Below are 115,343 nucleotides of genomic sequence, written 5' to 3'. Positions count from 1 at the left end.
ATCGCCATCATCGGCGCCGGTTTCGCCGGGCTGTGCATGGCGATCAAGCTCAAGCAAGCCGGGCTGCAAGACTTCCTGGTCGCCGAACAAGCCGCGTCCCTGGGAGGCACCTGGCGCGACAATCACTACCCCGGCTGCGCCTGCGACGTGCAATCCCACGTTTACTCCTTTTCCTTCGCACCCAACCCGAACTGGACCCGGCAGTTCGCGCCCCAGGCAGAAATCCGCGAGTACCTGGAGAACTGCGCCAGGGACTTCGCCCTGGCGCCCTTTCTGCACTTCAACATGGGCCTGGAGCAGGCGGTCTTCGATGAGGTTTCAGAGCGCTGGCAACTGAGGTTCGGCAATGGCCGCAAGGTCAGCGCGCGGGTGCTGGTGTCCGGCATGGGCGGCCTTTCGCGTCCGGCGATCCCGCAGATTCCCGGCCTGGACACCTTCACCGGCAAGCGCTTTCACTCCCAGCAGTGGGACCATCGCTACTCCCTGCAAGGCAAGCGCGTGGCGGTCATAGGCACGGGCGCCAGTGCCATTCAGTTCGTCCCGAAAATCGCTCCCCGGGTGGCGCAGCTCAAGCTGTTCCAGCGCACCCCGCCGTGGATCATGCCCAAGCCCGACCGCCAGCTCAGCGCGGCGGAACGCTGGGCCTTCAAGCACCTGCCCTTCACCCAGCGGCTGGTGCGTTCGGCGCTGTACTGGGCCCTGGAAAGCCGGGTGATTGCCTTCGCCCGCAGGCCGAAACTGATGAAAGTGGTGCAGCGCGTGGCCCTGCGGCACCTGCGCAAGCAAGTCGCCGATCCGCTCCTGCGCCAACGCCTGACGCCCGACTACACCATCGGCTGCAAGCGCATCCTGATTTCCAACGATTACTACCCAGCCCTCTCCCGGGGCAATGTGGGGGTCATCAGCGATGCCATCCAGCGCATCGACAGCGATGCCGTGATCACCGCCGACGGCACCCGCCACCCGGTGGACTGCATCATCTTCGGCACCGGCTTCCAGGCCACCGACCCGATTCCCCAGGGCCTGCTCTTCGGCCGTCGGGGCCAGGACCTGATGGACGCCTGGTCCGGGGGCGCCCATGCCTACCTCGGCACCTGCCTGCCGGGCTTTCCCAACTTGTTCATGATCGTCGGCCCCAACACCGGTCTTGGGCACAACTCGATGATCCTGATGATCGAGGCTCAGGTGGACTACATCCTCAAGGCCCTGGAACGGATGCGCCTGGACGGCATCGCCAGCCTGGAGGTCAAGCCCCAGGTCGAGAGCCAGTACAACCAGCGTCTGCAACAGCGCCTGGCCGGGGCCATCTGGTCCACCGGCGGTTGCCGCAGCTGGTACCTGGACCCCCGCAGCGGCCAGAACACCACCCTCTGGCCCGGCTCTACCTGGAGCTTCAGGAAGACCGTGCAGCACTTCCAGCTCCAGGACTACCTGACCACTCACCTGCTCCACCCCGAGACTGCCGCCACGCCGGCCGCAGCGCGCCCGTTGAACCTGCAAGAGGCCGCCATCGATGAAAAATTTTAACGGTAAAATCGCGGCCATCACCGGCGCCGCCTCCGGCATGGGTCGTGCCCTGGCCATTGCCCTGGCCCGCGAGGGTTGCCACCTGGCCCTGGCCGACAAGAACCCCCAGGGACTGGCGCAGACCGTGACCCAGGCCCGGGCCGCGACCTTGCTGCCATTGCGCATCAGCAGCCAGGAACTGGACGTCGGCGACCGCCAAGCGATGTTCGCCTGGGCCGCCTCCAGCGCCGCCGAACACGGGCAGATCAACCTGATCTTCAACAATGCCGGCGTGGCCCTGTCCAGCACCGTGGAAGGTTCGAGCCTGGCGGACCTGGAGTGGATCGTCGACGTCAATTTCTGGGGCGTGGTCCACGGCACCCAGGCCTTCCTGCCCTACCTCAAGCAATCCGGCGACGGCCACATCATCAACACCTCCAGCGTCTTCGGCCTGTTCTCCCAACCGGGCATGAGCGGCTACAACGCCACCAAGTTCGCCGTACGCGGCTTTACCGAATCCCTGCGCCAGGAGCTGGACCTGCAAGGCAACGGCGTCTCCGCCACCTGCGTGCACCCGGGCGGCATCCGTACCGACATCGCCCGCAGCAGCCGCATCAGCGACAACGTCAAGGGCTTCCTGATCGACAACGAACAGCAGGCCCGGGATGACTTCGAAAAGCTCTTCATCACCGGCGCCGAAACCGCCGCCAAGGTGATCCTGCATGGGGTGCGCAAAAACAAGCGCCGGGTGCTGATCGGCCGCGACGCGCACTTCCTCGATCTGCTGGTGCGCCTGCTGCCCGGCGCCTATCAGGCCCTGGTGGTGTGGATCAGCCGGCGCATGGCGCCCAAGCCGGGCCAGGAACGGCCGGCAGCCTACGAGGCCCAGGACGAGCGCGGCCTGTAGCGCCGCGTACCCATTTCATGTCTAGAGGAGCGCCAGCCATGCTGCCCATCCGCCGCGACATCCAGGTCGAACTGCCTGCCGAACGTGCCTGCGACTGGCACGAACAAGGCAGCCACGTGAGCCACTTCTTCAATGCCCTGTCCCTGCTGTTTCCTGCCGGCGAGCTGTTCTTCATGGACAGCGTGCGCCACTACCGCGAGCAGATTCACGACCCCGAGCTCAAGCGCGAGATCCAGGGCTTCATCGGCCAGGAAGCCATGCACAGCCGCGAGCACGTGCGCTACAACGACCTGCTGCAGGACGCCGGGCTGCCGGCCCATTTGCTGGATCGGCGGCTGCGGATGATCCTCGACTTCCAGAAAAAACACTTCCCCGCGGCCTTCAACCTGGCCATCACCGTGGCCCTGGAACACTACACGGCGATCCTTGCCGACCTGCTGCTGCGCGACCCTAGTCGCTTCGGCGATTCGCTGGAAGGCTATCGGCAGATGTGGCTGTGGCACGCCCTGGAGGAAACCGAACACAAATCGGTGTCCTACGACGTCTTTAACACCGTGCTCAAGCCCGGGCCCAAGCGCTACCTGATCCGCACCGGGACCATGCTCTTCACCACCCTGACCTTCTGGCTGGTGGTGTTCGACTTCCATGTGCGCATGCTCATCGCCGACCGCCGTCGCGGTGGTCACTGGCGCGGCCTGTGGCAGGTGATCAAGTACCTCTACGGTCCCAAGGGCGTGTTCCCGCGGATCGCCCTGCCCTGGCTGCAATTCTTCAAACCGGGCTTCCATCCCTGGGACCACGACAACCGCGAGCAGCTGCAACGCATCGACGGCCTGGTGCAAGAGATCGAACGCACCCGCGCCGCCGTGGCGGCCAAGTGAGCGGCCAAGTGGGCAGCCATGACACGCTGCGCCAGCGGCGTGCCATGAGCGCCTGCACGCACGCCAGGGGCTGCTAACCTGCAGCGCACCCTTTGTGCTGCGAGCACGCGCCATGATCCTGATCCTGCTGCCCCACGCCGACTACGACCCCACCGAAAGCAGCCTGCCCTGGCAGGCCGCCAGGGACGCGGGTTTTGACGCGCAATTCGCCACGCCCCTGGGGTTCCCGGCCTACGCCGACTCGCGCCTGGTGAGCCTGGGCTTCGGTCCGCTCAATCCGCTGTTGATGCCCCCCGCCGCCGACCTTGAGCACTACCACAGCATGACCCGCGACCCGGCGTTTCTCAGCCCCCTGAACTATGCCGACGTTGATCCGCAAGTCTTCGAGGGCCTGCTGATTCCGGGCGGACATGCCCGGGGCATGCGCAGCCTGCTGGAGTCCGCGGATGTGAGGCGAATCATCCTGGCGTTCTTCAAGGCCGACAAACCCGTGGCCGCGGTGTGTCACGGCCCACTCGCGCTGGCCCGCTGCATCGACCCCGACAGCGGGCGCTCGGTGCTCTACGGGCGCAAGGTCACCGCCCTGCTCGCAGGACCCATGGAACTGGCGGCCTGGATCGTCACCGCGCCGTGGCTGGGGCGCTATTACCGCACCTACGACCACAGCGTCGAGCAAGAGATCAAGCAGGTACTGGCCAGCCCGGCAGATTTTCTTTCCGGGCCCTGGCTGCCGCGCCGGGATTCAGCGCAGCACCCCGAGCGCGGCTTTGTGGTGCGCGACCGCAACCTGCTGACCGCGCGTTGGCCGGGGGACTGTCACCGCTTTGCCAATGAATGGGTCGCTCTGCTGCAACAGGCCCGTCAGGCCCAGGTTCAGCCGGAGCAGAGCAGCGCTGACCCGGCTTGAAGGCGTGGCGGCACGCACGACTGTCTCCATGACCTGTTCGCCGACAAGCCGGCGCCTGCGGGAGAGGGAGCCGGATCAGGCATGGGACCAGCGTCGGTGCAGGCCACGGGCAAGGGCGTCGAGGGCAAACCCGAGCACGCCGATCAGCAGCACCATGGCCATCAGTTCCGAGTAGGCCAGGCGGTCCCGGGTGTCGAGGATGAAGTAGCCCAGGCCGGCGCTGACACCGAGCATTTCGCAGGGCACCAGGACGATCCAGAGAATGCCGATGGACAGTCGCACCCCGGTCAGGACATGCCCCACCACCCCGGGCAAGATCACCTTGCGCAAGGTTTCCCAGCGGGTGGCGCTGAGGCTGCGGCTCAGTTGCAGCCAACGCGGGTCCAGTTGACGCACGCCGGCGGCGGTGTTGAGCAGGATCGGCCACAGGGCGGCAAACGCCAGGAGGAAGTAGATCGGTTGGTCCCCTACCCCCATCAGCATCACCACCACGGGCATCCAGGACAGCGGCGAGATCATCCGCAAGAACTGGAACGCCGGGGTGGTCGCCGCCTCCAGGTGCCGATAGCTGCCCACCAGCAGGCCCAGGGGCACGCCGATCAGCAAGGCCAGGAGCAGCCCTACCAAGATGCGCTTGAGGCTCACCAGCACATGCTCATACAGCTCGCCGCGCCCCAGCAGTTCCACCAGGCTGGCGAAGGTCGCCTCGGGGGAGAAACGCGCCGCCAGGCCGTTGCCGTCCCCCAGCAGGTGCACCCCCAGCCACCAGCCCAGCAGCAGGCTCAGCAGCCCCGCCAGGCCCAGGACCCAATGGCTCAGGGAGGAAGGTTGCTTGCCCATCAAAGACCAAACTCCTCGCTGCGTTCGAAGCTGTCTGCCAGACCGAACGCCTTGAGCCCGCCCACTGCGGCGATGGCGTTGCGCACAAAGCGATCGTCCACCAGGTCCTGGGCGGTGTGCGCCGGGTCGAGGTTGGCGAGAAAGCCCTTGTCGCCCTCGATCAGGGTGTCCTTGAGGCGCTTGACCAACTCCTCGGTGTAACTGGGAAATGGATACGGCTGGAAGTCGATGCGCGACTCGTCCCAGTGGCTGTGCTGGATCGCGCCGCTGGCCAGATAAGCCTCACGGTCGCTGGCCGCTGGCGCCAGCACTCGATTGAGCACCTGAGGCGCATGGGGCGTGTAGCGATTGCTGCCGTCCTTGGACAGCAACTGCGCAGCCTCGGCGCGGTGGTCCCGGGTCCAGAGCTGGGCCTTGACGATGGCGTTGACTACTTTCTGCGACCACTCGGGGCGGTTGTTCAGGTCGTGCTCATGCATGAACACCACGCAGCAGGCGTGATTGCGCCAGACATCCCCGGTAAAGCGCTGTACCCGCCCCACCTTGAGCTCTTCGGCCAGGGCGTTGAAGGGCTCGGCGACGATGTAGCCGGCAATGCGCTGGCTGGCCAGGGCCGGCGGCATGTCCGATGGCGGCAGCACCAGCAGGTTGACCTCGTTGGCGCCCAGGGCGCTGCCGGCGGCCTTGCTCACCGGCACCAGGCCACTGTCGCGAAACAGTTGCTGCACAACTACGTTGTGGATCGAGTACCAGAACGGAATCGCCACCGACTTTCCCGCCAATTGCTTGATCTCGGTAATGCCTGGGGCCACGGTCAGGCCGGAGCCGCCGACACGGTTCCAGGCCACCACCTTGGCCGGCACCCGGCTGCCGTAGCGGGCCCAGACGGTCATCGGCGACAGCAGGTGAATGACATTGACCTGCCCGGAAATGAACGCCTCGATCACCTGCGCCCAGCTGCGCAGCAGCACCGGGCGTTCGGCCTTGATGCCCTCGGCCTCGAACAGGCCGTTGTTGTGGGCCACCAGCAACGGCGTGGCGTCGGTGATCGGCAGGTAGCCGATGCGTACCGGCGCATCCGGCTCCTGGGCGGCGCGGGCGTGCAGGCTGTTGAGCAGCGGCAAGGCGCCGCCGGCGGTCAGCAGCGCGCTGAGTTTGAGGAAGTCACGACGCGTGTGAGTGAAGTCGTCCAGGCACATGGTCAATCTCCGACGGTGCAGGCAATGGGGAATTAAGGGGGTTGCGGCTCGCCCGCCGAAGGGTTTTGAGAATCTCGATACGCAAGGCGCCCAGTTCCTCGATCCGTTCGGCACGGGGCGCCGGCAGGTCGATGTACCACTGGCCGAGGGTGCGCGCCGGGCTGTTACCCAGTAGCAGCACCCGATCGGACAACAGCAGGGCTTCGTCGATGTCGTGGGTGATCAGCAGCGCAGCCGTGCGGTGCTGGCCGATCACCTTGAGCAGCAGTTGCTGCATGTCGGCCCGGGTCACCTCGTCCAGGGCGCCGAAGGGTTCGTCCAACAGCAAGACTTGCGGCTGCCGGGCCAGGCAGCGGGCCAGGGCCGTGCGCTGGGCCATGCCGCCGGAGAGCTGGGCCGGGTACTGTCGACGGGCATGGTCCAGGCCAACGGCGGCGATGGCGTGGTCGATACGGGCCTGACGCTGCGCCTGGCTCAGGTGCGGCTGGCGGGCAAAATCCAGGCCGAAGGCGACGTTGTGCTCCAGGGTCAGCCAGGGCAACAGGCTGGGGTCCTGGAAGGCCACCGCGACCCGAGGATGAGGACCGCTGAGCACCTCGCCCAACAGGCTGACCTGCCCCTTGTGGGGCTGCTGCAGGCCGGCCAGGACCCGCAATAGGCTGGACTTGCCGACCCCGCTGGGGCCGAGGATGGACACCACTTCGCCGGCTTGCAGTTGCAGCTCGAAGTCTTCCAGCACCGCGTGCCAGCCCTCGGCCCCGGGATAGCCCAGGCTGATGTTCTGCGCATTCAACAACGCGCTCATGCTGCGTTACGCGCCTGGCGCTGCAGTTCGGCACGCAATTGCACCAGGCTTGGCGTGACGATGGGCACAAAGGCCGACTCGCGCCAGCGCCGGGCAAAGCCGCTGCCGAATTCATTGAGGTAGGCCTTGCCACCGCTGGCCTGCAACTCCAGTTGCACGGCGTTGGCAGTGGCCTCGGCCAAGGCGATGCGCACCCGGAACAGCGCTGCGGGCTGGGTCAGGAAACGCCCGTCGAGCAGACCCTCCTTGAGCTCGGCAACGGTCTGTTCCAGGTGCTGGCGCTGCTCGTGCAACGGCTCCATGAGAATCGAGCGGGCGCCCTGGACATGGCTTTCCACTTCCCTGAGGGCCCGGCGCGCCAGGCCGATGGCCAGGGCACATTGCAGACCGAGAAAGGCCGGGCGCACGGCCGGCAGGAAGACTCGGGCGTCCTCGTGCAGCAGCCAGTCTCGCGGAACCTGCACCTGACTCAAGTCCAGGGCCGCGGTGTTGCTCGATTGCAGGCCCATCAGTTGCAGATCGTCGGAGCGCTGCAGCCCCGGCAAGGCATCGGGGATCGCCAGGATAAAGGGCGCACCGCCCTCCTCGTGCTCGATGGCCGCCGCCACCACAAAACCGCTCTTGCGCAGGTTGGTGACCCAGTGCAGGCGGCCGTTGAGGCTCCAGCCCTGGCCCTGGCCCTGGTCCCGGGCCTTGACTTGCAGCGCCTCGATCCCGGACAGGAATTTCATGGCGTTGGACAGCCCGGTGGCCCCGGCCAGCTCGCCACTGAGCAACGAGGGCAGCAAGCGCTCGCGCAGCGCCTGGTTGGGACTGTGCAGCAGGTATTCGATAAAGGCCCGCTGGCCCCAGAACACGAAGGCGGCCGCCAGGGAGTGACTGGCCACCGCGGCCATGACTTCCAGGGCATCGGTCAGGTCGCCGCCGCTGCCCCCCAGTTCCTGGTCGATGCCGACCCGCAGCACGTCGGCCCCGGCGAGGCGAGCGAGTACCTGCTGGGGATCGCAGTGACCCTGGTCCAGCGCCTGGGCCTGGGCATCCAGCCATTCACTCAAGTGCGCACTGAGCATGTGGTTTTCTCCTTGAAGGGGGCGCCGTTGGATAACCGGCGCCTTGAATCATTGACCTTGGACCGACCAGCGATACTGGGCCAGCTCGGGGTTCAGTTCGGTCCCGGCGAACACGTTGGCAAAATTGCACAGGGTCGCCAGGCTGATGCCCAGGATCACTTCCAGGGCGTTGCCTTCGCTGTACCCTGCGGCCTTGAACTGGGCGTAGCCCTGGTCGCTGACCTTGCCCCGGGTGGCGATCACTTCCCGGGCGAAGGCCGCCAGGGCTTCCAGACGGGCCTCGGGCAAGCTGCTCTGCTCACGCAGGGCGCTGATCACCGGGTCCGGGAGTTTGGCCTTGTTCAGGGCCACCGCGGTATGACCTGCGACACAGAAATCGCAGCCATGGGTGGTGGCGGCGATCAACTGCACCACTTCCCGCTCCGCCAGGCTCAGATCAGCCTTGGCGTTGAGGCCCGAGACCGTGACGTAGGTCTCCAGGGCGGCCGGGGCGTTGGCCAGGATGCCCAGCAGGTTGGGAATGTAGCCGGAATTTTTCAGGGCATTTTCAAGAAATGGCCGGGCGGCTTCTGGGGCGCTATGCAAGGTGTGTAGAGTGACGCGGGACATGGAGTGGACTCCTGGTATGTAGGTGTGCGTCAAGTCTGTTGGTTATAAGAATTCCTATCCATATTCTAAAGTAGCGATTACTTGCTCCTGAGTGTTTCCCTTAGATGATTTCATCAAGCCCCTTGGTTGATTGGTTATTAGAAGGCCTGGAACTGGATGCCAGCCTGTTTCATGTCGGGCGTTACTGCGGTGGCTGGCACGCCAGCACCCAGGGGCTGGCCCGGGCCAGTTTCCACCTGATCGTCCAGGGCCATTGCTGGCTGCACATCGATGGCGTGCCCGAGGCGCTGCGCCTGGACGCCGGAGATGCGGTGTTTCTGCTACAGGACCTGGGCTATCGACTGTCCAGCGCCCAGCAGTCCGCAGTGGCGCAACAACTGCCGCGCATGGCCATGACGGCCCTGGATTCCAGCGCCCAGGATGGCGTGGGCCTGGTCTGCGGCTTCTTCCACTTCAAGTCGGGATTGTCTTCGCTGATCATCGACGGCTTGCCGGGCTGGCTGATCCTGCGGGCCGGCGATCCGTCCCTCAGCGCCGCCCGTGCGCTGTTCCAACTGATTCTCGACGAGTGCCAGCGCACCCCGGCACCGTCCTCGGCCTTGCTGGAGCGTCTCAGCCACCTGCTGTTCCTCTATGTGCTGCGCCAACAGGTCAGCGACAACCAGGACCTCGGCGGCCTGGTGGCCCTGGCTCGGCACCCGGGATTTGCCCCGCTGCTGGAACAGTTGATCCAGCAACCCGGCCAGCCCTGGCCCCTGGAAAGCATGGCGGCCCTGACCGGGCTGTCGCGTTCGGCGTTCTTCAAGCGTTTCAATGAACTGGCCGGGCAGTCCCCGGGGCAGGTGCTGCTGGCCCTGCGCATGCGCCACGCCTGCCAGTTGCTCAAGGCCAACCAGACCGTGGAGCAGGCGGCGGCGAGCGTGGGTTATCAATCCATCGCCGCCTTCACCCGGGCCTTCACCAAGGCCGTGGGCCTGAAGCCCGGGGCCTATCGCAAGCAGCATGAAGGGCGCTGAGTTGCACCCGCACAGGGTTTAACGGCGGTGCGCCAGGGAGCGCACCAGCCTGTCGCCGCCGCTCTGTACTCCCTGCACCAGCAACACCAGGACCAGCACCGTGGCCACCATGATCTGGTTGTTGAAACGTTGATAGCCGTAGCGGATCGCCAGGTCGCCCAGGCCGCCGCCCCCGATGACGCCGGCCATGGAGGAAAAGCCGATCAGCATCACCAGGGTCAGGGTCAGCCCCGCCAGCAGTGCCGGCAAGGCCTCCGGCAGCAGCGCCTTGAAGATCACATGGCCGATATGCCCGCCCATGGCCAGGATCGCTTCGATCCGCCCCTTGTCCACCTCATCCAGGGCGTTCTCGACGATCCGTGCAAAAAATGGAAAGGCGCCGATGGTGATGGGCACCACCGCTGCGGTGCTGCCCAGGGTGGTGCCGACCACCAGCCTGGTCAGGGGAATCAAGGCGATCAGCAGCACCACAAAGGGCAAGGAACGTCCCAGATTGACCAGGGTGCCCAGCAGGCGATTGATCCGCGGCATGGGGCGCAGACCGCCCTTGCGGCTGACGAACAGCAGCACGCCCAGAGGCAAGCCGATCAGCACCGTGAACAGCGAGGCCAGGAGCACCATGTACAGGGTCTCGCCGGTGGCGTTTATCAGCAGTTGCGCCAGTTCCTGCCAATCAATACTGCGGTTCACAGGCGTTCACTCCGGATGCCGCGCTGGGCCAGGGCCGTCAGCAGTTGCTGGAATTTTCCGACGTCGGCACCGGCGGCAGCGATGCGCAGGCGCCCTACCCGCCGGCCGCCCACCGACTCGACCCCGCCAGCCAGCACCTTGAGCTCCAACGCCTGCTGGCGACTCAGTTGCGCAAGCAGCGGCGCGGCACGCTGGTTGTCAAAAAATGTCAGCTCGGCCTCGGGCTGGCTGCCGTTGAACGGCAGGTTGTAGCCCGGCAGCAAGGCGCGACCCAGGGCCGATTGCGGGTCTGCAAGCAGTTGGGCAATCGCACCGCACTCCAGCAACCGGCCCTGGGCCAGGGAAGCGGCATGGCTGCAGATGGATTTGACCACCTCCAGCTCGTGGGTGATCAGCACGATGGTCAGCCCCAGCTCGCGGTTGATTTGCGCCAGCAGTTGCAGGATCGAGGCGGTGGTTTCCGGGTCCAGGGCGCTGGTGGCTTCATCCGAGAGCAGATAACGGGGGCCGGCGGCCAGGGCTCGGGCAATGCCTACCCGTTGCTTCTGGCCACCGGACAGTTGGGAAGGAAAGGCCCGGGCCTTGTCGCTCAACCCCACCAGGTCCAACAGTTCGAGGACCCGGGCTTGTCGCTGCGGTTTGCCCAGGCCGGCGATTTCCAGGGGCACGGCGACGTTGTCCTGCACCGTGCGTGAATGCAGCAGGTTGAAGCCCTGGAAGATCATGCCGATGCCCTGGCGCTGCCTGCGCAGCTGGCCTTCGGACAGCGTGCCGAGGTCCTGGCCATCGATCAGGATGCGCCCGCTGCTGGGGCGCTCCAGCAGGTTCAGGCAGCGCAACAGGGTCGACTTGCCGGCACCGCTGCGGCCGAGAATGCCGTAGACCGCGCCGTCGGGAACCGTCAGTGACACCCGATCCAGGGCCGGCGGCTGGCCTTCGCCATAGACCTTGCTGACCTGCTCCACCTGGATCATGGCTGGCGGTCCGCGACCGGAATCACCGAACCCTTGTAGGACTCGGTGATGTACTTGGCCACTTCAGGAGAACGCAGGTCCTTGGCCAGCTGCCGGATGCGTGGGTCGTCCTGCAGTTGGGGGGTGGTCACCAGGATATTGGCGTAGGGATTGTGTTCGGCCTGTTCCAGCCCCAGGGCATCCTTGGCTGGCACCAGGCCCGCTTCCAGGGCGTAGTTGCCGTTGATCACCGCCAGGTCGACATCTTCCAGGGCCCGGGGAATCTGCGGCGATTCGATTTCCAGGATCTTCAACTGCCTGGGGTTGTCGGCGATGTCCTTGGGATTGGCCTGGTCACGGGCCGGATCGCTGAAGCCGGGCTTGAGGCGGATCAGCTGGTAACTCTGCAACAGGTACAGGGCGCGGCTCAGGTTGGTGACATTGTTGGGCACCGCCACTGTGCCGCCCTGTGGTACCTGATCGAAGCTCTTGTGCCGCTGGGAGTAGATGCCCAGGGGTTCGATGTGCACGCTGGCGGCCACCGCGAACGGCTGGCCCAGGGCCTGTTCCTGGGACTTGAGATAAGGCAGGTGCTGGAAGTAGTTGGCGTCCACATCGCCGTGGGCCAGCAACTCATTGGAGTTCACGCCGTTGGGAATCTCGATGATCTGCAACGCCAGTTGCGGGTCGAGCTTCTGCACATACGCGAGGATCTGCGCGTGGGGCACCGGGTCTGCCGCGACCCGCAACGGCTGCGCGGCAACCGCCGGCAGAAGGTGACCCAGGCCGGCCAGCAGCGCCAGGGCAAACAGGTTCTTGTTCAACATGGTTATGTCCTTGGGTCGGCGAATCGGGGTCAGGCACTCAAAGCCTTGGGGACCAGGGCATCGGGGTAGAAGCGCTGGGCGACATCGGGGTGGGAGCGCAGGCGGCCCTTGAGGTAGTTCCAGCCCACTTCACGAAACAATGGGTTGTCCGGATCGCTGGCCGGGCCCCGGGCTTCCTGCAACAGGGCTGCGGGCAAGGGGTACAGCGGCACTCGGGCGTCCAGTTGGGCGCCGAGGAAAAAGGCAATCGACAAGCGATCGCGGTCCGCCGGTGGCGAGAGCACCCGGTGCACCGTGGCCCGCAGGTAGCCGTGGGTGGCCAGTTCCAGCAGCTCGCCGATGTTTACCACCAGGGTGTTGTCCCTGGGGAGTGCGTCGATCCAGCGGCCCTCTTGCACTTCCACCTGCAGACCGGCCTGCTGGTCCTGCAGCAAAAAGCTGAGGAATCCGGAATCCTTGTGGGCGCCTACGCCCTGGTTGCTTTGTCCCGGGGCGCGGCCGGGATAGCGGATCAACTTGATGTGTTCGTTGGGCCGCTCGCCGTACAAGGGATCGAAAGCATGCTCCGGCAATGACAGGGCCTGGGCAAAACCTCGCAGCAGACGCAGCGACATGCCGGTCATTGCCTGCTGCCACTCCAACAACAGGGGCTTGAAGTGCGGCAACTGTGCCGGCCACTGATTGGGACCTTGCAGGCGGGCCCAGGGTGGACTTTGCGGGTCCAGCGGCAAGGCCTGGCGCTCGGCACCCAGGTCGAACTGCTCCCGCAGGTCCGGCTGGCCTCGGGTAATCTCCGAGGCCGCACGGTTGTAGCCGCGAAAATGCGGCGAGTGGATCATGCCCACCGCCGCCTTGTCGGCGTCGGGCAAGGCAAAGAAGGCCCGGGCCTGATCCTGCACCCGACGCAGCAGGCCACTGTCGATGCCGTGCCCGGTGAGGTAGAAGAACCCGACGTCCCGCGCCGCCTGGCGCAGGCTCTGGAGAAAGGCCTGGCGCTGCTCCGGGCGCCCCTCCAACTGGCTCAGGTCGAGCACAGGTAACGCGGTGATATCCAGCGAGTGCGGCATGTTTCACTCCCCTGTGAATTGACGACGTCCGAGGTGCGTGTCTCAGAGCTTGGCGATGGACACTTCAGTGGACTTCACGAAGGCGATCACTTCACTGCCGATCTTCAGTTCCAGGTCGCGCACCGAGCGGGTGGTGATCACCGAGGTGACAATGCCCGAAGCGGTCTGCACGTCGATTTCCGAAACCACCTGGCCTTCGTGGATCTCCTTGATCACGCCTTTGAACTGGTTGCGTACGTTGATCGCTTGAATGGTCATGCTGAAAATTCCTCTGCTGGCACCGGACTCTGGAATTGAGCGGCTGGTGACAAACATGCACCTTTAGCCAAAGCCCTCAAAGGAATAAATAATTAGAATTTTATGCATTTTAGGAATATATGATTTCCACCCTCGCCCTGGGCTTGGCGGGCCTTGACCGCCGCCCATGGCTTTGTTTCCCTGTGCCCTCCCCATCCGACTCGCTACAGATCCCAGGAGACAGCATGCGCACGCTCGAGCTCGCGGACACTCAGGTTCCGGTCATTGGCCAGGGCACTTGGCGCATGGGGGAGGATCGCCGGCAGCGGGATCAGGAAATCGCCGCGCTGCGCAGCGGAATCGAGCTGGGCATGACCCTGATCGACACCGCGGAGATGTACGGCGAAGGCGGCGCCGAGGAGGTGGTCGGCCAGGCCATTGCCGGGCGCCGCGATCAGGTGTTCCTGGTGAGCAAGGTGTATCCCCACAATGCCAGTCGCAAGGGCCTGCCTTTGGCCTGCGAACGCAGCCTGCAACGCCTGGGTACCGAGGTCATCGACTTGTACCTGCTGCACTGGCGCGGACAGTATCCGCTGGCGGAAACCGTCGAAGCCTTCGAACAGCTGCGCGAAGCCGGCAAGATTCGCCGTTGGGGGGTCTCCAACTTCGACGTGGCTGACCTGGAGGAACTCGATGCACCGGCCTGCGCCACCAATCAAGTGCTGTACAACCTGGGGTCGCGGGGTATCGAGTTCGACCTGTTGCCCGCCTGCCAGCAGCGACGGATGCCGCTTATGGCCTATTGCCCGATCGGCCAGGGCGGCGCCTTGCTGGCCGAACCGGTATTGCAGCAGATTGCCCGGAACCACGGGGTTACCTCAGCCCAGGTGGCCCTGGCCTGGTTGCTGCGCCAGGACCAAGTGCTGGTGATTCCCAAGGCAGTGCGCCCGGCGCACCTGCGGCTCAACGCCCAGGCCGGTGAACTGCAACTGGAACCCCAGGACCTGCAAGCCCTGGATCAAGTGTTTACTCCGCCCCGGCGTAAACAGCACCTGGAGATGGTCTGAAACCGCTGTAACGGAATAAGAAACTCTCGACATCAGGAAAAGTTACAAAAGACTAGTTGCAAGAAAATGGCTGATAGGAAAGTTGCTGTTTCAGACAAACAACTAAGTTCCAGATGAACATAAACACCACAAAGCTACTTTGTACCCAGCTATTTAAGAATTGTCTGATCCCTGGTTGGCATGCCCCACAATTACAGTTGGCGGATGAGATTAAAAAGCTACCTGCATCAGATCAATCCCCTTTTTTCCAGTCCTGAAGCAGCCCGTCGGCTGCTTCGTGTCGTGGCGCTGATTTTTTTGATCGGCTTGCTGGGTGCCGTTTACAACTTCTTGCGTTCAAGTATCAGCAACGAGTTGTCACAACGGCGCAGCTACATGAGCAGCGCCATTGCCGAAGCCCAGACTTTCTTCACCAGCCGTGAAGCCCTGCTGGAAAGCCTGAGCCTGTCCGCCGTACACAAATCCCGGCAGAACGAGGCCTACGAGCCCAGTGCCGACCCAGCGGAGGAAATCCACTTGCATCTGGGTGGGCCGGAGGGAAACCAATGGGGGATCTGGCTTACCCAGCGCATGCGCGACTATCTCAAAAGCAAACAGTTGAACCTGCTGTATGTCCCCGGCGGCGAACAATCCCAAGTGCAACGGCTGTTCAGTACCCAGCCTGAATCGGCGTATCTGCCCGGACCGCTGCTGGCCAAATTGGCCACGCTGAAGTTCTCCGAAGTCCCGCCGGGTGAAGAGTTGTGGTTGATGGATCACTCCTCGGGCACTGCCCAGTTGTACATTTTCACCCGCCTTGACGAGCGCTACGCCAACTCTGGCTGGCTGGGTCTGGAGATGGACGGCAAGAGTGTCTCCGCGGCCCTCAGTGACCAGAGCGCCGGGGATTTCATGATGTTCAATTCCCACGGCGGGCTGATTTTCAGCAGCACCCCCAGCGCACAACTGAGCGAGGACGTGCAGCAGGTCAAGGGCGGCAGCTTCTTCGGCTTTCTCGGCGGCCGCTGGTGGCCCGACCATCTGGTGATCCGCAAGCAACTGGGGTCATCGGACTGGCAACTGGTGTACTCCTTCGACTTGCACAATCTGCTCAAGAGTCTTTGGCCGCAATTGTTTGTAGCCTTGCTCATCAGCCTGTTCGGCATGGCACTGATCGGTTTCTTGACCCACTGGGTCGAGGTGCGCCTGATCGCTCCAGCGCTGGACCGGATCCAAGCCTTGATCGAAAGCGAAGCTTTCAGTCGCGACGTGATCCAGATCGCTCCGGTAGCCCTGTGCGTACTGCGCCGCAGCGATGGCCGGGTGGTGCTGGAGAACACCCTGTCTCAGCAGTGGCTGGGCAATGGCACCGAGCGCGATCAACTCTGTGCCGGCTGGATCGAACAGGCCTTCGATCCCAACCGCCCCAATAGTTCGGATTACTTTGAAACCGCCGATGGCCGCCATCTCTATCTCAGCTCGGCACCGACCCGCTACAACGGCGAGGACGTGCTGTTCTGTGCCTTCAGCGATATCAGTGCACGCAAGCAGATCGAAGCGGCCCTGGAAGAAGCCAAACGCCTGGCCGATACCGCCAACGAAGCCAAGACGCTGTTCCTGGCCACCATGAGCCACGAAATCCGCACACCGCTGTACGGCGTGCTCGGCACCCTTGAACTGCTCTCACGAACCCACCTGGACAACCAGCAAAAGGATTACCTGCGGGCCATCGAAGGCTCCTCCGGCACTCTGCTGCAACTGATTTGCGACGTGCTGGATGTGTCCAAGATCGAGGCCGGGCAGTTGGCCCTGGAACTCAGTGAGTTTTCCTCCCTGGATCTGGTGCACGAGATCATCCAGGGCTATGCCGCTGCCGCCCACGCTAAGGGACTGCAGTTCTATGCTTGCGTGGACCCACAGTTGCCGGAAATTCTTCTTGGTGATGTCACACGGATCCGCCAGATCCTCAGCAACCTGCTGAACAACGCGGTCAAGTTTACCGACTCAGGACGTATCGTCCTGCGAGTCCGGGTGGACAGTCGTGACGGCGAACGCAGCAACATCCTCTGGCAGGTATCTGACACTGGCCGTGGCATCGCCCAGGACGACCAGGCGCTGATCTTCGAACCCTTCTACCAGACCGAAGGCAACACCAATGTCATCGCCGGCACGGGCCTGGGCCTGCCGATCTGCCAGCGCCTGACGCAGTTGATGAACGGCAACATCCGCATGGTCAGCGAACTCGGACTGGGCAGCAGCTTTACCCTCACCCTGCCCCTGGAAGCCTGCCCCATGGTGTCCCACACACCGCTGATCAGCCCGCTTTTGCCGGAGATGATCTATGTGGTGTCCCCGGTCCGCGAACTGGCGGAATCCGTGGCCGGGTGGCTACGGCGCTGGGGCGCCCGGGCCCAGTTCAGCCTGCCCACGCAGTCGGATCGCAGCCGCGGCAACGTGCTGATCGAGCTGCACCCGGGGATCGTCGAACATCGCCTGGAGCCCGATTGGCAGGGCCCTCTGGTGCTCGCCAGTGGTGACGGCCACAACGAACCGCGGATCCGTGGCGGCAGCTGGCAGGTGAACACCAACAACCTGCGGGCGATCCACCAGGCGGTGAGCCAGGCACAGGGCGTCTGGGTGGCCCAGAGCGAGGAACATACCGACAGCCGCGAACTGAAAAAACTCAGCCTGCATGTGCTGGTGGCCGAAGACAACGTGATCAACCAGTTGATCCTCAAGGACCAGTTGGAGGAGCTGGGCTGCAGCGTGGAACTGGCCTCGAACGGAGAAGATGCCTTGTCCATCTGGAGAAACGGGCACTTCGACGTGGTGTTGACTGATGTGAACATGCCGAAGCTCAACGGCTATGAACTGGCCAAGGAGCTTCGACGTCAAGGCTGTTCGATCCCGATCATCGGGGCGACGGCCAATGCAATGCGCGGAGAAGAAGAGCTCTGTCTTGCAGCCGGGATGAACCACTGCCTGGTCAAGCCCTTTGCATTAAGAGCGTTGTTCAACTATCTGGCGCCCTATGAAAGAGCCCCTCATGAAGTCCTGTAGCATTTTGATCGTCGAAGATCAGCCGTTTCAGTACATGTACCTGCAACACTTGTTCAACGAGCTGGGGCCTTACCAGCTGGAGGTCGCGAGCAACGGTTCCGAGGCTCTCGAGCGTCTCAAGCAACGGCATTTCGATCTGGTACTGACAGATCTGCTGATGCCTGGCATGGACGGTGTGCAGTTCATCCAGGGCCTGGCCAAGCACCGCGTACGCCCGGCCCTGGCAATCATGAGTGCCTCCTCCCGGCGCATGTTGATGGGCGCCAGCCTGGTGGCTCGAAACCTGGGCCTGCGGGTCATAGGCTTGATTTCCAAACCCGTGAGCCTGGCGGCACTGCGCAGCCTCACCGCGCAGCTACCGGAGCTGATCAGCAGCGAGCCGCCGCCAGCGATCTGGGTCGAGTGCAGCACTGAGACCCTGCAACACGCCCTGCGCAATTCGCAGATTCAAGCCTGGTTCCAGCCCAAGAAAGCCCTGAACAACGGCCGCATCGTCGCCGCCGAGGCGCTGGTGCGCTGGATGCACCCGCAACACGGCATGCTGTTGCCCTGCGACTTTCTACCGGAACTCACCGAGGCGGGACTCGAAGAGGAGCTGTTGTGGCTGATCCTCGAACAGGCTCTGGAAGCTCAGGTGCGCTGGCGGGAAGACGGCTATGACATTCCGGTGTCGATCAATCTGCCAACCCACCTGCTCAACAGCTCCGACCTGGCCGATCGACTGCATGACTTCGTGATCCAGCGCCAGGGCATACCCGGCAAGATCTGCTTCGAGCTGATGGAGTGCTCCACTCCGGAACACATCAGCAACTTCTACGCCGGTGCCTGCCGCCTGCGCATCAAGGGTTTCGGCCTGTCCCAGGACGATTTCGGCAAGGGCTACAGCTCCTACATGAATCTGGTGTCGACGCCCTTTACCGAGCTGAAGATCGATCGGGCTCTGGTCCAGGGCTGCCACAACAACGAGGAAATCGCCCAGGCCCTGACCAGCATCATTGCGCTGGGCCGCCAACTGGGCCTGACAGTGGTCGCCGAGGGCGTGGAGAGCGCACAGGAACTGGCCCTGCTGCGCAAAATCGACTGCACCCAGGTGCAGGGCTTCCTGATTTCCCACGCGGTGTCCTCGCAACAGTTTCAACAACTACTGGCCCAAGACGGACCAGCGACCCTGTACTAGCCGATGAGCCCTTTGCTCACCCACGCAACCTTCACTCATCGCTGACGGCCTTGCTTCAGAGAGAGGAATCTCGGAATCGAGGCCCTTATATGCATTTGGGAATTCAGTGATGAAATACCGCGACACCTTCCTGGAGAGTCTCAGTCGAAGCTCGATCCGGTTGAACAAGGGTCTGTTGATTCTCGCGGGCCTGACGCTGCTGCTGTTCACCCTTCTCTACTGGGCCGCCCAACGCCTGATCAATGAACAGGACAGCACGGTAAAGCTGCATTTCACCGGACTGATGGAAAACATCCAGGAACAAGAGCTGTTCCTCCGGCGCCTGGCCAGTCACCCGTCCATACAGGCATTGCTGGCCGACGAACCCACTGCGCAGTATCTGCAGCAGCCCCTGCCCAGCGAGGGAGAAACCGCTTACGAAGGGCAACAAGCGCCCTATTCGACGCCTTTCAGCCTGAACTTCAATCACCAGCAACTGGCCGCCAGCGAGCTGCCCAAGGTGTTCGCCCTGGGCATGCACCTGTCGACGTTCTACGGTGCCTTCTGGTCCACCTCGCACTATCAAGCACCACGCACCTTCCTCTTCAACACCTTCGGCAACTTCGACATCAGCGTTCCCGCGGCGCGGCACACCCGCGGCACTCCCTGGAACAGCGACATGCCCTACAGCAGCGTGGTGGATAGGGTCCTGCGGCACCTGGCAGTGAAGAACAACGACCTTCCGAACAATCAGGTCTACTGGGAAACATACAATGTGCCGGCCTCGGCGCAGGTTTCCCCCAAGCTGCTGGCCTACATCAGCCTGCATACAGGGCCGCAACAGTTGCGCACCCAGGGCACGCACGAGTCGATGGTGGTCGCCTCGCTGCTGAACCTGGACGAAGTCAATAACATCGAGCGCCTCATGAACTGGTCGATCTATGACGACTTCACCCTGATCGAACCTTCCGGCAGCATCCTCACCGGCTCCCACGTCCGTGCCGACGCCCTGCACGAGGGCCTCAACTTCGGCTGGCAAGGGATGGTCTTCAAGGTGACGAGCCACACCCCGGCGCTCTGGACCGGGATCTACAGCATCAGCTACAAGAGCTACTTCGGCTACGCCCTGTGGACCCTGGCAGGCCTGCTGACCCTGGCCCTGGGCGCGTTCTTCAGCGGCTGGGCCGCCAGTCGCTGGTATCGCAACAAGGTAGTGACGCCGGCGCAACTGGCGCACCAGAGCATTGCCGAGAGTGAAGCCTTCAGCCGGGTGGTACTCGACACCGCGCCCACGGGCCTGTGTGTGGTGCGTCGGGAAGACTTCAAAGTGCTGCTGGAAAATCGTCAGGCCGAACAATGGCAAGGCACGACAAAACTGCTGGCCCTGCTGCAGCAGGACCAGCGCTTGATGGACAACGACGAGACCAGCCTCGATGTCGACGGACGCCATTTGCAGGTTGGCCTGGTCTCGACCCGCTACCAGGGCCAGGAGGTGCTGCTCTGCACCTTCAACGACGTCACCCAGCATGTCGAGGACGCCCAGGTACTGGAACAGGCCAGGCGTTCGGCGGACGCGGCCAACGAAGCCAAGACCCTGTTCCTCGCCACCATGAGCCACGAGATCCGTACCCCGCTCTATGGCATGCTCGGCACCCTTGAACTGCTGGGCCTGACCCAACTGGATCCGCGCCAGAGCGATTACCTGCAAACCATCCAGCGCTCCTCCAGCACCTTGTTCCAACTGATCAGCGACGTTCTCGACGTCTCCAAGATCGAATCCGGGCAGATGAGCATCGACCCGGAGGCGTTCTGCCCCCTGGACTTGGTAGAAGATGCCTTGCACGCCTACGCCGCCTTTGCCGAACGCCGCGGGCTGCTGTTCTACGCCTGCATCGACCCGAGCCTGCCGGACCTGATGCTGGGGGACGCCAACCGTATCCAGCAGATTCTCAGCAACCTGCTGAGCAATGCGATCAAGTTCACCGATTGCGGCCGGGTGGTACTGCGCGTCCGGGTACTGGAGCAGGACGCGCGCCAGGCCAGCATCGAATGGCAAGTCACCGATACAGGGATTGGCATCTCGCCCTTGCAGCAACCCCAGTTGTTCGACCCCTTCTATCAGGTCCGCGACGCTTCCAGCGAAGCCGGGGCCGGGCTGGGTCTGACGATCTGCCAGCGCCTGAGCGACATGATGGGTGGGCAGATGCAGGTCATCAGCGAGCCAGGGCTGGGCAGCAGCTTTTCCCTGCGCCTGACCCTGCAACGCCTGCCGGGGACCTTGTCGCGAGCCGAGCCACTGCCCGAAGGGCCGCCTGTGTATGTCCGCGCACCGGTGCCGGAACTGATGAAAAGCACGTGCGACTGGCTCAACCGCCTGGGGGTCCAGGCCTATCCGCTGCCCACCAGCTGGGATGACAACCCCCAGAGCAACGTCCTGATCGACATGCTGCCCCGAGACGCCCAGCCCACCTGGCCCGGCCCCTGCGTCAGTGCCAGTTCCAGCGGTCGTTGGCACAGCAGCAGCTTGCAGCCGGCGCACTGGGAGGTCGACGCCCACGACATCCGTGCCATCGCCCAGGCCGCAGCGCTGGCCCGCCAGGGACAGCCGCCGCATCTGGCACAGCGCGAACCCGACACCTTGCAATGCCTGAACCTGAACATCCTGGTGGCGGAAGACAACCCCATCAACCAGGCCATCATCAAGGAGCAGCTGGAGGCCCTGGGTTGCCAGGTAACCCTGGCGGCCAATGGTGAGCAAGCCCTGGAACAGTGGCTGCCGCAACGGTTCGACATCGCCTTGACCGACGTCAACATGCCGGTCATGAACGGCTACGACCTGGCCAGAGAGTTGCGTCTGAGGGAGCCGGAACTGCCGATCATCGGCGTCACTGCCAATGCCTTGCGCGAGGAAGGCCGCCGTTGCCTGGCTACCGGAATGAACAGCTGGATCGTCAAGCCCATGAGCCTGCAGACCCTGCGGGGGCAATTGTCGAAACTCTGCCAGGTGCCCGGCAAAAGCGCCCCGCTCGCCGCCAGACCTGGGTTGCGAAGCGAAAACCGGCCCGTGTCACCCCACCCCGTCAGAGACCGTATTCAGGTCTCGGAGCGGATGCGACCGCTGTTTCTCAGCACCATGCACGATGACCTGCAACGGCTGGCCAAAGCCCTGGAAACCGGCTCCGGCAAGGCGGCGGCCGAGCGTCTGCACAGTATTGCCGGGGCCATGGGGGCGGTGCAGGCCGGGGCGCTGGCCAGGGCCTGCGCCGAACTGGAGTGCCAATTACTGGAAAACACCCTGAGCCCGACACTGGTAGCTCAAGTCAGGCAACTGATGCAGCACTTGTCGGAACTCCTGTTGCCCCTTGAATAATGGGTGGCAGGGTTTAATGTACCGTCAGTCTCATGTTTCTTTACTCATTTGCGTATTACACGGGTGTGTTTGCCATGGAAAAACTGAAAGTAGTCATTGCTGACGATCACCCTATTGTCTTGCTGGGCGTACGCGAGTTGATGGAGCGCGACGAACGTTTCGAAATCGTCGGTGAAGCGGTGTGTTCCAAAGGCCTGATCCAGCAATTGGAAGCCAAACAGGTGGACATCGTGATCACCGACTACAACATGCCTGGAGACTCACCCTACGGTGATGGCCTGAAGCTGGTGGAATACCTCAAGCGTAACTTTCCGCACCTGCAGATCCTGATCCTCACCATGATTTCCAACCAACTGATCCTCACCCGCCTGCACGAGTTGGGCGTGGTTGGGGTCATCCAGAAAAGCCAGCTGCACGAAGAGATCCAGACCGCCCTCAAGGCCATCGCGCAAAAAGGCGTCTACCGCAGTCTGGAGCCGGCTTCCAACTCGGTGATGGAATCCAATGTGGCGATCGATGAGCGCATCTCCACCCTGTCGCCCAAGGAGTTCGAAATCCTCCGCTTGTTCGTGTCCGGCAAAAGCGTCAGCGACATCGCCCGCAGCCAGAACCGCAGCTCCAAGACCATCAGTGCCCAGAAGATCTCCGCCATGCGCAAGCTGGAGGTACAGAGCGACCAGGACCTGCTGACCTACTGCATAGGCCGCAATATCTTCAACTGAACGCCCCCACAAGGAATTGATCGACAATGGATACTGCATCATCAACCAGGAGCAACGACTCGCTGGAACTTCAACGCCTGCAGGGAGCCTGGGAGCAAATCTCAATGGAGGACAGCGGCGTGCTGAATCCGCCGGACGAGCACAGTGCGCCCGGCGCCCTGACCCTGATCGAAGGTGATCAGTTTCGCGTGCTGACGGTGGCGGGAGACGTGCTGCTGGCCGGAAGCTTCACCCTCGACAGCAGCACCACCCCCAAGTCGATCACCTGGATCGACTCCATCGGCGCGGATGCGGGCAAGCCCTTGCCCGCCAGCTATGAGCTGACTGAGGACGACTTCGTGTTCATCGCCGCCGATGAAGGCCAACCCCGGCCAACCCGCTTCAGCACCGGGCCAGGCCAGACCCTGCGGCGCTTCGTCCGGGTCCGCCAGGGCCAGTGACCCTCGCCCCCGGCGCACAAACGCCGGGGGCGAGCGGCTTCAGCTCCGCGCTATCACCTCGAAATCTCACCAGCCAACGCCGGGTCTTGGGCGTCCACGGCCCACCAGCTTGGCAACAACTGCCGCACCCTGGGCTCGGCAAAGCGATCGTCGATCAACATCAACACGCCCCGATCGGCCTGGCTGCGAATCACCCGCCCTGCCGCTTGCACCACTTTCTGCAGTCCGGGATAGAGGTAGGTGTAGTCGTACCCGGAGCCGAACAGCCGGGCCATGCGTTGTTTCATCTGCTCGTTCAACGGGTTGAGCTGAGGCAGCCCGAGGGTGGCGACAAAGGCGCCAATGAGTTTTGAGCCCGGCAAGTCGATGCCCTCGCCGAAAGCCCCGCCGAGCACGGCGAACCCGATGCCCTGCCCCTCTGCGCGAAACTGCTGGAGAAAGCCCAGGCGCGACGCTTCATCCATGCCCCTGGACTGCAACCACAGCGGAATCTGCGGGTGCTCGCGAGCCAACAGCTCGGCCACTTGCTGCAGGTAATCAAAGCTGCTGAAGAACGCCAGGTAGTTGCCCGGCCGCGCAGCGAACTGCTGGGCCAACAGTTCGACGATGGGCGCCAGGGACGCCTGTCGATGCACATAGCGGGTGGAGATGCGGCTGACGATATGCACGTCCAGCTGCGCGGCGGCAAACGGCGACTCCACGTCCAGCCACACCGTGGTCTGGGGCAATCCCAGCAGGTCGCGGTAGTAATGTTGCGGGTTGAGGGTGGCGGAAAACAGCACCGTACTGCGGGCCGCCGTCAGTCGCGGCCCGAGTAGCGGCGCCGGCACCACGTTGCGCAGGCTCAGCCGCGACAGGCTGCGCCTGGCACTCAGGGAGCGCTTGCTGATATCGAAGATGAACTGCTGTTCATCGAACAGCTCCGCCACCCGGGCAAATTGCAGCAGCTCGAAATACAGCCCCTGCAAACCAACGTCCAGGCCCTGAGGCTGCTCGTTGAAGTAGTCCCCCAGGGCCGCGACACACAAGGCCAGCGCCCTGAGCAAGGCCGTCGGGAGTTGGTCATAGGCCTGGTATGGCGCGAGCTGTTCCTTGTGCAAGGCGTTCCATTCGCGGTTGAGCCGTTGCAACGAACTTTTCAGCGCCTGGGGCGCAGTGCTGCGCACGCTGGCCAGCGTTTGTTGATCCAGGCTGGCGCTGTACATGCCACGCCCGCGCTCCACCAGGTTATGGGCCTCGTCCACCAGCACCGCCACTTGCCATTGATTGGCCTGGGCCAGACCGAACAGCAAGGCGCTGAAATCGAAATAATAGTTGTAGTCAGCCACCACCAGATCGCTCCAGCGGGCCATCTCCTGACTCAGGTAGTAAGGACAGACCTGATGCGCCAGGGCCACCTCGCGCAGCGCCTGGCGATCCAGCATCGGCACCTGGCTGGCCGCCTGACGCGCCGCGGGCAGGCGCTGGTAGAACCCCTTGGCCAGCGGGCAGGACTCGCCGTGGCAAGCCTTGTCCAGGTGTTCGCAGGCCTTGTCCCGGGCCACCAGTTCCAGGACCCGCAACGGCAGTTGGGACTGGCTGGCGAACAGCACCCGGGCCGCATCCAGCGCCAGCTGCCGCCCCGGGGTCTTGGCGGTGAGAAACAGCAACTTGTCCAGTTGCTGCGGGGCCATGGCCTTGAGCATGGGAAAGATCGTGCCCAGGGTCTTGCCGATACCGGTGGGCGCCTGGGCCAGCAGGCAACGGCCAGTGCTGACCGCCTTGTACACCGATTCCGCCAGGTGCCGCTGGCCAGGGCGGAACTCGCCATGGGGAAAAACCAGGGCCTCAGTGGCCTGGTCCCGGGCCTCGCGGTGGCGCATTTCCTGCTGCGCCCACTCCAGGAACACCGCGCACTGCCGATTGAAGAACTCCTGCAATGCCTCGGCACTGTGCTCCTCCACCAGGGCGGTTTCCTGCTCGCTGAGGATGTCGAAATACACCAGCGAGACCCGGATACTCGGCAGCTGCAGGCTCTGGCACAACAGCCAGCCATAGACCTTGGCCTGGGCCCAGTGCAGTTGCCGGTGGTTGTCGGGCATGCGCGCCAGGTCGCCCCGATAGGTCTTGATCTCCTCCAGGAGGTTCTGCGCCGGGTCATAACCGTCCGCCCGGCCCTTGACCAGCAACTCGCCGTATTGACCCTCCAGGGCCACTTCGCTCTGGTAGCCGGGATTGCGCCGGGATGCCACGGTGCGGTGCCCGACTATTCCCTCCAGGGCGGTAGGCGATGGGGTGAAGCGCAGATCCAGGTCGCCGCTCTTGGCGCTGAACTCGCACAAGGCGCGCACCGCAATGCGGTAGCTCACGTCGACAGGTCCTGCCATTGCACATAGCACACCGCCACCGGCATCCGGTGCTCCTGGCAGAAGTCCAGCCAGCGCAGCTGGTTGTCCTGCAGGCGGTCGCCCGGACCCTTGACCTCGATCATCCGGTAGGTCCTGGCCTCGGGCCAGAACTGGATCAGGTCCGGCATACCGGCCCGGTTGGCCTTGATATCCAGCAACAGGCGCTCAAACCAGTGTTTCAGGTGCTCGGCCGGCAGGCAATCGAGGGCCTGCTCCAGCAACTCCTCGGTCAAGGCCCCCCAGAACACGAAGGGCGACTGCAGGCCCCACTTGTCGACAAACCGCTGGCGGATGCTGTCCCGGTAGCGACCATCGTCCAGCTCCTCCAGGCAGGCCTGGAACAGATCGCTGCGTCGCTGATGAAAGTCCTCGCTCAGCAGATCCACCGGCCCGCGCTGGAACGGGTGGAAGAACGCCCCCGGCAAGGGAGCGAAGATCGCCGGCCAGCACAGCAACCCGAACAGCGAATTGATCAGGCTGTTTTCCACGTAGTGCACCGGCGCCTGGGGCTGCTGCAGATGGGCCTGGACATGCAGCTCCACCGCCAGCCCATCGGCGTCACGGGGCAGGCACAGATCCAGTCGCGCCACCTCGCGGCTGACCGTCCGAGGCGCTGGCGGACCACCCAGCTTGCGCCGCAGCCGGGGCATGACCCGCAGCAGTTGCTGGGCCTCGGCGGCGCTCTGGGGCGCCGCCGCAGCCTGCTCGGCCAGCGCCAGCGCCGCCTGATACTCGGCACTGAGCTCCAGGACCCGGATCAACCGCAGGCGAGCACCGGGGTAGGCACATTGCTGGTAGATCTCCCGGGCCTGCCGCCAGTCCGTCAACCGCTCGCAATGCTGCCCCAGCTGGAACAACAGCTTGCCGCGGCGTTTCTCCAGCCAGGGGTTGGCGGTGCTGAACGCCGCGATGCGCGCAAGCACCGCGTCCACCTCCTCCCCGGCCTCGAAGGCTTCCTGACACTGGTGCAGGTAGATGAAGCCGTCCACATCGTCACGGCTGCGCAAGCCACGGGCATCGGCACTGATCTCGACCTTTTCGTAGCTGTAGATCCCCAGGTCCGCCAGCACGAATTCCGACCAGTCCTGGTAGAGATTGCCGAAGAACATCAAGCGCAGGCGATCGCACAACGGCATGACCGTCAGGCTCAGCAGCCGGTCCGCCAGTGCCGGGCACCATTGGCCGAAAGCCCGGGGTTGCGGGTACAGCGCCTGCAGGGTCTCCAGCCACTGGTTCTTCTTGGCCTTGGCCACCAGCCCCTGGTCACTGAAGCACTGCAGGATCTCGGCCTTTTGCAACAGGCCGAACAACTCGTCCAGGGCCAAGGGTGCCTGCTCATCGACCCAGCCCAACGCCAGCAGCGGCTGCAGGGCCCGGGCGCTGTCGCCGATCTCCGGGTAACGCAACTTGCCGAGGCGAAAATGCCGCCCCTTGCGCATCACCATGCGCACCAGCAAGGCCTGGGAGGGCTGGGGCAAATGCGCGAAATCGGTGATGAAACGCTGCTCTTCATCGCGCAGCACATCGGCATAGCGCAGCTCCAGCCAGTTCAGGACTTGCTGGAAGTTGTGCAGGTAATAAAAGGGGTTCTCGAGGGGATTGGAAGTCACTGAACGAAGGCGCCACGGCTGGACTGGTACTGGTTATGCGTACAGATAACAGCCGACGCCCCAGTCTGGCAAACACTATTGGATAAATGGCGGGAAGAAGATTTTTCCAGTGCCCAGGCGAACTTTCGTCGTCTTCACGACACCAAGGGGCCATGCTTATAGTGTCCGGCGCAACACGGATACCCCTACCGATAAGAGGTCTATATGAATGTGAAGAACCTGGGATTGCTCCTGGCCAGTGTCGCCGCCCTGGCCCTGACCGGCTGCGCCTCACCCACCGTGGTGACCTTGCAGAACGGTACCCAGTACCTGACCCGGGACCAGCCCAAGACCAAGACCGCTGATGGCTTCTACGAATTCCAGGACATTTCCGGCAAGACCATCCGGGTCAAGGCGGACGATGTGGCCACCGTTCGCCAGGAACAATGATTCAGCCGTGCACCTCAGTGCGACCAGGGAAAGGGTCCCTGCCCCGGCTCGCAGACAATCCCCAGGGGCTTGCCGCGCTTTGACATCTCGTCACGCACTTGCTGGCAGCGCTGCCGCTCCCGGGCTTCGGCGTTATCGATACTGATGTTGCCCGTGCTTTCTGGCGCCTTGCCGTCCCCCAGACGGAAATTTGCAATGGGTTGCTCCGGCTGCAGATTGAAGCGACTGGGTGCTGGCTCCTCTTTCTCGGCTGACGCCGGCTGGCCGGCCGGCAATTGATCCGGGGTTACTCCGTAACGTTTCAGAATCGAGCTCTGAGGCAGCTCTTCAGCCGATGCCATGAGCGCCCACAGGGCCAGCACCAGTCCGCCCGCACACCTCTTGCTATTACTCACTGTCAACACTCTCCTGCCTTTTCCTTGAATCGATTACTGCTCAATACCTTGGGTAACGCATGACCAGGCTTGGGTTTTACAAGTATTTGAGTCGCCAATAGACCGACAGGTCACGATTTTCTTGCCAAGTCAGCGCGGAGCCCGTTGCGAGCCCCACGCTGCGGGTCCATCAGGCGAGGGTGATGCCCGAGCCGTTGAGGTGCGCGAGGCTGACGCCCACCAGGGTCACCGAGTCATGGCCGAAGGTCAGCACGGTGTCATTGCCGCTGCTACTGGCGTGGGCCCGATAGTCCTGGTCCGGCAGCACGCCGCTCACCCCCATGAACACCAGCTTGTCGCCACTCTGGTAGCCGAGGATGCGGTCCTGGCCGAAATGACCGGTGAACAGGAAGGTGTTGTTGCCCCCACCCGACTCCATCAGGTCATTGCCGGCGCCACCGACGAAGACATCGTTGCCCATGCCGCCGATCAGGTGATCGTTGCCCTCCAGGCCGAACAGCCAATCGCCGCCGGCATGGGCCTTGAGCAGGTTGTCGCCGCCGTCGCCCTTCACCGAAGACGCGTACTGGGTCAGTTGGCTGCCCACCTTCAACCCCTGGTCGGTGACCTGGTGGAACACATCATCCTTGAACAGCCCCCAGAGAAACCCCGGCTCCTTGCTCTGAATGGCGCCGATGTCGCGGGTCATGCTGATCCCGCCGCTGGCGTCGCGCACGTACAGGGTCCCGGCGCCGTCGCTGGCGAAGCTGTAGTCCTTCACCGAGTGCTGCAGGTCCAGGGTGTTGCTGCCCTTGCCGCCGAGGATGATGTTGTAGCCGCCGTCATCGCGGAAGGTGTCGTTGCCGTCGCGGCCTTCCAGGTAGTCGTTGCCGCCCCCGCCCTGGATCAGGTCGTTGCCGTCGCTGCCAATGATGAAGGTGCTGCCCTTGTGGGTATCGGCGTTGCGGTTCAGATCCTGGACCCAGGTGCTACCCCGGGCCGGGTCCGACAGGTTGGCCACGACAATGGTGGAGTCCTTGCTGGTGAAGTCATAGAACTGCGACTGCAGCACCCGGGTCAGGCCATCGCCGTAGCCGGTGGGCAAGTGAGAAATCCAGGTGGGGATGTTGAGGATCGAGAACGGCAGCGCGTTCCACAGGGTCGAGGCGTAATGGTCGTTGAAGTTGACGATGTTGTTGGTGGCCGAGTCCTGCTGGGCGTCGTGCACACCCAGGGACGACAGGTTGAAGTTGTAACCGTCCAGGGCGCGGAACACCGGGTCGTTTTCATAACCGATGTTCAACACCTTGTCGCTGGTGCTCTGGGTCGGCGAGGCATAGGCGATGTAGTTGGCATCCTTGTAGAAGCCAGACCAGCGATCGGCACTCAGGTCCGCCAGGCTGTTGACCCCAAGCCCGCCCAGGCTGTGGCCACTGACCAGGATGTCCTTGCCCGACAGGCCATTGGCCTGGGCAAAAGCCGCCACATCGGCGAACAACTTGCCGAAGGCCTCACCGGCGTAGTTCTTCGCATAGTCCTTGGGTCCCAGGGCGGCCAGCAGGTCACTGATGACATCACCGATGGTGTCGCCGATCACCGATTCCCGGGGGCCGCTGGTGCCGCGAAAGGCGATGCCGATGGAACTCAGGTGGCCCTGGGCATCGTACTTGCCGAGGATCTCCACCTGGGCCGTGCCGTAGCCGTCCTTCTCGCCGAAGAATGTGCCCCGGGCATCCACCTTGCCGCTGTAGCCCAGTTGCTGGGCACTGAGGGTGGACCACCCCGCCTGGTGCAACGCGTCTTTAGCGGCCTGCTCCGAATCCGGGTTCCAGGGAATGCCGGGGATGACGCCCTGGGAATCGCTGCTGCCGATCAGCGCGGTGATCAGGGTCGCCGGCAGGCCAAGGCCGAAGCCGTTGTGCTGGTAACCCACGGCAAAGCCGTTGTCGAGGTTGTGATAGGAATACAGCGTGATCGCCAGCGCATCGGAAAACAGCGCTTTGGAGTCGGCTGCGGTGAAGTTCTTGTAGTCAAACACACCCATGGTATTGCCTCTCTATTGTTGGAATTGTCAGAGAAAGCTCAGGCCCTCGCAGGCCCCGTTTCCGAGCCTGGAGGACCTGTACAACACCTTGCACATCCGTTGCCTGGGTCTTAGAAAGTCCAGTCCAGGGTCAAGCCGACCCCATGGTTCCGGTCACGGCTGCCCAGCAACCCGTTGTAATCCAGATTGACCCGGGTCTGTCGACCCAGGGCAATGCCCGCCCGTGCACCGACGACCGCCGCATCGCGGTCCAGTGACAGGCTCTGCACCTTGTAGCTTTGTCCACCGTCGGCAAACGCCAGATGCTGGTCGGCGCCGGTGGCGCTCAGATTGTGCTGCCAGCCGAGGGTAGCGGACAGTTCCACAGTCTGCCCGGAAGACAACTGCAACTGCTTGCCGGCGCGCATGCCCAAGGTCGAGAGCCAGGCCTCGCGATTGTCGCTATCGCCCTTGAGTGCCGTGGCGCCGCCGTGTTCCTTGAAACGCTCGCTGGCCACATGCACATAGGCCAGGCTGGCAAAGGGTTCCAGGGCCATGGGCTGCAGATCCAGGTGCCACGCCGCTTCGCCGAACAACTGCAGGCTGCGGGCATCACGCTTGCTCTTCTGGCGATCGGCAACCTCGTCATATTGCAGCTCGCGCCGAGTAGCGATGCGGTGCCAGCTGTAGGAACCGCCCAGGCTCAGGCGCAGTTGCGCAAGCTCGCGTCCGGCGTAGGCACCCAGGTGGTAGCTGTCGATGCTGGCCGAAGAATGCCGGCCATCGCCCATGCTCAGCGAGCTATCGCTGTAGCCGGTGAACACGCCCAGGCGGGTGCTCGGGTCCAGTTGCCCGTCGACACCGGCCAGCAGGCCGCCGATGGAGCTGGTATAGCCGGCTCGATCCTGGCCGCCGTCGGCCTTGCCCCAGGCGCCCAGGGTCTTGAGCCACAACCCCTGCTCGCCGCCCTCGACGGTAGGCACCGCGTCCCCGCCCTGCTGGCGTAGCCGCTCACCCATCGCGTCACGCAGGTAGCGGTTGTCATTGAGCAACTGGCTGCCAACGGCCGGATGAATTTCCCCGGACAGTTGCTCGAAGGCCTGTTGTGCACTGGCCGCGCTGGCGGCCAGCAGCAGGCTTTCATACACCGGGTTGCCCGCCCCCAGTTGCTCGGCAGCATCGGCCACCGAACGCTGGTTGGGGCTCAGGCCGATGCTGCTGAACGAGGTGGCATTGCGCGCCACCGCCAGCTGTACACCGCCGGCGCTGTAATTGAGGTTGCCCCCCAGAAACAGCGAGTTGGACAGCACCGGGCCGAAGCTGCCCTGTACGCCATTGGCGGCCTGCAGGATGTCCAGCTGCCGCCCCACCAGGCTCGGGACCCGTTGTGCATTGAGGGACAATCCCGGGTTTTCCAGTTCCAGGGCCAGGCTGGCCCCGCCGAGGGTGGCCTGGCCGTCGCTGACAATCCGGTCGCTGCCGCTGGGGGACACCTCCACCGCGTAGGTCGAACCCGGGAGGAAGTTCACATCGGAGCTGACATGCAAGGTGCCGATGGAGTTGCCCGGAGCCACAATCGCGCCCGCGTTGGCGGTCAGTGCGCCCACACGGCCCGTGCCGCCGAGGATGCCACCAGCGTTCACCGTCACCGCCGACAGCAGCGAGCCGTTGACCGCCAGCCGCCCCTGATTGACCAGGGTCGGCCCGGCGTAGGTGTTGGCGCCGCTGAGCACCAGGGTGCCGACGCCCTGCTTGGTCAGGCCGCCGTGGCCACTGATGTCGTTGCTCCAGATATCCAGTACGCAGCTGATGTCATTGCAGCGCCGCTGGGTCGGCTTGCCGGCATCCAGCAGCGCGCCATAGCCCGGCAGGTCAGCGACGAACTGGGTCGAACCGTAGCCGCCCTGGATACGGAACTCCTCAGGGATATCCGCTTCGGTCACCAGCATGCCGGGCCCGCGAATCCCCTTGCCCAGATCGATCATCCCCCAGCCGTACAAGGCGTCGATGCCCGGGGCACCCAGGTCGGTGGCCGTGGTGCGCAGGACGCTGGCCACCTGCGCCGCGCTCATGTAGGGGAAACGCTCCATCAGCACCGCCGCGGCGCCAGCCGCATGGGGCGCAGCCATGGACGTGCCGTTCTTGTTGGCGTAGCCCAGGGTCATGTTCTCCAGGCTGGTGCCGCCGATCACCGAGCTGTAGATCCGGGTGCCGGGGGCCGACACGCAGAAGCTCGCGGTGTAGCCGCAGCGGGAAGAAAAGGTACTGATGACATAGGGATCGGCGCTGCCGGTATCGGGGTTCTGCTGCAACGCCGCCACGGTCAGCCAGTTGGGGGCAATCTGCGGCACGAAGTAGGCCAGCCCGGCGATAGCGTCGGGGTTGTTCAGGTTGTAATCGTTGCCGGCGGCGAAAATCGTCAGCACCCCGCTGCGGGCTGCGGCGATCGCCCCGTCGTAGGCGCCGCCCGGCAAACTGCCCAGCAACGGCTGGATCTGCGCGAACTGCGCCCGGGCATCGTCCAGGGTGAAGTGCGGGAACGCCGGATCACGACCGCCCTTGCTGAAGTGCTCGGTAATGCCGATGCCCCAGCTGTTGTTGATGATCCGCGCGCCACTGGCCACCAGGCCGTCCCAGCCGGCCTTGTACACTGCGCCATCGTTACCGAGGATGATGCCGTCCTCCGGGCCCGGATCGCCGTTGTCGGCGCTGATGATCTGGGCGTCGAAGGCCACCCCGTGCATCGCCCCGCCATCGCGGTTGCCGGCGGCGATCCCGCCGACATGGGTGCCGTGGGACCCCAGCTTGCCGTCCGAGCCCACCGAAGGTCGGCCGTCATAGACGAAGGCATCGCCGGCCTGCACCGGAATATAGGGATCGGTGTACTGGCGAGTGCCGCTGGTGACCAGGGTCAGCACCTTACCCGGGCTGGCGAACTCCGGATGCTGGGCATACACCGGCTGGTCGAAGATCCCCAGCTTGACGCCCTTGCCGCTGTAACCGGCGGCATAGGCACTGTCGGCATGAATCGCCCCCAGGCCCCAATCGGCCTTGAACTCGGTGCTGCGCCAGCTGCCGGCGTCGCCCCGGCGGCCGTTCTCCACATAGGGCGCCGCCTGGACCGTGCCCAGCAGCGCCACCCAACCCAACAGTGCCGGAGCCAGGGTCAACCATCCCCGTTCCTGCCCCAGCACAGCGCCATCCTTGCGTTTGACTTGCTTCACTACGACCTTCCTTAGTTGTGTTGCGAAATGGCCCTGGCAGGCTCCCTGCCCGCCGCTCGAATGACGTCGTGGAAACGCCATTGCAGATTGACTCCGACACCCTTGTGTCGCTCACCAACACCCCAGGCGCGCCAACGCAGCAGCACAGGCGCATGGGGCTTGGCAGCACCTGCTGGGCTTGCTGGTTGTTCAGATAAGGGAAAGGTGCCATGGCTAGCGCCAGAGCGCCGATGGCATGGGGGGCGGGAACGCCCCACTGGGCGGTGTGCCGAACGGCGTTGGGCGGCCGTCAACGGCAGGCCTGCGGCAAACGCCAGGCACAGGGTGCCCGCCAGCCTGTTGAACTGATGACATCTGACATCCATGTTGATGACTTCTCGTTTTTTGTTGTTGTTCGATCGTCCATCCAGGACGGATCAGGATGTTGCCGGCGACTTCAGGGGAGCCACCCCGACTCTCTCTGGGTTCAAGGTCCGCAAAGCCCGGGGGAGCGAATCCTGCGCTCCCCCGGCCGAGGCTGAATCAGGCGAACACGATGCCTGAACCGTTGAGCCCCTCCATACCGATGCCCACCAGGGTCACCGAGTAGTCGCCCACCTTGAGCAAGGTGTCGTTGCCGCTCTGGGACAGGTGCTGGCTGTAGTCGTAATGGGCATCGATGCCGGGCACGCCCATGAACACCAGCTTGTCGCTGCTCTGGTAGCCGTGGATCAGGTCGAGGCCGAAGTTGCCGCTGAACAGGAACGTGTTGCTGCCACCTCCGCTGGAGTGCATGACGTCGTTGCCGGCACCGCCGACAAAGGTCACGTTGGCCTTATCGCTGCTCAGCAGGTCGTCGCCGCCATGGCCGAACAGCCAATCGCCATTGACGCTGGCCACCAGCGCATTGCCATAGGCATCGCCATTGAGGGAGTGGTTGTAGGCGGTCCACTGGTTGCCGTTCTGCAAGCCGTCGGCGGTCACGCTGTAGCTGACGTCCTTGCCGAGCAGTTGCCACCAGCTCCCGGCCTCGTGACTGACCAGGGCGCCGATATCCCGGGTCATGCTGATGCCGCCATAGGCATCGCGGACGTACAAAGTGCCGTCGCCGTCATTGGCAATGGAGAAGTTCTTCAGCGGCTGCTGCAGCTGCAAAACGTTATGACCCGAGCCGCCATGGATGATGTTGTAGCCGCCGTCGTCGCGGAAACGGTCATCACCGGCCCCGCCATCGAGGTAATCGTTGCCCTTGCCGCCGTGCAGCAGGTCGTTGCTCTGGGTGCCGATGATGAAGGTGCTGCCGCTGTGCTGGTCGGCGTAGAGATTCAGGTCCTTGACCCAGACCTGGTCGCGCTTGTCCTCGGACAGGTTGGAAACCACCACCGTCGAATCGCGACTGGTCAGGTCATAGAAGTCCGAATTGATCACGCGGTTGAGCCCCGCGGCGTAGTCGACCGCGCTATGGGCCGACCAGGACCAGGGGTTGAGGATGCTCTGGGGCACCAGCTTGCCGGACAACGACGAATAGTGATCGGTAAAGCTGACGATATTGTTGGTGGCCGACTCCTGTGGCTTGTCGTGGGTGCCCAGGGACGAGGCGTTGAAGTGGGTGCCGTCCAGGGCACGGAACACCGGGTCGTTTTCATAACCGATGTTCAGCACCTTGTCGCTGGCGCTCTGGGTCGGCGAGGCGAAGGCCAGGTAGTGGGCGTCCTGGAAGAAGCCGCCCCAGTGCTCCGTGCTCAGGGTCGCCAGGCTGTTGACCGCCAACCCGCCCAGGCTGTGCCCGGTGACCAGCACATCGCTGCCGCTCAGGCCCTGGGCCGCGGCGAAGGCGGCGACCTTGCCCAGCAGGTTGTCGAAGGCCAGGCGGCTGTAGTTGTCGGCAAAGCCGGAGACAAAGGCCGCCTGCAGGTCGTTGAGGCCGTCCTTGAGGCTGTCGGTGCCGCGAAAGCTGATGCCGATGGACAGCAACTGCCCGGCGCCGTCGTACTTGCCGAGGATCTCGACCTGGGCGTCGCTGACCGAAGACTGCTCGCCGGAAATGGTGCCCTGGGCGCTGATGTGGCCCTGATAGCCCAACTGCGAGGCGCTGATGGGTCGCCAGGACGTGCCCGGCAAGGCCTCGCCGGTGGGATTGCCTGCATACAAGGCCAGGGTGATGGCCTCGCTGTACTGGGCCTTGCCGGCACCGCCCACGGCGTTTTTGTAGTCGAAGATGCTCATGTGCGTTTCTCCTTTTTATCCTGCGGCCCGTCAGGGACCGGTGCGCTGACCAAAGGCCTCATCGACCCGGGCCAGATCTTCTTCACGCAAGGTTCCGGCGTAGTAATGCAACTTGGTCCAGGCCATCAGGTAGTCGTAACGGGCCTGGGCCAGGTCACGCCGGGTGGTGTAGAGCTGCTGCTCGGCATTGAGCGCATCCAGGTTGACCCGCTCACCGCCAAGAATGCTCTGCCTGGTGGACACCACCAGGGCCTCGGCCGAGGTCAGGGCCTTCTGGTAGGCGCGCAATTTGCTCACCCCAGATAGACAGGCACTGAATTGCCGGCGCAGTTCAATCAGGGTTTCCCGAGTCTTGCCGTCCAGTTCGTATTCGGCCTGCTCCATGGCGCGGCTGGCCTGGCGAGTGGAGGCCGACACCCCGCCACCGGCGTACAGCGGCAGGCTGACTTCGATGCCGATGGTGTTGGTGTCGTAGCGCTGGTTGTAGGTGTTGCCGCTTTCCGATTCGTTCTGCCGCACGCTGGCGTAGGCGCTGAGCTTGGGCAGGTGCCCGGCGCGGTTGCGCTCCACTTCATAACGCGCCACCTCGACCCGTTGCCGCTGGGAGGCCAGCACCGGGTTGTTGCTCAGGGCCATCTCATGCCAGGTGTCGTAATTGGCCGGGCTCAGGGCAAAGGACTGGAAGTTTTCCTGCAAGGGGTCGAGGTCGCGCACGTCGAGGTCGGGCACGCCAATCAGCGCCCCCAGTTCACGCAAGGCCGCGTCCTGTTCGTCCCGGGCCTCGATCTCCTCGGCGGTGGCCAGCTCGTAGCGCGACTCGGCCTCGAGGATATCGGTACGGGTGCCCTCGCCCTGCTCGAACATGTGCCGGTTCTGCTGGAACTGCTGCTCGAAGGCCTTCTTCTTAGCCAGGGCGATCTCGATCTGATCCTGGGCGAACAGGGCCTTGGTGTAGTAACTGAGCACCCGCACCAGCAACTCCTGGCTCTTGCCGCGAAAGTTCTCGTCGGCGAACAGGGCCTGGGCCACGCCCTTGCGGTAGTTGGCGTAGGCCTCGTAGTCGATCAGCGGCTGCTGCAAGGTCAGGGACGAGCCGTAGCTGTCGTAGTTGCGTTTTTCGCTGACGCTGCCGCGCACCGTGTCCAGGTAGGTGACCTTGGAGTTGTTGTGGCCCTTGTTGTAGCTGTAGCCCACCTTGGGCAGCAGACCGGCGCGGCCGATGGCGCGGTTTTCCAGGCCGGCATCGCGCTCCTTGATGGCGCCGAGAAACACTGGATCGTTGCGCAGGGCCTGCTCGTAGATCTGGAACGGACCCATGGCCTGGGCCCCCTGGCACACCAGCAAGGACAAGGCCGCGGCGAGAATGGAAAGCTTACTCATACGACGCGACATCCTTATTCTTCGGTCAATGCAGAGCTGGCCCGGTCGAGCAGAGGCTTGAACAGGTAATTGAGCAGTGAACGCTCGCCTGTGCGCACGAACATCTCCGCCGGCATCCCGGGCTTGATCACCAGGCCGTTGAGCTTCTCCATGGCCTGGTCGCTGACGCTGCTGCGCAGCACGTAGTAAGGCATGCCGGTCTTCTCGTCGACCATCTGGTCGGCGGATATCAGGCTGACTTCCCCCGGTACCCGTGGCGTGCGGCTCTGGTTGAAGGCGGTGAACAGGATGTCCACCGGCAGATGGGGGCCGACCTTGTCCACCAGGTTGACCGGCAACCGCCCTTCCACTTCCAGGTGCGTGCCCTGGGGCACGATTTCCAGCAGGGTTTCCCCCTGGCGCACCACGGCGCCTTCGGTGTGTACCCCCAGGTTGACCGCGATGCCGTCGGCAGTGGCGATGATTTCGCTGTGCTGCAAGTCGAAGCCGGCGGAGGTCAGTTGCTGCTCCAGGGTCTGGGTCTTGAGCTGGGCTTCGGCCAATTGGCTGCGGACCTCTTTCTGGTACTCCTCGCTGTGCTGTTGCAGCTTGAGCCGGGACTCGAGAATGCCCTGCTCGATGCGCCCGCTTTCACCGGTGTTCTGCGCCAGCTCCTGTTGCACCTGGGACAACTGGCGCTGGTATTCCAACAAGCGGTTGCGTGGGATGTAGCCGTTGTCGGCCAAAGGTTGCAGGTTGCTCAGTTGCTGGCGCAGGGACTCGGCCTGGTTGCCCAGGTCGGTGCGCGCCCGGCGCATGCCGGCCAGTTGCGCGGTGGCGCCTTCGATATTGGCGCGGATGCCCGCCTGCTCGCGGGAGAACGCCTCACGGCGGCTGCTGAACAGTTGGCGCTGGCCTTCCAGCACCAGGGCCAGGCGTGGGTCGTCGCTGTTGCTCAACTGCAGCGGGAAGTCCACCTGCTTGAGGTTGTCGCGCTCGCTGCGCCAGCGCGCCAGGCTGGCCATAGCCATGCGGTACTGGGCCTGCAGCGACTGCACGTCCGCCGCCACCTGGGTCTGATCCAGGCGGAACAACGGCTGGCCCTGCTTCACGCTTTGGCCTTCGCGCACCAGAATCCGGCTGACCACCCCGCTGCTCATGGACTGCACCGCTTTGCGCTTGCCGGACACCACCACCGTGCCTTGCACGGGAATCCCCTGATCCAGTGGAGCCAGCGCAGCCCAGATGAAAAAACTGCCGGCCCCCACCAGGGCCAGTATCCAGCCCATGCGCGCGAAAAAGCCCGCATCACGCTCAACCCGTTCCGGCGCATAACCCTCTTCGATCATCATGTTGCTGTCCTTGCTCATGCGCCTTTGTTCCGTGTCGGGGGCTGATACTGGCGGCTCATGCTCAAGCCACCGGGTGCGGCTGCAGCGGCGGGTCTGGCCGGTTCCTGGGGTTGGAGTGACTGGGGCTGCTGGGCACCGGCCAACGCCTTGAGTACTTCCTGGCTGGGGCCAAAGGCCTGCAGGCGGCCTTCATTGAGTACCAGCAGCTTGTCGGCCAGGGCCAGCACCGACGAGCGATGGGTCACCAGAACCACGCTGGTCCCCCGGGCCTTGAGCTGGGCAATCGCCGCCGCCAGGGCGCTCTCGCCCACGGTGTCGAGGTTGGAGTTGGGTTCGTCGAGCACCACCAGGCTGGGATTGCCATACAGTGCCCGGGCCAGGGCCACCCGCTGCTTCTGGCCCCCGGACAGGCCGCTGCCGTCATCGCCAAGCACGGTGTCGTAGCCTTGAGGCAGGCGCAAGATCAACTCGTGCACTCCGGCCAGCTGCGCGGCCTGGACCACCTGCTCCGGGTCGGCCTGGCGAAAGCGTGCGATGTTCTCGGCGATGCTGCCGGTGAAGAGTTCGATGTCCTGGGGCAAATAGCCGATGTAGGGACCCAACTCATCGCGATTCCAGCGATGAATGTCGGCGCCGTCCAGGCGCACCGTGCCGGCCAGGGTCGGCCAGACGCCCACCAGTACCCGAGCCAGGGTCGACTTGCCGGAACCGGAGGCCCCCAGCACCCCGAGCACTTCACCGGCATTGATACTGAAGCTCACCTGCTGCAGGGTCGCCGCCCGACGTCCGGGAGGCCCGGCGCTGACCTGCTCGAAACTCACCTGGCCCTTGGGCGCCGGCAACGACATGGCGCTGTCACTGGGTGGGAACTCGCGCAGCAGCGCGTCCAGTCGACCATAGGCCAGCTTGGCCGAACTCCATTGCTTCCACACCGCGATCAACTGGTCGATGGGACTCAGGACCCGACCCATGAGGATCGACCCGGCGATCATCATCCCCGCGGTCATGTCGCCCTTGATCACCAGCAAGGCGCCCAGGCCCAGCACCAGGGATTGCAGGCACAGACGCAGGGTCTTGCTCAGGGAACTGATCACCGAACCTGTGTCGCTGGCCTCGTTCTGCAAGCCGAGAAAGCGCGAGTGCACGGCAAACCAGCGCTTGCGCAAGGCACCGAGCATGCCCATCGCCTGAATGGTCTCGGCATTGTGCAAATGGCTGGTGGCCAATTGGGTGGAGCGTTGCGAAAAACCGCTGGCCTCGGCCAGGGGTTTCTTGGTCATGGCTTCATTCAGGCACGCCAGGGCGATCAGCAACACCGCGCCCACCGTGGCGAACACCCCGAGCCAGACGTTGAAGGCATAGATCACCAGCAGGTAGATGGGAAACCAGGGGGCATCGAAGAAGGCGAACAACGCCGGCCCGGTGAGGAACTGGCGGATATGGGTCAAATCGCCCAGTGACTGGCCGGCATGGCCTTCGCCACGGGCCAGGTTGCGTTCGAATGCCGCCTGATACACCCGCAGGTTGAAGCGGCGCTCCAACTGGCTGCCGATGCGGATGACGATAAAGCTGCGCACCACTTCCAGCAGCCCGATAAACAGGAAAAAGCCCACCACCATCAGCGACAGCATCACCAGGGTGGTCTCATTCTGCGAAGACAGCACCCGGTCGTAGACTTGCAACATATAGATGGAGGGCACCAGCATCAGCACATTAATCAACGCGGTGAAACAGCCGACACTGATCAGGATGCCCTTGTATTCGCCCAATGCCTTGAACAGTGGTGCAGGATGACTATTATTCAGCATCTTCAACATTTCCCTGAGCCGACCCTGCGCGCCGAACGCGAGCACCTCATATACGGCGCAACTAAAGATGTGTGCCCCTTAGTCTCAAAGTCTGCAGACACACCCAAACCAGACAACTGTAGTTAACAGTCATCCGGTTAAAAACCTGTCGATTAAAAGAGTGGTAAAACTAAAACCACAACCACCCAAGATTAAACGAACAACCTGCTGCCTTAATTAGCCAGCACGCTGTAACACGATCAAACCGTCGCCTTTGAGGCGCGCTTCGTACAGGCCTTCTCTCTGTCGACTGAAAAAGATAATCCTTGAACCTTCCCGCCCCGTGATGGCAATACCGTCGGGCTCCGGAAACCAGCCCACCGCCGCCTCACCGATCCACTTCGACAGGCACTCGGCGCCGTCTCCCAGGGCTGCGTTTTGCAGCAGGTCCAGGGCGCAGGCGCCGCCAGGCTCGCTCTGTTGCTGCAACTGCCAGTGTCCAACCAGTTCCGAGGGGTCCGCCAAACGCAGGCTGCTTGCCATGGTGAGTGCTCCATAAAAGATCGTCAGCGTCGCCAGCAGCCAGGTGGCCGCCTTGCAACTCAAGGTGTGTGGGGTCATAGGGTGCTCCGTCCGCCCGGTAGACTCGCTCAGCCCCGGGGCCAATGCAAGAACGGAAGGCAGCGCATCGGCGCCGCCTTCCGCCTACTTCACTCAGGCCACGATGTCACTGACGGCTGCCTGGCCAACGGTGCTGACCAGGAAGTCCGCCACGCCGTGCCCGGAGAAGTCCACGGACAGGGTGCTGATGCCCCCGGAGGTAGTGAGGATGGCGTCACCCACCGCGCCGGTGAAGGCGTTGACGAAATGCAAGCCTGCACCCTTGGTGATACCGGTCAGATCGATCTTGTCCAGGCCGCTGACAAAATCCATGATCTGGTCGGCCGCGCCCGGTTTGGAGTCGGAACTGGCGCCGAACACGAAGGTGTCCGAACCCGAACCGCCCCAGAGCTTATCGGCGCCACCGCCACCGTAGATGATGTCGTTGCCGGCACCTCCCTTGAGCACGTTGGCCGCATTGTTGCCGATCAACAGATCGTTGCCCGAACCGCCGATGGCGTTCTCCACGGTCACGCCCTGAGCAATGGAAACGTTACCCACCATGCCGCCAACGTCGGAGAACGAAGCCTCATTGAGGTTGATCTTCTGGTTTTGAGTGAACCCGGAGAAGTCCAGGGTATCGTTGCCACCACCGTCCCACACCGAGAACACCAGCTTGTCGGCAGACGAACTGGCGCTGTAGAAGTCGCGCCCGGTGTTGGAGTTGAAGCCATAGGTGGTATCGCCGGCACGGGTGCCGTAGTTGGCCCCGTAGAGTTTCTGGATGGCCGCGATATCGTCCATCAGCGGACCGGACGAATAGGCCACGACCCCGCCCTTGCTGAAGTTCTGGCTGGTGTTGCTTTCACTCCAGTAGCTCATGATGCTGTAGCCACGCGTGTCCTGGCCGTAGCTGGCGTCCTTGTAGCTTGGGTTGCCTTCGCCTGCGTTGTAGTCGCCAGGGTGAGCCAGGCCCAGGGTGTGACCGATCTCATGGGTCAGGGTCTGACGGCCATAGTTGTTCAGGTCGGGATTCTTGTTCTGGGTGTAGCTGCTGTTGATCAGGTACCAGGAGGTACCGTCGTAACCGGCACCGGTGCCCGGCAGGTAGGCGAAGGCCGCCGCGCCGTCCTGGCCACCACTGTAGTTGCCGAAGGTCATGCGCGCGTCGCCACCCGAGGCTTTCTCGGTAAACACGACATTGGCCACATCGGCCCAGGATTGCATGGCCAGCACTGCTTGGGCCTTCTGCTGGGCACTGAACTGGCTGAACCCGGAGATACCGTGCTTGTACATGGTGCTCGAGGAGGCCGAGGTCAGGAAGGTATAGGACAGATCGATTTTGCCGTTACCGTTCAGGTCCTTGAACGCCGCGCCGTCACGCAGCAATTGCGTGGCGGCTTGATCGACTGAGAACGAAGGCTTGCCGTTAACCGTGAGATTGCCGCCACGATCGTATTGGTGGCTAAAGCTATTGATCTGGTTATACGCCGAACTTGCTGCGGCCAATGGCTCGAGTTGCTGTTCGGCAGATGCAATAGCGCTCTTTTTTATTGTCGACATAAACACACTTCCTTGTAATCAATGGAACAGTTTTTGTCAGATAGCGACAATCCCTGGCGAGATCGTCCTATCACTCGCCCTAAGCAGGCGAAAGAAAGCTGACACAATTTGAAATCAGGCGTCCACTACTTTTTTGACGCCAAATTCCACTGTTCCGACAAACTCCCGCAAACAATGACCGTGCACTTAAAAGATTCTTTTCCAGCCGATTAGCGCTAGGCATTGTCCGACAATCTACAATTTAATTATTAAATATCCATGTAGAAAATTATGTCGATTGCGTCGCACTTCTTAGTCGGTTATTTCATGTTCCAACCAGTTAGTTCCAATGCTTGCCTCAATGCTTGCGGGGTCAGCGCCGGTACTTGCACCCCGTCGGCACTGGTCATCGGCTCGGCTGCCAGCATGGCATTGATGATGGCCTCCTCCACCGCCTCGGCCGCTGCGCTGAACAGCGGCGAGATGTGATCGTTGTTGAGCATCGCCAGAGGTGCAGTGAACGCCAGGTCCTTGCGTCCATAATCCGCAGCGGGCAAGTCCCGGTTTCCCGTGGCAAAGGCCAGGAAGATATCGCCACTGGAATCTTCGGTGCCGCCACCGGTGCGGGCAATGCCGATGGAAGCACGCTGAGCCAGCCTCTGGCACTGATGGGGCAGCAGCGGCGCATCAGTGGCCAGGATCACCACGATCGAGCCCATGCCCGGGGTGCCGCGCTCGGCAAAAGGTGAGGCAATCCCTCCCAGATGACGCCCCACCGGGTAACCGTCCACCCGCAATTCTTCACGCTTGCCGTGGTTGGCCTGGACCAGAGCGCCGACGGTGTAGCCGCCCTGCGCTGCCGCCAGCCGCCGGGAGGCGGTACCGATCCCGCCCTTGAACTCATGACAGATCATCCCGGTGCCGCCGCCTACCGCGCCTTCGGCCACCGGCCCGGATTCGGCACTGGCCATGGCCTCGCGCACCTGTTGCGGCCCCACATGCTGACCCCAGATATCGTTCAGCAGGCCGTCGTAGGTTTCCATCACCACCGGCATGCACCAGTACACGGCGGGGTCCGCCAGGGCCTCGCGCTCCAGGGCGATCAGGGTGTCGCGCACCACGCCGACGCTGTGGGTATTGGTAATGGCCAGCGGCGTGGTCAGGGTGCCCGCCTCGCGAATCCACTCCAGCCCCGTGGCATCGCCATTGCCGTTGAGTACATGGCAACCGGCGAAACAGGGCTGTTGCCGCGCATGCCCGGCCCGGGGCTGGACCAGAGTGACCCCGGTGCGCACCTGCTTGCCGCCCACGCTGGCTTTCAGGGTGCTGTGCCCCACCCGTACCCCGGGGACGTCGGTGATCGCATTGAACGGGCCTGGTGTCCCCAGACCCAGGCTGATGCCCAATTGACGTGCTCGCATAACCACTCCTTACAATTTCTGAAACGCCGGGCTGTACCGGCCATTGGTGCCATAGAGAATCACCGACAGTGCCAGCAGCCCGATAATCACCATGATGTCCCGCAGGGACGCCTCGAGGAACAGATTGATCAGCAGATACCCCGCGCCCATCACCGCCAGCAGCGCCGGTACCGGCCACAGGGGCATGCGATAGGGATGCTCGCGGTCGCGCAGCAGCACCCGGCTCATCAGCGCGCTGAGGGCAACGATCAGGTACACCAGCATGATCAGCAACACGCTGAAGGACGTGAGGTCCGCCAGATTCGAGCTGAAACTGAGTACTGCCGAAGGAATCGCCAGGAACAACGTAGCCAGCCATGGCGAGTCCCAGCGTGGATGAATCCGCGTGAACAGGCGGTTGATGGTGGGCGTCCACAGGGCGTCGCGGCCGCTGCTGAACACCACCCGGCCGATCTGGATGACGATCGCGACAATGGCGTTGAACACCGACAGGAAGATCCCGCCACTGACCACCCTGGCGAGGGTTTCATTGCCATGGCTGGTGAGTAGGTAGCCGATGGGATCTGGGCTGGCCAGCATCGCGCTCAAGGACGGCGCGCCGATCAGCAGCGCGGTGAGCGGCACCAGTTCGATGATCACCACCAGCACCAGGGACCAGAGCACCGCCTTGTGCACGCCGCGCCCCTTGCACTTCATGTCTTCGGCCAGCAGCACCGCCGGCCCGTAGCCGTTGTAGGAAAACAGACCGATACCCACCGCACCGATCACCAGGGCCCAGGGCGCCATCTGCAATGCACCGTGATCGACGATCTGCGGTTGCAAAAGAATGCTCACCGGTTGCGTGGCGTTACCAAAGCCCAGCCAGACAATCACCAGCAACGCCGCCACCTCCAGCAACAGGCAAGTGCCGGTGATCCAGGCATTGAGCTTGATGTTGAGGATGCCCAGCAGATAGCTGCACACCACTATCACCAGGGCCACGGTCTGGGAGTCGAAGTCGGTACCCAGGGCATTGTTCAAATAGGTGGCGGCTCCGGTGGCCAGCACCGGAGGGATGAACAGCAGCATCACCAGCACCGTGAGGAAGGTGGCATAGCCGGCCATGCCGCCAAACACGCGCTTGGCGTACACGTACTCACCGCCGGCACTGTTATGGGCTCGGCCCAGCTCGGCGTAACAGAAGGCAAACATCAGTGCCAGCAACCCGGCCATGACGAACGCCAGGAACACCCCGCTGCCGGCCTGGTGGATGGCAAAGGGCGCGATCACGAACACGGAACTGGCGGGGGTCACACCGGAAACAGTGATAGCCACCACATCGAACACACTCAAGGTTGGTTTCAGCGCGCCGTCGGGCACGGAGGGAGAGCTCATATCGTTATCCTCGTGTTTATTGTTGGTCTGAGGCAGAAACGAAATCCATCGGGCGTGTGCGCTCTGGGACGCACTGGCTGGGAGCTACTCTAGGCAGTCACATGACGGCGACCAATTCCCCTATTGGAGTACTCCCCTTGACGGCAACAGGCAAATCGACGAAACCCTTCTACGGCACTTTCGACGCATCAATGGAGCAAGGTCTTTGAGTAATCTGTTCAGGGAGGTCGGCATGCACGCCGGCCTGGGTCGCACCCTTACGCTGATCGGCAACCCGCGATTCTGGAAACAGCTGATCCTGCTGTTGCACCAGGCCACGCCGTTCGACAATGCCCTGGCGATCTTCTACCCGGTGGATGGTCCGCCCCGAGCCCTTGAGGAATATGACGCGGAACCCAGCAGCAAACCGGCGTCGATGCTCACCTACCTCAATGGCCTGTACCTGCTGGACCCGTTCTTCCAGGCCTGTCGCGAGGGCTACCCCAGCGGCCTGTACCGCCTGGAAGAAGTGGCCCCGGACCACTTCCGCCAGAGCGAGTACTTTCTCAGCTACTTCCACGACAACGTCCTGGAAGATGAAGTGCAATTCATCCTGCAACTGCCCGAAGCCGGCACCCTGTCCCTGTCACTGGGCAACCAACGGGTCTTCAATCGCGAGGAAATCGGCCAGCTCACGACCTTTGCGGCCTGGGTGCTGCCACTGATGCAACAGCATTGGCAACACAGCCAGATACGTCCCCAGGCCCCGGTTGCAGAGGAAATGGCCAGCCAGATTCGCGATGCCCTGAGCCATTTCGGCAGCGCGGTGCTGTCGGATCGGGAGCTGGAGATTGCCCGACTGATCCTGCGGGGTTTTTCTTCCAAAGCCATGGCCGAGCGTTTGAAAATCTCGCCGGACACCATCAAGGTGCACCGCCGCCACCTTTACGCCAAGCTGGACATCTCCAGCCAGCCCGAGTTGTTTTCGTTGTTCATCCAATCCCTGGGGCATGATCTGGAAAATCCCTGACGCCCCTGTTCAGGCTGCTGTTGACGGTCTTTTCGCGGTCTTGCGTTTTTGCTTGCCTGCCTGCCCGCTTGCCGTAGGAGCTGGCTTGCCAGCGAAGGCGTCCTCAAGGACAACGCAAAACTCAAGGGCCTCTTCGCCGGCAAGCCGGCTCCTACGTAGCCAGCGTTGCCGTTTTTGAGGGCGATGCGAAACTCCGGCGCCTAGGCGTTCAGGGAGCGGGCGCGGAAGTCACGGGGCGACTGTTCGAAGTGCTTCTTGAATGTCCGGCTGAAATGCGCCGAATCGGTAAAGCCCCACTTGAAGGCGATATCGGTGATGGATTCGTTGCGCAGCTGCGGGTTGCTCAGGTCCGCCGCGCTGCGCTTGAGCCGGGAGCGCTGGATGAAGCGACACACGCTGTCGCCCTGCTCCTCAAACAGTCGGTACAGCTGGCGCACCGAAATATTCAACTGCCCGGCCAGGGATACCGGGGTCAGGCCCGGCTCATTGAGGGATTGATTGATCAGTTGCCGAGCCTGATCACGCAGGCATTGGCCATGCAGGTTCTCGTCAAAGCCATCCAGGGTGCTGGCCGTCTGACGCAGGGTCGGCCCAAGCAAGGCGATCAGGGCCTCTTGCAGGGCCTGGCCCTCCTGCTGCGCCGCACACCCCTGCAGATCGCCGGCGCAGATCTGCTCCACCAGCAAACGCATCAGGCGACCACTGGCGCAGTTTTGCGACAACTTGCCGAACTTGCGCTGCGGGGTCGGCAGATGCCGGTAAACCTCTTCCCGGCTCAGGTGGAACGAGGCGTGCTCGATCAGGCCGTGGGGCACGATTTCACAGGCACCGGCCGAATCCAGCAACGCCATGTCGCCGGGGGCCAGCTCAATACTCTCGCCATCCTGGCTCAAGCGAGCGTGGCCACTGCGCTGGATGATCAGGAAACAATGGCGATCGTCCTCATGGTCGACCTTGGTGCTCTGACGGGAGATCAGCCCGGCATTGGTGCGGATCTGCGCCACCTCCAGCCCGGCATAATCCTGTAGACCCACTTCACCGATAAACAAGGCGGGATTGCGCGCCGGGCGAGCGTCGAATCGACCGCAGACACCCTGCAGGGCACCTACCCAGGAACTGAAACTATGCGAAGCAAGCACTGTGCACCTCCATAAGCCGGTTCAGACCGCCTTTGTTGTTATGGCGATATCATTAACATGTTATCTATTTGCCAGGCAAGGAGCCTGACAGCATGGATAGTCTGTTATGGCTTAAGCAGGGTGTATGCCAGTGCTTACGGTTATGTCGGTCAGAATTCTCGTAGAAGCTTGTACAACTCAGTGAAGCTGCCCAATAGCGCCGCCCGCTGTTGGACACTCAAGCGGATGTAGCGCCTGAACCCCGGTAAACGATTGACCACCTCGCTGGCGCCAAAGTGTTCAAGGCGCACTTGCCAGCCCTGCTCATCCCGCCACAGCTCAAGGTGCTTGAAGTCCAGCGGCAGCAGCCGCTCCAGCAACGACTGATCGCTGCACAGCTTCTGCAGCAAGGGCGCCCATTGCTCTGCCTCCCCCGCAAGCAATCGCGCGGCGACGCCCTGTCGACGAATCGCCCCGGTGTGGCGCAGGCCGATCCGCGCTTGCCCGGGACGCTCGCAGGGCACCCGCAGACGCCACTCACAAACCACGATATGCATCAGGAACTGCGCCTGGGGACGCTCCCGCACTTCGAACTCCAGAGCGCTTTGTGGGCAGTGGAAAACACCCAGCCCAGCAGAGCGAGGGATGAAATCCAGGCCCGCCAGATCCCGCCGCACCTGACCCAGGGTGACCCCCGGGCGATAGCCCGAAGGTGCCCGGTGCCAGAATTCAAAGAGGTTTTGTCGCCAGCTTGAAAGATTCATCAGACAGGTTCTCCCGAGGGCTTGGTACTTCATCCGGCGACAGGCTCAGCGCCTGTTCCAGCACCTCCTCCACCGGCACCGGACGAAACGGATTGACCTTCTGTACCAGCAGGGTCCAGACCAGCGCGTAGATTGCGGTCAGGCCCAACATGCTGCCGAAGGGCACATAGATATCCCGTGGATTCATCCCCGGGGGGGTGATGAACCACATGCCCAGGACAATCCCCACCGAAGACAGGATCTGCGGCAACGGAAACCATGGCGATTTATAAGCCCGCGGCAAATCCGGCCGGCGAATGCGCAACATCACCACCGACAAGGTGACCAGCAGGTAGGCGGTGCTCCAGGCACAGACCGCCGCCAGCACCAGGTGCATGATGCTATCGGTGCTGCCGCCCAGCCACCAGGCATGCAGGCAGGGAATCAGGACCGCCACGGCGATGCACAGCAGCGGTGTCTTGAAGCGCGGGTGCAGGTAGGTGAAAACCTTGGGTAATGCCCCGTCCAGGGCCATGCCATAGAGAATTCGCGGCAGGCCGGCCATCAACGTGTTGATAGTCGCGGCACCGGCAAACAGCAGGCCGATCCCCAGCCAGATGCGGCCGAACGGCCCCATGATCTGCTCGGCGAAATGCGGGATGGCCATGGGCGTATCCAGCAAATGCACGCTGCCATCCTCACTCAGGGCAATGTTTTCCACCTGGCGCTTCATGGCCGCGCCGTAGATGAACATGCACACCGCGACGCCTACCAGCCCCAGGGCCATGGCCCGGGGAATGGTCCTCGCGGCCTTGCGTACATCCGGGGTCAGGGGGGTGACGAACTCGCAGCCGACGAACATGAACATGGCCATGCCCACCAGGGACAGGATGGTCGTCAGGTCGGTCCCCACCATTGACGCGCCGAACCAGCCATCAAGTTCCACTGCCGGAGCCTTGATGACCCCGAGCACGCCAAAGATGATCAGGGTGGTCCACATGCCGAAGGTCAGGATCACCTCGGCACGACTGAAGGCGGTGATGCCCACCGCGTTGAGCAGGCCGAAGAACACTACCAACCCGACCCCCACCAACCAGGCGCTGCCGCTCTGTTCCAGCAGGGTATTGAGGGATTCGAAATTCACCAGGGCCATGACGCCGCTGAGAATGGTTTCCGCCGTCCCGGCAAACACATGCACGATCAGGTAGGCGGACAAGGTCCCGGTGATGGCGAAGAAACGACCCAGGCCACAGGCCAGGTAGTCATAGACCGAGCCATTGGTGGGCAACAGGCAGGCCGCTTCGGCGAAGGTGGTGGATTGCGCCAGCATCATCAGCAGGGCGATCACCATCGCCGCGGCGAACGCTCCACCACCGATACCGAATCCGGTGGTGGCCGTCAGGATCACCGGGCTGGCCATGATCAGGCCCACGGCACTGGCCAGCGCGGTGGGAAAGCCGACCACGCCCTGATCCAGGTGGTGCTTGAGTCTGTCGTTGAGCGACATGATGGTAAACCTCGAAAGCATGGGTTGATGATTGTTGTTCTAGGCATTTCAAGGGCACGCCCGGCAAGGGCGCAGAGCTTGGCTGTCTGACGCAGCTGAAATCATGTTCACGCCCTGTAGGCGCTGGCTTGCCAGCGAAGACGTCCATGAGAATGACGCCTGTCCTGGGGGCCTCTTCGCCGGCCAACCGGCTCCTACAGTCAACCGGCTGGCCGGCAAAGGCGTCTGCGTGGGGCGTGCTCAATAAGCGATGCACACCGATTTGTTCTCGGTATAGGCCTCGATGGCCGCATGGCCCATCTCGCGGCCCATGCCCGATTGCTTGTAACCGCCGAAGGGCATCGACGGGTCCAGCATGTTGTGGGTGTTGACCCAAACGGTGCCGGCCTTGATCTGGGGAATCAGTTGCATGACCTGACTCAGATCGTTGGACCAGATACTCGCACCCAGCCCGTACTGGTTGTCATTGGCCAGGGCCACCACTTCCTCCAGAGAATCGAAAGGCGTCGCGACCACCACCGGGCCGAAAATCTCCTCGCGCACCAGCTGCAGGTTGGCGTTGACGTTGGCCACCACCGTGGGACGGACATAAAAGCCCTGCTCACCATGGGCAACTCCGCCGCAGAGCACCTTGGCGCCCTCCTCGACCCCGCGCTGGACCATCTGCAGCACGCGCTTCTGCTGTTTGGCAGAAATCAGCGGATTGATCTGTGCCTGCTCGTCCAACCCCGGGCCAATGCGCAAGGACTCGGCAATGGCCACCAGGCGCTCCAGCACCTGGGTGTAGATCCCGCGCTGGACATACAGCCGCGAGCCCGCCGTGCAGACCTGTCCCTGATTGAAGAAGATGGCCCCTGCAGCCCCGGCGGCAGCAGTCTGCGGGTCGCAGTCGTCGAGGACGATCACCGGCGACTTGCCACCCAGCTCCAGGGAAAAGCGCGTCATGTTGTCCACCGCCGCGTGGCCGATCAGCTTGCCGACCTGGGTCGAACCGGTGAACGCCAGCTTGTCGATTCCCGGATGGGCGGCCAGCGCGGCACCGGCCTGGGCGCCACTGCCGGTCACCACGTTGACCACGCCGGGGGCGATCCCCGCTTCCAGGCAAAGCTGACCGAGGCGCAGCGCGGTGAGCGGAGTCTCGTCGGCGGGCTTGAGTACCACGGTGCAGCCGCAAGCCAGGGCCGGGACGATTTTCCAGATGGCCATCAGCAATGGGAAATTCCACGGCACAATGGCTCCCACCACGCCCACCGGCTCCGGCACCGTATAAGCCCGGTACTGTGCCCCCGGCACCGCGGCGATGGATACATCCAGGCTCTTGCCTTCGATCTTGGTGGCCCAACCGGCCATGTAGCGGGTGAACTCCGCCGCCGCCCCCACCTCCAGGGCCCGGGCCAGATGGATCGACTGGCCGTTGTTGAGAGTCTCCAACTGCGCCAGCTCCTCGCCATTGGCCTCCAGCAGATCCGCCAGTTTCAACAGCAGGCGCTCGCGATCGGCAGGACGCAACGCCTTCCAGCTGCCTTCGAAGGCCCGGCGCGCGGCCCCCACCGCCAGATCCACATCGGCCTGGGCGGCGGCGGCAACCTGGGTCAACTGCTCGCCACTGGCGGGGTTGTACACCGGCATCCGTGCTCCGCAGAGCGCGGGCTGGCTGAGACCGTCAATCAGCAGGCCGTGCTGACTGTCTATGAATGCAGCGACACGTGGGTCGATGGCAACGCTCATCTTGATTCCTCGCAGGTAGACCTTGTTCGAGGTGGACTTTGAGCCCAAAGTCGGATGCCGTCTTGATCCTGGCTGCCGCAAAACTTGGCCCTGGCTGCCAGCGGCACCTACACGGGCCGTAGGAGCCGGCTTGCCGGCGAACAGGCCCACAAGCCTTGCGCCGCCTGCACGGACGCCCTCGCTGGCAAGCCAGCCCCTGCCAATGGCCGGCAGCGATACCCACCAAGTCGCCACTGGCAGCCTGGGTCAAATGTCCTGGCACACAGAGGCAAGCCAGGAGCCCGCAAATGACGCACTAATAGCTCCACGCTGTCCGTGCGTTTTCAGGAGACTCAACGTGAGCCAAGCAAGCCGTTTCTGGCACCCCATGCTGCACCCCAACGAAATGAAGCAACGCGAACCGATCCGCATCGTCCGCGGCGATGGTTGCTATGTCTATGACGACAAGGGCCACCAGCTGGTGGATGGCGTCGCCGGGCTGTGGAACGTCAACGTCGGCCACAACCGCAAGGAAGTGAAAGCGGCCATCACCGCCCAGCTCGATGAGCTGGAGTATTTCCAGCTGTTCGATGGGGTCAGCCACCCTCGTGCCGAAGAGCTGTCCCGGGTGCTGATGAACCTGCTGGAGCCCGAGGACATGTGCCGGGTGTCCTTCAGTTCCGGCGGTTCGGATGCCATCGAAAGCGCCCTGAAACTGGCCCGCCAGTACTGGAAGCTCGAAGGCCAGGCCGACCGCACCAAGTTCATTTCCCTGCGCCAGGGCTACCACGGCACCCACTTCGGTGGCGCCTCGGTCAACGGCAACACGGTGTTCCGGCGCAACTACGAGCCCCTGCTGCCCGGCTGCTACCACATCGATACGCCCTGGCTGTACCGCAACCCTTACAGCCAGGACCCGGAAGAGCTGGGCAAGATCTGCGCCGACCTGCTGGAACGGGAGATCCAGTTCCAGAGCCCGGACACCGTGGCCGCCTTCATTGCCGAGCCGATCCAGGGCGCCGGCGGCGTGATAGTGCCACCGGCCAACTACTGGCCGCTGATCCGCGAAGTCTGCGACAAGTACGGCGTCCTGCTGATCGCCGACGAGGTGGTCACCGGCTTCGGCCGCAGCGGCTCGATGTTCGGCAGCCGCCTGTGGGGAGTCAAACCCGACATCATGTGCCTGGCCAAGGGCATCACCTCGGGCTACATCCCCCTGGGCGCGACAGTGGTCAACCGGCGGATCGAGGCCGCCTTCGAGAAAAACGCCAACTTCACCGGCGCCATCATGCACGGCTACACCTACTCCGGGCACCCGGTGGCCTGCGCTGCGGCCCTGGCCTGCCTGGACATCGTGGTCAAGGAAGACCTGCCGGCCAACGCGGCGAAGATGGGCGACTACATGCTGGACAAGCTGAGGCCCTTCGTCGAGCGCTTCGACACCGTCGGTGAAGTGCGGGGCCAGGGCTTGATGCTGGCCCTGGATCTGGTGGCGGACAAGAGCACCCGCGAACCCATCGACCCCATGAGCGGCTATGCCAATCAGGTGGCACAGATTGCCCGGGACAATGGCGTCATGGTGCGCCCGGTGGGCACCAAGATCATTCTCTCGCCGCCCTTGGTGATCCAGCAGCCCCAGGTGGATGCCATAGTCGATGCCCTCGCCGAGGGGTTGAGCAAGGCCCAGCGCTGATCGTTGCAACCGGCTGCGGTCAATCAAACAGCGACCGCAGCCTGTGCTGCATCCCTGCTTGCCAGGCGCCTCGCTCCTGGTTTTCACTCGCCCTGACACGGACAGCGCCACCCGTCGCAGCCCCCAACCACCCGAGCCACTGCCCAGCCGGCAGCCAGGAGCTATCCGATGATTGCGCCCACTTCCTTGCCCGGGGCCCATGAACTGGGGCAACGCTGCATCGCCGCCTTTACCCGGGTGGTACCCGCCACCCTCTGCGCTTTCTACCGCATCGATCCGAACCTGCAGGCCCGGGACTTCTCGCTGTACCGCATGCCCGAGCAGATGCACCAGGCCTATTTGCAACGCTACCGCCACTACGACCCGTTGCAGCCACGCAACTGCGCCGCCGCCGGGCGCCCGGTGCTGTCGCTGCACATGGGCATGGCCCAGCAGGGCCGTCATGCAACCGAGGTCTACCAGGGGTTCCTGCAACGTCACGGGGTACTGGATGTAGTGGAAATTCTTGCCTGTGACGGTGAACGCCCCATCGCCGGCCTGTCGTTGCTGCGGGACAATGCCCTGGGGCATTTCAGCGTCGACGAACTGGGCACCCTGCATGCCTTGCAGGGCCTGTTGGAAATCGCTGCCCTAGCGCCCTACTCCCAGGTCGACGAACGTCTGGCCAACCTCACTCCCAGGGAACGGGAGATTGCCTGGCTGCTGCGCGATGGCGCCGACAACAAGAGCATCGCCAGACGCCTGGACCTGGGGCTGCCCACGGTCAAGACCCACCTGATCAACCTGTTTCGCAAGGTCGGGGTCGGCAATCGCACGGAGCTGGTAAGCGCGCTGTTCTTATAAAGGGCCACCGGCTCAACCATTTGGTTGATGGGCGGCATCGGCGCCCAGGCAGAACATGGGGTTCTCCTCTCCTGGACAAGAGCCTTGCCATGAATCAGCAACCTGAGTGGATCACCGTCGGCGCCCTGGCGGACGGTTTTGCAGACGACAATCACATCCTTGCGGGGGTGGATGATCTGTCCGGTCGCACCTTGACCCTGCACTTCGACAACGGCTGGCAGATCGAACACCACTTCGCTGTCGACACCCTGCGCTGGAACAGCCTCGGCCAGCCCGCCAGTGACGACCTGCCCTATCGCGCCACTTCGATACGCCCCGGTATCTACCTGGTGGACTTTCTCAAGCGGGAGCAAGGCCAGTCCCATTCGGTAAGCCTGATCCTCGATCTTGAGCGCCAGTGCTTCACCGCCGTGATCGGCCAGATGCCGAGCCAGGCCGAATGCGGCGTCGACCTGTTCAGCCGGGCGCTGGCTGGCGGCGAGCTGACCTCGGTCAAGGCGCAGTTCCTCCAGGGTGCAATCGATGCCTTGCCCACGGCCGAGACTGCGCGACATGCGCCCACCGCCGAACTGATCGGCCTGCGCAACCAGTATGTCTACAGCGCCAGCGAGGCCTACGAGCACATCTACCTGAATGCCAACTTCTATAGCTGGCAGTGCCTCAGGGGTGTCGAGCAAGGCCTGGCGGACACCGACCGCTGTCACTACTACAAAATCGCCGAGCAGCTGTACCTGTTTGTCTGGCGCGAGAAGATCGTCCCGACCCTGGGCCTGGTGCTGATCGACCTCAAGGCCGGGCGTAGCGACGGCAAGATATTCGGCTACCAGGGTGCAGACTTCAGCCATGCCGCCAACTTCCCGGTGGGCGCCCTGGCCCAGGTCCTCAACCGAACCCAACACCCCTGATTCCGCACCGCTGCCGGCTTGTCCTAGCGCCAGCCGGCAGCGCTTTTCACAGGATACTTCCATGACTCTGGGCCTTGATCTGCAACGCGTCGCCAGCTGCTATCAGTCAGAACTGCAGCTGTTTGTCGAGCAACACCCGCGCTCCGGCGCCTTCTATCAGGAAAACCTCAAGCACTGGCTGTACGGCGCCCCGCTGCACTGGATGCAGCAATGGCCCGGCGCCTACCCAATCATGGTGGCGGATGCCCGTGGTGCGACCCTCACCGATTGCGACGGCCGCGAGTACGTGGATTTTGCCCTGGGCGACACCGGCGCCATGTTCGGCCATGCCCAGCCGGCGGTAGCCGCAGCCATTGCCGAACAGGCACTGCATGGCTCGACGCTGATGCTGCCCACCGCCGACAGCCTGTGGGTCGGCAAGGAGCTGAGCCGGCGCTTTGGCCTGCCCTATTGGCAGGTCACCACTTCAGCCACCGATGCCAACCGCTTTGTCCTGCGCCTGTGCCGGATGATCACCGGACGGCAGAAGGTCCTGGTGTTCAACTGCAACTACCACGGCAGCGTCGACGAATCCCAGGTGGAATTCGACGCCCAGGGGCAGATGATTCCCCGAGACGGCGTGCACGCCAACGGCTTGCAGCACGCCTCCACCACCCGACTGGTGGAGTTCAACGACCTGCCGGCCCTGGAGGCGGCGCTGGCCCATGGCGACGTGGCCGCGGTGCTGACCGAACCCTTCATGACCAACGTCGGCATGGTGCCTCCGGCCCCGGGTTTCCATGACGGCTTGCGGCAGTTGACCCAGCGCTATGACGTACCGCTGATCATTGACGAAACCCATACCCTGTCCTGTGGACCGGGGGGCTATTGCGGCGAACAGGGCTTGCAGCCGGACTTCTTCGTCCTGGGAAAATCCATCGCCGGGGGCATTCCCACGGCTGTCTGGGGCTGCAGCCAGGCCATGGCCGAACGGATCTGGCGGGTACTGCCGCATTTCCAGCCAGGCCAGGCGATCAACCACTTCGGCTTCGGTGGAACCCTGGCCGGCAACGCCCTGCAAATGGCCGCCATGCGCGCCACCTTCAGCGAAGTGATGAACGATGAAAACTACGCACGCATGTTCCTGCTCGCGGAGCGCCTGCGAGCCGGCGTCGACAGCATCATCGGCAAGCACGGCTTGCCCTGGCATGTGACCCGCATCGGTGCCCGGGTCGAATACCTGTTCATGCAGCAGGCCCCGCGTAACGGTGGCGAAGCCCACCATGCCCGCCATGCTCTGATCGAGGCGTACCTGCACCTGTACCTGCTCAATCGCGGGGTGCTGTTGACCCCATTCCACAACATGGCCCTGGTGTGTCCGGCCACCAGCGAGGCGCAGGTCGACCTGCACAATCGGCTGCTGGACCAGTGCCTGGCCCAGGTCCTGCCAGGAGCCCGGCCATGAGCCAGGATGACTGCGGGCGCATCGCCCTGGTCACCGGCTCGGGCCAAGGCATTGGCCGGGCGATCGCTCAGGTGTTCGCCGCCGGGGGCGCCAAGGTCATGCTGGCCACCCGCAGCGCTGCGTCAGGTGCCGAAACCCAACGCCTGATTCGTCAGGCTGGCGGAACAGCGGAGCTGCTGACCCTGGACCTCGGCACCCGGGCAGCCGCCGAACAGGCGGTAGCGGCGACCTTGGACGCCTTTGGCGGCCTGGACCTGCTGCTGCACAACGCCGGGATCTTTCCGATGCAGAAGCTGGCCGAGCTTGAGGAGCAGACCCTCGACAGCACCTTGGCGGTGAATCTGAAAAGCTGCTTCTGGCTGACCCAGGCAGCCTTGCCGGCGCTACGCCGGGCCCGAGCACCGCGGATCGTCGTCACCTCATCGGTGACCGGCCCACGCACGGCAATTCCCGGACTGGCCCACTACGCGGCGTCCAAGGCGGGGGTCAATGGCTTCATTCGTGCAGCGGCACTGGAACTGGCGGAGTATGGAATCACCGTCAACGGCGTCGAACCGGGGCTTATCGCCACCCAAGCCATGGACAACCTCGGCGACGCCGCGACCCTGTCCAGGGGCATTCCCCTCGGGCGCCTGGGAACGCCTGAGGACATTGCCTACGCCATGTTGTTCCTGGCCTCGCCACAGGCCGGCTACATCACCGGCCAGACCCTGATAGTGGACGGCGGCGCCCTGCTCCCGGAAAACAGCCAGTTGTAGGCGCTGGGAAGTTGCTCAAGATGAACTGTGGCACTACGCAATCCGGACGCAGATCAGTGCCCCCTACCGCCAGAGGATCACACAAACCGGGCTATTCGAGCTTGAGTGCACTTTCTGTTTCATTGCTCCCTAAACCCCGGTACTGGCCTGCATGGAAGACCAGCGGTTCTGCGCCGCTGTATCGGTATTGTTCGATCTCGCCAATGAAGATCAGGTGATCACCGCCCTCGTACTGGGTGACGTTACGGCACACCAGCACTGCCACCACATCGTCCAGCACCGGGGATCCCGCCTTGCCATAGGAATGAGCTACACCGGCGAACTTGTCAGCGGCTGCCCGTGCGAACTGCTCCGACAAGTGGTGCTGGTGCGCGCCCAGCACATTGATGGCGAAGTGACTCGCCGAGCAAAAAAACTTCAGGCTCGGTGCGGTGCGTGCCAGGCTCCAGAGCACCAGCGCCGGCGATAGCGAGAGTGAGGAGAACGAGTTGGCTGTCACACCGACGTTGCGGCCCTCAGCGGTGCGCGTGGTGATCACGGTCACACCGGTAGCAAACTGCCCCAGCAAGTTGCGCAGCTCGCGGACATCGCGAACATCGCAGCCCTCGGCATCGAGCAAATCCTGAGCCTTGGTTTCGGTGGCAGCATTCATGGTGATCTCTCCCCTCAAGCTGGCTCAGATGGCCTGTTGGCTCATTGCGCGCGATTGCACGCGCAGCGTGAATCGAACCAGCGGTGCGGTCAGCGCCGTCGTCACCAGCGCGAACACCACGAGGATCGTGTAGACCTTTGGTGGAAGGATCTGCATCTGCAGACCGATCGACAGGACGATTAGCTCCATCAAGCCGCGCGTATTCATCAACGAGCTCACCAGCATCGCATCGTGTGGCACAAGCCCGGTGGCACGCGCGCCCAGATAGCTGCCGCCGAACTTGCCGATGAATCCGCCCGCGAGGAATACACCGAACCACATCCAGGATGTCGCGTCGTCGATCGTGCCGACCGAGGCACGCAGCCCCGCATACGCGAAAAACACCGGCATCAGCACAAGCTTGACGAAGCCTTCGACGTTGTCGCGCCACTCCTTCGCGACGCCGGGCATGCGCCGCACGAACAGCGCCGCCGCAAGTGCGCCAAATGCGCTATGGAATCCGATCAGCGACGTCGCGAGTGCCGACGCTATTACGAAGCAAAGCAAAACGGCCAAGCGGTCGCGCGCCGCATGCGCAGTCAATGCGAGCCGCGCAAGCGCCGGTCGAACCACGAAGCGCACCAGGAGCGCGCACAGCACCAGATACACGAGCAGGCTGACGAGCATGCGCGCAAATGCCCAGCCAGGGCCGCTCGAGAGCGAGGCAATCGTTGCAAGCAGCATCCATCCGAGCGCATCCGTCAGCATCGCGGCAGACAATGCGTGCCGTGCGCCCACCATGGCGCTGAGCGCCAGGTCGTCGATGATGCGCGCCATCACCGGTACCGCTGATACCGCAAGCGCAACACCGCAGAAGAGTATGTAGGGCAGCGCCGGCACGTCGCTGGCGAGCGTATCTTTCGAGACGATGGCGACGATCATGCCGATCGCGGCCGGCGCGATGAGCCCGCACGCCGCGATCGCGACAGGTATGCGCCAGCACCTGCCGCGCAGCGTCTCGCTCAACTCCATATGCAGACCGATCTGAAACATCAGCAGTATCAGGCCGACTTCGCCGACTTGCGCCATGGCTGACAGCGTACGTGGGCCGAACAACAGGTCGTAGAAACTCGGTGCGATCACGCCGAACAGCGAAGGCCCCAACAGCAGACCGGCCGCGATCTCGCCGACGACCGCGCACTGGCCGAGGCGTTCGGCAATGCGGCCGCAGACATTGCAGAGCGCGATCACCAGCACGAGTTGCAACAGCCAGATGGTCATGAGTACCTCGGAAAGAGCGACGCCGACGCGACGCGGGTGGCCGCGACGCAGCTCGCCAGGTTCACAAGCGCCTGGCGGAGCGACGCGGCCGATACCGGCTCGGCCTCACGCATCACCGCTCACTCGCGACGCGGTCGACCCAGCCCCGGTAGAACGCACGGTACTTGAGCACGAGCTTGTCGTACTTGCTGTACACGCCGCCGCCGTCCGGCTTCATCCCGTTCCAGATTTTGACGTCGTACCCCGCGGCCTGTCTGGTCTGCAGCCCAAACAGCACGAAGTCGGTCGCACGGCGCAGGGCGCCGCCCACCTTCTTGATCGAGATGAGCATGTGCATGACGTTCTTGCCGTCGCTCACCGGCGTCACACACTGGAGCAGCTTGTATTTGACGTCTCCGTCCAGGGCAACGGTCATGACGCACCCGCCGGGGTAGCCATCGAAGTGCAGGTTCATCTGCGACATGTTCAGGCCGAGCGCGCGCGACAGCATGCCGAGGGGGCCGAAGTAGCGGTTCACGGTGAAGTCGATCCCGGCACCGAACCACGCGCCCGCCCGGGCCAGCGACTCAACCTCCGGCCACCGGCGCCAGTCGTCGAAAAGCTTGAGCTCGAAGGCCGAGATCGGGAGCGCGTGCACGGGGGTCGCGTGCTGCGCATCGTAGAAGTTCTCGACGATCCGCAAGACCGCCGTCGTCGTCTCGAACGCGAAATGCAGGTGCATAAAGTCGCCGTTGTCGACGTCGGCCGCGGCGATTTCGGGCAGCGGGTGCAGCGGCTGCGGGGAGCCGTACCAGACCCACACGTAGCCGTATCGCTCGGCGGTGACCAACGTCGGTTGGCGCGCCCCGCGCGGCACGGGCTCCAGCCGGCACACCGCCTGGCTGTGGCCGGGGATGTGAACGCACTTGCCCTGCTCGTCGTACCGCCAGTGGTGAAACGGGCATTGGATGCACCCGTCCTTGACCCGCCCGTCAGCCAGGTTCGCGCCCAGGTGCGAACAGTGGCGGTCCATCACCACTGCCCGCCCCGTCGCTCCGCGCCACGCCACGCACGGACGGCCGAAGAGCGTCAACTCCTTCGGCTTGCCCTTGAGGTCGTGCGAGCGCATTGCGACGTACCAGCTCGCGGCCACGCGCGTGGTCGCGTCGTACGCCCCCGGGGAGTGCTTCTTGACGCTCGCTTGATCCAGTTGAATGTTGTTCATCGCTTTTGTGTCGTCCTCGACCGACTACTTCTTCAGAACCAAGCCGATGCGGGTTGTGACGTACGCCTTGAGCAGCGCGAACATCGGGTTGTAGTCGAAGTACTTTTTCACCTCTGCCGGCGCACGGGTCTGCGTCCAGTACATCAGCTTCATCGCCGGCAGCAGGCTGTACTTCGAGTTGTTGAGCTGCGGCTTGTCCCCGGTGATGCAGTACCCGAAGCCGAACATCGGCTTGGCGAAGTCGCGTTCGTCGATGAGGGCGTGAATCCGCACCGCGGCCTCCTCGGCCGACTTGCGCCCGGCGCTCACGGCCTCGACCTCGGCCTTGGCGTCGTTGAACAACTGGTAGTACTGCTCCATGTCCGCGCACAGGTACCCGAGGTACGGGGGGTCGTTGTCGAGGTGATCGAGGTCGCCCTCGTCGCGCGACGCGCGGAACCTCGCGTGGGCTTGCACGAGCCGGAACTGCCCGAGGATTGTGCCGACCGCCCACAGCCTGTGGAACGCGTCCCATAGGCGAAAGTCCGAGAACGCCGTGTAGCAGCAGCTGACGAAGTCGTCGTTGTGGTCCAAAAGCTTTTGCTGCAGGCGCTCGATGTACTCGAAGCGCTCGGGGGAGAAGTCGTCGTCGCGTAGCGCCTTGATGAGACGCGCCGCAAGCGCGTGGATGGTCACCGCGGTGTTCTCGAGCCCCCGGGAGAAGAGCGGGTCGATGAACCCGTTCGCGTGCAGCATCAGGCAGTAGCGGTCGCCGACGCAGGCGGTCGACGAGAACTGCAGGCGGTCGGTCTTGACCCAATCGCGCACCGGCACGGCGTCCCGGAACTGAGCTCCGATACTCGGGAACCGCGCGAGGAACTCATCGAATTCTTGCTGCGCGCTGATGTCCGTTTTCGGGTAGACACGCGGATCGAGCTGCAGGCCGACGCTCACCAGGTTGTTGGTCGACCGCGGGTGGTTGTTGAACGGAATCACCCAGAGCCAGCCTCCTGTGAACATGTGGTGCAAGGTGCCCTCGTGCCAGCGCCAGCGCTGCCCCTTGACCTTGAAGATGTCATCGAACGGCTTGACCCCGAGCATGTGCGTGTAGAGGCTGCGCGAGTGCGTCTTGAAGCGACACGGTTCTTCGCGGAGCTTGAACTTGGTCGCGAGCGGCGCGCGCGGGCCTCCGCAGTCGATCATGTACCGGCCGGTGAACCGTTCGCCCTCGGCGGTGGTCACCGCGACGCCGTCTTTATCGGCGTGGTATTCGGTCACGCTGGTCTTCTGGCGAACCTTGCAGCCGTACTTAATGGCGGCTTGCAACAGGTAGGCGTCGACGTCTTGCCGGTAATAATGGCTCTCCGGTCCCCACGGCAGCTCGGGAATGACGCACTGCGTGAACTCCTTCGGGTCGTGCTCCTGGCCGGGCTTGTGGAACACGAAGCCGAAGTTGCGCTTGATGCCCGTGCTCGACGAGACGTAACGCTGCGTCGAGTAGAACGACGTAATGTGGCCCAGCTCCGGAATGCCGTAGCGATCAGCAATGATGCGGTTCATGAGCGACGTCTCGGGGATCGACGATTCGCCGATCGTGAACCGCGGGTGCGACGACTCCTCGATGATCAGCACGCGAAACTGTTGTTTGGCCAGGATGGCCCCCATCTGGGTTCCGGACATGCCGGAGCCGAGGATGATCACGTCGAAATGGTTGCTATCGCGCCCGTTCGCGGGGCTCTGCTGAGTCATGGGGCAAACTCTCCTTGTCAGATAGGACCTGGCCGTGCGCGTCAGGATTCGTCGAGCGCAGCGCGGATGCGGGACCGCACGGCACACGTGAGCGTGAGTAGATCGCCGATCATGCTGGGCGCGTACCCTCCGCTGCCGGTTGCGGGGCCGCTTCGCCCGACTTCGTACGCCCGCTCCGCCAATTTAAGGTGAGGCGCCCGGAAGCGCAGCAGGACCTTGAAGACCCGCTCGAGGGCTGTCAGCCCAGCCCGGACGGACTCGCCTCGTGCATCGACCGCTCGCGCCTCGGCGAGCGCGCGATCGATGATCGCCGGGCCCCCAGCGAACCGAGCGTAGACCGCCCTGTACGCGGGAAGCACGTAGGGCAGGTACGTCTCTTTGAATTCTCGATAAGCTTGGTCTTCCGATTGCGAGCCCCACAGGACGTGTTCCAGCACGAAGAGGGGCATTTCTACGGCTCCGGGGCCGAGGTAACTCTGGCCCCCGACTCGAATCGGTTCGTAGAAGGGGCGCAGCTCATCGTAGAAGACCTGCGGCGAGATGAAGCGGTACGCGTAGACGATCGATTCGACCATTTTCTCCAGATAGGCTGCTAGCTCGTCGCACCCTTGCGCGAACGCGGGCGACCGCAGGGGCACATCGGACAGCTCGACGGTCACCGCGATGGCCGCCTCGAGGGCCGCCATCGAGATGCGCACGCTATCGAGCAGGTGCGCTTCGTCGCGGAGCCCTGTGTAGCTCCGCTGCGCGTCGGCCGCCGCGGGGTTCCAGACCGTCACATGCAGGAGCGTCTCGCGCGGCGGCAGGTCAGTCGCGCGTGCCAAGTCGAGCAGCACCAGCTCAAGCCCGGGCACCACGTCCGTAGGCTCATGTCCGTGCCGCTTGAGCGACCCCAGGAAGAAACCGATGTCCCGCATCGCGGCAGCGGCTTCGACGAAGCCCCAGCCGGAGGGCACGCCGCGCACCGGGAGGAACTCGCGCAGCAGGCCGACGATGCCCGGCACGTCCTTATTACGATTCAGGCCCGGCAGCTGCAGAACCAGCGAGCGCGCCTGTAGCGGATCGCAGGCCGCCACGGCGGCGTGCGTGGCCGCGAATGCGGATACCCGGTTCAAGGTGCGTTCCACTACAGGCCTTCCTTCGCCGCGAGTGTCGGCCCGCGCTGGTTGCGCGACTGCCCCGCATCGCCGTCACGCAGCGACCGCAGGTAGTCGTAGTTCGTCGGCAGGCTCGTGCGCAGACGCTCGGCCTCGCGCTGGATGCTGGCGAACATCGCCTCGGCCTTCTCGATCGACTCCGGTCGGTGCTGCAAGAGCGGCAGCGACCGGTCGGGCAGCATGCCTAAGCCGGCAAAGATGCAGTAGTAGTTGCCGTTCAACCAGAAGTTCTTGAATTCGTAGTCGAAGGTCTCGTAGTACGTGGAATCGTCGAACGACGTGGTGGTCAGCGGCAGTCCCGCCTTGTAGCGCTGAACCTTCTCTTTGATGGCATCCGAGAGCCGCAGCTCATGCCGGTTCGCGAGCCAGAACGGCGTGTCTTCGCGCGACGTGGTGAAATAGTGCGCCTGGACGAAGTCTCGACAGTCGTCGAACATGTAGACGATCTCGGCGTTGAATGCGTCGCTCAACCGCGGGTCGAACGAGGTGTCGGGGAAGTGCTTCACGAGTTGGTAAAGCGCGGCGTAGATGAAGTAGATTCCCGTCGATTCCAGGGGCTCCAGAAAACACGACGACAACCCGATCGAGACGCAGTTGTTGACCCACGCCCGCTTGTTGCGCCCGACCCGAAACTTGATCTGGTTGAGCGACTGATTGTCCGAGAGGCCCCAGAGGTTGAGGAAGTCGGCGGTGGCCTGGTCGCGCGAGGTGAACTTGCTCGAGAAGACGTAGCCGCTGCCGAACCGGCCCAGCATCGGAATCTTCCAGGTCCACCCCGAGTTCATGGCGATCGCGGAGGTGTACGGCTCGACCCCCTCGCGCACATCGTCATTGGGCACGGCGCTGGCGACCGCGCTGTCGCACAGCAGATAGTCGGACATGTCGATGAAGGGCTCCTTCAGGGCCTGATTGATCAGGAGCCCCCGCATGCCGGAGCAGTCTATGAACAGGTCTCCCTCCAGCGTCCGACCTTCCTTGGTTAACAGGGTGGAGATGTAGCCGCGGTCGTTCAGGCGAACCTCCACGACTTCGTCGACCACACGGTTCACACCGCGTTCGACGGCCCAGCGCTTCAAGAAGTCGGCCACCAGGTGCGCGTCGAAGTGCCACGCGTGGGACATCTGGCGGGTGCCGTCGAGCAGGCACGGTGCCAGCTTGCCGTCAAGCGCCCCGGGCTGCGGATAGCACGCGTACTCCATCGGCTGCTGGAAGCCCTGTTCGCGCTTGCGCAGCCAGTAGTGGGTAAGCGGTACGCCGTCGCAGTTCGGCACGCTGCCGAACAAATGGTAGAAGTAATCGTCGCGCGAGTGGTCGGGAGGCTTTCTCCAATTCACGAACTTGATCGCGGCCTTGAACGCGCCGTTCACTTGGGGCATCCACTCCCGCTCCGGTATCCCGAGGAAGTCGAAGAACACCTTCTGCAAACTCGGGATGGTCGCCTCGCCCACGCCGATCCGGGGGATCGCCGCAGACTCGATGAGCGTGATGTTTACCTGCTGTTGGAGCGCCCGGACGAGGTACGAGGCGGCCATCCAGCCCGCAGTACCGCCGCCCACGATGACGATATTCTTGATCGGCTTGTTCATAACACTCCTTGTTTCAAGGCGAACTGCCGGCCATGAGGTAGAGGCCGCCAGTCTCCGTGCATCCGTGCAAGAGCCACATCAATGTGCTTGTTCGAGTTGACTCTAGCCGGCCGCAAAAGCGATGCAAATTCTGTTTCCGAATTAGCATTTCTAAAATGCAAAGGCGTTGGCTATAGAGGAAGGTGTTGCGGAGGTCCTTTGCGCCTAATCAGCCCGCCGCTAAGGGTGGTCTGACGTAGCGGCGTATTTTGGGCTGACTTCATCCACCGCTGATTTTGCAAGAGGCGAGCCGATCAAAGGCGTCGCGAGCACCCCGGGGGCGCATTCCCAGATCCCGGTTTCGACCCCGTCGCTGCCTTCGACGGCGGTCATCGATGTCACGGCCACGGGCATTCCCAGGGTACGGCGATCGGCGCCGCCCGCCATGACCTGATGACGCCGCGACCCTGTCCAGGGGCATTCCCCTCGGGCGCCTGGGAACGCCTGAGGACATTGCCTACGCCATGCTGTTCCTGGCCTCACCACAGGCCGGCTACATCACCGGCCAGACCCTGATAGTGGACGGCGGCGCCCTGCTCCCGGAAAACAGCCAGTTGTAGGCGCTGGCTTGCCAGCGAAGGCGTCCTCAAGGGCAGTGCACGCCTCTGAGGCCGCTTCGCCGGCAAGCCGGTTCCTACGCAGCTTGTGGGGATGGGGATCAGTTGCCGCTGCGGATCTTGTTCCACAAGCGGGTGCGGACCCGGTCGATGTCCAGCGGCATGGCTTCCAGGGCGAACAATGTGCCCATCATGGCCGGGCTCGGGTAAACCTTGGTGTCGTTCTTGATCGCTGGGTCGACCAGAGCATCGGCTTGCTGGTTGCCATTGGCGTAATGCACGTAGTTGCTGATGTTGGCCATTACGTCCGGGCGCAGCAGGTAGTTCATGAAGGCATACCCGGCCTTCTCATCCGGTGCGTCCACGGGCATGGCCACCATGTCGAACCAGATCGGCGAGCCTTCCTTGGGAATCGAATAGCCGATCTCCACCCCGTTCTTCGCTTCCCTGGCCCGGCTCTCCGCTTGCAGGATGTCCCCGGAAAACCCCACCGCCACGCAGATATTGCCGTTGGCCAGGTCGCTGGTGTATTTCGACGAATGGAAGTAGCTGACATAAGGCCGGACCTTCATCAGCAGCGCCTCGGCTTTCTTGTAGTCCGCCGGGTTCTTGCTGTGGTGTGGCAGCCCGAGGTAATTCAAGGCCGTGGGAATCAGTTCGGGGCCGTTGTCGAGAATCGCCACGCCGCACTTCTGCAGCTTCTGCATGTACTCGGGCTTGAAGATCAGGTCCCAGGAGTCCAGCGGTGCGTCATCCCCCAGCACTTCCTTGATCTTGGCCACGTTGTAGCCAATCCCGGTGCTGCCCCACAGGTACGGAAAACCGTGCTGGTTGCCCGGGTCATTGACCTCCAGCGCTTTGAGCAGCGCCGGGTTGAGGTTTTTCCAGTTGGGCAACTGGCTCTTGTCGAGCTTCTTCAACGCCCCGCCCTGGATCTGCCGCGCCATGAAATGGTTGGAGGGGAACACCACGTCGTAACCGGATTTACCGGTCATCAGCTTGCCGTCCAGGGTCTCGTTGCTGTCGTAGACGTCATAGGTGAAACCTGTCCCGGTTTCCTTCTGGAACTGCTTGGTGGTGTCCGGGGCAATGTAGTCCGACCAGTTGTAGATCTTGACCGTGTCGGCGGCCTGGACCAGAGAAGCGCCCAGGAACAAGGGGCTGAGTAACAGCAAAGTGCAAGTCTTGCGGATCATGAGTCGATACCTGTGGCTGGTTTTGTTATTGGCAGGCAATCAAGGGATCAGAAAATCAAGACGTAGGTCTTGCGCACCGTTTCCTGGATATCCCAGATGCCGGTGCTGTTGGCCGGCAACATCAGTGCATCGCCGGCTTCTATGTGCAGGGGCTCGCCATGGTCGGGCGTGAAGGTGCAGCGGCCCTGGATGAAATGACAGAACTCCTGGGCGACGATCTGCCGCCGCCAGCGCCCCGGAGTACATTCCCAGATCCCGGTTTCGACCCCGTCGTTGCGTTCGACGGCAGTCACCGATGTCACGGCCACGGGCGTCCCCAGGGGCACGGCGACCGGCGCCGACTCGTCCAGGGTGACCGTGGCGGTGTGCTTGAATTGCGTGATGCTCATGGCTCTACCTTTGGTTGAAAAAACCGAACGGACATCGTTCGGTGCAAGAAACCCGACTCAGTGCATGAAGCCTTCCATGAACCCGGCAACCCGGCTGGCCAGACGCCGCCGCCACGCAGGCGAAGCCGGGTTGGCCAGGGTCTGGTCTTCATGGACAAAGCTGCGAATGATCGCGTTGTAGCCCAGCCAGCGGCAGGGTTCAGGTTCCCAGACCCGCAGGGCGTCGAGGCCGCTTTGCGCCAACACCCAGGGTTGGCGGACCAGCGGGCTGTCGTGCTGGAGAATCAGGTCGGCCAGGGTCCGGCCACCCAGATTGCTGGCGCCGACGCCTTCGCCGCCGTAGCCACCGGACAAGGCGATGCCCTTGCGCCGGTCACACAGCATGTGCGGCATGAAGTGCCGGGACATGCCCAGGTTGCCGCCCCAGGAATGAGTGATGCGCACGTTCTTCAATTGCGGGAACAGCTCGCCGAACAGGTAGCGACGCAGCTCCACCTCGTCCCGACTCAGGTCGAAATCGTGGCGCAGCTTGCTGGCGAACTGATATCCACCCCGGGCACCAAACACCAGGCGGTTATCCATGGAGCGCTGACCGTAAGTGACCTGGCGACTGCTTTCGCTGAAGGCCTGGCCCTGGTTCAGACCGATTTCGTCCCAGGTCGATTCCGGCAGGGGCTCGGTGGCCACCAGCAGGCTTTGCACCGGCAACTGATAACGACCCAGGGGCGGCAAGGTCACTGAGTACCCCTCCACCGCCGGCACTATCCAGCGGCTGCGCACTGCGGCGTGGCGGGTCTGCAGGCTGCCGGCCTGCCAATGGGTCACCGGGCTGTTCTCGTAAATGTTCACCCCCAGGCGCTCCACCGCACGCGCCAGCCCGCGCACCAGCTTGGCCGGCTGGATGGTGGCGCAATGGGGGGCATAGATAGCGCCATAGGCGTTGGCCACCCGCAACTGCTGAGCCAGTTGCTCGGGGTTCAGCCAGCGGTAATCGTCCTGGTTCAGGCCCTGGGCGTAGAGCTTGTCCAGGTACTGGCGCAGGCTGGTTTCCTGCTCGGGATAGCGGGCCGCGCAATACAGCACCCCGCCTTTGCGGTAATCGCAGTCGATGCCTTCCCGTTCGATGACGTTGGCCACCTCATCGGGAATGCCATGCAGCAGGTCGAAAGAGGCTCGACGCTGCTCCGGCGACAGCCCTGCCAGCAGGCGGTCTTCTCCCAGCAGATTGCCCATCAGCCAGCCGCCATTGCGCCCCGAGGCACCGAAACCTGCAGTCTGGGCCTCGATCACCGCCACCTTGAGCTGCGGCGCTTGGCGCTTGAGGTAATAGGCCGTCCACAGCCCGGTGTAACCGGCGCCAATGATCGCCACGTCCAGATCAAGGTCTTGCTCAAGGGACGGGCGCGGCAACAGCGGCTCGTCCAACTGGTCCATCCACAAACTGATACTGCGCCACGCTGGCATGCAAGCACTCCGCAATCCGAACTTCGAATGCGGCGATCCTAGTCCCTGTCTTCAGGGGCTGTCTTGCGCGCGTGCACGCAAAGAAATTTGTTTGGCATAAGCCTTGGGCGACTGCCCGGTTTGCTGGCGAAAACAGCTGTAGAACGCCGACAGGGAATTGAACCCGGCCGCAAAGGCCAGTTCGTCGACCCGAAGCGGCGGCGCGGCCTGGTCCAGGGCCGCCAGCACATGCTGCAGGCGCGCCTGGTTCACATAACGGTAGAAGCTTTGGCCCAGCACCTGATTGAGCAGGTAGGAAATCTGATTGCGGCTGTAGCCGCACTCCCGGGCGACCCGCTGCAGGTCCAGTTGCGGATCGAGGTAAGGCTGCTGGCGCTGGAAGTACTGCTGCAAGTCCTCGGCCATGAAACTCAACTGGCGCGGCGACAGCCCCAGGCGGCTGACCGCCGGGCGCAGGCTGGCTGAAGAGCTGTCCGGCGCCGGTTCACGCACCAGGGACGCATATTCATTGACCCGCCAAATCAGGCCGTCGCGCACGGTAATCGCTTCACTGGAGCGGAACGACACCAGGCCCTGGCCACCCCGCAGGGTCACCTGATACTGGATAAAGGCCGTGTTGCCATCCAGGCGAATGCGATCACAGTGCTCCAGGGCCTCATCGGGCGCGCGGGGCATGCTCACACGCACGTATTCCCGCAGCTCAGCGAGGCCCAGGGTGCGATTCTGGAAAAAGTCGTTGTACTGGATTTGCGGATGGTAAAGCGCCATCACGCCATCGAGGTCGCGGTGCTTCCAGCACAGGTGATAACGCATCACGGTTTCACCGGTGGCCTGGGTTTGCAGAGGCCCGTCGTCAGGGGCAGTCATAAGGATCTCGAACAGCCAAAAAAGCGCAGCTTGCCGAACTTCGGCAGAGGCATCAATGACCGTCCTTCAGCCAAGGACCCGGGTTCTCTAGCCCCATTTGGGCGAATACATGACGTGCATCAAAAATCTGCGAGTGAACCGCCGGACGGTGGGCAAAAAAACTGCGAGCGGTCACAAGCCGGTGCTATTTTTAAACCCTTGACTGATCGGGTCATTGACGAGCCGATCGTTCCTACCGCGAGCACAAGGAAGCGCTCAATGAATCAAGGTGGGCCACCGATGAACAGAGTCTGGGCCAGCAAAGTCACCTTTCCCAACGCCTGCCAGCTGATGCGCTGGCATTTTCATCCCCTGGGCTTCGAGGCCAGCATGGATGCGCCAGGCAGCATGATCGCCCGGCTCTTCGACCGTGCCAGCGGCGAAACCATGATCGCCATCGCCGGCATTCCCTGTGCCACGGTGATGAGCGCCGCGGATGTCGAACGAATAATCGAGGCGGTGGAAGATGAACTGGAGGCCTTTGCTCCGTCCCTGACACTCAAGGCCTGACGCCAGGCCCCATCGACCGAAGCCCGCCTGACCAGCGGGCTTTTTTCGTCCTCACTGCCGCAGGTCGCGGAAATATGGCTTGTCTCGGGGCACCCGATCCGAAGCCTTGGGCGCATTGCCCGCCGCCGCCTCCTGGCGATCGACGTACCAGTAGCAGTGCTTGGCCGCCCGAGTGATCCCCACATAAGCCAGGCGCAGGATCTCGTCCTTCTGCGCGCTGTCGTAGGGTTCGGCGTCGCCATCTTTGCCCAGGCCGGCCATGCGATACACCTGATTCTTGTAGGGCGAGCTGCTCAGGTGCTGGCAATCTCCCAGCAGGAACACCGCGTCCGCCTGCAAGCCCTTGGCACTGTGATAGGTGAGTTGCTTGAGCCGTCGAGCCGCGGGCGGCAAGCTAGAATCAACATTAACTATTGGTAAAATATGCTCTTCTATCAATAACTTATCGCTAGTTTTTCGAAACAGCATCAAGATTGAATCGCCCTGCCGATAGTGCTCTGCCAGGCGCTGGGCCAGGCCCTGATCGTCACGATCCAGTACCTGCACCGGCCATAGGTCCTTGGCCTCGCCACTGGCCTTGGCCTTCTTTCCGGCAATCGCCGGGGCTGCGCGAACAATATGCTCCGCCGCATCGATCACATGCTGATGACTGCGGTAGTTCTCGCTGAGCATGACTCGATTGGTGGCCGGAGACGGGAACTCCTTGTTGAACTCGATAAAGTACTTCGGCGAACTGCCGCGCCAGCCGTAGATCGATTGCCAGTCATCGCCCACGCAGAGCAAGGAAGAATGCTGGGCTCCACGCCCCACGTGCAGGGCCGCGCCACGGCTGCGAATCTCCCTGAGACTGGCCTTGATCCAAGAAACGATCTGCGGCGAAACGTCTTGAAACTCGTCGATCATCAGATGCGACATCGGCCTCAGGCAACTGTCGCTGAGCAGCTTGAAGTTTTCCGGGGAGCGCTCGCTGAACAGGGCGAACATCCGGTTGTAGCTCATGATCGGCGGCGACTGATCCAGCAAGTGGTCTTCAAGGGCTCGCCAGAACAGGCTCAAGGCCTCGAAGAAGAATCGGTCCGGATCATCCTGGGCGAAGCTCATGTTGCCGACCGCGTCGCCCACATCCAGCCCCAGGTTCTCGATAAAACCGGCGGCGGCAACAAAACAATCCAGCAACGGCGCCGAAGCCAGCTCGCCCTTGACCTTGTAGTCGAAGCCCGGGCCGGCACTGACCTCGGCAGAAAAGGCGCCCAAAGCTCGCTTGGACGACTCGTAACTATCCAACCAAATCAATGGCTTACGGCAGAAAGCTTGAAACAGGGTGCGTTTTACCGCCCACTCCGCTCGCACCGTCAGCTTGGCTCCGGGCCGGCTGATCTGCGGGTTCTCCCGCGGGTCGAAGCCCAGTACCACCCAGGCATCCAGCTCAGCGGCATAGCCATGGCAATGGAAGGTCGATCCGTTGATTTCAAAGCTCTGGCGCTGAGGCTCGATGCCCTTGATCGGCCAGGCCCCGGCACGAAACCACAGGTCTTCCACGGTGTCGCAGAGCTCCTCATCACGCTTGGCCGCCAGCTCGGTGACCGCCACGCGCTTCTGTACATCGGGGTGATCGCGCTCCAGCTCCTTGAGCTGCAAGGCGTGGCGCAGCAAGGGCTTGAGCGCCAGGCGGAAGCGTTCGTCGCTGCGGTACAGCGCCTGGTAGCAGGCATTGAGGTGCTTGCGCTGGGCATCGTTGATTCGCAGGTCGAAGGGGTTGCTGTCCACCTCGTCTTCGGCACCCTGCACCCGCTCACTGAGGTTCTCGAAGGCCTGAAGGCGTTCGAACCCCGGCAGACTGCGCACCATGGGCAAGATCCGCGAATGGAAGGTGCGCACCAGATCCCGGGCTTCCCGGGGGCTGAGCGCCCGGCCCCACAGGGCAAAGACCTGCACCAGCTTATTGATGAAATCCTTGCGTGACTCCCGGGTGAAAGTCACTACGGTCATGGAATCCAGCTCGAATCCCAGGTAGTGATTGAGCAAAAGCAGGCGCAATACCAAAGAAGTCGACTTGCCCGCCCCGGCCCCGGCAATCACTGCAGTAGCAGGCGTGTCGCTGAAAATCATCTTCCATTGGGCAGCGCTGGGCTGGGACTGCGGCGCCAGCAACCGGGAGACATCGGCCTTGAAGCGTTTTTTCAACTCGGCGCTCAGCGGCAGGCGCCAGTCGTCGAACAGCCGGTCATCCACCCCCGGCGGCCGGTGCTCGGTGTTGCGACTGTCGCGAATCAGCAGCACCTGACGCCCTTCCTCCAGCCCTTCGAGCCGTCCCTCCTGGTAGCCGTATTCCACGCCTGCCGTGTGCCCGCTGCGAAAGCCGTCGGCCTGACCGTGCAGCCAGGACGCGCGATGCTGAGCCCGCAGGCGATTCAGGCCATGGCCGAAAAACCGCGCCGCCAAGCGCTTCAACAGGGGCATCTGAGCCAGGGGCAAAAGATCGGGGGGCAGATCGGGGCTGTGTTGCGACACGCGGACTCCAGGGGATGAGACTGAGCGGTAATGGTCGCCGGATTTTTTCACGGTATCCAGCGAATTGCTTGTGGGTCATTAACTTAAGCGATGAACCGAAGGTTTAACACCAGCTCTGCGACAAAAAAACCATCTAACTTTACGATTGGATTACGGCATTTTTTGCGCTTTTTATCGATCAATAGCTGATGGAAGATGCACGCCATCAACCAACGGTTATCGTTTTTTGGCCCGGGTCCAACGAGCCATTACGAGCCCTTTTGAGGAGACGATCATGCTTGAACTCAGACCTTTCAGCTCCCTGGGTGGCGCTCACCACGGCTGGCTGGATGCCCATCACCACTTTTCCTTCGCCGAGTACCATGACCCCAAGCGCATGCACTGGGGCAACCTGCGGGTGTGGAACGATGACGTAATCGCTCCCGGCACCGGCTTCCCCCAGCATCCGCACCGGGACATGGAAATCATCACCTACGTTCGCGAAGGCGCCATCAGCCACCAGGACAACCTGGGCAACAAGGGACGCACCGAAGCCGGTGACGTGCAGGTGATGAGTGCGGGGACCGGGATCGCCCACAGCGAATACAACCTGGAAGCCACGCCGACCAAGATCTTTCAGATCTGGATCATTCCCAACCAGGCCGGCTCCGCGCCGTCTTGGGGCGCCAAGCCTTTTCCCAAGGGGTTGCGCGAAGGGTTCGTGACCCTGGCCAGCGGCAAGGATGGCGATGAGGAAAGCTTGCGTATTCGCGCCGATGCACGGCTGGTGGCGGCCAACCTGAAGGCCGGGGAAACCGCCGAGTACCACCTGGACGCAGGGCGTCGGGCTTATCTGGTGCCGGCGACCGGGGTGATCGAGATCAACGGCTTGCGTGCCGAAGCTCGAGACGGTGTTGCAATCGAAGATGAGCGGGTGCTGCGGGTGAGCGCCGTGCAAGACAGCGAAATCGTGCTGGTAGACCTGGCTTGAACCGCAGCGGCAAATAAAAAGGGGCGACCCATGCTGGTCGCCCCTTTTTTTGCCCGCTAGCCGGCTACACAGATCGTGCAATGAACAACCACCGTAGGAGCTGGCTTGCCAGCGAACGCATCCGCAAGACCTGTGTCCGTCTCAAGGACCTTTTCGCCGGCGAGCCGGCTCCTACGTGAATCAGTTGCCGCTGATGGCGGTGTCCACCAGGGTCTGGGCTTCCTGCACCAGCTGCTTGAGGTGGTCGTCGCCGATGAAGCTTTCAGCGTAGATCTTGTAGATATCTTCGGTGCCAGACGGGCGTGCGGCGAACCAGCCGTTCTCAGTCATGACTTTCAGGCCGCCAATGGCCTGATCGTTACCCGGTGCCTGGCTGAGGATCTGCTGGATCGGCTCACCAGCCAATTGGGTCGAGGTCACTTGTTGCGGGGAGAGCTTGCTGAGCAAGGCTTTCTGCTGCGGATTGGCCTTGGCATCGACCCGCACCGAGAAAGGTTCGCCCAGTTCATCGCACAGCGCGCGGTAAGCCTGGCTTGGATCACGGCCGGTGCGCGCGGTCATTTCAGCGGCCAGCAGCGACGGGATCAGGCCGTCCTTGTCGGTGCACCAGACGCCGCCATCCTTGCGCAGGAAAGAGGCACCGGCACTTTCTTCACCACCAAAGCCCAGAGAGCCATCGAACAGGCCATCGGCAAACCACTTGAAGCCCACCGGCACTTCGTACAGGCGACGACCCAGGCGTGCCGTCACCCGATCGATCAAGCCACTGCTGACCACGGTCTTGCCCACGGCGGCATCGGCACGCCATTGCGGACGGTTCTGGAACAGATAGTCGATGGACACCGCCAGGTAGTTGTTGGGCGCCAGCAGGCCGCCGCTTGGGGTCACGATGCCGTGGCGGTCGTGATCGGGGTCGCAAGCAAAGGCCACGTCAAAGCGTTCTTTCAGGCCGATCAGCCCTTGCATGGCGTAGCTGGAAGATGGGTCCATGCGGATCTGCCCGTCCCAGTCCACCGACATGAAACGGAAGGTGGCGTCCACTTGCTTGTTCACCACCTCCAGGTCAAGGCGGTAGTGCTCGGCGATCGCCGACCAGTAACGCACCCCTGCTCCACCCAGCGGGTCCACGCCCAGGCGCAGCTTGGCGTTGCGGATCGCATCCAGGTCGATGACGTTGATCAGGTCGGCGACATAGGTGTTGAGGTAATCGTGGCGATGGGTGGTATCGGCCTTCAGCGCTTGCTCATAGCTGATGCGCTTGACCCCGGCCAGCTTGGCCGCCAGCAGTTCGTTGGCCTTGGCTTCGATCCACTTGGTGATGTGGGTGTCGGCCGGGCCGCCATTGGTGGGGTTGTACTTGTAGCCGCCGCTTTGTGGCGGGTTGTGGGACGGGGTGATAACGATCCCGTCCGCCAGGCCCGAAGTGCGACCGCGGTTGTAGCAGAGGATGGCATGGGACACCGCCGGCGTCGGGGTGTACTCGTCACCGGCAGCAATCATCACCGTCACACCGTTGGCCGCCAGGACTTCCAGGGCACTGGCCCCGGCCGGGGTCGACAGTGCGTGGGTATCGATGCCGACAAACAGCGGCCCGGTGATGCCCTGGGCTTCGCGGTACAGGCAGATGGCCTGGCTGATGGCCAGGACATGCCATTCATTGAAACTCAGATCGAACGAGCTGCCGCGGTGCCCGGAGGTGCCGAAAGCCACGCGCTGGGTGGGCACCGATGCATCGGGCTGACCGGTGTAATACGCCGTAACCAGTCGCGGGATATCGACCAGCAACTCAACGGGTGCCGGCTTGCCCGCAAAAGGACTGAGAGTCATGCAAAACCTCTGAAAAAGGATGGTTCGGGAATAGAGCGCAGTTTACTGGCAGTTTGACCACCGCGCGACGAAATCTATCCCAGAACAACCCCGCCTTTCTCAGCTGACTGAAGCAGGCCTGGCTTAAGGAGCTGGCTTGCCAGGGAAGACAGCCTCAAGGCTTGCACGAGGCCCAGGCCCCATTGGCCGACAAGCCGGGGCCGACAAAGATACAGATACAAAAACGCCAGGCTTGGCCTGGCGTTGGGGGAATCAGGCCGGTTCGACCTGCAGCGCGACCCGTTCGCGACATGGACATTCGTCCATGTAACGGTGCGCCTCGACAAACTCGCTGAAGGGGAAGACTCGGGTCTTCAAGGGCACCAGCACTCGATCCGCAGTCAGCTGGTTGATGTCGCGCAGCGCACGCTGCAACGCAACCTGATCCTGAATGATCCCCAGTTCCGGCTTGCCGGTGAAGTTGCCGATGCAGTGGACAAAGAACTGGATGTTCTTCTGGAACGCCGCGCAGGCCGGGAATGGAGTCTGGTTGCCGCCTTGCAGGCCGTACAACACCAGGCTGCCGCGAGGCGCCAGGACATCACCGAGCATCGACATCTGCGGACCGCCCAGACCGTCGAACACCACATCGACCCCGCGATTGTTGGTGAGCTTGTTGATCTGCATCAGCAGGTCCTGCTCTTCGGTGACAATCACCTTCTCGGCGCCGAGGGACAGCAGGTACTCACGCTCTTCAGCGGTCTTGGTCGCGGCAATCACCCGCACACCCAGGGCCTTGCCCAACTGCACAAAGGACGGGCCGGCACAGTGGCTGGCATCGGTGACCAGGGCGAACTGCCCGGGCTTGACCCGCGCAAGGTCAGCGTAGGCGAAATAGGCGATCAACAGCGGCGTGTAATGCACCGCGGCTTCGATAGGGCTAAGCACATCCGGATAACGGGTCAGGGCCGAGCGTGGCAGGACGATCTGCTCGCCATACACCGGGTAGTCATTGGGGCTTTGCGCGGGAAAGCTGGCGACCTTGTCACCGACCGCGAGGTCGTCGACGCCCTCGCCTACCGCCGTGACCACACCGGCCATTTCATGCCCGAGGCCAGACGGCAGACGCGCATGGGACGACGCCAGGTTCTGCCGCCAGAGCACGTCGTACCAACTGATACCGATGGCTTCGACTCGTACCTGCACTTCGCCTGGCGCAGGCAACGAGGCCGCATGCTCTTCGCATTTGAGCACCTCGGCCGGTCCAAACTTGTGAAAACGAATCGTGCGGGACATCGCAAACCTCGTCAAATTAACCTCTAATGCCGCGAACTTTATCCGGGCTTTGAAAGCAAGACTATCAGTGCCTATTAATAGTCGACATGTCTGTCATTGATTCCGTGCCCTTGAAAATCGGGGCGAATAGCGTGTCGGGCCGCAGCCTGAGCACAAACAAACAACATTTAGCCGATGCAGAGTACCAGCCTTTACCCGTAAGATTCACGCCGGCCATTGTTCCGATATGGCCGCTCCCGTCAAGTTCGCTGACTCTGCCAGGACTCCAGATGAATCGTAATGACCTGCGTCGTGTCGACCTGAATCTATTGATTGTGTTCGAGACACTGATGCACGAACGCAGTGTGACTCGCGCCGCCGAGAAGCTGTTTCTCGGTCAGCCAGCCATCAGTGCCGCGCTGTCGCGGCTGCGCAACTTGTTCGACGACCCGCTATTTGTACGCACCGGCCGCAGCATGGAGCCGTCGGCCCGGGCCGTGGAAATCTTCGCCCTGCTCTCACCGGCCCTGGACTCGATCTCCACCGCCGTCAGCCGCGCCGCCGAGTTCGACCCCGCCACCAGCACCACAGTGTTCCGCATTGGCCTGTCCGACGACGCGGAGTTTGCCCTCCTGCCGATGCTGCTCAAGCGCCTGCGCGCCGAAGCCCCGGGCATCGTACTGGTGGTGCGCCGGGCCAACTACCTGTTGATGCCGTCGCTGCTGGCCTCCGGTGAAATCTCCATCGGCGTCAGCTACACCGCCGACCTGCCGGCCAACGCCAAGCGCAAAGTCCTGCGCCGCAGCCTGCCCAAACTGCTGCGTGCCGACACCGTTCCGGGCGCCCTGAGCCTGGACGACTTCTGCGCCCGCCCTCACGCCCTGGTGTCGTTCGCCGGGGACCTGAGCGGTTTTATCGATGAAGAACTGGAAAAGCTCGGACGCAAACGCCACGTAGTGCTCGCTGTGCCGCAATTCAACGGCTTGAGCACCCTGCTGGCCGGCACCGACATCCTCGCCACCGTGCCCGACTACACCGCCGAGGCCCTGACCGCCGCCGGCGGCGTACGCGCCGAAGACCCGCCCCTGCCGGTGCGCAGCTTCGAGCTGCACATGGCCTGGCGCGGCTCCCAGGACAACGACCCGGGAGAGCGCTGGTTGCGTTCGCGGATTCAGATGTTTTTTGGGGATCCGGATAGCCTTTGAGATCGACCAGTGTCGCCTTCAACATCCACCGATTACTGGATGAGTGTTGCGATCCAAGGTGTGGCGCCAGGGTTGTAGGCGCTGATGAAGAATTGACCCATCTGCCGAAAAACCGCTGACCCAAGCAGCCTTCAAGGCTAAGGCCGTCTGTGCGCGGTATCTACCTATCCAAGTTGGGGCAGTCTTGCCCTCAGCAGGTGGGGCAATTGCGCATCAATGCCAACACTCGGCCCTCATGCAGAGAAGGCGGCGAGCACATCGCTGGCAATCAGCTCTTTTCTGGCGTTGCACTGATCGTCGCCAGTCATGCGCCAGACATTCCAGCCGTTTTGCAACTGACGCTCACCGAACCGATTCATCACCGACTCCAGTGCGCGTTGCTTTTGCGCTGGCAAGGCATTCAGTTTTTCCTCACTGAACCCATTGAAGTCAAAAACATCCCTGATGTAGTGAGCATCGACTGAATTTCGAGTGGACGCTGCCCATTTGCCGACCTGGTTACGCCCCTCCCACATCAAAGGGTGTAACTCGTCCGGGGTGTAAAAGCCCAAGCCGAACCCGGTTCCGTAACCCTGGCTTTCCTGATAGGCATACAGATATTCAAAGAGCTCGGCAAAGTCCTCCAGGCGCCAGAACGATTCGATCAGTTGCTCGAGACTCATGACCTCGTCTGCGACGCTCAAGAGCAAGCCATTGTCGTGCAGGAAAACGGCACTGACATGACAGTTCATCGATTCGTCGCATTCATCCTTTGACCAGATTCGCTCGGAATAAAGCGTTACTCCTGCGGAATCGGGAGCCAGCAAGTTCTTTTGATGATTTTTCTCAGAGAACTTGACGACTTTCCCGGCATTGTTACCGAAGCGTTCAATGGCCACTCCCAACTGCCCAAACCATTCCCTTAAAGAGACGCTGACGGCAGGCAGTTGTGCCGAACCCTCCTTTTTCAGATGGGCGACAAGGAAATTGTACGGTCGACTCATTTCGAGGCTCTCTTGGTTTTGGAGTTGCTGTGTATCACCGGCACAAGGTCCCATTGCAAACAGGCACGATTACCATCGTGTCAGCGGAACAAGCTCGGCCCGTGCCAGCAAAACACACCCACTACAAGGTGTAGGCAATGCCGACCTGCAGCGTTCGCGGAGCCCCCGGATAAGCGTAAACGTTGCCGAACGCGCCCTCTTCATAATCACGGTCAAACAGGTTTTTCAGATCCAGATTCAGCCGCACCTTGTCATTGACCTTGTAGAAACCGAGCAAATCGACAACGGTGTAGCTGCCCATCGAAAACCCGGTATTGGCGGTTTGCCCGGCGCGCTCGTCGACGTACCTGAGTCCGCTCCCCAGGCCCAGGCCCTTGAGCATGCCGTCCTGGAACTCGTACATATTCAGCAGGCTGAAGCTGTTTTTCGGGATGTTCAGCAGCCGCGTGCCAGAGCGCAGCACGTTGTCCTTGGTGACTTCGGCATCGACATAGGCGTAGCCGCCGATCACGCGCCATTCGGGCGTAAGGTTGCCGGCAACGTTGACATCGAAACCACGGCTTCGCACTTCACCGGCGGCCACGCTGAAGGTCGAGTCAACAGGGTCGGCGGTCAAGACGTTGCGCTTTTCGATCTGATAGATCGCCGCGTCGACACTCAACTGCTGATCCAGTGCTTCCCACTTGAGACCCATTTCATAAGACTTGCCCTTCTCCGGCGCAAACCCGCCGCCGAGCCGGCTGGCGCCGGTGTTGGGCTTGAACGAGCGAGCGGTATCGGCGTAGAGCGCCAAGGTCTCGGTCAAGTCGTAGCTCACGCCAATGCGCGGTGTGACCGCGTTGTCACTGGCCTGCCAACTCTTGCCGCCGGGTACATAGGTTTCATAGTCATGTTCGAAGCGTTCGAAACGCGCCCCTGCCAGCACTTTCAGTTTGTCGGTCAGGGCCACTTGATCCTGCACGAACGCGGCATAAGTCTTGAGGTTTTCCTTGTCATGAGTCGGCGTGCGGGTCAGGGCCGGACGCGGCTGGCCGTACAGCGGATCGAAGAGGTCGATGGGGTACGCACCGACAGCACCACTGGAGCGTTGAATGATCGACTGGTAGTCGTAGTCTTCGTACTCGATACCGGTGAGCAAAGTGTGCTGCAAACCGGCGGTATCGAAATGGCCGGTCAGGTTGAGCTGGGCATCCCGGTCGGTCCACTCCAGCTTGCGATAGTTGAAATTGCGCCCCAAGGTGCGGCCGTCAGCGGCAATACCGTTGGCCTCGACCGCGTTGCCCTTGAGCGAACCTTCAAGCCACTGCACACCACCCCCCAGGGTCCAGTCGTCATTGAGCAGGTGTTCAAAGCGCAGTTGCGCCATGTTGTTGTCGTTGTGCAGTTTGCCAACGTCTTTTTCACCGAAAAAACTGTCGCGAGAAGCGCTGCCAATCTGCTTCGCGTAACGGGTAACGCCTCGATCCAGAGGCGCGTTGTTACGCATGAAATCGCCTTCGAAAATCAGCCTGGTCGCGTCGCTTACCTGCCAGCTGAGCACCGGCGTGACACCGTAGCGCTCGGTGTCGACATGATCGCGGAAGGTATCGCCACCCTCGCCCACGACGTTCAGTCGATAGGCCAGGCGCCCGTCTTCGTCGAGCGGCCCGGAAGCGTCCAACGTGCCGCGCCTCATGCCCTGGTCGTTCAGTTGACTGCCCAGGGTGACCGTGCGCTCGGGCAACGGCTGTTTGGAAACCACGTTGAAAGTACCGCCAGGATCACCCCGGCCATACAGCATGGTTGCCGGGCCGCGCAGCACTTCAAGGCGTTCAATGGTGTTGGCATCCGGCATGTTCGGATAGCCGCGATTGATGGGAAAACCGTTGCGGTAAAACTCGCCGGTGGTGAAGCCACGGACGGTAAACGTGGTCAGCCCCTGCCCACCAAAATTGTTCGCCCGCCCCACGCCCCCGGCGTAGTCCAGCGCGTCCTGCAAACGCGTGGCTCCAAGATCCTCCACCGCATCCTTGGCGACCACACTGATCGACTGCGGGGTTTCATGGATCGAGGTATCGGTCCGCGTGGCGCTGGCCGAGCGCGTTGCGCGATAACCCTGCACCGGACCATCTGCCCTTTCGTAAGTCTCGGTGCCGATGACATCAGCCGTGCCCAACTCAAGGGTTGAGGGCTTTACCTGCGCTTGTTCAGCCCATGAGGTAGACGACAACGCTTGCAGCACACAAATGGAAAGCAGGGTTCGGCGCATGGAGAGAAAAAACCTTTACGAATAGGCCAATACAAGGGGTGAAACCGCCAAAAAACTCCGGCGCATGCTATACAAAACCATTCGCAATTAATACAAATTCCCATTAGTACCCAAGGCCCTATTCCCCCCTAGCCATCACCGAAGCGCGTCGCGCGAAATCCCCACCTGCATCCATTGACAAGGCCAGGGCAAAAATTCAACATGCCAGCACTTGTTGGACAACCTACAACCAACAACCAACAAGTACCGCTCTGCAACCGCCAAGGCGTGCGAAGAGCTGTCGAGGAGATGAAATCCATGCCTCACCCCAAATCCGCCACAGCGTGGCCGCCCTCCTGTGCCGCCCCGAGAGAAACGATCCAAGCCCCGAGCTTCGTGCTGCCGACAGGTGCATGCGACACCCATGCGCATGTGATCTGTGCTGATTTTGAGCGCTATCCCCTGGTACCCGAGCGCAGTTACACCCCGCCTCCCGCACCTGAGGCGCTGTACCTGGACATGTTGCGGGCCACGGGGATGCAGCGCGGGGTTCTGGTGCAGCCGAGCGTCTACGGCACCGATAACCGCTACATGCTCGAGGTGTTGCAACGTCATCACGATCGACTGAGGGGCGTCGCGGTAGTCGACGAACGAATCGGCGATGACGAACTGGCGCACATGCACGCCTTGGGTGTGCGTGGAGTTCGCATCAACGTGCTGTTTCGCGGCGGCGTGAATCTGGACTTGATGGAGCGTCTTGCCCATCGAGTTGCCGACCTTGGCTGGCATCTGCAGTTTTTGATTGATGTCCGGCTGTTAAGCGAGCTGCAGGCACGGATAGCCAGGCTGCCCTGCCCCGTGGTGATCGATCACTTCGGACACTTCCCGGCCCGCCTGGGCGTCAAGGAGCCAGGGTTCGAGTTGCTGCTGAGAAACGTGGCGGAACACGGTTGGTGGGTCAAGTTGTCGGGCGCTTATCGCCTGAGTGAGCGGCATCCGGACTATGCCGACACGGATGCGCTGGCCCATGCCTTGCTGGGCGTCGCCCCCGAACGAATGGTTTGGGGCAGCGACTGGCCCCACGTAGCGCTCGAAAGCACGCCCGACACCGGTTCATTACTGGATCGCTTGCGCTCATGGGCGCCCGATGAGCGCCAACGACAGAGCATCCTGGTCGATAACCCCGCCGTTCTGTACGACTTCAAATAACAAAAACAATAACCCAGCGGCACTAAGGTGCTGCACGGAGAACAATAATGAGCTGGTTTAGCGAACTTAATACCGTTGAAAAACGCACCTTCTATTCCGCATTGGGTGGCTGGGCGCTGGACGCCCTGGACTTCATGGTGTTCACCTTCGTCATCGCCTCCTTGATGACCCTCTGGCACATCGACAAGGGATCAGTGGGACTGCTGAGCACCGTGACCTTGCTGTTTTCGTCCATTGGCGGATGGGGAGCGGGGATCCTGGCTGACCGCTACGGTCGGGTGCGGCTGCTGCAGATCAGCATTCTGTGGTTCTCGATCTGCACCGTACTGATCGGCTTCGCGCAAAACTTCGAACAGCTGTTTGTGCTTCGTGCGCTGCAAGGCCTCGGGTTCGGCGGCGAGTGGGCGGTGGGCTCGGTGCTGATCGGCGAAATGGTCCGAGCGGAACATCGCGGCAAGGCCGTGGGTATCGTGCAGAGCGGATGGGCCATTGGCTGGGGCGCGGCCGCGCTGCTCTACACAGTGGCCTTCAGCTACCTTCCCGAAGACCTTGCCTGGCGCTCGCTGTTCTGGATCGGCATCGCACCTGCACTCCTGGTGCTCTACATTCGTAAATACGTGCCAGAACCCGAGGTGTTCCTGCAGAGCAAAAAGCACCAGAGCGAAACAGGCAACAGGGTGGCCTTCTGGCACATCTTCTCCCCCTCGCTGCTGCGCACCACCCTGTTGTCCGCGCTGCTGTGCATGGGGGTACAAGGTGGCTACTACGCGATCACCACATGGTTGCCGGCCTATCTGAAGCTGGAGAAGGGCCTGTCAGTCTTCGGCACCGGCAGCTACCTGCTGGTGGTCATCCTGGGTTCATTCTTCGGCTATGTCTGCGGTGCCTACCTGTCTGACCGGCTGGGGCGCCGCGCCAACTTCATCCTCTTCGCCGTCCTGTCGGCCATCAGCGTGATCTGCTACATGCAACTGAACCTGACCAACACCCAGATGCTGATTCTCGGCTTTCCCTTGGGGTTCGCCGCATCCGGTATCTACAGCGGCATGGGGGCCTTTCTGACGGAACTTTATCCTTCGGCAGTGAGGGCCAACGGCCAGGCGTTCTCCTATAACTTCGGGCGCGCGGTGGGCGCACTGTTCCCGGGACTCGTCGGTTTCATCAGTGCCCAATACAGCCTGGGCACCGCGATTGCGATGTTCGCCGGAGGTGCCTACTGCCTGGTTCTGGTGGTGACCTGCTTCCTCCCGGAAACCAGGGGCAAGCAATTGCACTGAACCAGACATCATTTGTTAGAGTAACGCCCGCGTATCGTTCGTTACGCGGGCGTTCTACGTTTCAAGCTTTTGAAACCGACATTCGATGACTGAGAAAAATGACTATAAAAGCAATTGGCCGACGTGATCACTTCTCGGTTGAGATCTTTCGTTATCTGGAAAGTGAAATACGTGAAGGTCGACTCCGTCCCGGTGATCGCATCCCCACCGAAAGCCGCTTAGCCGAAGCCTTCGCCGTTAGCCGAAATGTCGTGCGTGAAGCCGTGGCGCGGCTCAGTTCGGCTGGCCTCGTCATCAGTCGCCAAGGGCTTGGGGTGTTTGTTGCCACCGAAGCCAACCAGAGCAGCTTCCGCATCACTCAAGAGGAACTGACCGACAGCACCAAGCTGCGCCAGCTCTACGAACTGCGCCTGGACCTCGAAGTCGCCGCAGCCGCCATGGCCGCCCGACGTCGCTCACTCAATCAGTTGAACAAGATCGCGGCGGCGCTGGACACCCTGCGCGACGGCCTGCAAAACCCTCAGGACATGCTGGAGCACAGCCTGCAGTTCAAGCGCGCCATTGCCGACGCCACAGGCAATGACTACTTTCGCAACTTCATCATCTTTCTCTGCAGCCACGTCTACGAAGCGGCCTTGCTGGAAAACCGCCTGGTGCGTTCGAGCGACCTCGGCGAAACCCTGCTGGCCGAACATCAGGCGATCTTTGACGCGATCAAGCTCGGCGACCCCGACCTCGCCAGGCGCGCCACCTGGCAACAGATCATCAACTCCGCCGAGCGCAATGGGTTGCGGGGATTGCAAGGCTGGGAAATCACTCGCATGAGTTCGCTGGGCGAAACCTACGCCCCGCAATGCGCAGGCCCGGATCCCGAGCCGCGCAAACTGCAACGCACCTTGCCGGACGGGGCATGCGACTGCCACTTCCACGTCTTTGGTGACGAGCATGGGCAACCGTTCTCCCCTCACCGTTCCTACACGCCGCCCCCCGCTCCCCTGGAGGCCTTTGAGCACGTCCAGAAAACCCTGGGGTTGAGTCGCGCAGTCATCGTCCAACCCAGTGTCTACGGGGCGGACAACAGCACCACCCTGGCGGCGCTGAAGCAAGGGGGCAGCGCATTGCGCGGGGTTGTGGTGATCGATACCGACACCCATAGCCAAACCCTGCAGGCGATGCATCGCCTCGGGGTTCGCGGCGTGCGCGTCAACCTGATCTTTAAAAGTGGCGTCGAGGTATCGGATGTTGCGGCCCTGGCGGAAAAAGTCGCACCCCTTGGCTGGCACCTTCAGTTGCTGATCGATATCACCGAATTCGCCGACTTGTACGAAACCGTGGCCAGCCTGCCGGTGCCAGTCGTCATCGACCACATGGGGCACATGCCCACCAGTTGCGGGCTGAGCCACCCGGGATTCACCGATCTGCTGCGCCTGCTGCAAGAAGGCCGGGTGTGGGTCAAGCTGTCCGGCGCCTATCGCTTTACCGCGTCGAAGGACTTTCCTTATGACGACGTAACACCCTACGCCCGGGCGTTGATCGAGGCCAATCCGAACCGGCTGCTGTGGGCAAGCGATTGGCCACATCCGTGCATACCGGTGCCGATGCCCAACGACGCCAGCCTGCTGGAGATGCTGTTCGACTGGGTTGAAAACGATGACGCGCTGATCAAGCAGATCCTGGTGGACAACCCGGCACAGCTCTACGGCTTCTGAAGACGCCCAGCTTGGTCGGCGCCGCGCATCAGCTTCAGCAAGGCCTGGAGCGGGTGCTGGACGGTCTGCCCGTCCTTGCGCTTGACCTGGCTGCGGCACGAGTAGCCATCCGCCAGCAGGCGCCCGGCCCCATTGAGACGGGCCACCAAGGGGCCCCAGGACTGGCGGTAAATGACCTCCGAGGTCCCGGCGTTCTGGGTTTCGTGGCCGTAGGTTCCGGACATCCCACAGCAGCCGCTGGCTTGCACCTGCAACTTCAGGCCGACTCGCGCAAAAATCGTCTGCCACAGCGCCACGCTGCCCGGCTCGTTGGTTTTCTCGGTGCAGTGCGGCACAAAGTGGTAAGTCTCCTGGTCCGCGCCCAGCGCTGACGGCGCCAGTACCTGGGCCAGCCATTCCTGCGGCAGCAGCACGCTCGGGGCCTGATCCTGACCCAGGGTCTTGGCGTACTCCTGCCGATAAACCAGGGTCATCGCCGGATCAAGACCCACCAATGGAATCTGATATCGGTGCAGCTGGCGCAGCGATCGGCCGTTGCAATGCGCAGCCTTTTCGAAGGCTCTCAAAAAACCCTGGACCTGCAGCGGCTTGCCATTGGCCGCGAACGGCGCGATGTACACCTCAAACCCCAGCCTGGAAATCAGTTCGATCCAATCGGCCAGCAGCGGTGTTTCGAAGTAACGGGTAAAGGCGTCCTGCACGAGAATCACGCTGCGAGCCCGTTGCGCCTCGTCCAGCCGCTCAAGCAGCGCAGGCGACGCCACGCGCACGTTCCACCGCCGGCACACCTCATCAAAATCCAGCAGGCTCAGCAGCGGACTGTCGATCATTCCGGCCACCCGCCGCAGAAACGCCCCCACCATCCGCGAGCCGATGATCCCGTTGTACAAGCGCGGCACGCGGGCGAAGTGGGGAATGGTGTACTCCAGGGAACCGATGAGGTAATCCTTCAACGGGCGCAGATAGCGACTGTGGTACAGCTGCAAAAACCGCGAGCGAAAGTCCGGCACATTGACTTTCACCGGGCACTGCCCCGCACAGGACTTGCAGGCGAGGCACCCGGCCATCGCCTCGTAGACCTCGTGGGAAAAGTCTTTCTGGCCCAGCTTCCGTGCAAGCGTATTGAGCGCACGCCTGGGCAGGCCGAGCAGCGCGGACCTGGACGAGAGAGCCAGTTCCAGCACATCGACACCTTGCTGGCCCTGCAAGCGCAGCCACTCACGCACCAGCGACGCGCGCCCCTTGGGCGAGTGCAGTCTATTGCGGGTGCCTTTCCAGGACGGACACATGGCGTCATCGGGGTCGAAGTTGTAGCAGGCGCCGTTGCCGTTGCAATGCACCGCGGCGTCGTAGTGCGACCAGACCCGCTCATCGATGGTGCGATCAAGCTCGCCCCGCAACCGGACCTCGTCCACCCGGGTCAACCGGGCGTCGGGCAGCGTCTTGGGCGTGGCGATCTTGCCCGGATTGAGTTGGTTGTTCGGATCAAAAGCCGCCTTGAGTTCCTGTAGAGCCGGATAGAGTTCGCCGAAGTAGTCGGGCACGTATTGCGACCGCAAGCCTTTGCCATGCTCGCCCCAGAGCAAGCCGCCGTGCTTGTGCGTGAGCTCGGCGACGGCGTCGGAAATGGGCCGGATCAGGGCCGCCTGAGCGGGGTCTTTCATGTCCAGGATCGGCCGCACATGCAGGACCCCGGCGTCCACGTGACCGAACATGCCATATTCCAGGCCATGGCTATCGAGCAGCTCGCGGAACTGCGCAATGAAATCAGCCAGGTGCTCGGGAGGAACGGCGGTATCTTCGACGAACGGCTGGGGCCGGGCGGAGCCTTTGACATTGCCCAGCAACCCCACGGCCCGCTTGCGCATCGCGTAGACCCGCTGCACGGCCTGGGCGCCGACGGCCAGGGTGTGCCCCAATCGCACCACGCGGGTGTCACGCTGCAGGTGCAGGACAAATTCATCCACGCGTTGCAGCAAGGCCGCCTCGTCGTCGCCGCTGAATTCAACCAGGTTGATGCCCAGGGTCGGCACCTCGGGGTCTTGGGGAAAGTACTCGGCGACGCCGTGCCAGACGATGTCGTTCATCGCCAGCCCGAGGACCTTGGAGTCCACCGTCTCGATGGACAGCGGCTTGAGCTGCATCAACGCCTTGGCGTCGCGCAACGCATCCATGAAGCCCGCATACCGCACATTGACCAGGATCGAGTACTGGGGGACAGGCAGCACATTGAGCGTGGCTTCCACAATGAAACCCAGCGAGCCTTCTGAGCCGCACAGGACACTGTTGAGATTGAGTCGCTCGTTGGGCTCCTGCAGATGCGCCAGGTCGTACCCCGTCAGGCAACGGTTCAGCTTGGGAAAGGTGTGTTCGATCAGCTCGGCATATTGCTCCACGATCTGCGATGCACAGCGATGGATCGCGCCAACCTTGTCTTCGCGACGGGCCTGTGCCTGCCACTGATCAGGCTCCAGGGGCGCACTGTCGAGCCGCTCGCCACCGATGAGAATGGTCGACAGCGCCAGGACATGATCACGGGTCTTGCCATAGGTGCAGCTGCCCTGGCCGCTTGCGTCGGTGTTGATCATGCCGCCGATGGTGGCCCGGTTCGACGTCGACAGCTCGGGCGCAAAAAACAGTCCATGGGGTTTCAACGCCGCGTTGAGCTGGTCTTTGACCACGCCGCTTTGCACCCGCACCCAGCGCTCCTCGACGTTGATCTCAAGGATGCCGTTCATGTGGCGCGACAAGTCGACCACGATCCCGCTGGTCAACGATTGACCATTGGTGCCGGTTCCTCCACCCCGCGGCGTGAGTACCACCGAGCTGAATGGCGCCAGCGCCACGAGGCGGGCCAACAGCTGAACATCCTGCACATTGCGCGGAAACACCGCGGCTTGCGGCAGGCGCTGATAGATCGAGTTGTCGGTCGCCAGCACGGTCCTGAGCCCATGATCGCGAGCGATTTCTCCCTGGAAACCTTCCTGTTCCAGGCGAGCCAGGAACAACTCGCAGGCTGGGTTTTTGACTTCGTGGGGAGACAACCGGGCAATCATGCTGGAATTCCTACTGGCGATACCGCTAATCTGAGCATTCTCGTTATGTATGCTTTCCCCCCGACAGCTGCTGCATGGCAAGGGGCGCACCCACGATTTTGTGGGGCCAAGACGTTTCACACAAACGTAAAACCTGCAGCTTTTGCATGAGCTTTATGAATGAACCCACGCCGACTGACCCCTTCAATGTCCCTGCTGGTCGCCTTCGAGGCCGCCGCCCGCCATTGCAGCTTCACCAAAGCCGCGGACGAACTGGCCCTGACCCAAAGCGCGGTCAGCCGGCAAGTGCAGGCCCTGGAATCGCAGCTGGAGATCTCGCTGTTCAAGCGCGAGGGCAGAAAAATCGAACTCACCGCCGCCGGCGCCCTGTACCAGCATGAGCTCAGCGCCGCATTGGGGCGCATTCGCAGCGCCACCCTGCAGACCATTGCCTTCAAGGAAGAAGATGGCCCGTTGAACCTGGCGGTGCTTCCGACGTTCGGCTCAAAATGGCTGCTGCCAAAAATGCATGAGTTCTATGCCCGTCATCCCAGGAACCTGGTGCATATCCATTCAAGGATCATTCACGCCGACAACCCCTCCAGCGTGGGCGACATGCAGGCCATCATCTGCGCGGGGAAAGGGGACTGGCCGGGCTACGTGTCGCACCTGCTGCTGCGAGAAAAACTGATCGTCATCGCCAGCCCCAAGGCCCTGGCAGGCAACCCCGAGCTATCGCTGGACGAGCTCCCCCATCATTTGCTGCTCAATGTGGTGTCTCGCCCCAACGGCTGGTCTGATTGGTTCGACTTCAACAACCTGGATCACCAGAAAATGCGCACGGGCCCCAGCTTCGAGCTCACGGCCCACCTGATCCAGGCGGTGACCGCAGGCATAGGTATCGGGCTGGTTCCCGATATCCTGGTGCAGGAGGAAATCGAGTCTGGAGCCGTGGTCAAGCTGTTCGACCCCATGGAAAGCGGCCGCAACTATTACCTGACCTGCGCCGCGCGCTACCAGCACTTTCCGGCGTTCAAGACCTTCAGCGCCTGGTTGCTGTCCCTCCCCTCCTGAGGCGCCCGCTGCAAGCATCATCCTGCTGCGGGCTCGGCAGCAGAAATGGCCGAGCGCTCCGTTCAACACATCACCAGCGCATGATCATTGGCAGCAGCGGACGCAGATCCCGGCGCTGACCGCTCCCGAGCCGATGCCGACATCCATAGCGCTGACAGCTCGGCCATTGACAGGGCAAAGCTGTTCAGCGCTCAGCGGCAGGCCGCCGGCTCAGGACTCGGGACAGCGATAGACATTGCCCGAAAGCGTCACGTTGGTTTGCTCCAGACGATTGTCCGAACCGGTCTGCCCTGCGCGCTGAGTGAGCAGGTAAACCCGATTGCCCCCCAGCGCCGCGGCCTTGTTTTTCAGGTCGTTGCGGGCGCCGGTTTCGAGATTGGCGTTACCCGTGATACTGCCCAATAAAAAGTCGCCCTGACTGCCGGTGACATCACCAAGAAACTGGCATTCACGTCCCGGTTCGTTGTGGGTGATGCGCACATTGTTGGCCCCGGGTCCGGCTATTGAAGTGGGCGCGCAACCTGCCAGGACAAACAACGCGGCACACAGACCGATCCCCGTGAGCCTATGAGAGAGATACATCCGGATGATTCCTTTCGTGCATTTGGAGCGATACCCCGAGCGGAGAATCCTTCGGGGCGGTAGAGCACGCAGTATCAAACTTTGCTGAAGCCGGAGTTGTATTAATCAGTGAATCTGCAGTCAAAAAATGTAAAGGCCGGCCGACGATTCGCCAGCACCAGGATCATGAGCACCCACCGGGTGCGCGCATTGTCCTGTCAGCCATGCCGTTCAGCAGGATTCGCGTTCCACCAGCGGGCACGCAACCCTGTGAATCGTCGGCTGTTCCCAGCGCTCGATGAGGTATTGAGCAGAACGCCGCCCCATCTCGTAATACGGCAACTGCACGGTACTGAGCGGCGGATAGAACAGCTCGGCAACACCGATCATGTTGTCGTACCCCAGAACCGCCACGTCCTGCGGAATACGCAGACCGCGACTTAGCAAGTACTGGTAAGCCAGCAAAGCGATGCGGTCGTTACCACAGATAAGAAGATCGAACGCTGGCGCTCCTTGCGACGCTTGCAATTGCGTCTCCAGCGCGGCGATCGTTTCCTGATAGGCGTCATCCTGGGACAGGCTGTATTGAGGAACATCGGCCACGGATATTCCAGCCTCAGTGAGGGCTCGACACAATCCAAGCTGGCGCTGCTCCCAGGCCAGGCTGGCTTGTGGCAGGTTGATGCACAACGGACGGCGGTAGCCACGCTTGAGCGCATGCCGCACAGCCTGATACTGGCCGTCGGCATCGTCAGGCACATAACAGGCCACCCCGGACTCCAGGCTCATGCAATTGCTCAGCACCAGCGGCAGGCTGCGCAACGCCGGGGGGATCTCGATGGTCCGCAGCTGCATGGCGCTGAAGATGATTCCGTCAGGCTGGTGGGACAGCATCAAGTCGATGGTCTGCTGGCTCGGCGGCACTTCGAACACGTTGAGGATGAAGACATTCCAGCCGTGTTCCCGGGCGGTGCGCTCCATGGACAGGAGCATTTCCACGGCGAAGGGCGTGGTGGCGGTATCCAGCGCGAAGACGCCAATGGTTTTGCTACGGGAAGCGCCGCCGCGGATCTGTCGGGCAGAAAGACTGGGGACATAACCCAGGGTCTCAACCGCTTGCAGGACTTTCGCCAGGGTTTCCTGATTGACTTTTTCCGGGGTATTGAGCGCCCTGGACACCGTCATCAAGGAAACCCCTGCGAGGTGCGCGACATCTTTAACTGAGGCCATTCGCAGGTGCCAATGCTTGTATGGCCGGGCATCATGTCATGCTTGGCAAAAGCATGACAACACATCGCCAGACGTCGCGCGCCCATGGCCGATTACCAGGATCAGAGGCGCAGATCGGCCAGGTGCCAGACCGACGCATCGCCAAACCCAGCGCTGCCATTGACCGCAAACGCCATGACCGCCTGGCTGTCCGGACGAGGATAGATCCGGCTGCTCAAGCTATAAGCGCCGTCATCGACAAACACCTCGATAGACGAACGATCAAGGAAAATCCGCAAATCTATCCGCGTTTGTCCCTTGGCTATCGGCACGCTGCGCGCACCGCTCACCCCCACTCCCGAGTGTTGCCTGTCCAGCACCAGGCGGCGCGCCATCGCATCGAAATACACCAGGGTCCGCTCTTGCTGATCCTCACTGCAACGCAGCGCCAGCCCAAAGCGCTCAGCAGTGCTGCCAGCCAGGTCCAGGGACAGTTCGAACTCCAGTAACGTCCCTCGCTCATCGAGCAGGCAATAGCCGGATTCGACCACGCCGATCGCCAGTGTCCGTTGCGACTGGCGTAGCGCCTTCAGCTCGCGGGCCGGCCGCATGCGCAGCCGCTCGCCATTACGGCTCAGCTCACGAGGCAGCGACAGCGCACCACACCAGTGCTGCGCCTGACTCGGCATCGGGCTCTCCCACATGTCCATCCAGGCCCACAACAGGCGGCGTCCGTCCGGCGCCAGCAGGGTCTGCGCCGCATAAAAATCGTGACCATGATCCAGTTCACGCGACTCACCGCACTCGCTGAAGTATCCACGGTCGTCCAGCAGGCCCATCCGATAGCTGTTCTGGAACTTGTTCCAGTTGTCATAACCGCTGGGCCTCAGGCCTTGAGGCGAATAGAGAAACACATCGTTGCCATCGAGTTCGAACAGGTCCGGACACTCCCACATGTAGCCGTCCGACTCGCGTCGCCCCTGCAGCGCGCACCTGAGGTACTTCCAGTGATGCAGATCGTCGGAGCGATAGAGCAGGAGCAGCGGGTCGTCGCCTTGGCGAGCGCCCAGGGCCATCCACCACTGCCCTGCTCGCCGCCACACCTTGGGATCGCGAAAATGCATGATGCTCGGCTCAGGCGCCGTATCGATCACCGCCCCGTGCTTGCTGAACGAAACGCCATCGATGCTGCTGGCCAGGCACTGGACCTGACGAATGTGCCGCTCATCACCCGGCGCACCCAGCCAGGTATGCCCGGTGTAGATCAGGTACAGCCTGTCGTCCGCGACCACCGCAGATCCTGAAAAGCAGCCATCGCGGTCATCGGCGTCGCCAGGCGCCAGCGCGATGGGCAGATGCTCCCAGTGCACCAGGTCGCGGCTCTTGGCATGCCCCCAGTGCATCGGCCCCCACTTAGCCGAATAGGGATGATGTTGGTAGAACACATGGTACTCACCGCGAAAAAACACCAGGCCGTTCGGGTCATTCATCCATCCTGCCGGCGGCGCAAGGTGATAGGCCAGGCGATAGTCATCCTCCCGCTCGGGCAGCTTTTTTTCGATAGCGCGATGCGCTTGCTCTAACAGTGCAGCGTGCATGGCCGGTTCCTGTCTAGGGTTCATAACGAAGGGCAGATTGAGCGATGGCAGGCAGCTCCGGCGAATCGCCAGACCGGTCTTGAGCGGCGCCGCGCACGGGGTCCTTGCGCAACAAGGTCCATGACAGCAACAGGCAAACGCCGACCAGGCCTGCCATCAGCACGTAGACGCTGGAGAAACCGAAATGGTCGTAGCCGTAGCCCACCAGCGGCGATAGCAGCATGGCGGTCAATTGCTGGGCGAACTGGAATCCCACCAGGTAGATCGAGGCGGACAGCCGAGAGTCGAAGTTCAGCGAAATGTATTTGAATATCGAGACCAGCAAGATGGGCACTTCCAAGGCGTGCAGCATCTTGCAGGCGGCGATAGCCCAGGCCTGCGTTGCCATTCCGGAGCCAAGGATGCGTACAAACATGATGCTGCCGGCCAGGATCAGCCCGTATTTGGCGCCTGTGCGGCTGACCACCCAGGGTGCAAACAGCATCAAGACTGCCTCGACCAGCACCTGAGACGAGTTCAGGTAGCCATAGGCGCGGGTGCCCTCCTCCGGGGTCGGGAAAAACGAGGAGAAATACACCGGAAACTGTTGCTCGTAGATCATGTAGATCCCGCACACCCCCGTCAGGTACAGGCTGAAAGCCCAGAATCGCGGGAGTGTCAGCAACTTCCAGAGATCGTTCAGGCGCACGGGGTGGGCAATGGTGCCCGCCTGGGCAGCCGGCTGGTTCAAACGGTCAAGGTCCAGGCGGGACAGGATCAGCAGGAACACGACGCCGGCGGCGCTGCTCATGTAGAAAGCAATGTCAGGATCAATGTTGAACACCACGCCGACCACGCCGGTTGCGCTGGCCCAGCCCAACGATCCCCACATTCGGGTGGTTCCAAACTCGAACCCCGCATGACGTGACAAACGCTCGGTGTAGGACTCGATTACCCCCACGCCTGCCAGCATCGCCAGCGCCAGAAACGCCGCACCGACCAAGGCGCCGAGCACCACGTTCTGCGCCAACAGGCCGGCGTAGACATAAATGGCAAACGGGGCCGCAGCGCAGAGCAAGATGCCAATCCATACCAACAGCTTTTTGGACAGCCCGAGGCGGTCTTGAAGAGCGCCGTAGAAGGGCTGAACCAGCAACGCCGCAATGGCGTTGGCGGCGAAAATGAACCCGGTTTCCGTGCCATTCAAGCCAATGACTCGATGCAGCCAGATAGAGAACAGCGAATAGCTGGATGACCACGAAAAGAAGAAGAAAAACAATAAACCACTGATAAGCCAGTACTCGCGTTTGGCGGCAAGCTGCATGTGACGACCCTCTTGTTCTTATCTAGGTTAACGTTAACATTGCGACATATTACGCGTCTTCAAACCCTTCGCTGTCAAGTGGAGTCATCTGCAAAAAGCGCTCAACACGCCCCGCATGACCCGCAGAAGGTCCCTGCGCGACAGGCGCCTGCGAGCCGTTCAAACAATCTCTGCAATGCCCGAATACAAAGACAGGAGGGCCTGTTCGCCGACAGCTGCCCCCTGCTCCGGCGGGCAATGTTGCGTATGCGGCAACAATCAATTGCATACCAGGGGATTGATAGCACCCTAACGAAAGGTGCAGGCTAGAGGGCTCGCTTGGGGCTTATATCATTCCGAATGATAGTTACCTTCGCTTCATTCGATTCGTGAGATACCACCCTGCCGAGCATCATCCGCCCATCTCAAATTACCTTGGCGGATGAACCATGGACCAGTCAGTCAAACTCTTGCGTTACCCCTTAGCCGCCCTCGCCGTTCTGGTCATGAGTGCCTGCGGCAAAGCCCCGGAAACCGCCTCCGCCCCGCCCGCTGCCAAGGTCAGTGTGGCCAAGGTGCTGGAGCAGCCGGTCAACGAATGGGATGAGTTCACCGGACGCCTGGAAGCCCCGGAAACCGTGGAAATCCGGCCACGGGTCTCGGGCCAGATCGATCAGGTGGCGTTCACCGAAGGCGCCCTGGTGAAGAAAGGCGACCTGCTGTTCCAGATCGACCCGCGCCCCTTCCAGGCTGAAGTCCGCCGCCTCGAAGCCCAGCTGCAACAAGCCCGGGCCACCGCCACCCGCAGTGCCAACGAAGCCCAGCGCGGCCAGCGCCTGCTGACCAGCAACGCGATTTCCGCCGAGCTGGCCGACACCCGCAGCAGCGCCGCCCAGGAAGCCCGGGCCGGAGTCGATGCGATCCAGGCTCAACTGGACCTGGCCAAGCTCAACCTGAGCTTTACCCGGGTGGTGGCCCCCATCAGCGGTCGCGTCAGCCGCGCACAGATCACCGCCGGCAACCTGGTGACCGCCGATGTCACCCCGCTCACCAGCCTGGTGTCCACCGACAAGGTCTACGCCTACTTCGACGCCGACGAACGTGTGTACCTCAAGTACACCCAACTCGCCCGCCAGGGTCAGCGCGGCCAGACCACCCCGGTGTACCTGGGCCTGTCCAATGAAGAAGGCCACCCGCACCTGGGCCAGATGAACTTCGTCGACAACCAGGTCAACCCCAAGACCGGCACCATCCGCGGCCGCGCCGTGTTCGACAACCGTGACGGCAGCTACACCCCGGGCCTGTATGCGCGCCTGAAACTGGTGGGCAGCGGCACCTACTCGGCGATGCTGATCAATGACGAAGCCGTGGGCACCGACCTGGGCAAGAAGTTCGTGCTGGTGATGGACGCCGACAACAAGCCGGCCTACCGCGCCGTGGAACTGGGGCCGAAGATCGAGGGCCTGCGCATCGTGCGCAACGGGCTGAGCAAGGACGACACCATCATCGTCAAGGGCTTGCAGCGGGCACGTCCCGGTGCCCCGGTCACACCTGAAGTGATCCCCATGGCCAGCCAGGAAACCCTCGCCGCCCTGGCCCAACAACGCCAAGCACTGGAAGCCAGCAACCTGCCGCAGGTCACCCCTGCCAAGGCGGCTCCGGCTGTGAAACTCGCCGCTGCGACACCGCGCGGTTAAGGGACGACTCTCAAGATGAATTTTTCCCAGTTCTTCATTTCAAGGCCGATCTTCGCCGCGGTGCTGTCGCTGCTGATCCTGATCGCCGGCGCCATCTCGCTGTTCCAGCTGCCCATCAGCGAATACCCGGAAGTGGTGCCGCCCACCGTGGTGGTGCGCGCCAACTTCCCCGGGGCCAACCCGAAAGTCATCGGTGAAACCGTGGCCGCGCCTCTGGAACAAGCCATCACCGGGGTCGAGAACATGCTCTACATGTCCTCGCAATCCACCGCCGACGGCAAGATCACCCTGACCATCACCTTCGCCCTGGGCACCGACCTGGACAACGCCCAGGTGCAGGTGCAGAACCGTGTGACCCGCACCCAGCCCAAGCTGCCGGAAGAAGTGACGCGCATCGGTATCACCGTGGACAAGGCCTCTCCGGACCTGACCATGGTGGTCCACCTGACCTCGCCGGACAAACGCTACGACATGCTCTACCTGTCCAACTACGCCCTGCTCAACATCAAGGATGAGCTGGCGCGCCTGGGCGGCGTGGGGGATGTACAGCTGTTCGGCATGGGCGACTACTCGCTGCGGGTCTGGCTCGATCCGAACAAGACCGCTTCGCGCAACCTGACCGCCACCGACGTGGTCACTGCGATCCGTGAACAGAACCGTCAGGTCGCCGCCGGTGCCCTGGGCGCACCGCCTGCGCCCAGCGCCACCAGCTTCCAGCTGTCGGTCAACACCCAGGGCCGACTGGTCACCGAGGAAGAGTTCGAGAACATCATCATTCGCTCAGGCGAAGACGGTGAGATCACTCGCCTGAAAGACATCGCCCGCATCGAACTGGGGTCGAGCCAGTACGCCCTGCGTTCCCTGCTCAACAACCAGCCTGCGGTGGCGATCCCGATCTTCCAGCGCCCGGGCTCCAACGCCATCGAGATCTCCAACGAAGTGCGGGCCAAGATGGCCGAACTCAAGCAGAGCTTCCCGCAGGGCATGGACTTCAGCATCGTCTACGACCCGACCATCTTCGTCCGCGGCTCCATCGAAGCGGTGGTGCACACCCTGTTCGAAGCGCTGATCCTGGTGGTGCTGGTGGTGATCCTGTTCCTGCAGACCTGGCGCGCCTCGATCATCCCGCTGGTGGCCGTACCGGTGTCGCTGATCGGCACCTTCGCGGTGATGCACCTGTTCGGCTTCTCCCTCAATGCCCTGTCGCTGTTCGGCCTGGTGCTGGCCATCGGTATCGTGGTGGACGACGCCATCGTGGTGGTGGAGAACGTCGAACGGAACATCGGCCTGGGGCTGAACCCGGTGGAGGCCACCCAGCGCGCCATGCGCGAAGTGACCGGCCCGATCATCGCCACCGCCCTGGTGCTGTGCGCAGTGTTCGTACCGGCGGCCTTCATCAGTGGCCTGACCGGGCAGTTCTACAAGCAATTCGCCCTGACCATCGCGATTTCCACGGTGATCTCGGCCTTCAACTCCCTGACCCTGTCGCCGGCCCTGGCCGCGGTATTGCTCAAGGAACACCATGCACCCAAGGACCGCTTCTCGAAGATCCTCGACAAGCTGCTGGGGGGCTGGCTGTTCAAGCCGTTCAACCGCTTCTTCGATCGTGCCAGCCATGGTTACGTCGGCACCGTGCGCCGGGTCATCCGCGGCAGCGGCATCGCCCTGTTCCTCTATGCCGGCCTGATGGTGCTGACCTGGTTCGGCTTCGCCCACACCCCGACCGGTTTCGTTCCGGCCCAGGACAAGCAGTACCTGGTGGCCTTCGCCCAACTGCCGGACGCCGCGAGCCTGGACCGCACCGAAGACGTGATCAAGCGCATGTCCGACATCGCCCTCAAGCAGCCCGGCGTGGAAAGCGCGGTGGCCTTCCCCGGCCTGTCGATCAACGGCTTCACCAACAGCCCGAACAACGGCATCGTCTTTGTCACCTTGAAGCCCTTCGATGAGCGCAAGGACCCGAGCATGTCCGCCGGTGCCATCGCCGGTGCCCTGAACGGCAAGTACGCCGATATCCAGGACGCCTACATGGCGATCTTCCCACCGCCGCCGGTACAGGGCCTGGGGACCATTGGTGGCTTCCGCCTGCAAGTGGAAGACCGCAGCGGGCTGGGTTACGACGAGCTGTATAAAGAAGTGCAGAACGTCATCACCAAGAGCCGCAGCGTGCCGGAACTGGCTGGACTGTTCACCAGCTACCAGGTCAACGTGCCTCAGGTGGACGCGGCCATCGACCGGGAAAAGGCCAAGACCCACGGCGTGGCGATTTCCGACATCTTCGACACCCTGCAGATCTACCTGGGTTCGCTGTATGCCAACGACTTCAACCGCTTTGGCCGCACCTATCAGGTCAACGTCCAGGCCGAGCAGCAGTTCCGTCTCGAACCCGAGCAGATCGGCCAGCTGAAAGTGCGCAACAACAAGGGCGAGATGATCCCCCTGGCGACCTTCATCAAGGTCAGCGACACCGCCGGTCCCGACCGCGTGATGCACTACAACGGCTTCGTTACCGCGGAAATCAACGGCGCGGCCGCCCCGGGATACAGCTCCGGGCAAGCGGAAGCGGCGATCGAGAAACTGCTCAAGGAAGAACTGCCCAACGGCATGACCTACGAATGGACCGAGCTGACCTACCAGCAGATCCTGGCCGGTAACACCGCCCTGTTCGTCTTCCCGCTCTGCGTGCTGCTGGCCTTCCTGGTACTGGCCGCGCAATACGAGAGCTGGAGCCTGCCGCTGGCGGTGATCCTGATCGTGCCGATGACCCTGCTGTCGGCGATTACCGGGGTGATCATCTCCGGTGGCGACAACAACATCTTCACCCAGATCGGCCTGATCGTACTGGTGGGCCTGGCCTGCAAGAACGCGATCCTGATCGTCGAGTTCGCCAAGGACAAGCAAGAGGAAGGCCTCGATCCGCTGGCGGCGGTCCTGGAAGCCTGCCGCCTGCGTCTGCGGCCGATCCTGATGACCTCCTTCGCCTTCATCATGGGCGTGGTGCCCCTGGTGATCTCCAGCGGCGCCGGTGCGGAAATGCGTCACGCCATGGGCGTCGCAGTGTTCTCCGGGATGCTCGGGGTGACCTTCTTCGGCCTGCTGCTGACCCCAGTGTTCTATGTCCTGATCCGCAATTATGTGGAGCGCAGCGAGGCCCGCAAAGCCGCCCGCGCCCTGCAACTGGAGACGCAACAATGAGTGCCAAAGTCTTCCTGCCGAGCCTGCTGGTGCTGGCCCTCGGTGCCTGCGCCGTCGGTCCGGACTACCAAAGCCCAACCACCGAGGCGGCGCACATCAGCGCCGCCACCGATGGCGCTGCGGGCCAGAAGAACTTCGACCGCGCACGCTTCGAAGGCATCTGGTGGCAACAGTTCGATGACCCGACCCTCAACCAGCTGGTGAGCAAATCGTTGCAGGGCAACCGTGAACTGCGGGTAGCGTTCGCCCGCCTGCGGGCCGCCCGGGCAATTCGCGATGACGCCAGCAATGACGCCATGCCCACCATCACCAGCCGCGCCAGCAGCGACCAAGCCAAGGGGCAGATTCCGGGGCAGACCACCAAGCGGGTCAAGAGCGAGCGCTACGACCTGGGCCTGGACATGGCCTGGGAGCTGGACCTGTTTGGCCGCATCCAGCGCAACCTGGAAGCCACCGACGCTGACCAGCAAGCCGCCGAGGCCGACCTGTATCAGCTGCAAGTGACCATGATCGCCGAGCTGGTGGACGCCTACGGCCAACTGCGCGGCGCACAACTGCGGGAAAAGATCGCCCTGGCCAACCTGGACAACCAGCAGGCCTCGCGCAAGATCACCGAAAGCCTGCGCGACGCCGGGGTCGGCGACCAGCTCGACGTGGTCCGCGCCGATGCCCGCCTGGCTTCGGTGGAAGCCAGCGTGCCGCAACTGCAGGCCGAGCAGACCCGCCAGCGCAACCGCATCGCCACCCTGCTGGGTGAGCGTCCGGACCAGCTCAGCGTCGACCTGTCGCCGGCGCAGCTGCCGGCGATTGCCAAGGCCCTGCCGATAGGCGACCCGGGCGAGCTGCTGCAACGCCGTCCAGATATCCTCAGCGCCGAACGCCAGCTGGCGGCGGCCACCGCACGGATTGGCGTGGCCAAGGCCGACCTGTTTCCACGGGTCAGCCTCAGCGGTTTCCTCGGCTTCACCGCCGGACGCGGTTCACAGATCGGCTCCTCGGCGGCCAGTGCCTGGGCCCTGGGCCCAAGCATCACCTGGGCCGCCTTTGACCTGGGCAGCGTACGGGCCCGCCTGCGGGGTGCCGACGCCAATGCCGATGGCGCCCTGGCCAGCTACGAGCAGCAAGTGCTGCTGGCCCTGGAAGAATCGGAAAACGCCTTCAGCGACTACGGCAAGCGCCAGCAACGGCTGATCTCCTTGATTCGTCAGAGCGAGTCCAGCCGTGCCGCCGCGGACCTGGCCGAGATCCGCTACCGCGAAGGCACCGTGGACTTCCTGGTGCTGCTGGACGCCCAGCGTGAACGGCTGGCGGCCGAAGATGCCCAGGCCCAGGCCGAAGTCGACCTGTACCGCGGCATTGTCGCCATCTACAAGGCCCTGGGCGGTGGCTGGCAGCCGGAGACGGTGGCCAGCCAGTAAGGATTTGCAACGAGCTCCTTTGGTTGGCCGCAACCAACCAATTTTTTGCCCCGTGGATCATTCGGTCGCGGGGCATTTTTTTGCCACGACATCGCCAAGCAAGGTCCTGCGGACCTTCGCGCAGCCTCGCCGAAGGCTCGACAGCGGCTACACAACTCCCTGTAGCCGCTGCCGCAGGCTGCGAACGGCCCGAAGGGACGCCAGGATCGCAAGGCCACTGAAGGTTCGGTCGGCAATCGTCAAGCAAGGTCCTGCGGACCTTTTCGCAGCCTCGCCGAAGGCTCGACAGCGGCTACACAGCTCCCTGTAGCCGCTGCCGCAGGCTGCGAACGGCCCGAAGGGACGCCAGGATCGCAAGGCCGCTCAAGGCTCCGCGGGCAATCGTCAGGCAAGGGCCGGCGGCCGATAGAGACAATCGATCATTCGGTCGATCGTTGCGATTGGACAGCCCTACAGCGCCCTCCTACTCTTCACTCGCCGCGTAATCGCCCTGGCCTCAGCCCTCATGATCGTCCGCCCCAAGCCCAACCTGATCAGCATCCTCTTTGCCCTCAAGGGCTCGATCGCCAAGCGCATTGCCTTGCGCTGCGTGCTGATCACCCTGCTGGCATCGGTCATCGTCCTGGTGGAAACCCTGCAGCCCACCTATTTCTCCAAGGTCAATGCCACGCCCTTCACCCTGCTGGGCCTGTCGCTGTCGATCTTCATGAGTTTTCGCAACAACGCTTGCTACGACCGCTGGTGGGAAGGCCGCAAGCAGTTGGGGCAGTTGATCATCGAGGTTCGTTCGCTGATCCGCGAAAGCCTGATCATCGACGCTCATCCCCAGCGCGAGGGCCTGCTGCGCGACCTCTGCGGCTTCGCCCACAGCCTGATCGCCCGTCTGCGCCATGAAGACGAAGCCCGCGCCCTGCAACCCTGGGCCCAGGCCGACATCGACCCGCAGCACCCCAACCTCACCGATGCCCAGTTGCAACGCATCGGCCAGCGCTGCTCGCAGTGGGCGCAACAGGGGCTGATCAGTGAATGGCGCTACACCCAGATGGAAACCCGCCTCGTCAGCCTGAGCCAGGTCCAGGCCGCCTGCGAACGCATCCAGAACACCCCGCTGCCCTTCCCCTACACCTTGCTGCTGCACCGCACCATCTACCTGTTCTGCATCCTCCTGCCCTTTGCCATGGCCGAGCCCCTGGGCTGGCTGACACCGATCTTCACCGCCATCGTCAGCTACACCTTCCTGGGCCTCGACGAAATCGGCAATGACCTCGAAGACCCCTTTGGCTACGACGACAATGATCTGCCGTGCAACGCTCTATTGCGCGGCCTGGAGCGTGAAGTCCTGGCCGCACTGGGGCACCGGGACCTGCCGCCACCACTGCAACCCCAGGAATACGTACTGACCTGAACCCGGGTTTGACTCAGGCCCATTCCTGACCGAAGCTTGCGCCTTCCAAAAGTCGCCAGCTTCCGGATTCCTGCATGCCCCTGCCCCGTCGCTACCTGCTGATCAGCCTGTTGCTCGTTATCGCCCTGGCCTGGACCTTTCTGCGCAGCAGCCCGCCAGCGGTTCCCGAGGCGATCAAGCATGGCTACGGCCCGGCCCTGGAGAAAGCCCGCAACGGCCAGCCGGGCGCAGCACGGGTGCTGTACCAGCAACTGGCGCGCCCCGACCTCAATGACCAGCAGCGCACCCGCCTGCTGGCGGTATTGCCCAACTACCCCAGCCCCCAGGCCCTGAAGCTGGCGGACGCCGACCTCTATCACCCCTCGCCCGAGGTGCGCAAAGCAGCGATCAAGAGCGTGCTGGGCCTGGTTCCCAGTGGCCAGCGCAGCCTGCTGCTCGGCCCCTTGCTCGACGATCACGAGCAAAGCGTGCGCTTTGCCGCGGTAGACGCCCTGCTCGGCCTGAGCCCGGATGACCAGGGCCTGTACTTCGGCCCGCTGCAGCAGGTGATCGACGAATACACCCAGGTGCTCAAGACCCGGGGTGACGACGTCGAGGCCCAATACCAACTGGCCCGCCTGTACCTGCACAACGCCAACCTGAGCAAGGCCCAGCAGACCCTGGAACAGGCCCTGCGCCTGGCCCCGGACAACCTGCAAGCGGTGGTGCTGCAGATCGAAGTGCTGGACAAGCAAGGCCAGAGCGACGCCGCCCGCCAGTTGCTGGCCAAGCAACTGCAGGCCCAGCAAGACTCCGCCTACCTGCAACATGCCCTGGGGCTCTGGCTGCTGCACCACGGCCAAGGCGAATTCGCCCTGCTGGGCCTGTCACGGGCGGTGGAACTGGAACCCAACAACGCCGCCTACCGCTACGACCTGGCCACCACCCTGCACAGCCAGCAGGAGCTGGAGGCGGCGCAGAAGCAACTGGAGGAAATCGTCCAGCGCCAGCCTTACAACCGCAAGGCGCGGGTGCTGCTGATCAACTATTGGAAAGAGAGCGGCCAGTTGCAGAACGTCCAGGTGTTGCTGGCCCAGCTGGAACAGCAGAACCCCGACGACCCGGCCCTGCAGCAGGGCCTGTAGCCGCTGCCGAGCCCGCGAGGCTGCGAAAAGGCCCGCAGGGCCTTGCCTGGCGATCTCCAGCCAAACCTTTGCCGCCCTCAAGATCCCCGCGCCTGCTACGTCGGCATGCCGCCCAAGCCGTTCGCAGCCTGCGGCAGCGGCTACACAACAAAAGGTTGAACCGTGGCAACGGTAGACGGTCAAGTGATTTATCAGCGATATCAAGGCGTTCGTCGCCATCGCCGATCACCTGGACCCATATGTGCGAGGGCATTGTTTGTCGACCTCATCTGCGTTGCTCAGCGAAAAAGCCGCCACTGGCGTCGAAGGCCTGGACGATATTCTCTCTGGAGGATTATCACGCAGCCATGTATTCCTGCTGGAAGGCGAACCCGGCACCGGCAAGACCACCGTGGCCTTGCATTTTCTGCGTGCCGGCGCCCTGGCCGGTGAGCGCTGCCTGTACATCACCCTCTCGGAAACCGAGCGCGAACTGCGCCAGGGCGCCCAGTCCCACGGCTGGCAGCTGGACCACAACATCCACATCTTCGAGCTGACCCCACCGGAAAGCCTGCTCAACGCCGAGCACCAGCAAAGCCTGTTGTATTCCTCGGACCTGGAGCTGGGGGAAGCCACCCGGCAGATCTTCGACGTGGTGGAACGGGTCAAGCCGACGCGGGTGGTGCTCGACAGCCTCTCGGAAATCCGCCTGCTGGCCCAGAGTTCCCTGCGCTACCGGCGACAGATCCTGGCGATCAAGCACTACTTCGTGCGCTATGACGCCACCGTGCTGCTCCTGGACGACCTGACCACCGAATCCCTGGACAAGACCGTGCACAGCGTGGCCCACGGGGTGATCCGCCTGGAAGAGCTGACCCCCAGTTACGGCGCCGAGCGCCGGCGCGTCCGGGTGGTGAAATACCGTGGCCAGAAGTACCGCGGCGGCTTCCATGATTTCACCATCATGGGCGACGGGGTCCATGTCTTCCCAAGGCTGGTGGCTGCCGAACACCGGGGCCGCAACGAGCGCCTGACCCTGACAAGCGGCATTGCGGAAATGGACGCGCTCCTGGGAGGCGGCATCGAAAGCGGCTCCAGCACCCTGATCCTCGGCCCCGCCGGTACCGGCAAATCGCTTATTTCGATGATCTTCGCCGCGGCCGCCGTGGCCCGGGGCGAGAAAGCCGCGCTGTTCATCTTCGACGAAGAGCTGGGGCTGCTGTTGGAACGCATGCGCAACATGGGCATCGACCTGGAGGCCCTGCAAGCCACCGGCAATCTGGTGATCGAGCAAGTGGACGCCGCAGAACTGTCCCCGGGGGAACTGTCCTACCGGGTCCGACGCTGTGTCGACCAGCAACGGATCAAGACCGTGGTGATCGACAGCATCAACGGCTACCAGGCGGCCATGCCCGAGGAAAACGCCCTGGTGCTGCACATGCACGAACTGCTGCTGTACCTCAATCGCCAGGGCGCCGCGACCTTCATGACCGTGGCCCAGCATGGCCTGGTGGGCGACATGCAGGCCCCGGTGGACATCACCTACCTGGCGGACACCGTGGTCCTGCTGCGCTACTTCGAGGCCCTGGGCAAGGTGCGTCGGGCCATCTCCATCATCAAGAAACGCACCGGCAGCCACGAGTCCACCATCCGTGAATACCGCATCGGCGCTCGCGGCTTGACCATCGGCGAACCCCTGGAAGCCTTCCAGGGCGTACTGCGCGGCGTGCCCACCTACCTGGGCGAAAGCAAACCGCTGCTTCGGGATGAGGGGCGATGACCCAGGACCTGGCATTTTCCGAACGCGCCCTGGTGCTCACGCCCCACGGCCGTGACAGCCAGCTGGCGCAGATGATGCTCAACGAGGCGGGATTTCGCAGCCTGATCTGCCCGGACCTGCCGGCCCTGTGCGCAGAGCTGGAGCACGGCGCCGGGCTGGTGATCATCGCCGCCGAGGCTTTGCGCGGGGTCGACCTGGCCCCCCTGCTGCGCCATCTGCAACAACAACCGGCCTGGTCCGACCTGCCCATCGTGCTGCTGACCCAGCACGGCGGTCCGGAGCAGAACCCGGCCTCAGGCTTCAGCGTGCCCCTGGGCAACGTCAGTTTCCTCGAACGGCCCTTCCATCCGGCCACCCTGATCAGCCTGGTCAGCGCCGCCCTGCGCGGACGCCGTCGCCAATACGAAGCCCGGGACCGGCTGATCGACCTGAGCCAGAGCGAACTGCGCCTGCAATGCACCCTGGAAACCCTGGAACAGCAGGTGCAGGAGCGCACGGCGCAACTGCGGCACAACGAGGAAGCCCTGCGCCAGTCGCAAAAGATGGAAGCCGTGGGCCAGCTCACTGGCGGCATCGCCCATGACTTCAACAACATGCTCACCGGCATCATCGGCAGCCTGGAGCTGCTGCGCCGGCGCCTGGCCCGGGGCCGCACCGAAGACCTGGACCGACTGATCGACCTGGGGGTCACCTCGGCCAATCGCGCCGCCGGCCTGACTCATCGCCTGCTGGCCTTCTCCCGGCGCCAGTCGCTGGACTCCAAGCCAGTGGAAATGAATGCCCTGGTGACGTCCATGGGCGAACTGCTGCAACGCAGCCTCAGCGAAAGCATCCAGCTGGACATGCAGCTGTGCCCGCAACTGTGGGTCGCCGAGGCCGACCCCAACCAGCTGGAAAGCGCCCTGCTCAATCTGGTCCTCAACGCCCGGGATGCCATGCCCAATGGCGGCCGGCTGCTGGTGGAAACCCTCAATCAGCACCTGGGCCCGGACTTCACCCAGGCCCACGACAACCTCGAACCCGGCGACTACGTGCTGCTGCGAGTCAGCGACAACGGCTGCGGCATGCCCGACGCCATCATCCATCGGGTGTTCGACCCCTTCTTCACCACCAAGCCCATCGGCCAGGGCACCGGGCTCGGGCTGTCGATGATCTATGGCTTCAGCAAGCAGTCCCACGGCCACGTGTCCCTCAACAGCACCCTGGGCCGGGGCACCGAGGTCAGCCTGTACCTGCCGCGCTATCGGGGCAGTGCGGAGCTGGATGAACAGCCGCTGGAGCACCAGTCGGGCACCGCACAGAACGGCGAGACGGTGCTGATCGTCGAGGATGATCCGGCGGTCCGGGTGCTGGTCAGCGCGGTACTCGGCGAGCTGGGCTACGCCTTTGTCGAAGCCGGCGACGCCCGCAGCGCCATGCCGATCCTCGATTCGGGGCAACGCATCGATCTATTGATCAGCGATGTGGGCTTGCCGGGCATGAACGGCCGGCAACTGGCAGAGATCGGGCGGCAGATCCGCCCGCAACTGAAAGTCCTGTTCATCACCGGCTACGCCGAGCACGCTGCCGCCCGGGGCGGCTTCCTCGACCCCGGCATGCAACTGATCACCAAGCCCTTCACCTTCGACCTGCTGACCGCCAAGGTGCAGGAGATGATCCGCGACTGAGGACCGGCTCAAGCCAGCAGTTGCTGGATCTGCTCCTGCAGGCTGTTGAGGTCGAAGGGCTTGGCCAGGATCGGTGCCTTGCGGGTGATGGGGCTGCCGCATTCGAGGATTTCGTTGGGATAGCCGCTGATGAAAATCACCTTGAGGTCCGGGCGCAGCTTCACTGCCGGCTCAGCGATCATCACCCCGGTAATGCCGCCGGGCAGCCGGTAGTCGGTGATCATCACATCCAGGTGCGGCTTGCTGGCCAGGATCTCGAACGCCTGCTCGCCATTTTCCGCCTGGAGTACCCGGTAGCCCAGGCCCGACAGATAGTCGGCCAGCAGCATCAGGATGACGGGTTCATCTTCGACGATCAGTACGACGTCTTGTGCATCTTCACTCATGGAAAACCTTTGCTCGATCAATTGCTGCTGTTACGACCATTGGGTCACGCAGAGGTTGCGTGAGCATTACGCTTTTAGTCATTCGTCGGTCGTCGACAAGGGCAGGCTCACGCGAAACAGCGCGCCCTCGCCAATCCGGCTTTCAACACTGATGGTGCCGCCATGGGCAGTGACGATCTGCTCGGAAATAAACAGCCCAAGCCCAAGGCCCGCCGCCACGTGGCTGGCGCTGACCCGCTCGAACTGCTGGAAAATTCGCTTCTGGTTCTCTTCGCTGATGCCAATCCCATGATCGCGCACCTCGACCCGGGCCTCGCCGTCCTGGGCATAGACCCGGACTTGGATGGGGCTCTTGGCGCCGTAGCGCAAGGCATTGGTCAGCAGATTGGAAATCACCTGTTCGATGCGGAATTCGTCCCAGTGGCCTTGCAACGGCTGCTCGGCTTCCAGGCTCAGGGACGATTGCGCAGCTTCCACCTGGGGCGCGAAGTTCTCCACCAACCCGCGTACCAACTGCGCCAGGTCAAACCGGGACGGGCGGATCGACAGCTTGCCAGTGCGAATCCGCGAGATGTCCAGCATGTCTTCGATCAGGCGGATCAGGCTTTTGATCTGGCGCTCGTCGCGATCCACCATGGCGTGCATCTTGTCCAGGCTGAAGGCGGCAGCGTTCTCCCGGGCCAGGTGCATCTTGCGCAGCTGGGTTTCCAGGATCAGGCCGTTGAGGGGCGTGCGCACTTCATGGGCGACGATGGACATGAAGTCATCGCGCATGCGCACCGCCTGCTCCAGCTCGTTCTGGGTGGCCTGAAGCTTGTTGAGCAACGCCTCCTGCTCACGCCGGCTCTGCTCCAGGGCCTCGACCTGCTGCTTCATGGCCTTGCTCTGGCGGTACAGGTCGACGAACACATTGACCTTGCTCTTCACCGCGTGGATGTCCAGGGGCTTGTGCAGGAAGTCCACCGCCCCGCTCTCGTAGCCCTTGAAGGCGTAGTTGAGCTCGCGTCCGGCAGCACTGACGAAAACGATGGGGATGTGCTTGGTCTTCTCGGTGCCGCGCATCAACTCGGCCAGCTCGAAGCCATTCATGCCCGGCATCTGTACATCGAGGATGGCCATGGCGAACTCATGCTGGAGCAGCAGCGACAAGGCCTCGTCGGCCGACAGCGCCTTGTACACCAGGCGGTCCTCGCGCTTGATCAGCGCTTCCAGGGCCAGCAGGTTCTCCGGCAGATCGTCGACGATCAGCAGCTTGGCTTGAATAGTACTTAACATGAGGTTCGTTCCAGCTCGGCAAGCAGACGGCTGATGCCGCGCAAAGGGAGAATGTAATCCGGTTGCTGCAGGGCCAGGGCCGCTTCCGGCATGGTCGCGACCTGGGCTTCGCGGGGGTCCTGGACAATGGTCAGGCCGCCCTGGCGCTTGATCTGCGCCAACCCCCAGGCGCCGTCCTGGTTGGCCCCGGTCAGCAGCACGGCGGCCAGGCTATTGCCGTAGGCATCAGCCGCGGATTCGAACAGGTAGTCGATGGCGGGACGGGAATGGTGCAGCCGCTCCTCCTGGCTCAGGGACAGGCTGCGGTCCTGCTCCACCGACAAGTGATAACCGGGGGCAGCGAAGTACAAGGTACCGGGGACGATCTGCTCCTTGTCCTCAGCCTCCTTCACCGACAGCGCCAGGCGCCGGTCGAAGATGTCCGCCAACTGGCTGCGACGCTCGTCCGGCAGATGCAGGACCACGATCACCGGCAGGCGAAAGTCCTGGGGAAAGTCACTGAACAGATTCAACAACGCCTCCACGCCACCGGCGGATGCGCCCACCACAACGGCCTCGACCCGTGGCCAGAGGTTGTGTCCGGCAGTCTGCTGGTTCATGTCTTGCGGTAGATCCGTTCTTGTTTGACCAAGGGTTCGAAGTGCTTGCCGTAGGCAGAAAAGTCCAGGGTCTCCTTGCTGCCCAGCACCAGGAAACCCCGATGGCAGAGCGACTCATGGAACAGTCCGAAGGCCCGATCCTGCAATTTTTTATTGAAGTAAATCAATACGTTACGACATGAAATCAATTGAGTTTCAGAAAATACGCTGTCGGTCGCCAGGCTGTGGTCGGCGAAGGTCACGTTCTCCCGCAGGCTCTTGTCGAAGATCGCGTAGTCGTAGGCCGCGGTGTAGTAGTCGGCAAAGGAACGCTGGCCGCCGGCCTGCTGGTAGTTGTGGGTGTAGGCCCGCACGTTCTCCAGGGAGAAGATGCCTTGCTTGGCCTTCTCCAGGGAGCTGGGATTGATGTCCGTGGCATAGATGATGGTGCGTTCCAGCAGCCCTTCTTCGCGCAGCAGGATGGCCATGGAATAGACCTCTTCCCCGGTGCTGCAGCCGGCGATCCAGATCTTGATCGACGGGTAGGTCTTGAGCAGCGGCACCACCTCCTGGCGGATCGCCAGGAAGTGCGACGGGTCGCGAAACATCTCGCTCACCGGAATGGTCAGGAACTGCAACAATTGCATGAACGCCGTCGGGTCGTGCAGCACCCGCTCCTGCAGCGCGGAAATGGTCTTGCACTCGAACTGACGCAAAGCGTGGTTGACCCGGCGCTTGATCGAAGCACCGGAGTAGTCGCGGAAGTCGTAGCTGTATTTGAGATAAATAGCTTCGATCAGCAAACGCAGTTCGATCTCGGTATTACGCTCCACTAAATTCTTTCCATCTTCGGCAGCCATACGCGGATAAGGGAAAACAGGCGGTCCAGGTCAATGGGCTTGGCCAGGTAGTCGTTGGAGCCGGCCTGCAGGCAGCGCTCCTGGTCATCCTTCATGGCCTTGGCGGTCACGGCGATGATGGGCAGCTTGCGCCAGCGCGGGTCCTTGCGGATCTGCACCGTGGCTTCGAAACCGTCCATCTCCGGCATCATCACATCCATCAGCACCAGGTCGATATCCTCGACTTCATTGAGTCTGGCGATGGCCTCATGGCCGTTACGGCCGATCACCACCACCGCGCCCTTGTGTTCCAGGGCGCTGGTCAAGGCAAAGATGTTGCGCACGTCATCATCCACCAGGAGGATCTTGCGCCCCTCGAAGACCTTGTCGCGGCTGCGGGCGGTCTTGAGCATCTTCTGCCGCTCATGGGACAACTGGGATTCGACTTTGTGCAGAAACAACGTCACTTCATCCAGCAGGCGCTCCGGCGAGCGGGCGCCCTTGATGATGATCGAACGGGAATACTTGCGCAGCTCGGTCTCTTCATCTCGGGTCAGGTTGCGCCCGGTATAGACGATCACCGGCGGGAAGGAGCAGATGTCCTCGGTGGACATGCGCTTGAGCAGATCGTTGCCGAGCATGTCCGGCAGCTTGAGGTCGATGACCATGCAGTCGTAGACATTCTCGCGCAGCAGGTCCAGGGCATCCTGGGCCAGGCCCACGGCGGTGATCTCGATATCGTCGTCGCCGATCAGCCGGGCAATGCTGTCGCGTTGCAGATCGTCGTCCTCCACCAGCAGCACGCGCTTGACCTTCTGCGTCAGCTTGGCTTCCAGGCGGGCGAAGACGTCCTTGAGCTCCTCGCGGGTGGTGGGTTTCACCGCGTAGCCCACGGCGCCCATGTGCATGGCCGCTTCCACCCGGTCTTCCACCGAGATCACGTGCACCGGGATGTGCCGGGTCTGGGCATGTTCCTTGAGGCGTTGGAGCACGGTCAGGCCGGAATGGTCGGGCAGGCGCATGTCCAGCAGGATGGCGTCCGGGATGTACTGCTCGGCCAGGCTGTAGCCCTCGTCGGCGCCATGGGCCACCAGGCAGTGGTAACCCAGTTCGTGGGCCAGATCGAAGAGGATATGCGCAAAATTCGGCTCATCTTCCACCACCAGGATGCAGCGGCTGCTGAATGGGGCCTTGTCCCGGTCATCGGCAAAGCGCGGGATCTCACTGCCAGGCACTTCAGCCACCGGCAACGGCGCACTGGGCGCAACAGGCGCCGCCACCGGCATCATTGCAGGCGCTGGCGCCAGCACCGGCTCGGCCGCCTCGCTGTACTGCTCTGGCAGCACCAGCGTGAAAATGCTGCCCTGCCCCGGCTCACTGCTGACGCTGATGGAGCCCCCCAGCAAGGTCGCCAGATCCCGGGAGATCGACAGCCCCAGGCCAGTGCCGCCATAACGCCGGTTGGTGGTGCCGTCGGCCTGGCGGAAGGCTTCGAAAATGCTTTCCTGCTGGTCCTGGGCGATGCCGATCCCCGAATCCTGCACGACAAAGGCGATACCGCCCCCCGGCTGAGCACCAACGCTCAGGCTGACCTGGCCCCTTTCAGTGAACTTGACCGCGTTGGACAGCAGGTTCTTGAGTATCTGTTCGACCCGCTGGCGATCCGTGAACAGCCTCTGTGGCGCCCCCGGCTGCAGCTCCACCTTGAAGGCCAGGCCCTTGTCCGCGGTCAACGGCTGGAACAGGCTGCGCAGGCCGTCCACCAGGCGTGGCACGCTGGCATTTTCCGGACGCACTTCGAGCTTGCCCGCCTCGACCTTGGAGATATCCAGGATGTCATTGATCAGGTTCAGCAGGTCGTTGCCGGCGGAATAGATCGACTCGGCGAACTTGACCTGCTCGGCAGTGAGGTTCTCCTGGGGGTTTTCCGCCAGCAACTTGGCCAGGATCAGCGAACTGTTGAGCGGTGTGCGCAGTTCGTGGGACATGTTGGCGAGGAATTCGGACTTGTACTTGCTGGAGCGCTGCAGTTCTTCGGCGCGCTCTTCAAGCTGGGTCTGCGCCTCGTTCAGCTCGCTGTTCTTGCGGTCCATGGCGTCGCGCTGCTCGGCGAGGATCTGCGCCTGCTCGGCCAGCTGTTCGTTGGTCTGTTCCAGTTCCACCTGCTGCGTTTCCAGGTGCACCTGGGACTCCTTGAGAATCCGCGACTGCTCCTCCAACTCCTCGTTGGCGGTCTTCAATTCTTCCTGCTGCACCTGCAACTCTTCGTTGAGCTGCTGGGTTTCGGCCAGCACTTCCTGAAGGCGCTGGCGGTAGCGCGCGGCTTCGATGGAGGTGCCGATATTGCCGGCAATCAGCTCCAGCAACTCCACATCGCGATCGCTCAGCGCCCGCAGGAAGCCCAGCTCGATCACGCCATTGACCCGGTCGTCATCACGGGTCGGCACCACCAGCACGCTGCGCGGCGCGCCCTCGCCCAGGCCGGAGCTGACCTTGAAGTAATCCACCGGCACATCGTCCAGGCGGATCAGGCGCTTGTGCTGCGCGGCCTGGCCCACCAGGCCCTCATCGCCATACAGCGACTGCTCTTGCTGCTCCAGCTCACGGGAAAATCCATAAGAAGCCACACGCTTGAGGCCGCCGTGATCTTCACGGACATACAGCGCCGCCACCGGTGTCCCCAGGTAATGGGCGCAGAACTGGAGGATATTGCGCCCCAGCAGGTTCAGGGTCAGTTGGCCGAGCATCTGTTCGGCCAGTTCGGTCTGGCCGTTGCGCAGCCAGGCCTGCTGTTCCAGGCGCCGGGCGCTGTTTTCCTGGGCCTCGAGGTTGTCGCTGTAGCTTTTGGACAGCGCCAGCAGATCCCGACGCCCGACATAGGCCAGCAAGCCGCTGATGCCCACCACGAACAACAGGTACAGGATCACGCTGAAAATGGTGGTGCGGCTGACGCTCTCATTACGCTCCAGGCGCAACTGCTGCTCCATGCCCACCGCATCCTCGTATTCCTTGCGGATCTCGTCGGTCAGGCGCTTGCCCCGCCCGGCCTGCACCGCGCCACGGTAGTCGCCGTTCTGCCGACGCAGCTCGATCATGCTCAGGGAGAAGTTGTTCCACTCCAGCTGCAGGGCTTCCAGGCGCTTGAGGCGGTCGACCTGCTGCGGGTTGTCGGCGACCAGATCACGCAGCCCATTGAGCTCGCTGAGGATGCGTGGCTTGGCCACTTCATAAGGGTCGAGGAAATGCTCATCGCCGGTGATCAGGAAACCGCGCATGCCGGTTTCCAGGTCGATGGTCAGGCGCGCCGCCTCATTGAGATTGTTGATCACCCGGTCAGTGTGCTGCACCCACTGGATGACCGAGAGCAGGTAGGTGATCAGGGACACGAAAAAAACCGCGCTGAGCACGCCTACACCGAGGGGCAGGCTGATGTTGCGGGTCAGCAGCTTGCGAAAACTCTGTTCATCAACCGATGACGGACGGATCATTTGATGGACCTTGGCGCAGGAAAAAAAACGAAGTTTGCCCCACATTCGGCCATCGCAGCTATTTTTTATAACCCATGGGTTCACAACTGCGATTGGACCTGCCCTGGGACAAGGGAAGCGGTTATTCTTGCCGGCGCTTGTACAACAGCCTTTTTCTGTACAGCTTCGGGAACTTGTGGCCAGTCGCCACTTACTGATGCACAGGGCCGCCTGTCGCAGCGCCCCGTACCACCCATTTCTTGAGAGAGTCCCTATGCCCGCCAGCGTCTCCACCATCCTAGTCGTCGAAGACGATGCCATCGTGCGCATGCTGATTGTCGATGTTCTCGAAGAGCTCGAATTCAGCGTCCTGGAGGCTGATGGCAGTGACGCCGCGCTGAGCCTGCTGGAAAACCCGCAACAGACCATCGACCTGCTGATGACCGACGTCGGCCTGCCCGGCATGAACGGCCGTGAACTGGCCGAACGCGCCCGGCAACTGCGTCCGCACCTGCCGGTGCTGTTTGCCAGCGGCTATGCCGAGTCCATCGACGTGCCTGCCGGCATGTCGGTGATCGGCAAGCCCTTCTCCATCGACCAGTTGCGGGACAAGGTGCGCAGCATCCTCGGTTGAGCCCGGCAGCGGCCTGATCCGCCGCTGGCGCGCTGTGGTTTAATGGCGGCCTTTTTTTGCCCTTGCCTGCCAGGAATCGCCCCTCATGAGTCCCACCGCCGCAACCAAAGTCCTGATCATTGGTTACGTCTGGCCCGAACCCCGCTCCTCCGCCGCCGGCGGGCACATGATGCAGATCCTCCAGAGTTTCCTCGACCAGGGCTGGGAGCTGACCTTCAGCAGCCCGGCCAAAGAGGGCGAACACAAGGAGGACCTGACGGCCCTGGGTATCCGCGAATGCCCGATCGAACTCAACAACAGCAGTTTTGACCGCTTTGTCGCCGAACTGGCCCCGGACATCGTGCTGTTCGACCAGTTCATGATGGAGGAACAGTTCGGCTGGCGGGTCGAGCAACACTGCCCGAATGCCCTGCGGGTCCTGGAAACCTCGGATTTGCAATGCCTGCGCCATGCCCGGCATCAGCGCCTCAAGGATCAGCTCAAGGCCTGCGCCGACGAAGATGACTTCAGCGCCCTGTTCACCCAGGCCGCGGCGCAAGAGTTCCAGCACATGGCCGACACCGACCTGGCCAAGCGCGAGATCGCCGCCATCTACCGCTGCGACCTGAGCCTGATGATCTCCGAGGTGGAGATCGAGCTGCTGGTGCAGCAGTTCCGCCTGCCTCCGGCGCTGCTGCACTGGTGCCCCTTGATGCTGGAACAACTGCCGCAGGACTTCCCGCCCTTCGAACAGCGGGCGCACTTCCTCAGCATCGGCAATTTCCGCCACGCGCCGAACTGGGACGCCGTGCTCTGGATGAAAAACCGCGTGTGGCCCTTGATCCGCCAGCAACTGCCCGGCGCCCAGTTGCACCTGTATGGCGCCTACACCCCGCCCAAGGCGGCAGCCCTGCACAACCCGGCCCAGGGCTTTTACATCATGAACTGGGCGCAAGACGCGCTGCAGGTGATGAGCGCCGCGCGGATCTGCCTGGCCCCCCTGCGTTTTGGCGCCGGGATCAAGGGCAAGCTGCTGGACGCCATGCTCTGCGGCACGCCCAGCGTCACCACGCCGGTGGGCAGCGAATCCATGTCCCAGGATGGCCTGCCCTGGCCGGGCGCGGTGGCCGAATCGGCCTGCGCCCTGGCGACCGCGGCCGTGCGCCTGTACCAGGACCAACAGTTGTGGGAACAGGCCCAGACCGATGGCCGGCGGTTGCTTGAGGCGCGCTACCGCCAGCAAGTCCACGGCCCGGCGCTGATCCAGCGCCTGCAAGACTGCCGCCAGCACCTGGAGCAGTTGCGCCGGGACAACTTCACCGGCGCCATGCTGCGACACCACCATCACAAGAGCACCCAATACATGGCGCAATGGATCGAAGCCAAGAACCGCCCTGCCCCATGACCCCCTGCTCCTACGGGCGAGACACGCAAACTCCCTGTAGGAGTCGGCTTGCCGGCGAAGAGGCCCGCAAGCCCTGCATCGCCCTCAAGGACCTCTTCGCTGGCAAGCCAGCTCCTACTGGTGCGCGGGCGGGGCACAAGGCATTATCAGCGCGGCCAACAACAAGAACAGTCCCGCGCCATGAGTCGAACCGGCAAGATCAGCGACCCCTCCTACGAGTTGATGGACGACCATAACGGCCTGTCGATCATCTATCGCCAGCACGGCTTCCCCTGCCCCCTGGTGCGCTGGCACTTCCACAAGGAATACGAACTGCACCTGATCGTCGCCAGCTCCGGCAAGGTGTTCATCGGCGACTACATTGGCAACTTCTATCCGCAGACGCTGTTCCTGACCGGCCCCAACCTGCCCCACAACTGGATCAGCCAGGTGGCCGAGGACGAGGTCGTGGCCAAGCGCGACATGCTGGTGAACTTCACCGACGAACTGTTCGACAGCGGCAGCCAGGTGTTCACCGAACTGAAGAACCTCAGCCCGCTGCTGGAGCGGGCGCAATACGGTATCGAGTTCCGCTGCAAGCACACCATCGCCCAGGCCCTGCCCCTGATGCAGCGCATTGCCGATTCCAGCGGCATCACCCGCCTCGGCCACTTTTTCATCCTCATGGAACTGCTGGCGGCCTGCGACGACTATCAACTGCTGTCCGGCGCCACCCGCGTGCAACTGGCGGATGAACACAGTGTCGACCGCACCAACCGTGCCGTGGACTACATCTTTGCCCACTACGCCCGAGAGCTGCCCCTGGAGGAAGTGGCCCAGTACCTGGGGATGAAGCCCACCTACTTCTCCCGGGTGTTCAAACAGGCCACGGGGCGCTGCTTCATCGAGTTCGTCAATCGCCTGCGGATCAGCAAATCCTGCGAACTGCTGGCCGATGGCGACAAACCGGTGACCGACGTGTGCTTCGAGTCGGGATTCAACAACATCTCCAACTTCAATCGCCGCTTCCAGCAACTCAAGGGCATGACCCCTTCCCATTACCGCCGCCTGGCGGTGCAACGCCTGACCGAGCAGAACCTGGGCTGATCGCCCCGCCCCGTAGCAGTTGGCTTGCCAGCGAAGGCGCTCCAACGTCCTGCACAAGGCTCAGGGGCCCCTTCGCCGGCAAGCCGGCTCCTACAGAGCGCGAACACTGGTAAATAAATCTCGTTCAG

General features: G+C 62.8%; 87 protein-coding genes and 3 pseudogenes (1 of these 90 only partly in view). 36 read left to right on the top strand and 54 right to left on the bottom strand.

What is annotated here, in order from left to right; genetic code table 11:
- The 4 genes from PFZ56_RS20270 to PFZ56_RS20255 form a co-directional block, all read left to right on the top strand.
- On the top strand, positions 1–1,527 hold the 3' portion of the coding sequence (locus PFZ56_RS20270) for an NAD(P)/FAD-dependent oxidoreductase (protein WP_170003790.1). It extends 42 nt beyond the left edge of the window; 1,527 of the gene's 1,569 nt are visible here — the last part of the coding sequence; its start codon lies off the left edge, out of view; its stop codon occupies positions 1,525–1,527.
- Positions 1,514–2,413 carry an SDR family oxidoreductase gene (locus PFZ56_RS20265; RefSeq protein ID WP_170003792.1) on the top strand — a complete coding sequence of 300 codons (900 nt, stop codon included), beginning with the start codon at positions 1,514–1,516 and terminating at the stop codon, positions 2,411–2,413. Before PFZ56_RS20270 ends, PFZ56_RS20265 begins: the two co-directional genes overlap by 14 nt.
- Positions 2,414–2,451: 38 nt before the next feature.
- The gene (locus PFZ56_RS20260) at positions 2,452–3,294 is read left to right on the top strand and encodes a metal-dependent hydrolase (protein WP_170003795.1); all 843 of its coding nucleotides are present in this window, start codon (positions 2,452–2,454) and stop codon (positions 3,292–3,294) included.
- 112 nt (positions 3,295–3,406) lie between these two features.
- Positions 3,407–4,201: a type 1 glutamine amidotransferase domain-containing protein gene (locus tag PFZ56_RS20255; RefSeq protein ID WP_170003797.1), complete on the top strand. Its 795-nt coding sequence runs from the start codon at positions 3,407–3,409 to the stop codon at positions 4,199–4,201.
- 75 nt (positions 4,202–4,276) lie between these two features.
- Here the strand turns inward: PFZ56_RS20255 and PFZ56_RS20250 are convergent, their stop codons facing one another.
- The 5 genes from PFZ56_RS20250 to PFZ56_RS20230 are packed head-to-tail and all read right to left on the bottom strand — an operon-like array spanning position 4,277 to position 8,724.
- Positions 4,277–5,041: an ABC transporter permease gene (locus PFZ56_RS20250; RefSeq protein WP_102879424.1), complete on the bottom strand. Its 765-nt coding sequence runs from the start codon at positions 5,039–5,041 to the stop codon at positions 4,277–4,279.
- On the bottom strand, positions 5,041–6,240 hold the full coding sequence (locus tag PFZ56_RS20245; RefSeq protein WP_394304417.1) for an ABC transporter substrate-binding protein: 1,200 nt from the start codon (positions 6,238–6,240) through the stop codon (positions 5,041–5,043). The genes PFZ56_RS20250 and PFZ56_RS20245 overlap by 1 nt, the downstream gene beginning before the upstream one ends.
- On the bottom strand, positions 6,206–7,045 hold the full coding sequence (locus PFZ56_RS20240) for an ABC transporter ATP-binding protein (protein WP_170003801.1): 840 nt from the start codon (positions 7,043–7,045) through the stop codon (positions 6,206–6,208). The genes PFZ56_RS20245 and PFZ56_RS20240 overlap by 35 nt, the downstream gene beginning before the upstream one ends.
- Positions 7,042–8,115 (bottom strand): acyl-CoA dehydrogenase family protein, encoded by a 1,074-nt coding sequence (locus PFZ56_RS20235; protein WP_170003803.1) that lies wholly within the window; start codon positions 8,113–8,115, stop codon positions 7,042–7,044. Before PFZ56_RS20235 ends, PFZ56_RS20240 begins: the two co-directional genes overlap by 4 nt.
- 48 nt (positions 8,116–8,163) lie before the next feature.
- Positions 8,164–8,724 (bottom strand): carboxymuconolactone decarboxylase family protein, encoded by a 561-nt coding sequence (locus PFZ56_RS20230; protein WP_170003805.1) that lies wholly within the window; start codon positions 8,722–8,724, stop codon positions 8,164–8,166.
- A 104-nt stretch (positions 8,725–8,828) separates the two neighbouring features.
- Here PFZ56_RS20230 and PFZ56_RS20225 point away from each other — a divergent pair, with 104 nt between their 5' ends.
- A complete protein-coding gene (locus PFZ56_RS20225) occupies positions 8,829–9,740 on the top strand; it encodes an AraC family transcriptional regulator (protein WP_170003807.1) in 912 nt (303 codons plus the stop codon).
- An 18-nt stretch (positions 9,741–9,758) separates the two neighbouring features.
- On the opposite strand, the gene PFZ56_RS20220 is transcribed toward PFZ56_RS20225, so the two are convergent.
- The 5 genes from PFZ56_RS20220 to PFZ56_RS20200 are packed head-to-tail and all read right to left on the bottom strand — an operon-like array spanning position 9,759 to position 13,535.
- Positions 9,759–10,430: a methionine ABC transporter permease gene (locus PFZ56_RS20220; protein WP_123390960.1), complete on the bottom strand. Its 672-nt coding sequence runs from the start codon at positions 10,428–10,430 to the stop codon at positions 9,759–9,761.
- A complete protein-coding gene (locus PFZ56_RS20215) occupies positions 10,427–11,404 on the bottom strand; it encodes a methionine ABC transporter ATP-binding protein (protein WP_170003809.1) in 978 nt (325 codons plus the stop codon). The genes PFZ56_RS20220 and PFZ56_RS20215 overlap by 4 nt, the downstream gene beginning before the upstream one ends.
- On the bottom strand, positions 11,401–12,210 hold the full coding sequence (locus tag PFZ56_RS20210) for a MetQ/NlpA family ABC transporter substrate-binding protein (protein ID WP_170003811.1): 810 nt from the start codon (positions 12,208–12,210) through the stop codon (positions 11,401–11,403). Before PFZ56_RS20210 ends, PFZ56_RS20215 begins: the two co-directional genes overlap by 4 nt.
- Before the next feature lie 29 nt (positions 12,211–12,239).
- Positions 12,240–13,277, bottom strand: a complete 1,038-nt coding sequence (locus tag PFZ56_RS20205; protein WP_102879433.1) for an isopenicillin N synthase family oxygenase — start codon at positions 13,275–13,277, stop codon at positions 12,240–12,242.
- A gap of 42 nt (positions 13,278–13,319) precedes the next feature.
- On the bottom strand, positions 13,320–13,535 hold the full coding sequence (locus PFZ56_RS20200; protein ID WP_102865121.1) for a molybdopterin-binding protein: 216 nt from the start codon (positions 13,533–13,535) through the stop codon (positions 13,320–13,322).
- A 224-nt stretch (positions 13,536–13,759) separates the two neighbouring features.
- Here PFZ56_RS20200 and PFZ56_RS20195 point away from each other — a divergent pair, with 224 nt between their 5' ends.
- From PFZ56_RS20195 to PFZ56_RS20170, 6 genes are all read left to right on the top strand, one after another.
- Positions 13,760–14,581: an aldo/keto reductase gene (locus tag PFZ56_RS20195; RefSeq protein ID WP_170003813.1), complete on the top strand. Its 822-nt coding sequence runs from the start codon at positions 13,760–13,762 to the stop codon at positions 14,579–14,581.
- Positions 14,582–14,785: 204 nt separating this feature from the next.
- Positions 14,786–17,620: an ATP-binding protein gene (locus PFZ56_RS20190; RefSeq protein WP_170003815.1), complete on the top strand. Its 2,835-nt coding sequence runs from the start codon at positions 14,786–14,788 to the stop codon at positions 17,618–17,620.
- Entirely contained in the window at positions 17,607–18,797 is a 1,191-nt protein-coding gene (locus PFZ56_RS20185) for an EAL domain-containing protein (protein ID WP_110651613.1), read from the top strand. The genes PFZ56_RS20190 and PFZ56_RS20185 overlap by 14 nt, the downstream gene beginning before the upstream one ends.
- 109 nt (positions 18,798–18,906) lie before the next feature.
- Positions 18,907–22,146, top strand: coding sequence for a hybrid sensor histidine kinase/response regulator (locus tag PFZ56_RS20180; RefSeq protein ID WP_170003817.1), 3,240 nt, complete (start codon positions 18,907–18,909; stop codon positions 22,144–22,146).
- 74 nt (positions 22,147–22,220) lie between these two features.
- Complete coding sequence (locus PFZ56_RS20175; RefSeq protein ID WP_102865251.1) at positions 22,221–22,868, top strand: response regulator; 648 nt, start codon at positions 22,221–22,223, stop codon at positions 22,866–22,868.
- Between the two features lie 104 nt (positions 22,869–22,972).
- Complete coding sequence (locus tag PFZ56_RS20170; protein WP_249735881.1) at positions 22,973–23,308, top strand: TIGR03067 domain-containing protein; 336 nt, start codon at positions 22,973–22,975, stop codon at positions 23,306–23,308.
- A gap of 53 nt (positions 23,309–23,361) precedes the next feature.
- On the opposite strand, the gene PFZ56_RS20165 is transcribed toward PFZ56_RS20170, so the two are convergent.
- Positions 23,362–25,656, bottom strand: a complete 2,295-nt coding sequence (locus tag PFZ56_RS20165; protein WP_170003821.1) for an ATP-dependent DNA helicase — start codon at positions 25,654–25,656, stop codon at positions 23,362–23,364.
- Positions 25,653–27,305 (bottom strand): VRR-NUC domain-containing protein, encoded by a 1,653-nt coding sequence (locus PFZ56_RS20160; protein ID WP_110595617.1) that lies wholly within the window; start codon positions 27,303–27,305, stop codon positions 25,653–25,655. The genes PFZ56_RS20165 and PFZ56_RS20160 overlap by 4 nt, the downstream gene beginning before the upstream one ends.
- A gap of 204 nt (positions 27,306–27,509) precedes the next feature.
- On the opposite strand from PFZ56_RS20160, the gene PFZ56_RS20155 reads away from it, so the two are divergent.
- Positions 27,510–27,734, top strand: a complete 225-nt coding sequence (locus tag PFZ56_RS20155; protein WP_102865128.1) for a YgdI/YgdR family lipoprotein — start codon at positions 27,510–27,512, stop codon at positions 27,732–27,734.
- A 14-nt stretch (positions 27,735–27,748) separates the two neighbouring features.
- On the opposite strand, the gene PFZ56_RS20150 is transcribed toward PFZ56_RS20155, so the two are convergent.
- The 12 genes and pseudogenes from PFZ56_RS20150 to PFZ56_RS20095 form a co-directional block, all read right to left on the bottom strand.
- A complete protein-coding gene (locus PFZ56_RS20150) occupies positions 27,749–28,129 on the bottom strand; it encodes a hypothetical protein (protein WP_170003823.1) in 381 nt (126 codons plus the stop codon).
- A gap of 169 nt (positions 28,130–28,298) precedes the next feature.
- Positions 28,299–30,152 carry a polyurethanase gene (locus tag PFZ56_RS20145; RefSeq protein WP_170003825.1) on the bottom strand — a complete coding sequence of 618 codons (1,854 nt, stop codon included), beginning with the start codon at positions 30,150–30,152 and terminating at the stop codon, positions 28,299–28,301.
- Positions 30,153–30,262: 110 nt separating this feature from the next.
- Positions 30,263–33,355, bottom strand: a complete 3,093-nt coding sequence (locus PFZ56_RS20140; RefSeq protein WP_346010609.1) for an autotransporter domain-containing protein — start codon at positions 33,353–33,355, stop codon at positions 30,263–30,265.
- A gap of 163 nt (positions 33,356–33,518) precedes the next feature.
- Positions 33,519–33,599: pseudogene (locus PFZ56_RS20135) on the bottom strand (hypothetical protein); the annotation flags it as partial.
- Positions 33,600–33,877: 278 nt separating this feature from the next.
- Positions 33,878–35,560, bottom strand: a complete 1,683-nt coding sequence (locus tag PFZ56_RS20130; RefSeq protein ID WP_170003829.1) for a polyurethanase — start codon at positions 35,558–35,560, stop codon at positions 33,878–33,880.
- A gap of 30 nt (positions 35,561–35,590) precedes the next feature.
- Positions 35,591–36,940 (bottom strand): TolC family outer membrane protein, encoded by a 1,350-nt coding sequence (locus PFZ56_RS20125; RefSeq protein ID WP_372342519.1) that lies wholly within the window; start codon positions 36,938–36,940, stop codon positions 35,591–35,593.
- A gap of 14 nt (positions 36,941–36,954) precedes the next feature.
- A complete protein-coding gene (locus PFZ56_RS20120; RefSeq protein WP_373634193.1) occupies positions 36,955–38,271 on the bottom strand; it encodes an HlyD family type I secretion periplasmic adaptor subunit in 1,317 nt (438 codons plus the stop codon).
- Positions 38,272–38,285: 14 nt separating this feature from the next.
- Positions 38,286–40,079, bottom strand: coding sequence for a type I secretion system permease/ATPase (locus PFZ56_RS20115; RefSeq protein ID WP_170003831.1), 1,794 nt, complete (start codon positions 40,077–40,079; stop codon positions 38,286–38,288).
- Between the two features lie 216 nt (positions 40,080–40,295).
- Positions 40,296–40,679 (bottom strand): AprI/Inh family metalloprotease inhibitor, encoded by a 384-nt coding sequence (locus tag PFZ56_RS20110; RefSeq protein ID WP_102879447.1) that lies wholly within the window; start codon positions 40,677–40,679, stop codon positions 40,296–40,298.
- Positions 40,680–40,772: 93 nt separating this feature from the next.
- A complete protein-coding gene (locus PFZ56_RS20105; protein ID WP_102879448.1) occupies positions 40,773–42,221 on the bottom strand; it encodes a serralysin family metalloprotease in 1,449 nt (482 codons plus the stop codon).
- Between the two features lie 299 nt (positions 42,222–42,520).
- A complete protein-coding gene (locus PFZ56_RS20100; protein WP_102879449.1) occupies positions 42,521–43,621 on the bottom strand; it encodes a P1 family peptidase in 1,101 nt (366 codons plus the stop codon).
- Between the two features lie 9 nt (positions 43,622–43,630).
- On the bottom strand, positions 43,631–44,995 hold the full coding sequence (locus PFZ56_RS20095; RefSeq protein WP_102879450.1) for an APC family permease: 1,365 nt from the start codon (positions 44,993–44,995) through the stop codon (positions 43,631–43,633).
- 205 nt (positions 44,996–45,200) lie between these two features.
- Between PFZ56_RS20095 and PFZ56_RS20090 the strand changes: the two genes are divergently transcribed.
- The gene (locus tag PFZ56_RS20090; protein WP_102879451.1) at positions 45,201–46,004 is read left to right on the top strand and encodes a helix-turn-helix transcriptional regulator; all 804 of its coding nucleotides are present in this window, start codon (positions 45,201–45,203) and stop codon (positions 46,002–46,004) included.
- Between the two features lie 200 nt (positions 46,005–46,204).
- On the opposite strand, the gene feaR is transcribed toward PFZ56_RS20090, so the two are convergent.
- The 4 genes from feaR to PFZ56_RS20070 all read right to left on the bottom strand — a co-directional run bounded on the left by feaR (position 46,205) and on the right by PFZ56_RS20070 (position 51,100).
- Entirely contained in the window at positions 46,205–47,143 is a 939-nt protein-coding gene (gene feaR, locus PFZ56_RS20085) for a transcriptional regulator FeaR (RefSeq protein ID WP_102879452.1), read from the bottom strand.
- 149 nt (positions 47,144–47,292) lie between these two features.
- The gene (locus PFZ56_RS20080) at positions 47,293–47,886 is read right to left on the bottom strand and encodes a DUF3156 family protein (protein ID WP_110651601.1); all 594 of its coding nucleotides are present in this window, start codon (positions 47,884–47,886) and stop codon (positions 47,293–47,295) included.
- Positions 47,852–49,372 carry an APC family permease gene (locus PFZ56_RS20075; protein WP_123390984.1) on the bottom strand — a complete coding sequence of 507 codons (1,521 nt, stop codon included), beginning with the start codon at positions 49,370–49,372 and terminating at the stop codon, positions 47,852–47,854. The genes PFZ56_RS20080 and PFZ56_RS20075 overlap by 35 nt, the downstream gene beginning before the upstream one ends.
- A 240-nt stretch (positions 49,373–49,612) precedes the next feature.
- Complete coding sequence (locus PFZ56_RS20070) at positions 49,613–51,100, bottom strand: aldehyde dehydrogenase (protein ID WP_123390987.1); 1,488 nt, start codon at positions 51,098–51,100, stop codon at positions 49,613–49,615.
- Positions 51,101–51,437: 337 nt separating this feature from the next.
- On the opposite strand from PFZ56_RS20070, the gene PFZ56_RS20065 reads away from it, so the two are divergent.
- The 5 genes from PFZ56_RS20065 to PFZ56_RS20045 all read left to right on the top strand — a co-directional run bounded on the left by PFZ56_RS20065 (position 51,438) and on the right by PFZ56_RS20045 (position 56,722).
- Positions 51,438–52,772, top strand: a complete 1,335-nt coding sequence (locus PFZ56_RS20065) for an aspartate aminotransferase family protein (RefSeq protein ID WP_394304415.1) — start codon at positions 51,438–51,440, stop codon at positions 52,770–52,772.
- A 168-nt stretch (positions 52,773–52,940) separates the two neighbouring features.
- Positions 52,941–53,615, top strand: coding sequence for a helix-turn-helix transcriptional regulator (locus PFZ56_RS20060; protein WP_123390991.1), 675 nt, complete (start codon positions 52,941–52,943; stop codon positions 53,613–53,615).
- A gap of 89 nt (positions 53,616–53,704) precedes the next feature.
- Positions 53,705–54,520, top strand: coding sequence for a molybdenum cofactor biosynthesis F family protein (locus tag PFZ56_RS20055; RefSeq protein WP_102879458.1), 816 nt, complete (start codon positions 53,705–53,707; stop codon positions 54,518–54,520).
- 61 nt (positions 54,521–54,581) lie between these two features.
- On the top strand, positions 54,582–55,964 hold the full coding sequence (locus PFZ56_RS20050; protein WP_170002398.1) for an aspartate aminotransferase family protein: 1,383 nt from the start codon (positions 54,582–54,584) through the stop codon (positions 55,962–55,964).
- Positions 55,961–56,722, top strand: coding sequence for an SDR family oxidoreductase (locus PFZ56_RS20045; protein WP_102879460.1), 762 nt, complete (start codon positions 55,961–55,963; stop codon positions 56,720–56,722). Before PFZ56_RS20050 ends, PFZ56_RS20045 begins: the two co-directional genes overlap by 4 nt.
- A gap of 91 nt (positions 56,723–56,813) precedes the next feature.
- Here PFZ56_RS20045 and PFZ56_RS20040 read toward each other — a convergent pair whose 3' ends face one another.
- The 7 genes and pseudogenes from PFZ56_RS20040 to PFZ56_RS20010 all read right to left on the bottom strand — a co-directional run.
- Positions 56,814–57,374: a flavin reductase family protein gene (locus PFZ56_RS20040; protein WP_110595603.1), complete on the bottom strand. Its 561-nt coding sequence runs from the start codon at positions 57,372–57,374 to the stop codon at positions 56,814–56,816.
- Between the two features lie 24 nt (positions 57,375–57,398).
- A complete protein-coding gene (locus PFZ56_RS20035) occupies positions 57,399–58,634 on the bottom strand; it encodes a cation:proton antiporter (protein ID WP_170002400.1) in 1,236 nt (411 codons plus the stop codon).
- A 112-nt stretch (positions 58,635–58,746) separates the two neighbouring features.
- Positions 58,747–59,838 carry a Rieske 2Fe-2S domain-containing protein gene (locus PFZ56_RS20030; RefSeq protein WP_170002402.1) on the bottom strand — a complete coding sequence of 364 codons (1,092 nt, stop codon included), beginning with the start codon at positions 59,836–59,838 and terminating at the stop codon, positions 58,747–58,749.
- Positions 59,839–59,862: 24 nt separating this feature from the next.
- Positions 59,863–61,566 carry an NAD(P)/FAD-dependent oxidoreductase gene (locus PFZ56_RS20025; protein ID WP_102865153.1) on the bottom strand — a complete coding sequence of 568 codons (1,704 nt, stop codon included), beginning with the start codon at positions 61,564–61,566 and terminating at the stop codon, positions 59,863–59,865.
- A 41-nt stretch (positions 61,567–61,607) separates the two neighbouring features.
- Positions 61,608–62,693 (bottom strand): monodechloroaminopyrrolnitrin synthase PrnB family protein, encoded by a 1,086-nt coding sequence (locus PFZ56_RS20020; protein WP_170002404.1) that lies wholly within the window; start codon positions 62,691–62,693, stop codon positions 61,608–61,610.
- A complete protein-coding gene (locus PFZ56_RS20015) occupies positions 62,693–64,309 on the bottom strand; it encodes a tryptophan halogenase family protein (protein ID WP_170002406.1) in 1,617 nt (538 codons plus the stop codon). Before PFZ56_RS20015 ends, PFZ56_RS20020 begins: the two co-directional genes overlap by 1 nt.
- 312 nt (positions 64,310–64,621) lie before the next feature.
- Positions 64,622–64,708: pseudogene (locus PFZ56_RS20010) on the bottom strand (cupin); the annotation flags it as partial.
- Between the two features lie 35 nt (positions 64,709–64,743).
- Between PFZ56_RS20010 and PFZ56_RS20005 the strand changes: the two are divergent.
- Positions 64,744–64,908, top strand: a pseudogene (locus PFZ56_RS20005) (SDR family oxidoreductase); the annotation flags it as partial.
- A 98-nt stretch (positions 64,909–65,006) separates the two neighbouring features.
- Here the strand turns inward: PFZ56_RS20005 and PFZ56_RS20000 are convergent.
- From PFZ56_RS20000 to PFZ56_RS19985, 4 genes are read right to left on the bottom strand one after another with little or no spacing between them, the layout of a single operon-like run.
- Complete coding sequence (locus PFZ56_RS20000) at positions 65,007–66,101, bottom strand: polyamine ABC transporter substrate-binding protein (protein ID WP_170002408.1); 1,095 nt, start codon at positions 66,099–66,101, stop codon at positions 65,007–65,009.
- 47 nt (positions 66,102–66,148) lie between these two features.
- Complete coding sequence (locus tag PFZ56_RS19995; protein WP_102865158.1) at positions 66,149–66,490, bottom strand: cupin domain-containing protein; 342 nt, start codon at positions 66,488–66,490, stop codon at positions 66,149–66,151.
- Between the two features lie 57 nt (positions 66,491–66,547).
- Positions 66,548–67,954 carry an FAD-binding oxidoreductase gene (locus PFZ56_RS19990; RefSeq protein ID WP_102879462.1) on the bottom strand — a complete coding sequence of 469 codons (1,407 nt, stop codon included), beginning with the start codon at positions 67,952–67,954 and terminating at the stop codon, positions 66,548–66,550.
- Between the two features lie 51 nt (positions 67,955–68,005).
- Positions 68,006–68,821 (bottom strand): AraC family transcriptional regulator, encoded by an 816-nt coding sequence (locus PFZ56_RS19985; protein WP_170002410.1) that lies wholly within the window; start codon positions 68,819–68,821, stop codon positions 68,006–68,008.
- Positions 68,822–69,100: 279 nt separating this feature from the next.
- Between PFZ56_RS19985 and PFZ56_RS19980 the strand changes: the two genes are divergently transcribed.
- Entirely contained in the window at positions 69,101–69,370 is a 270-nt protein-coding gene (locus tag PFZ56_RS19980) for a DUF1652 domain-containing protein (RefSeq protein WP_102865161.1), read from the top strand.
- A gap of 51 nt (positions 69,371–69,421) precedes the next feature.
- Here PFZ56_RS19980 and PFZ56_RS19975 read toward each other — a convergent pair whose 3' ends face one another.
- A complete protein-coding gene (locus PFZ56_RS19975) occupies positions 69,422–71,881 on the bottom strand; it encodes a UvrD-helicase domain-containing protein (RefSeq protein WP_170002412.1) in 2,460 nt (819 codons plus the stop codon).
- 274 nt (positions 71,882–72,155) lie between these two features.
- On the opposite strand from PFZ56_RS19975, the gene PFZ56_RS19970 reads away from it, so the two are divergent.
- The gene (locus PFZ56_RS19970) at positions 72,156–72,851 is read left to right on the top strand and encodes a pirin family protein (protein WP_102879465.1); all 696 of its coding nucleotides are present in this window, start codon (positions 72,156–72,158) and stop codon (positions 72,849–72,851) included.
- Between the two features lie 180 nt (positions 72,852–73,031).
- Here PFZ56_RS19970 and pgm read toward each other — a convergent pair whose 3' ends face one another.
- Together pgm and PFZ56_RS19960 are read right to left on the bottom strand one after the other, a co-directional pair.
- Positions 73,032–74,678, bottom strand: a complete 1,647-nt coding sequence (gene pgm, locus PFZ56_RS19965; protein WP_102879466.1) for a phosphoglucomutase (alpha-D-glucose-1,6-bisphosphate-dependent) — start codon at positions 74,676–74,678, stop codon at positions 73,032–73,034.
- A gap of 252 nt (positions 74,679–74,930) precedes the next feature.
- The gene (locus PFZ56_RS19960) at positions 74,931–75,953 is read right to left on the bottom strand and encodes a zinc-dependent alcohol dehydrogenase family protein (RefSeq protein ID WP_102879467.1); all 1,023 of its coding nucleotides are present in this window, start codon (positions 75,951–75,953) and stop codon (positions 74,931–74,933) included.
- A 269-nt stretch (positions 75,954–76,222) separates the two neighbouring features.
- Here PFZ56_RS19960 and PFZ56_RS19955 point away from each other — a divergent pair, with 269 nt between their 5' ends.
- Positions 76,223–77,137: a LysR family transcriptional regulator gene (locus PFZ56_RS19955; protein WP_102865166.1), complete on the top strand. Its 915-nt coding sequence runs from the start codon at positions 76,223–76,225 to the stop codon at positions 77,135–77,137.
- Positions 77,138–77,370: 233 nt separating this feature from the next.
- On the opposite strand, the gene PFZ56_RS19950 is transcribed toward PFZ56_RS19955, so the two are convergent.
- Together PFZ56_RS19950 and PFZ56_RS19945 are read right to left on the bottom strand one after the other, a co-directional pair.
- Positions 77,371–78,120: a hypothetical protein gene (locus tag PFZ56_RS19950; RefSeq protein ID WP_170002414.1), complete on the bottom strand. Its 750-nt coding sequence runs from the start codon at positions 78,118–78,120 to the stop codon at positions 77,371–77,373.
- 121 nt (positions 78,121–78,241) lie between these two features.
- Positions 78,242–80,368 (bottom strand): TonB-dependent siderophore receptor, encoded by a 2,127-nt coding sequence (locus tag PFZ56_RS19945; protein ID WP_110595592.1) that lies wholly within the window; start codon positions 80,366–80,368, stop codon positions 78,242–78,244.
- 297 nt (positions 80,369–80,665) lie between these two features.
- Between PFZ56_RS19945 and PFZ56_RS19940 the strand changes: the two genes are divergently transcribed.
- From PFZ56_RS19940 to PFZ56_RS19930, 3 genes are all read left to right on the top strand, one after another.
- On the top strand, positions 80,666–81,556 hold the full coding sequence (locus PFZ56_RS19940) for an amidohydrolase family protein (protein WP_102879582.1): 891 nt from the start codon (positions 80,666–80,668) through the stop codon (positions 81,554–81,556).
- Positions 81,557–81,603: 47 nt separating this feature from the next.
- Positions 81,604–82,833: an MFS transporter gene (locus PFZ56_RS19935; RefSeq protein ID WP_047304692.1), complete on the top strand. Its 1,230-nt coding sequence runs from the start codon at positions 81,604–81,606 to the stop codon at positions 82,831–82,833.
- Between the two features lie 98 nt (positions 82,834–82,931).
- Positions 82,932–84,542, top strand: coding sequence for an amidohydrolase family protein (locus tag PFZ56_RS19930; protein WP_170002416.1), 1,611 nt, complete (start codon positions 82,932–82,934; stop codon positions 84,540–84,542).
- Here PFZ56_RS19930 and PFZ56_RS19925 read toward each other — a convergent pair.
- Entirely contained in the window at positions 84,530–87,598 is a 3,069-nt protein-coding gene (locus PFZ56_RS19925) for an FAD-binding and (Fe-S)-binding domain-containing protein (RefSeq protein ID WP_170002418.1), read from the bottom strand. The two genes, PFZ56_RS19930 and PFZ56_RS19925, sit on opposite strands and share 13 nt — an antisense overlap.
- A 159-nt stretch (positions 87,599–87,757) precedes the next feature.
- On the opposite strand from PFZ56_RS19925, the gene PFZ56_RS19920 reads away from it, so the two are divergent.
- Positions 87,758–88,651 (top strand): LysR substrate-binding domain-containing protein, encoded by an 894-nt coding sequence (locus PFZ56_RS19920; RefSeq protein WP_170002420.1) that lies wholly within the window; start codon positions 87,758–87,760, stop codon positions 88,649–88,651.
- Between the two features lie 210 nt (positions 88,652–88,861).
- On the opposite strand, the gene PFZ56_RS19915 is transcribed toward PFZ56_RS19920, so the two are convergent.
- From PFZ56_RS19915 to PFZ56_RS19900, 4 genes are all read right to left on the bottom strand, one after another.
- Positions 88,862–89,233 (bottom strand): DUF4156 domain-containing protein, encoded by a 372-nt coding sequence (locus PFZ56_RS19915; protein WP_102865173.1) that lies wholly within the window; start codon positions 89,231–89,233, stop codon positions 88,862–88,864.
- Positions 89,234–89,443: 210 nt separating this feature from the next.
- Positions 89,444–90,442, bottom strand: a complete 999-nt coding sequence (locus PFZ56_RS19910) for a LacI family DNA-binding transcriptional regulator (RefSeq protein WP_102879587.1) — start codon at positions 90,440–90,442, stop codon at positions 89,444–89,446.
- A 101-nt stretch (positions 90,443–90,543) separates the two neighbouring features.
- Complete coding sequence (locus PFZ56_RS19905; RefSeq protein ID WP_170002422.1) at positions 90,544–92,019, bottom strand: glycoside hydrolase family 32 protein; 1,476 nt, start codon at positions 92,017–92,019, stop codon at positions 90,544–90,546.
- Positions 92,020–92,032: 13 nt separating this feature from the next.
- Positions 92,033–93,322, bottom strand: coding sequence for an MFS transporter (locus PFZ56_RS19900; protein WP_170002424.1), 1,290 nt, complete (start codon positions 93,320–93,322; stop codon positions 92,033–92,035).
- 428 nt (positions 93,323–93,750) lie between these two features.
- On the opposite strand from PFZ56_RS19900, the gene mexE reads away from it, so the two are divergent.
- The 7 genes from mexE to PFZ56_RS19865 all read left to right on the top strand — a co-directional run bounded on the left by mexE (position 93,751) and on the right by PFZ56_RS19865 (position 105,566).
- Complete coding sequence (mexE, locus tag PFZ56_RS19895; RefSeq protein ID WP_110595588.1) at positions 93,751–94,998, top strand: multidrug efflux RND transporter periplasmic adaptor subunit MexE; 1,248 nt, start codon at positions 93,751–93,753, stop codon at positions 94,996–94,998.
- Between the two features lie 15 nt (positions 94,999–95,013).
- Positions 95,014–98,193, top strand: a complete 3,180-nt coding sequence (locus tag PFZ56_RS19890; protein WP_102879591.1) for an efflux RND transporter permease subunit — start codon at positions 95,014–95,016, stop codon at positions 98,191–98,193.
- The gene (locus PFZ56_RS19885) at positions 98,190–99,611 is read left to right on the top strand and encodes an efflux transporter outer membrane subunit (protein WP_110651572.1); all 1,422 of its coding nucleotides are present in this window, start codon (positions 98,190–98,192) and stop codon (positions 99,609–99,611) included. Before PFZ56_RS19890 ends, PFZ56_RS19885 begins: the two co-directional genes overlap by 4 nt.
- A 505-nt stretch (positions 99,612–100,116) precedes the next feature.
- A complete protein-coding gene (locus PFZ56_RS19880) occupies positions 100,117–101,016 on the top strand; it encodes a bestrophin family protein (protein WP_102865180.1) in 900 nt (299 codons plus the stop codon).
- Between the two features lie 74 nt (positions 101,017–101,090).
- Positions 101,091–102,140: a HEAT repeat domain-containing protein gene (locus tag PFZ56_RS19875; protein WP_170002428.1), complete on the top strand. Its 1,050-nt coding sequence runs from the start codon at positions 101,091–101,093 to the stop codon at positions 102,138–102,140.
- Between the two features lie 256 nt (positions 102,141–102,396).
- On the top strand, positions 102,397–103,899 hold the full coding sequence (locus PFZ56_RS19870) for an ATPase domain-containing protein (protein WP_102879594.1): 1,503 nt from the start codon (positions 102,397–102,399) through the stop codon (positions 103,897–103,899).
- Entirely contained in the window at positions 103,896–105,566 is a 1,671-nt protein-coding gene (locus PFZ56_RS19865; RefSeq protein WP_110595584.1) for a response regulator, read from the top strand. Before PFZ56_RS19870 ends, PFZ56_RS19865 begins: the two co-directional genes overlap by 4 nt.
- A gap of 8 nt (positions 105,567–105,574) precedes the next feature.
- Here PFZ56_RS19865 and PFZ56_RS19860 read toward each other — a convergent pair whose 3' ends face one another.
- From PFZ56_RS19860 to PFZ56_RS19840, 5 genes are all read right to left on the bottom strand, one after another.
- Positions 105,575–105,952: a response regulator gene (locus tag PFZ56_RS19860; RefSeq protein ID WP_011061530.1), complete on the bottom strand. Its 378-nt coding sequence runs from the start codon at positions 105,950–105,952 to the stop codon at positions 105,575–105,577.
- Between the two features lie 78 nt (positions 105,953–106,030).
- Positions 106,031–107,227: a hybrid sensor histidine kinase/response regulator gene (locus PFZ56_RS19855; protein WP_102879596.1), complete on the bottom strand. Its 1,197-nt coding sequence runs from the start codon at positions 107,225–107,227 to the stop codon at positions 106,031–106,033.
- Positions 107,221–107,826 (bottom strand): chemotaxis protein CheB, encoded by a 606-nt coding sequence (locus PFZ56_RS19850; protein ID WP_102879597.1) that lies wholly within the window; start codon positions 107,824–107,826, stop codon positions 107,221–107,223. Before PFZ56_RS19850 ends, PFZ56_RS19855 begins: the two co-directional genes overlap by 7 nt.
- Positions 107,823–108,665 carry a protein-glutamate O-methyltransferase CheR gene (locus tag PFZ56_RS19845; protein ID WP_222933699.1) on the bottom strand — a complete coding sequence of 281 codons (843 nt, stop codon included), beginning with the start codon at positions 108,663–108,665 and terminating at the stop codon, positions 107,823–107,825. The genes PFZ56_RS19850 and PFZ56_RS19845 overlap by 4 nt, the downstream gene beginning before the upstream one ends.
- On the bottom strand, positions 108,638–112,132 hold the full coding sequence (locus tag PFZ56_RS19840; RefSeq protein ID WP_102879598.1) for a response regulator: 3,495 nt from the start codon (positions 112,130–112,132) through the stop codon (positions 108,638–108,640). The genes PFZ56_RS19845 and PFZ56_RS19840 overlap by 28 nt, the downstream gene beginning before the upstream one ends.
- Before the next feature lie 253 nt (positions 112,133–112,385).
- On the opposite strand from PFZ56_RS19840, the gene PFZ56_RS19835 reads away from it, so the two are divergent.
- The 3 genes from PFZ56_RS19835 (at position 112,386) to PFZ56_RS19825 (ending at position 115,215) form a co-directional block, all read left to right on the top strand.
- Complete coding sequence (locus PFZ56_RS19835) at positions 112,386–112,745, top strand: response regulator (protein ID WP_102865187.1); 360 nt, start codon at positions 112,386–112,388, stop codon at positions 112,743–112,745.
- 85 nt (positions 112,746–112,830) lie between these two features.
- A complete protein-coding gene (locus PFZ56_RS19830; RefSeq protein ID WP_170002432.1) occupies positions 112,831–114,129 on the top strand; it encodes a glycosyltransferase in 1,299 nt (432 codons plus the stop codon).
- A 180-nt stretch (positions 114,130–114,309) separates the two neighbouring features.
- Positions 114,310–115,215 carry an AraC family transcriptional regulator gene (locus PFZ56_RS19825; RefSeq protein WP_102865190.1) on the top strand — a complete coding sequence of 302 codons (906 nt, stop codon included), beginning with the start codon at positions 114,310–114,312 and terminating at the stop codon, positions 115,213–115,215.
- Positions 115,216–115,343 lie beyond the last annotated feature (128 nt).

Origin of the sequence: Pseudomonas danubii, assembly GCF_042980055.1 — a bacterium.
Classification (GTDB): Bacteria; Pseudomonadota; Gammaproteobacteria; order Pseudomonadales; family Pseudomonadaceae; genus Aquipseudomonas; species Aquipseudomonas danubii.
Note: the sequence above shows the minus strand (reverse complement) of the source record. Positions and strands in the feature narration are given on the sequence as shown.

What these genes read in the sequence shown, in the direction of transcription:
- PFZ56_RS20055 (WP_102879458.1), top strand. Translation starts at nt 53,705, where the DNA reads ATGAATCAGCAACCTGAGTGGATCACCGTCGGCGCCCTGGCGGACGGT.
- PFZ56_RS20185 (WP_110651613.1), top strand. Translation starts at nt 17,607, where the DNA reads ATGAAGTCCTGTAGCATTTTGATCGTCGAAGATCAGCCGTTTCAGTAC.
- mexE (WP_110595588.1), top strand. Translation starts at nt 93,751, where the DNA reads ATGGACCAGTCAGTCAAACTCTTGCGTTACCCCTTAGCCGCCCTCGCC.
- PFZ56_RS19950 (WP_170002414.1), bottom strand. Translation starts at nt 78,120, where the DNA reads ATGAGTCGACCGTACAATTTCCTTGTCGCCCATCTGAAAAAGGAGGGT.
- PFZ56_RS19990 (WP_102879462.1), bottom strand. Translation starts at nt 67,954, where the DNA reads ATGCCAGCGTGGCGCAGTATCAGTTTGTGGATGGACCAGTTGGACGAG.
- PFZ56_RS20095 (WP_102879450.1), bottom strand. Translation starts at nt 44,995, where the DNA reads ATGAGCTCTCCCTCCGTGCCCGACGGCGCGCTGAAACCAACCTTGAGT.
- PFZ56_RS19845 (WP_222933699.1), bottom strand. Translation starts at nt 108,665, where the DNA reads ATGGCTGCCGAAGATGGAAAGAATTTAGTGGAGCGTAATACCGAGATC.
- PFZ56_RS19850 (WP_102879597.1), bottom strand. Translation starts at nt 107,826, where the DNA reads ATGAACCAGCAGACTGCCGGACACAACCTCTGGCCACGGGTCGAGGCC.
- PFZ56_RS20025 (WP_102865153.1), bottom strand. Translation starts at nt 61,566, where the DNA reads ATGACTCAGCAGAGCCCCGCGAACGGGCGCGATAGCAACCATTTCGAC.
- PFZ56_RS20130 (WP_170003829.1), bottom strand. Translation starts at nt 35,560, where the DNA reads ATGAGCATCTTCGACTACAAAAACGCCGTGGGCGGTGCCGGCAAGGCC.
- PFZ56_RS20260 (WP_170003795.1), top strand. Translation starts at nt 2,452, where the DNA reads ATGCTGCCCATCCGCCGCGACATCCAGGTCGAACTGCCTGCCGAACGT.
- PFZ56_RS20105 (WP_102879448.1), bottom strand. Translation starts at nt 42,221, where the DNA reads ATGTCGACAATAAAAAAGAGCGCTATTGCATCTGCCGAACAGCAACTC.
- PFZ56_RS20215 (WP_170003809.1), bottom strand. Translation starts at nt 11,404, where the DNA reads ATGATCCAGGTGGAGCAGGTCAGCAAGGTCTATGGCGAAGGCCAGCCG.
- PFZ56_RS20030 (WP_170002402.1), bottom strand. Translation starts at nt 59,838, where the DNA reads ATGAACAACATTCAACTGGATCAAGCGAGCGTCAAGAAGCACTCCCCG.
- PFZ56_RS20170 (WP_249735881.1), top strand. Translation starts at nt 22,973, where the DNA reads ATGGAGGACAGCGGCGTGCTGAATCCGCCGGACGAGCACAGTGCGCCC.
- PFZ56_RS20230 (WP_170003805.1), bottom strand. Translation starts at nt 8,724, where the DNA reads ATGTCCCGCGTCACTCTACACACCTTGCATAGCGCCCCAGAAGCCGCC.
- PFZ56_RS19935 (WP_047304692.1), top strand. Translation starts at nt 81,604, where the DNA reads ATGAGCTGGTTTAGCGAACTTAATACCGTTGAAAAACGCACCTTCTAT.
- PFZ56_RS19835 (WP_102865187.1), top strand. Translation starts at nt 112,386, where the DNA reads ATGCCCGCCAGCGTCTCCACCATCCTAGTCGTCGAAGACGATGCCATC.
- PFZ56_RS19980 (WP_102865161.1), top strand. Translation starts at nt 69,101, where the DNA reads ATGAACAGAGTCTGGGCCAGCAAAGTCACCTTTCCCAACGCCTGCCAG.
- PFZ56_RS20040 (WP_110595603.1), bottom strand. Translation starts at nt 57,374, where the DNA reads ATGAATGCTGCCACCGAAACCAAGGCTCAGGATTTGCTCGATGCCGAG.
- PFZ56_RS20175 (WP_102865251.1), top strand. Translation starts at nt 22,221, where the DNA reads ATGGAAAAACTGAAAGTAGTCATTGCTGACGATCACCCTATTGTCTTG.
- PFZ56_RS20035 (WP_170002400.1), bottom strand. Translation starts at nt 58,634, where the DNA reads ATGACCATCTGGCTGTTGCAACTCGTGCTGGTGATCGCGCTCTGCAAT.
- PFZ56_RS19860 (WP_011061530.1), bottom strand. Translation starts at nt 105,952, where the DNA reads ATGAGTGAAGATGCACAAGACGTCGTACTGATCGTCGAAGATGAACCC.
- PFZ56_RS20110 (WP_102879447.1), bottom strand. Translation starts at nt 40,679, where the DNA reads ATGACCCCACACACCTTGAGTTGCAAGGCGGCCACCTGGCTGCTGGCG.
- PFZ56_RS20155 (WP_102865128.1), top strand. Translation starts at nt 27,510, where the DNA reads ATGAATGTGAAGAACCTGGGATTGCTCCTGGCCAGTGTCGCCGCCCTG.
- PFZ56_RS20120 (WP_373634193.1), bottom strand. Translation starts at nt 38,271, where the DNA reads ATGATGATCGAAGAGGGTTATGCGCCGGAACGGGTTGAGCGTGATGCG.
- PFZ56_RS20250 (WP_102879424.1), bottom strand. Translation starts at nt 5,041, where the DNA reads ATGGGCAAGCAACCTTCCTCCCTGAGCCATTGGGTCCTGGGCCTGGCG.
- PFZ56_RS19945 (WP_110595592.1), bottom strand. Translation starts at nt 80,368, where the DNA reads ATGCGCCGAACCCTGCTTTCCATTTGTGTGCTGCAAGCGTTGTCGTCT.
- PFZ56_RS19960 (WP_102879467.1), bottom strand. Translation starts at nt 75,953, where the DNA reads ATGTCCCGCACGATTCGTTTTCACAAGTTTGGACCGGCCGAGGTGCTC.
- PFZ56_RS20180 (WP_170003817.1), top strand. Translation starts at nt 18,907, where the DNA reads ATGAAATACCGCGACACCTTCCTGGAGAGTCTCAGTCGAAGCTCGATC.
- PFZ56_RS19825 (WP_102865190.1), top strand. Translation starts at nt 114,310, where the DNA reads ATGAGTCGAACCGGCAAGATCAGCGACCCCTCCTACGAGTTGATGGAC.
- PFZ56_RS19830 (WP_170002432.1), top strand. Translation starts at nt 112,831, where the DNA reads ATGAGTCCCACCGCCGCAACCAAAGTCCTGATCATTGGTTACGTCTGG.
- PFZ56_RS19875 (WP_170002428.1), top strand. Translation starts at nt 101,091, where the DNA reads ATGCCCCTGCCCCGTCGCTACCTGCTGATCAGCCTGTTGCTCGTTATC.
- PFZ56_RS19925 (WP_170002418.1), bottom strand. Translation starts at nt 87,598, where the DNA reads ATGATTGCCCGGTTGTCTCCCCACGAAGTCAAAAACCCAGCCTGCGAG.
- PFZ56_RS20145 (WP_170003825.1), bottom strand. Translation starts at nt 30,152, where the DNA reads ATGGGTGTGTTTGACTACAAGAACTTCACCGCAGCCGACTCCAAAGCG.
- PFZ56_RS20075 (WP_123390984.1), bottom strand. Translation starts at nt 49,372, where the DNA reads ATGTCGCTCAACGACAGACTCAAGCACCACCTGGATCAGGGCGTGGTC.
- PFZ56_RS20000 (WP_170002408.1), bottom strand. Translation starts at nt 66,101, where the DNA reads ATGATCCGCAAGACTTGCACTTTGCTGTTACTCAGCCCCTTGTTCCTG.
- PFZ56_RS19885 (WP_110651572.1), top strand. Translation starts at nt 98,190, where the DNA reads ATGAGTGCCAAAGTCTTCCTGCCGAGCCTGCTGGTGCTGGCCCTCGGT.
- PFZ56_RS19890 (WP_102879591.1), top strand. Translation starts at nt 95,014, where the DNA reads ATGAATTTTTCCCAGTTCTTCATTTCAAGGCCGATCTTCGCCGCGGTG.
- PFZ56_RS19920 (WP_170002420.1), top strand. Translation starts at nt 87,758, where the DNA reads ATGAACCCACGCCGACTGACCCCTTCAATGTCCCTGCTGGTCGCCTTC.
- PFZ56_RS20235 (WP_170003803.1), bottom strand. Translation starts at nt 8,115, where the DNA reads ATGCTCAGTGCGCACTTGAGTGAATGGCTGGATGCCCAGGCCCAGGCG.
- PFZ56_RS19995 (WP_102865158.1), bottom strand. Translation starts at nt 66,490, where the DNA reads ATGAGCATCACGCAATTCAAGCACACCGCCACGGTCACCCTGGACGAG.
- PFZ56_RS20225 (WP_170003807.1), top strand. Translation starts at nt 8,829, where the DNA reads ATGATTTCATCAAGCCCCTTGGTTGATTGGTTATTAGAAGGCCTGGAA.
- PFZ56_RS19985 (WP_170002410.1), bottom strand. Translation starts at nt 68,821, where the DNA reads ATGACTGCCCCTGACGACGGGCCTCTGCAAACCCAGGCCACCGGTGAA.
- PFZ56_RS20265 (WP_170003792.1), top strand. Translation starts at nt 1,514, where the DNA reads ATGAAAAATTTTAACGGTAAAATCGCGGCCATCACCGGCGCCGCCTCC.
- PFZ56_RS20100 (WP_102879449.1), bottom strand. Translation starts at nt 43,621, where the DNA reads ATGCGAGCACGTCAATTGGGCATCAGCCTGGGTCTGGGGACACCAGGC.
- PFZ56_RS19900 (WP_170002424.1), bottom strand. Translation starts at nt 93,322, where the DNA reads ATGCAGCTTGCCGCCAAACGCGAGTACTGGCTTATCAGTGGTTTATTG.
- PFZ56_RS20245 (WP_394304417.1), bottom strand. Translation starts at nt 6,240, where the DNA reads ATGTGCCTGGACGACTTCACTCACACGCGTCGTGACTTCCTCAAACTC.
- PFZ56_RS20015 (WP_170002406.1), bottom strand. Translation starts at nt 64,309, where the DNA reads ATGAACAAGCCGATCAAGAATATCGTCATCGTGGGCGGCGGTACTGCG.
- PFZ56_RS20125 (WP_372342519.1), bottom strand. Translation starts at nt 36,940, where the DNA reads ATGAGTAAGCTTTCCATTCTCGCCGCGGCCTTGTCCTTGCTGGTGTGC.
- PFZ56_RS20070 (WP_123390987.1), bottom strand. Translation starts at nt 51,100, where the DNA reads ATGAGCGTTGCCATCGACCCACGTGTCGCTGCATTCATAGACAGTCAG.
- PFZ56_RS19905 (WP_170002422.1), bottom strand. Translation starts at nt 92,019, where the DNA reads ATGCACGCTGCACTGTTAGAGCAAGCGCATCGCGCTATCGAAAAAAAG.
- PFZ56_RS19930 (WP_170002416.1), top strand. Translation starts at nt 82,932, where the DNA reads ATGACTATAAAAGCAATTGGCCGACGTGATCACTTCTCGGTTGAGATC.
- PFZ56_RS19865 (WP_110595584.1), top strand. Translation starts at nt 103,896, where the DNA reads ATGACCCAGGACCTGGCATTTTCCGAACGCGCCCTGGTGCTCACGCCC.
- PFZ56_RS20050 (WP_170002398.1), top strand. Translation starts at nt 54,582, where the DNA reads ATGACTCTGGGCCTTGATCTGCAACGCGTCGCCAGCTGCTATCAGTCA.
- PFZ56_RS20205 (WP_102879433.1), bottom strand. Translation starts at nt 13,277, where the DNA reads ATGCCGCACTCGCTGGATATCACCGCGTTACCTGTGCTCGACCTGAGC.
- pgm (WP_102879466.1), bottom strand. Translation starts at nt 74,678, where the DNA reads ATGACTCTCAGTCCTTTTGCGGGCAAGCCGGCACCCGTTGAGTTGCTG.
- PFZ56_RS19910 (WP_102879587.1), bottom strand. Translation starts at nt 90,442, where the DNA reads ATGGCCTCAGTTAAAGATGTCGCGCACCTCGCAGGGGTTTCCTTGATG.
- PFZ56_RS19970 (WP_102879465.1), top strand. Translation starts at nt 72,156, where the DNA reads ATGCTTGAACTCAGACCTTTCAGCTCCCTGGGTGGCGCTCACCACGGC.
- PFZ56_RS19955 (WP_102865166.1), top strand. Translation starts at nt 76,223, where the DNA reads ATGAATCGTAATGACCTGCGTCGTGTCGACCTGAATCTATTGATTGTG.
- PFZ56_RS20080 (WP_110651601.1), bottom strand. Translation starts at nt 47,886, where the DNA reads ATGAATCTTTCAAGCTGGCGACAAAACCTCTTTGAATTCTGGCACCGG.
- PFZ56_RS20190 (WP_170003815.1), top strand. Translation starts at nt 14,786, where the DNA reads ATGAGATTAAAAAGCTACCTGCATCAGATCAATCCCCTTTTTTCCAGT.
- PFZ56_RS20255 (WP_170003797.1), top strand. Translation starts at nt 3,407, where the DNA reads ATGATCCTGATCCTGCTGCCCCACGCCGACTACGACCCCACCGAAAGC.
- PFZ56_RS20200 (WP_102865121.1), bottom strand. Translation starts at nt 13,535, where the DNA reads ATGACCATTCAAGCGATCAACGTACGCAACCAGTTCAAAGGCGTGATC.
- PFZ56_RS19840 (WP_102879598.1), bottom strand. Translation starts at nt 112,132, where the DNA reads ATGATCCGTCCGTCATCGGTTGATGAACAGAGTTTTCGCAAGCTGCTG.
- PFZ56_RS19855 (WP_102879596.1), bottom strand. Translation starts at nt 107,227, where the DNA reads ATGTTAAGTACTATTCAAGCCAAGCTGCTGATCGTCGACGATCTGCCG.
- PFZ56_RS19940 (WP_102879582.1), top strand. Translation starts at nt 80,666, where the DNA reads ATGCCTCACCCCAAATCCGCCACAGCGTGGCCGCCCTCCTGTGCCGCC.
- PFZ56_RS20060 (WP_123390991.1), top strand. Translation starts at nt 52,941, where the DNA reads ATGATTGCGCCCACTTCCTTGCCCGGGGCCCATGAACTGGGGCAACGC.
- PFZ56_RS20045 (WP_102879460.1), top strand. Translation starts at nt 55,961, where the DNA reads ATGAGCCAGGATGACTGCGGGCGCATCGCCCTGGTCACCGGCTCGGGC.
- PFZ56_RS20195 (WP_170003813.1), top strand. Translation starts at nt 13,760, where the DNA reads ATGCGCACGCTCGAGCTCGCGGACACTCAGGTTCCGGTCATTGGCCAG.
- PFZ56_RS19915 (WP_102865173.1), bottom strand. Translation starts at nt 89,233, where the DNA reads ATGTATCTCTCTCATAGGCTCACGGGGATCGGTCTGTGTGCCGCGTTG.
- PFZ56_RS20240 (WP_170003801.1), bottom strand. Translation starts at nt 7,045, where the DNA reads ATGAGCGCGTTGTTGAATGCGCAGAACATCAGCCTGGGCTATCCCGGG.
- PFZ56_RS20210 (WP_170003811.1), bottom strand. Translation starts at nt 12,210, where the DNA reads ATGTTGAACAAGAACCTGTTTGCCCTGGCGCTGCTGGCCGGCCTGGGT.
- PFZ56_RS20115 (WP_170003831.1), bottom strand. Translation starts at nt 40,079, where the DNA reads ATGCTGAATAATAGTCATCCTGCACCACTGTTCAAGGCATTGGGCGAA.
- PFZ56_RS19880 (WP_102865180.1), top strand. Translation starts at nt 100,117, where the DNA reads ATGATCGTCCGCCCCAAGCCCAACCTGATCAGCATCCTCTTTGCCCTC.